This window comes from Thalassobellus citreus, from assembly GCF_044385915.1.
GTDB lineage: Bacteria > Bacteroidota > Bacteroidia > Flavobacteriales > Flavobacteriaceae > Thalassobellus > Thalassobellus citreus.
In genome coordinates this window covers 1-115,343 of record NZ_JBISCC010000115.1, presented here as the reverse complement: position 1 = coordinate 115,343, position 115,343 = coordinate 1, and the positions used below count along the sequence as shown (strand labels likewise).

General features: G+C 30.3%; 105 protein-coding genes and 2 pseudogenes (1 of these 107 running past the window's edge). 44 read left to right on the top strand and 63 right to left on the bottom strand.

Annotated elements, in window-relative coordinates; translation table 11 throughout:
* The 4 genes from ACH5TX_RS03755 to ACH5TX_RS03740 form a co-directional block, all read left to right on the top strand.
* On the top strand, positions 1-172 hold the 3' end of the coding sequence (locus ACH5TX_RS03755; RefSeq protein ID WP_439338206.1) for a 2,3,4,5-tetrahydropyridine-2,6-dicarboxylate N-succinyltransferase. Its footprint begins 644 nt before the window's first position; the window shows 172 of its 816 coding nt (coding positions 645-816); its start codon lies off the left edge, out of view; it ends in the stop codon at positions 170-172.
* Between the two features lie 116 nt (positions 173-288).
* The gene (locus ACH5TX_RS03750; RefSeq protein ID WP_439338205.1) at positions 289-969 is read left to right on the top strand and encodes a phosphocholine cytidylyltransferase family protein; all 681 of its coding nucleotides are present in this window, start codon (positions 289-291) and stop codon (positions 967-969) included.
* Positions 969-2,015: a CDP-glycerol glycerophosphotransferase family protein gene (locus ACH5TX_RS03745; protein ID WP_439338204.1), complete on the top strand. Its 1,047-nt coding sequence runs from the start codon at positions 969-971 to the stop codon at positions 2,013-2,015. Before ACH5TX_RS03750 ends, ACH5TX_RS03745 begins: the two co-directional genes overlap by 1 nt.
* A 53-nt stretch (positions 2,016-2,068) precedes the next feature.
* Positions 2,069-2,800 (top strand): glycosyltransferase family 2 protein, encoded by a 732-nt coding sequence (locus ACH5TX_RS03740; RefSeq protein WP_439338203.1) that lies wholly within the window; start codon positions 2,069-2,071, stop codon positions 2,798-2,800.
* On the opposite strand, the gene ACH5TX_RS03735 is transcribed toward ACH5TX_RS03740, so the two are convergent.
* Positions 2,797-3,552, bottom strand: coding sequence for a lipopolysaccharide kinase InaA family protein (locus tag ACH5TX_RS03735; protein WP_439338202.1), 756 nt, complete (start codon positions 3,550-3,552; stop codon positions 2,797-2,799). The genes ACH5TX_RS03740 and ACH5TX_RS03735 overlap by 4 nt on opposite strands.
* 34 nt (positions 3,553-3,586) lie before the next feature.
* A complete protein-coding gene (locus ACH5TX_RS03730) occupies positions 3,587-4,240 on the bottom strand; it encodes a DUF1919 domain-containing protein (RefSeq protein ID WP_439338201.1) in 654 nt (217 codons plus the stop codon).
* A gap of 104 nt (positions 4,241-4,344) precedes the next feature.
* Here ACH5TX_RS03730 and ACH5TX_RS03725 point away from each other — a divergent pair, with 104 nt between their 5' ends.
* The 4 genes from ACH5TX_RS03725 to ACH5TX_RS03710 are packed head-to-tail and all read left to right on the top strand — an operon-like array spanning position 4,345 to position 7,899.
* Positions 4,345-4,905: an L-threonylcarbamoyladenylate synthase gene (locus ACH5TX_RS03725; RefSeq protein WP_439338200.1), complete on the top strand. Its 561-nt coding sequence runs from the start codon at positions 4,345-4,347 to the stop codon at positions 4,903-4,905.
* 17 nt (positions 4,906-4,922) lie between these two features.
* Positions 4,923-6,344 (top strand): CCA tRNA nucleotidyltransferase, encoded by a 1,422-nt coding sequence (locus tag ACH5TX_RS03720; protein ID WP_439338199.1) that lies wholly within the window; start codon positions 4,923-4,925, stop codon positions 6,342-6,344.
* The gene (locus tag ACH5TX_RS03715) at positions 6,331-7,347 is read left to right on the top strand and encodes a COX15/CtaA family protein (protein ID WP_439338198.1); all 1,017 of its coding nucleotides are present in this window, start codon (positions 6,331-6,333) and stop codon (positions 7,345-7,347) included. Before ACH5TX_RS03720 ends, ACH5TX_RS03715 begins: the two co-directional genes overlap by 14 nt.
* Positions 7,348-7,383: 36 nt before the next feature.
* Positions 7,384-7,899 carry an IS1096 element passenger TnpR family protein gene (locus tag ACH5TX_RS03710; RefSeq protein WP_439338197.1) on the top strand — a complete coding sequence of 172 codons (516 nt, stop codon included), beginning with the start codon at positions 7,384-7,386 and terminating at the stop codon, positions 7,897-7,899.
* On the opposite strand, the gene ACH5TX_RS03705 is transcribed toward ACH5TX_RS03710, so the two are convergent.
* Positions 7,900-8,958 (bottom strand): hypothetical protein, encoded by a 1,059-nt coding sequence (locus tag ACH5TX_RS03705; protein ID WP_439338196.1) that lies wholly within the window; start codon positions 8,956-8,958, stop codon positions 7,900-7,902. It abuts the gene before it with no gap.
* Positions 8,959-9,083: 125 nt separating this feature from the next.
* Here ACH5TX_RS03705 and ACH5TX_RS03700 point away from each other — a divergent pair, with 125 nt between their 5' ends.
* The 3 genes from ACH5TX_RS03700 to ACH5TX_RS03690 are packed head-to-tail and all read left to right on the top strand — an operon-like array spanning position 9,084 to position 13,578.
* On the top strand, positions 9,084-9,980 hold the full coding sequence (locus ACH5TX_RS03700) for an ABC transporter ATP-binding protein (RefSeq protein ID WP_439338195.1): 897 nt from the start codon (positions 9,084-9,086) through the stop codon (positions 9,978-9,980).
* 19 nt (positions 9,981-9,999) lie between these two features.
* Positions 10,000-10,824: an ABC transporter permease gene (locus tag ACH5TX_RS03695; RefSeq protein ID WP_439338194.1), complete on the top strand. Its 825-nt coding sequence runs from the start codon at positions 10,000-10,002 to the stop codon at positions 10,822-10,824.
* A gap of 24 nt (positions 10,825-10,848) precedes the next feature.
* Entirely contained in the window at positions 10,849-13,578 is a 2,730-nt protein-coding gene (locus ACH5TX_RS03690; RefSeq protein ID WP_439338193.1) for a T9SS type B sorting domain-containing protein, read from the top strand.
* A gap of 11 nt (positions 13,579-13,589) precedes the next feature.
* On the opposite strand, the gene ACH5TX_RS03685 is transcribed toward ACH5TX_RS03690, so the two are convergent.
* Positions 13,590-14,963 carry a serine hydrolase domain-containing protein gene (locus ACH5TX_RS03685; RefSeq protein ID WP_439338192.1) on the bottom strand — a complete coding sequence of 458 codons (1,374 nt, stop codon included), beginning with the start codon at positions 14,961-14,963 and terminating at the stop codon, positions 13,590-13,592.
* Positions 14,964-15,202: 239 nt separating this feature from the next.
* Between ACH5TX_RS03685 and ACH5TX_RS03680 the strand changes: the two genes are divergently transcribed.
* The 3 genes from ACH5TX_RS03680 (at position 15,203) to uvrB (ending at position 24,973) form a co-directional block, all read left to right on the top strand.
* Complete coding sequence (locus ACH5TX_RS03680) at positions 15,203-17,845, top strand: T9SS type B sorting domain-containing protein (RefSeq protein WP_439338191.1); 2,643 nt, start codon at positions 15,203-15,205, stop codon at positions 17,843-17,845.
* A gap of 129 nt (positions 17,846-17,974) precedes the next feature.
* Entirely contained in the window at positions 17,975-22,942 is a 4,968-nt protein-coding gene (locus tag ACH5TX_RS03675) for an FIDD domain-containing protein (RefSeq protein WP_439338190.1), read from the top strand.
* A 27-nt stretch (positions 22,943-22,969) separates the two neighbouring features.
* Entirely contained in the window at positions 22,970-24,973 is a 2,004-nt protein-coding gene (uvrB, locus tag ACH5TX_RS03670; RefSeq protein ID WP_439338189.1) for an excinuclease ABC subunit UvrB, read from the top strand.
* Positions 24,974-25,054: 81 nt separating this feature from the next.
* On the opposite strand, the gene ACH5TX_RS03665 is transcribed toward uvrB, so the two are convergent.
* Positions 25,055-25,468, bottom strand: a complete 414-nt coding sequence (locus ACH5TX_RS03665) for a TerB family tellurite resistance protein (RefSeq protein ID WP_439338188.1) — start codon at positions 25,466-25,468, stop codon at positions 25,055-25,057.
* A gap of 370 nt (positions 25,469-25,838) precedes the next feature.
* Here ACH5TX_RS03665 and ACH5TX_RS03660 point away from each other — a divergent pair, with 370 nt between their 5' ends.
* Entirely contained in the window at positions 25,839-26,084 is a 246-nt protein-coding gene (locus ACH5TX_RS03660; RefSeq protein ID WP_439338187.1) for a DUF1456 family protein, read from the top strand.
* A gap of 36 nt (positions 26,085-26,120) precedes the next feature.
* Here ACH5TX_RS03660 and ACH5TX_RS03655 read toward each other — a convergent pair whose 3' ends face one another.
* Both ACH5TX_RS03655 and sucC read right to left on the bottom strand, forming a co-directional pair.
* Positions 26,121-26,471: a hypothetical protein gene (locus ACH5TX_RS03655; RefSeq protein WP_439338186.1), complete on the bottom strand. Its 351-nt coding sequence runs from the start codon at positions 26,469-26,471 to the stop codon at positions 26,121-26,123.
* 147 nt (positions 26,472-26,618) lie between these two features.
* Positions 26,619-27,809: an ADP-forming succinate--CoA ligase subunit beta gene (gene sucC / locus ACH5TX_RS03650; protein ID WP_439335105.1), complete on the bottom strand. Its 1,191-nt coding sequence runs from the start codon at positions 27,807-27,809 to the stop codon at positions 26,619-26,621.
* Between the two features lie 200 nt (positions 27,810-28,009).
* Here sucC and lysA point away from each other — a divergent pair, with 200 nt between their 5' ends.
* Positions 28,010-29,245, top strand: coding sequence for a diaminopimelate decarboxylase (gene lysA / locus ACH5TX_RS03645; protein WP_439338185.1), 1,236 nt, complete (start codon positions 28,010-28,012; stop codon positions 29,243-29,245).
* Between the two features lie 77 nt (positions 29,246-29,322).
* Here the strand turns inward: lysA and ACH5TX_RS03640 are convergent, their stop codons facing one another.
* Entirely contained in the window at positions 29,323-30,660 is a 1,338-nt protein-coding gene (locus ACH5TX_RS03640) for a hypothetical protein (RefSeq protein WP_439338184.1), read from the bottom strand.
* 289 nt (positions 30,661-30,949) lie between these two features.
* On the opposite strand from ACH5TX_RS03640, the gene ACH5TX_RS03635 reads away from it, so the two are divergent.
* Together ACH5TX_RS03635 and ACH5TX_RS03630 are read left to right on the top strand one after the other, a co-directional pair.
* Positions 30,950-31,876, top strand: coding sequence for a sterol desaturase family protein (locus ACH5TX_RS03635; protein WP_439338183.1), 927 nt, complete (start codon positions 30,950-30,952; stop codon positions 31,874-31,876).
* 86 nt (positions 31,877-31,962) lie between these two features.
* Positions 31,963-33,144 (top strand): acetyltransferase domain-containing protein, encoded by a 1,182-nt coding sequence (locus tag ACH5TX_RS03630; RefSeq protein WP_439338182.1) that lies wholly within the window; start codon positions 31,963-31,965, stop codon positions 33,142-33,144.
* Between the two features lie 49 nt (positions 33,145-33,193).
* Here the strand turns inward: ACH5TX_RS03630 and ACH5TX_RS03625 are convergent, their stop codons facing one another.
* The 3 genes from ACH5TX_RS03625 to ACH5TX_RS03615 are packed head-to-tail and all read right to left on the bottom strand — an operon-like array spanning position 33,194 to position 35,872.
* Entirely contained in the window at positions 33,194-34,414 is a 1,221-nt protein-coding gene (locus ACH5TX_RS03625; RefSeq protein ID WP_439338181.1) for an acyloxyacyl hydrolase, read from the bottom strand.
* Between the two features lie 18 nt (positions 34,415-34,432).
* Entirely contained in the window at positions 34,433-34,996 is a 564-nt protein-coding gene (locus ACH5TX_RS03620; protein WP_439338180.1) for a DinB family protein, read from the bottom strand.
* Between the two features lie 24 nt (positions 34,997-35,020).
* Positions 35,021-35,872, bottom strand: a complete 852-nt coding sequence (locus ACH5TX_RS03615; protein WP_439338179.1) for a PPK2 family polyphosphate kinase — start codon at positions 35,870-35,872, stop codon at positions 35,021-35,023.
* 127 nt (positions 35,873-35,999) lie between these two features.
* On the opposite strand from ACH5TX_RS03615, the gene ACH5TX_RS03610 reads away from it, so the two are divergent.
* Positions 36,000-36,515: a flavodoxin family protein gene (locus tag ACH5TX_RS03610; protein ID WP_439338178.1), complete on the top strand. Its 516-nt coding sequence runs from the start codon at positions 36,000-36,002 to the stop codon at positions 36,513-36,515.
* Positions 36,516-36,562: 47 nt separating this feature from the next.
* Here ACH5TX_RS03610 and ACH5TX_RS03605 read toward each other — a convergent pair whose 3' ends face one another.
* From ACH5TX_RS03605 to ACH5TX_RS03580, 6 genes are all read right to left on the bottom strand, one after another.
* Positions 36,563-37,726 carry a sigma-54-dependent transcriptional regulator gene (locus ACH5TX_RS03605; protein ID WP_439338177.1) on the bottom strand — a complete coding sequence of 388 codons (1,164 nt, stop codon included), beginning with the start codon at positions 37,724-37,726 and terminating at the stop codon, positions 36,563-36,565.
* Between the two features lie 4 nt (positions 37,727-37,730).
* The gene (locus tag ACH5TX_RS03600; RefSeq protein WP_439338176.1) at positions 37,731-38,654 is read right to left on the bottom strand and encodes a mechanosensitive ion channel family protein; all 924 of its coding nucleotides are present in this window, start codon (positions 38,652-38,654) and stop codon (positions 37,731-37,733) included.
* Between the two features lies 1 nt (position 38,655).
* Positions 38,656-39,969, bottom strand: coding sequence for an ABC transporter permease (locus ACH5TX_RS03595; RefSeq protein ID WP_439338175.1), 1,314 nt, complete (start codon positions 39,967-39,969; stop codon positions 38,656-38,658).
* A 6-nt stretch (positions 39,970-39,975) separates the two neighbouring features.
* Complete coding sequence (locus tag ACH5TX_RS03590) at positions 39,976-40,902, bottom strand: ABC transporter ATP-binding protein (protein WP_439338174.1); 927 nt, start codon at positions 40,900-40,902, stop codon at positions 39,976-39,978.
* A 307-nt stretch (positions 40,903-41,209) separates the two neighbouring features.
* Positions 41,210-42,331, bottom strand: a complete 1,122-nt coding sequence (gene dnaJ, locus ACH5TX_RS03585) for a molecular chaperone DnaJ (protein ID WP_439338173.1) — start codon at positions 42,329-42,331, stop codon at positions 41,210-41,212.
* A gap of 9 nt (positions 42,332-42,340) precedes the next feature.
* On the bottom strand, positions 42,341-42,889 hold the full coding sequence (locus ACH5TX_RS03580) for a nucleotide exchange factor GrpE (protein ID WP_439338172.1): 549 nt from the start codon (positions 42,887-42,889) through the stop codon (positions 42,341-42,343).
* Positions 42,890-43,038: 149 nt separating this feature from the next.
* Between ACH5TX_RS03580 and ACH5TX_RS03575 the strand changes: the two genes are divergently transcribed.
* On the top strand, positions 43,039-43,677 hold the full coding sequence (locus ACH5TX_RS03575; RefSeq protein WP_439338171.1) for a YceI family protein: 639 nt from the start codon (positions 43,039-43,041) through the stop codon (positions 43,675-43,677).
* A 298-nt stretch (positions 43,678-43,975) separates the two neighbouring features.
* Complete coding sequence (locus ACH5TX_RS03570; protein WP_439338170.1) at positions 43,976-45,184, top strand: outer membrane beta-barrel protein; 1,209 nt, start codon at positions 43,976-43,978, stop codon at positions 45,182-45,184.
* 3 nt (positions 45,185-45,187) lie between these two features.
* Here the strand turns inward: ACH5TX_RS03570 and ACH5TX_RS03565 are convergent, their stop codons facing one another.
* The 3 genes from ACH5TX_RS03565 to ACH5TX_RS03555 form a co-directional block, all read right to left on the bottom strand.
* The gene (locus ACH5TX_RS03565) at positions 45,188-46,093 is read right to left on the bottom strand and encodes a TIGR01777 family oxidoreductase (protein WP_439338169.1); all 906 of its coding nucleotides are present in this window, start codon (positions 46,091-46,093) and stop codon (positions 45,188-45,190) included.
* A gap of 80 nt (positions 46,094-46,173) precedes the next feature.
* Positions 46,174-46,878, bottom strand: a complete 705-nt coding sequence (gene mnmC2, locus ACH5TX_RS03560; RefSeq protein ID WP_439338168.1) for a tRNA (5-methylaminomethyl-2-thiouridine)(34)-methyltransferase MnmC2 — start codon at positions 46,876-46,878, stop codon at positions 46,174-46,176.
* A gap of 2 nt (positions 46,879-46,880) precedes the next feature.
* On the bottom strand, positions 46,881-47,384 hold the full coding sequence (locus ACH5TX_RS03555) for a DUF4920 domain-containing protein (RefSeq protein ID WP_439338167.1): 504 nt from the start codon (positions 47,382-47,384) through the stop codon (positions 46,881-46,883).
* Positions 47,385-47,476: 92 nt separating this feature from the next.
* Between ACH5TX_RS03555 and ACH5TX_RS03550 the strand changes: the two genes are divergently transcribed.
* Positions 47,477-48,544, top strand: a complete 1,068-nt coding sequence (locus ACH5TX_RS03550; protein ID WP_439338166.1) for a branched-chain amino acid aminotransferase — start codon at positions 47,477-47,479, stop codon at positions 48,542-48,544.
* Positions 48,545-48,599: 55 nt separating this feature from the next.
* On the opposite strand, the gene ACH5TX_RS03545 is transcribed toward ACH5TX_RS03550, so the two are convergent.
* Both ACH5TX_RS03545 and ACH5TX_RS03540 read right to left on the bottom strand, forming a co-directional pair.
* Positions 48,600-48,986, bottom strand: coding sequence for a pyrophosphohydrolase domain-containing protein (locus tag ACH5TX_RS03545; RefSeq protein WP_439338165.1), 387 nt, complete (start codon positions 48,984-48,986; stop codon positions 48,600-48,602).
* A 539-nt stretch (positions 48,987-49,525) separates the two neighbouring features.
* Entirely contained in the window at positions 49,526-51,565 is a 2,040-nt protein-coding gene (locus ACH5TX_RS03540) for a dipeptidyl-peptidase 3 family protein (RefSeq protein WP_439338164.1), read from the bottom strand.
* 186 nt (positions 51,566-51,751) lie between these two features.
* Between ACH5TX_RS03540 and ACH5TX_RS03535 the strand changes: the two genes are divergently transcribed.
* Together ACH5TX_RS03535 and crcB are read left to right on the top strand one after the other, a co-directional pair.
* The gene (locus ACH5TX_RS03535; protein WP_439338163.1) at positions 51,752-52,783 is read left to right on the top strand and encodes an SRPBCC family protein; all 1,032 of its coding nucleotides are present in this window, start codon (positions 51,752-51,754) and stop codon (positions 52,781-52,783) included.
* A gap of 8 nt (positions 52,784-52,791) precedes the next feature.
* Positions 52,792-53,157, top strand: a complete 366-nt coding sequence (gene crcB, locus ACH5TX_RS03530) for a fluoride efflux transporter CrcB (protein ID WP_439338162.1) — start codon at positions 52,792-52,794, stop codon at positions 53,155-53,157.
* Between the two features lie 129 nt (positions 53,158-53,286).
* On the opposite strand, the gene ACH5TX_RS03525 is transcribed toward crcB, so the two are convergent.
* From ACH5TX_RS03525 to ACH5TX_RS03515, 3 genes are all read right to left on the bottom strand, one after another.
* Positions 53,287-54,237, bottom strand: coding sequence for a T9SS type A sorting domain-containing protein (locus ACH5TX_RS03525; RefSeq protein ID WP_439338161.1), 951 nt, complete (start codon positions 54,235-54,237; stop codon positions 53,287-53,289).
* Positions 54,238-54,265: 28 nt separating this feature from the next.
* Positions 54,266-54,445, bottom strand: coding sequence for a hypothetical protein (locus ACH5TX_RS03520; RefSeq protein ID WP_439338160.1), 180 nt, complete (start codon positions 54,443-54,445; stop codon positions 54,266-54,268).
* A 99-nt stretch (positions 54,446-54,544) separates the two neighbouring features.
* A complete protein-coding gene (locus ACH5TX_RS03515; protein WP_439338159.1) occupies positions 54,545-55,147 on the bottom strand; it encodes a DUF1684 domain-containing protein in 603 nt (200 codons plus the stop codon).
* Between the two features lie 377 nt (positions 55,148-55,524).
* Here ACH5TX_RS03515 and ACH5TX_RS03510 point away from each other — a divergent pair, with 377 nt between their 5' ends.
* Positions 55,525-56,766, top strand: a complete 1,242-nt coding sequence (locus ACH5TX_RS03510) for an MDR family MFS transporter (RefSeq protein ID WP_439338158.1) — start codon at positions 55,525-55,527, stop codon at positions 56,764-56,766.
* Complete coding sequence (locus ACH5TX_RS03505; protein ID WP_439338157.1) at positions 56,757-57,131, top strand: VOC family protein; 375 nt, start codon at positions 56,757-56,759, stop codon at positions 57,129-57,131. Before ACH5TX_RS03510 ends, ACH5TX_RS03505 begins: the two co-directional genes overlap by 10 nt.
* Before the next feature lie 15 nt (positions 57,132-57,146).
* Here ACH5TX_RS03505 and ACH5TX_RS03500 read toward each other — a convergent pair whose 3' ends face one another.
* Positions 57,147-57,590, bottom strand: a complete 444-nt coding sequence (locus ACH5TX_RS03500; protein WP_439338156.1) for an Lrp/AsnC family transcriptional regulator — start codon at positions 57,588-57,590, stop codon at positions 57,147-57,149.
* A gap of 122 nt (positions 57,591-57,712) precedes the next feature.
* Here ACH5TX_RS03500 and ACH5TX_RS03495 point away from each other — a divergent pair, with 122 nt between their 5' ends.
* Positions 57,713-58,108, top strand: coding sequence for a hypothetical protein (locus ACH5TX_RS03495; protein WP_439338155.1), 396 nt, complete (start codon positions 57,713-57,715; stop codon positions 58,106-58,108).
* Here the strand turns inward: ACH5TX_RS03495 and ACH5TX_RS03490 are convergent.
* Both ACH5TX_RS03490 and ACH5TX_RS03485 read right to left on the bottom strand, forming a co-directional pair.
* Positions 58,105-58,590 (bottom strand): hypothetical protein, encoded by a 486-nt coding sequence (locus ACH5TX_RS03490; protein ID WP_439338154.1) that lies wholly within the window; start codon positions 58,588-58,590, stop codon positions 58,105-58,107. The genes ACH5TX_RS03495 and ACH5TX_RS03490 overlap by 4 nt on opposite strands.
* Positions 58,591-58,850: 260 nt before the next feature.
* Positions 58,851-62,288 (bottom strand): methylmalonyl-CoA mutase family protein, encoded by a 3,438-nt coding sequence (locus ACH5TX_RS03485; protein ID WP_439338153.1) that lies wholly within the window; start codon positions 62,286-62,288, stop codon positions 58,851-58,853.
* Positions 62,289-62,435: 147 nt separating this feature from the next.
* On the opposite strand from ACH5TX_RS03485, the gene purU reads away from it, so the two are divergent.
* Both purU and ACH5TX_RS03475 read left to right on the top strand, forming a co-directional pair.
* The gene (gene purU / locus ACH5TX_RS03480; RefSeq protein ID WP_439338152.1) at positions 62,436-63,290 is read left to right on the top strand and encodes a formyltetrahydrofolate deformylase; all 855 of its coding nucleotides are present in this window, start codon (positions 62,436-62,438) and stop codon (positions 63,288-63,290) included.
* Between the two features lie 158 nt (positions 63,291-63,448).
* Entirely contained in the window at positions 63,449-64,546 is a 1,098-nt protein-coding gene (locus ACH5TX_RS03475) for an OmpA family protein (RefSeq protein ID WP_439335140.1), read from the top strand.
* Positions 64,547-64,602: 56 nt separating this feature from the next.
* On the opposite strand, the gene ACH5TX_RS03470 is transcribed toward ACH5TX_RS03475, so the two are convergent.
* Entirely contained in the window at positions 64,603-65,712 is a 1,110-nt protein-coding gene (locus ACH5TX_RS03470; protein ID WP_439338151.1) for a redoxin family protein, read from the bottom strand.
* Positions 65,713-66,047: 335 nt separating this feature from the next.
* Between ACH5TX_RS03470 and ACH5TX_RS03465 the strand changes: the two genes are divergently transcribed.
* Entirely contained in the window at positions 66,048-66,755 is a 708-nt protein-coding gene (locus tag ACH5TX_RS03465; protein WP_439338150.1) for a DUF4197 domain-containing protein, read from the top strand.
* Positions 66,756-66,861: 106 nt separating this feature from the next.
* Positions 66,862-67,059 carry a Lacal_2735 family protein gene (locus tag ACH5TX_RS03460; protein WP_439335143.1) on the top strand — a complete coding sequence of 66 codons (198 nt, stop codon included), beginning with the start codon at positions 66,862-66,864 and terminating at the stop codon, positions 67,057-67,059.
* A gap of 180 nt (positions 67,060-67,239) precedes the next feature.
* Here ACH5TX_RS03460 and ACH5TX_RS03455 read toward each other — a convergent pair whose 3' ends face one another.
* The 3 genes from ACH5TX_RS03455 to prfA all read right to left on the bottom strand — a co-directional run bounded on the left by ACH5TX_RS03455 (position 67,240) and on the right by prfA (position 70,061).
* A complete protein-coding gene (locus ACH5TX_RS03455) occupies positions 67,240-68,049 on the bottom strand; it encodes an ABC transporter substrate-binding protein (protein ID WP_439338149.1) in 810 nt (269 codons plus the stop codon).
* Positions 68,050-68,080: 31 nt separating this feature from the next.
* Positions 68,081-68,896, bottom strand: a complete 816-nt coding sequence (gene pyrF / locus ACH5TX_RS03450) for an orotidine-5'-phosphate decarboxylase (protein ID WP_439338148.1) — start codon at positions 68,894-68,896, stop codon at positions 68,081-68,083.
* 88 nt (positions 68,897-68,984) lie between these two features.
* Positions 68,985-70,061 carry a peptide chain release factor 1 gene (gene prfA, locus ACH5TX_RS03445; RefSeq protein WP_439335146.1) on the bottom strand — a complete coding sequence of 359 codons (1,077 nt, stop codon included), beginning with the start codon at positions 70,059-70,061 and terminating at the stop codon, positions 68,985-68,987.
* A 403-nt stretch (positions 70,062-70,464) separates the two neighbouring features.
* Here prfA and ACH5TX_RS03440 point away from each other — a divergent pair, with 403 nt between their 5' ends.
* Positions 70,465-71,127 carry an ATP-binding cassette domain-containing protein gene (locus ACH5TX_RS03440; RefSeq protein ID WP_439338147.1) on the top strand — a complete coding sequence of 221 codons (663 nt, stop codon included), beginning with the start codon at positions 70,465-70,467 and terminating at the stop codon, positions 71,125-71,127.
* A 50-nt stretch (positions 71,128-71,177) separates the two neighbouring features.
* Here the strand turns inward: ACH5TX_RS03440 and ACH5TX_RS03435 are convergent, their stop codons facing one another.
* From ACH5TX_RS03435 to ACH5TX_RS03425, 3 genes are all read right to left on the bottom strand, one after another.
* Positions 71,178-73,730, bottom strand: coding sequence for an adenosylcobalamin-dependent ribonucleoside-diphosphate reductase (locus ACH5TX_RS03435; protein WP_439338146.1), 2,553 nt, complete (start codon positions 73,728-73,730; stop codon positions 71,178-71,180).
* 182 nt (positions 73,731-73,912) lie between these two features.
* Complete coding sequence (locus ACH5TX_RS03430) at positions 73,913-74,878, bottom strand: DUF3078 domain-containing protein (RefSeq protein WP_439338145.1); 966 nt, start codon at positions 74,876-74,878, stop codon at positions 73,913-73,915.
* Positions 74,879-74,959: 81 nt separating this feature from the next.
* Positions 74,960-76,138 carry an AIR synthase related protein gene (locus tag ACH5TX_RS03425; RefSeq protein ID WP_439338144.1) on the bottom strand — a complete coding sequence of 393 codons (1,179 nt, stop codon included), beginning with the start codon at positions 76,136-76,138 and terminating at the stop codon, positions 74,960-74,962.
* Positions 76,139-76,325: 187 nt separating this feature from the next.
* On the opposite strand from ACH5TX_RS03425, the gene ACH5TX_RS03420 reads away from it, so the two are divergent.
* The gene (locus tag ACH5TX_RS03420; RefSeq protein ID WP_439338143.1) at positions 76,326-77,840 is read left to right on the top strand and encodes a glutamate synthase-related protein; all 1,515 of its coding nucleotides are present in this window, start codon (positions 76,326-76,328) and stop codon (positions 77,838-77,840) included.
* A gap of 228 nt (positions 77,841-78,068) precedes the next feature.
* Here the strand turns inward: ACH5TX_RS03420 and ACH5TX_RS03415 are convergent, their stop codons facing one another.
* A complete protein-coding gene (locus tag ACH5TX_RS03415) occupies positions 78,069-80,255 on the bottom strand; it encodes a glutamine synthetase III family protein (RefSeq protein WP_439338142.1) in 2,187 nt (728 codons plus the stop codon).
* A gap of 280 nt (positions 80,256-80,535) precedes the next feature.
* Here ACH5TX_RS03415 and ACH5TX_RS03410 point away from each other — a divergent pair, with 280 nt between their 5' ends.
* On the top strand, positions 80,536-81,558 hold the full coding sequence (locus ACH5TX_RS03410) for a glutamine synthetase beta-grasp domain-containing protein (RefSeq protein WP_439338141.1): 1,023 nt from the start codon (positions 80,536-80,538) through the stop codon (positions 81,556-81,558).
* Positions 81,559-81,944: 386 nt separating this feature from the next.
* On the opposite strand, the gene ACH5TX_RS03405 is transcribed toward ACH5TX_RS03410, so the two are convergent.
* The gene (locus tag ACH5TX_RS03405; protein WP_439338140.1) at positions 81,945-82,895 is read right to left on the bottom strand and encodes a calcium/sodium antiporter; all 951 of its coding nucleotides are present in this window, start codon (positions 82,893-82,895) and stop codon (positions 81,945-81,947) included.
* A gap of 177 nt (positions 82,896-83,072) precedes the next feature.
* Here ACH5TX_RS03405 and ACH5TX_RS03400 point away from each other — a divergent pair, with 177 nt between their 5' ends.
* The 4 genes from ACH5TX_RS03400 (at position 83,073) to ACH5TX_RS03385 (ending at position 87,284) form a co-directional block, all read left to right on the top strand.
* Positions 83,073-83,867 carry a hypothetical protein gene (locus tag ACH5TX_RS03400; RefSeq protein WP_439338139.1) on the top strand — a complete coding sequence of 265 codons (795 nt, stop codon included), beginning with the start codon at positions 83,073-83,075 and terminating at the stop codon, positions 83,865-83,867.
* A gap of 201 nt (positions 83,868-84,068) precedes the next feature.
* Entirely contained in the window at positions 84,069-84,428 is a 360-nt protein-coding gene (locus ACH5TX_RS03395) for a BlaI/MecI/CopY family transcriptional regulator (protein WP_439338138.1), read from the top strand.
* Positions 84,429-84,430: 2 nt separating this feature from the next.
* Positions 84,431-86,626: a M56 family metallopeptidase gene (locus ACH5TX_RS03390; RefSeq protein WP_439338137.1), complete on the top strand. Its 2,196-nt coding sequence runs from the start codon at positions 84,431-84,433 to the stop codon at positions 86,624-86,626.
* A 505-nt stretch (positions 86,627-87,131) separates the two neighbouring features.
* Positions 87,132-87,284 (top strand): SsrA-binding protein, encoded by a 153-nt coding sequence (locus ACH5TX_RS03385; RefSeq protein ID WP_439338136.1) that lies wholly within the window; start codon positions 87,132-87,134, stop codon positions 87,282-87,284.
* Here the strand turns inward: ACH5TX_RS03385 and ACH5TX_RS03380 are convergent.
* The 15 genes and pseudogenes from ACH5TX_RS03380 to ACH5TX_RS03310 all read right to left on the bottom strand — a co-directional run bounded on the left by ACH5TX_RS03380 (position 87,281) and on the right by ACH5TX_RS03310 (position 100,264).
* Positions 87,281-87,469, bottom strand: a complete 189-nt coding sequence (locus ACH5TX_RS03380; RefSeq protein WP_439338135.1) for a YgaP family membrane protein — start codon at positions 87,467-87,469, stop codon at positions 87,281-87,283. The two genes, ACH5TX_RS03385 and ACH5TX_RS03380, sit on opposite strands and share 4 nt — an antisense overlap.
* 11 nt (positions 87,470-87,480) lie before the next feature.
* Positions 87,481-87,786 carry a hypothetical protein gene (locus ACH5TX_RS03375; RefSeq protein ID WP_439338134.1) on the bottom strand — a complete coding sequence of 102 codons (306 nt, stop codon included), beginning with the start codon at positions 87,784-87,786 and terminating at the stop codon, positions 87,481-87,483.
* Between the two features lie 15 nt (positions 87,787-87,801).
* Positions 87,802-90,996, bottom strand: coding sequence for an efflux RND transporter permease subunit (locus ACH5TX_RS03370; RefSeq protein WP_439338133.1), 3,195 nt, complete (start codon positions 90,994-90,996; stop codon positions 87,802-87,804).
* A gap of 208 nt (positions 90,997-91,204) precedes the next feature.
* Positions 91,205-92,284 (bottom strand): efflux RND transporter periplasmic adaptor subunit, encoded by a 1,080-nt coding sequence (locus ACH5TX_RS03365; protein ID WP_439338132.1) that lies wholly within the window; start codon positions 92,282-92,284, stop codon positions 91,205-91,207.
* 116 nt (positions 92,285-92,400) lie between these two features.
* Positions 92,401-93,711 carry a TolC family protein gene (locus ACH5TX_RS03360; protein ID WP_439338131.1) on the bottom strand — a complete coding sequence of 437 codons (1,311 nt, stop codon included), beginning with the start codon at positions 93,709-93,711 and terminating at the stop codon, positions 92,401-92,403.
* A gap of 140 nt (positions 93,712-93,851) precedes the next feature.
* Positions 93,852-93,989, bottom strand: a complete 138-nt coding sequence (locus ACH5TX_RS03355) for a hypothetical protein (RefSeq protein ID WP_439338130.1) — start codon at positions 93,987-93,989, stop codon at positions 93,852-93,854.
* Between the two features lie 64 nt (positions 93,990-94,053).
* The gene (locus tag ACH5TX_RS03350; protein ID WP_439338129.1) at positions 94,054-95,511 is read right to left on the bottom strand and encodes an NAD(P)/FAD-dependent oxidoreductase; all 1,458 of its coding nucleotides are present in this window, start codon (positions 95,509-95,511) and stop codon (positions 94,054-94,056) included.
* Positions 95,512-95,603: 92 nt separating this feature from the next.
* Complete coding sequence (locus ACH5TX_RS03345) at positions 95,604-96,233, bottom strand: DUF2202 domain-containing protein (protein WP_439338128.1); 630 nt, start codon at positions 96,231-96,233, stop codon at positions 95,604-95,606.
* Positions 96,234-96,384: 151 nt separating this feature from the next.
* On the bottom strand, positions 96,385-96,966 hold the full coding sequence (locus ACH5TX_RS03340; protein ID WP_439338127.1) for a methyltransferase domain-containing protein: 582 nt from the start codon (positions 96,964-96,966) through the stop codon (positions 96,385-96,387).
* Between the two features lie 192 nt (positions 96,967-97,158).
* Positions 97,159-97,452, bottom strand: coding sequence for a thioredoxin (gene trxA / locus ACH5TX_RS03335; protein ID WP_439338126.1), 294 nt, complete (start codon positions 97,450-97,452; stop codon positions 97,159-97,161).
* A 9-nt stretch (positions 97,453-97,461) separates the two neighbouring features.
* Positions 97,462-98,424 carry a Tll0287-like domain-containing protein gene (locus ACH5TX_RS03330; protein ID WP_439338125.1) on the bottom strand — a complete coding sequence of 321 codons (963 nt, stop codon included), beginning with the start codon at positions 98,422-98,424 and terminating at the stop codon, positions 97,462-97,464.
* 480 nt (positions 98,425-98,904) lie between these two features.
* Positions 98,905-99,255 carry a HipA domain-containing protein gene (locus ACH5TX_RS03325; RefSeq protein ID WP_439338124.1) on the bottom strand — a complete coding sequence of 117 codons (351 nt, stop codon included), beginning with the start codon at positions 99,253-99,255 and terminating at the stop codon, positions 98,905-98,907.
* A 2-nt stretch (positions 99,256-99,257) separates the two neighbouring features.
* Complete coding sequence (locus ACH5TX_RS03320; protein ID WP_439338123.1) at positions 99,258-99,587, bottom strand: HipA domain-containing protein; 330 nt, start codon at positions 99,585-99,587, stop codon at positions 99,258-99,260.
* A gap of 112 nt (positions 99,588-99,699) precedes the next feature.
* Positions 99,700-100,035 (bottom strand): annotated as a pseudogene (locus tag ACH5TX_RS03315) (HipA N-terminal domain-containing protein).
* A pseudogene (locus ACH5TX_RS03310) lies at positions 100,032-100,264 on the bottom strand (helix-turn-helix domain-containing protein). Before ACH5TX_RS03310 ends, ACH5TX_RS03315 begins: the two co-directional pseudogenes overlap by 4 nt.
* 369 nt (positions 100,265-100,633) lie before the next feature.
* Between ACH5TX_RS03310 and ACH5TX_RS03305 the strand changes: the two are divergent.
* The 3 genes from ACH5TX_RS03305 (at position 100,634) to ACH5TX_RS03295 (ending at position 103,386) form a co-directional block, all read left to right on the top strand.
* Positions 100,634-101,119 (top strand): hypothetical protein, encoded by a 486-nt coding sequence (locus tag ACH5TX_RS03305; protein ID WP_439338122.1) that lies wholly within the window; start codon positions 100,634-100,636, stop codon positions 101,117-101,119.
* A gap of 322 nt (positions 101,120-101,441) precedes the next feature.
* Positions 101,442-102,122, top strand: a complete 681-nt coding sequence (locus ACH5TX_RS03300; protein ID WP_439338121.1) for a DUF3050 domain-containing protein — start codon at positions 101,442-101,444, stop codon at positions 102,120-102,122.
* Positions 102,123-102,966: 844 nt separating this feature from the next.
* Positions 102,967-103,386: a hypothetical protein gene (locus tag ACH5TX_RS03295; RefSeq protein WP_439338120.1), complete on the top strand. Its 420-nt coding sequence runs from the start codon at positions 102,967-102,969 to the stop codon at positions 103,384-103,386.
* 204 nt (positions 103,387-103,590) lie between these two features.
* Here the strand turns inward: ACH5TX_RS03295 and ACH5TX_RS03290 are convergent, their stop codons facing one another.
* The 8 genes from ACH5TX_RS03290 to ACH5TX_RS03255 are packed head-to-tail and all read right to left on the bottom strand — an operon-like array spanning position 103,591 to position 110,439.
* Positions 103,591-104,385 carry a DUF4138 domain-containing protein gene (locus ACH5TX_RS03290; RefSeq protein ID WP_439338119.1) on the bottom strand — a complete coding sequence of 265 codons (795 nt, stop codon included), beginning with the start codon at positions 104,383-104,385 and terminating at the stop codon, positions 103,591-103,593.
* Positions 104,382-105,311, bottom strand: a complete 930-nt coding sequence (gene traM / locus ACH5TX_RS03285; RefSeq protein WP_439338118.1) for a conjugative transposon protein TraM — start codon at positions 105,309-105,311, stop codon at positions 104,382-104,384. The genes ACH5TX_RS03290 and traM overlap by 4 nt, the downstream gene beginning before the upstream one ends.
* Complete coding sequence (locus ACH5TX_RS03280; RefSeq protein WP_439338117.1) at positions 105,292-105,918, bottom strand: conjugal transfer protein TraK; 627 nt, start codon at positions 105,916-105,918, stop codon at positions 105,292-105,294. The genes traM and ACH5TX_RS03280 overlap by 20 nt, the downstream gene beginning before the upstream one ends.
* 53 nt (positions 105,919-105,971) lie before the next feature.
* Entirely contained in the window at positions 105,972-106,814 is an 843-nt protein-coding gene (locus ACH5TX_RS03275) for a hypothetical protein (protein ID WP_439338116.1), read from the bottom strand.
* Entirely contained in the window at positions 106,814-107,395 is a 582-nt protein-coding gene (locus ACH5TX_RS03270) for a TrbJ/VirB5 family protein (RefSeq protein ID WP_439338115.1), read from the bottom strand. Before ACH5TX_RS03270 ends, ACH5TX_RS03275 begins: the two co-directional genes overlap by 1 nt.
* A gap of 10 nt (positions 107,396-107,405) precedes the next feature.
* Positions 107,406-109,805: a TraG family conjugative transposon ATPase gene (locus ACH5TX_RS03265; RefSeq protein ID WP_439338114.1), complete on the bottom strand. Its 2,400-nt coding sequence runs from the start codon at positions 109,803-109,805 to the stop codon at positions 107,406-107,408.
* 18 nt (positions 109,806-109,823) lie between these two features.
* Entirely contained in the window at positions 109,824-110,120 is a 297-nt protein-coding gene (locus ACH5TX_RS03260; RefSeq protein WP_439338113.1) for a hypothetical protein, read from the bottom strand.
* A 31-nt stretch (positions 110,121-110,151) separates the two neighbouring features.
* The gene (locus tag ACH5TX_RS03255) at positions 110,152-110,439 is read right to left on the bottom strand and encodes a hypothetical protein (RefSeq protein WP_439338112.1); all 288 of its coding nucleotides are present in this window, start codon (positions 110,437-110,439) and stop codon (positions 110,152-110,154) included.
* A gap of 146 nt (positions 110,440-110,585) precedes the next feature.
* Between ACH5TX_RS03255 and ACH5TX_RS03250 the strand changes: the two genes are divergently transcribed.
* From ACH5TX_RS03250 to ACH5TX_RS03240, 3 genes are read left to right on the top strand one after another with little or no spacing between them, the layout of a single operon-like run.
* Positions 110,586-110,717 (top strand): hypothetical protein, encoded by a 132-nt coding sequence (locus ACH5TX_RS03250; RefSeq protein ID WP_439338111.1) that lies wholly within the window; start codon positions 110,586-110,588, stop codon positions 110,715-110,717.
* A complete protein-coding gene (locus ACH5TX_RS03245) occupies positions 110,704-110,985 on the top strand; it encodes an N-acetylmuramoyl-L-alanine amidase family protein (protein WP_439338110.1) in 282 nt (93 codons plus the stop codon). The genes ACH5TX_RS03250 and ACH5TX_RS03245 overlap by 14 nt, the downstream gene beginning before the upstream one ends.
* Before the next feature lie 37 nt (positions 110,986-111,022).
* The gene (locus tag ACH5TX_RS03240) at positions 111,023-112,027 is read left to right on the top strand and encodes an IS30 family transposase (RefSeq protein ID WP_439338109.1); all 1,005 of its coding nucleotides are present in this window, start codon (positions 111,023-111,025) and stop codon (positions 112,025-112,027) included.
* An 873-nt stretch (positions 112,028-112,900) separates the two neighbouring features.
* On the opposite strand, the gene ACH5TX_RS03235 is transcribed toward ACH5TX_RS03240, so the two are convergent.
* The 3 genes from ACH5TX_RS03235 to ACH5TX_RS03225 all read right to left on the bottom strand — a co-directional run.
* Positions 112,901-113,128 (bottom strand): hypothetical protein, encoded by a 228-nt coding sequence (locus ACH5TX_RS03235; RefSeq protein ID WP_439338108.1) that lies wholly within the window; start codon positions 113,126-113,128, stop codon positions 112,901-112,903.
* 442 nt (positions 113,129-113,570) lie between these two features.
* The gene (locus ACH5TX_RS03230; protein ID WP_439338107.1) at positions 113,571-114,752 is read right to left on the bottom strand and encodes an RNA-directed DNA polymerase; all 1,182 of its coding nucleotides are present in this window, start codon (positions 114,750-114,752) and stop codon (positions 113,571-113,573) included.
* A 286-nt stretch (positions 114,753-115,038) separates the two neighbouring features.
* On the bottom strand, positions 115,039-115,343 hold a 305-nt coding region (locus ACH5TX_RS03225), incomplete at its 5' end, for a four helix bundle protein (RefSeq protein WP_439338106.1).

Genomic DNA, 115,343 nt, shown 5'->3' with positions numbered 1-115,343 from the left:
GAAAGGTCGCGTTCCTGCACGTTCTGTAGTTATTCCTGGAAGTTATACTAAAAAGTTTGCTGCTGGAGAGTTTCAAGTGCCTTGTGCTTTAATTATTGGCAAACGTAAAGAAAGTACCAATAAAAAAACATCGCTTAACGATGCGCTTCGTGAAAACGATGTAGCTGTTTAATTTTTTTTTTAAATAGCTTTATAACTATTACTAGTTTCATTATTTCAAGTCAATGGTAAATGAAACTAGTAATTCTCTTTTTATTTTTTTTATAAATAAAGTAATACATTTAGAATATGAAAATTGTCATTCTTGCTGCGGGTATGGGTTCTAGGCTAGGTAATCCTTTCCCTAAACCTTTAACACCTTTAAAAAACGGAAAAAGCATAATGAAAATGCAAACCGATAATATAGCTTCAAGATATAATATTGACGACATTAGTGTAGTGGTTGGATTTAAAAAAGACTTAATTATGGAACGCTTTCCTGAGCTTTCTTATGTTTACAATCCTTTTTTTGATAGAACTAATACGTCTAAAAGTCTATTACAAGTATTAAAAAAAAATAGAGATAAATCTGTACTTTGGTTTAATGGCGACGTTGTTTTTGACGAAAAAATATTAGATATATTAAATCCTTTTATAAAAAACAATCAATCATTTGTGGCAGTAAATACCAGTAAGGTTGCAGATGAAGAAGTAAAATATACTTTAAAAGAAGGTTTTATAGATGAATTATCAAAAACAGTAGAAAACGGACTAGGAGAAGCTGTTGGAATTAACTTTATTTCATCTAATGATATTCAAAATTTCATTGAAAGATTAGAAGAATGTGACGCTAATGACTATTTTGAAAGAGGGTTAGAATTGGCTATTGAAAAAGATAACCTAAAAATAAAAGCAGTAGATATTTCTAAATACAATTGTATGGAAATAGACTTTATTGAAGATCTTGAAAATGCAAATAACTTGTTATAATGAAAGCAATTCTTTTCTGCCAGAATAATTATGCTTTTGCAATTCTAGAACCTATAAAAAAAGTTTTAGAAGGTAAAAACGATAATTACATCTGGTTTATTAAAGAAAAGATTTTAAACGATTTCCCTTACAAGAAAGATAATTACACCACTAAAATATCAGATTTAGAAAATTATAATAGTGATGCTATTTTTGTTCCCGGCAATGAAGTTCCTTATTTTTTAAGAGGGTTAAAAACTCAAGTTTTTCATGGGCTAGCTGGCGAAAAAAAAGGTCATTTTAGAATACGCCACTATTTCGATTTGTATCTTACACAAGGTCCTTATTTTACAAATAGATTTAATGATTTAAAAAGTATTCATAAAAACTTTGAGGTTATTGAAACTGGTTGGCCAAAGCTTGATATCTATGGTCAAGATAAAAGTTTGTACAATTCATACAAAACTGAATTACTTGACAAGTATAAAGCTAAAAAAGTTATTCTTTATGCACCTACGTTTTCACCAAAACTAACTTCTGCTCCATTTTTAATTAATCAAATTAAAAGTCTTGCTAAAAATTTAGATTATATCATTCTATTAAAATTTCATCCTTTAATGGATCAAGAATGGATTAATCGTTATAAAGAATTAGCCAATGAAGTTCCAAATATCATTTTTCAAAACGAAAAAAATATTATTAAGTTTTTATTAATATCAGATATATTAATTAGTGATACGTCATCAGTAATTTATGAATTCATTTTATTAGACAAACCCGTGATTACATTTAATAGTATTTCTGAAAATATCAAATGGGAAGACTCTAATAATTATAATCAATTAATAGAATTAGTAGACACGAATTTAACTAAAGACCCTTTTGCTAAATCTAGAGATATAATTGTTAAACAGTTTCATCCATATAACGATGGCAAATCTGCAGAACGCATGGTAGAAGCTGTCAAATCCTACATTAGCACAAATGGAATTCCTTTAAAAAGAGAACTTTCATTTTTAAGAAGATTAAAAATACATTCCAAGTTTGGAAGGCCTAATAAAAATTAGAACCCAAATCTAAAAGTAATTTGAAAAACACCAGCCCAAAAATTTCAGCTCTAATGATAACTTATAATGAAGTTAATCATATTGATGAAGTTATAGAAAACATAAGTTTTACAGATGAAATCATTGTAATTGATTCATTTAGTACAGATGGGACCATTGAAAAATTAAAAAGTCATAAAAATGTAAAAACTATTTGTCGTGAATTTAAAAATTTCACAGATCAAAGAAATTTTGCACTACAACAAGCCTCTAATGATTGGGTTTTATTTATAGATGCTGATGAACGTTTAACACCTAGTTTAAAAAAAGAGATTACTACTGAAATTACTAAACCGCATAACGATATTGTTGGTTTTATGTTTAGACGTGAGTTCTATTTTAATCAAAAACGAATACGGTTTAGTGGCTTTCAAACGGATACTACTTATAGATTATTCCAAAAACAATTCATAAAATACAATGAGGCTAAAATTGTTCATGAAATGCCATTAATTAAAGGGAAAAGTAAAATTTTAAAAAGCAAAATGTTACACTATTTTATTGACAATGCAGCACATTACAAATCTAAAATGGAACATTATGCTACACTTAAAGCATTAGAAATTCACAAAAAAGGAGTAAAACCAAATTTCTTTCATTTCTATTTTAAACCTTTCTATAAGTTTATTTACAATTATTTTATTAGACTAGGAGTATTTGACGGAAAAGAAGGATTTACACTATGCTATTTAAGTGCTTATGGTGTTTATTACCGCTATGTTGAATTAAAAAAACTTAATAGTTAAGACTTCCAGAATTTTAGTTTCTTTTTCAATCGCTTTTTTCTATGAAATTTCTCTTGAAAAGCTTCAGTTTCATTCCACATTAAATTGAAAATTTTATTATAATCTTCACCAGAACATTTAGCATATTCATCACTCATAACTTCTACCATAGATTTATGTATTGTTAATCTTGTGAAGTTTTTAATTCTAGTTTCAAAAGTTAATAGTCCAAAATTCATTCTATTCAAATCAACTAAATAAAAATCATACGTATCACCATTCTTTTTAATCAAAGTGTTTCCTGGAGAATGATCTAAAAAGTTTATACCCTTTTCGTGTAAACTAAAAGTAAATCTTGTAAAAGCACGTAGTATATTTTCGTAATCAGGTATATTAAAATCTGTTGTAAGCTCCCTATAAGTAAAATCACAATCTAATTGCTCACTTATATAAAAACTCTTTTTGAAAAGAAAAGGTGTTTTAAACTCAAAAAAAGCTATAGGTTTTGGAGTTCCAACATCCATTTTTATTAATTTTTCCGCATATTCATAAGAGCGTTGCGCTTTACTTTTCCTGAAAAAATTATAAACTATCTGGTTAACTATATTTGGAACTTTAAATGCTTTTATATTCAACACAAGAGCATCAACATTAACAATTTTGATAACATTACGTTTCCCTACTCCTCCTTCAATAGAATCAAAATTGTGAATTATTTCAGTTAGATATTTCTTCTGTAAATCATTTTGTTTGTTATTAAAAACACTTTTCATTTTGCAATATTACAAAGTTTTAATTCTAAAAAACTTAATTTGCTAACCATTTATTAAGATTAAAATATATAAATGTTATTTTAAACATTTTTTTTCCATTGGGTACAAATTTTTTATTGTTTTTATGCGACTCAAAAACTTTTATATGATTTTCTTTTTCCAATTCAGGATTACTATCTAATGCAAAAGAAATTTTATTTTTAAATGGTAATTTATGAAACGCTTGTATACAATCTATTGTAACACGTTCTCTATCACATATTTTAAAAAAATAATTATCTAGATTTTTTTCAGCTAACATTCTAGTTCTTCTACGGTTCCATTTATCATTAGCTTCTTGCTCATTATCAAAGTGAGTAAAATGTATCTCAATATCATCTAGTAAAGCAACTGGATAATTTTTAATCCTATCCGGATACTTAGAAACAGGTACAAACTTCAATTCTTGTTTTAAATAATATTCAAAATTAGAAAGCATTCTCAGGTAACAAGGTCCATATATAAACAAACCAATAAAAGGAGAATTATAAGGTCTATTGTACCATTGATACAAAGCTCCTCCCCAACAGTTATTAGAAATAATAACGAATTTTTTATCTCTTAAAAGTTTTATGTCTTTTTTGCAAAAAATGCTCCTAAAAGCATGCCTTATTTTCCTTTTTATAAAAACTTCTATTTGTCTAATCATAAATCATATACCCCAAAAACATAACAATTATTAGCTTTAACAAAACTACAAAGTTTTATAGAATGTAAAAAACTAATAGTAAATTTGTCTCTTTAATTTTTTCAATGCAAACAGAAATAAAAAAAGCTTTACAAATTTTAAAAGAAGGGGGACTCATACTCTACCCAACAGATACAGTTTGGGGTATTGGATGCGATGCTACAAATACCGAAGCAGTTAAAAAAATTTATGAGCTAAAACAACGTGAAGATAACAAAGCTCTTATATGCTTAGTTACAGATGACAGAATGCTTAAAAAGTATGTAAAAAACATACCTGAAGCAGCTATTAGTATTATTGGCATCTCTGAAAAACCAACAACTATTATTTATGACGATGCACAAAATTTAGCATCAAATTTAATGGCAGAAGATGGTACTATAGCCATTAGAATTCCTGATGATGAATTTTGCTATCAACTTTCTAGAAAACTTAACGGTGCCATAGTATCAACCTCTGCCAATATAAGTGGTCAACCTACTCCAAAATCGTTTAAAGAAATAGCGCCAGAGGTTTTAAAAGGTGTAGACTATGTTGTAAATTTGCAACGCGAAAAAATCTGCAATAAACCATCATCAATTATTAAATTGAGTAACAATGGTATTGTTAAGATTATTAGAGAGTAAAACCTCAAACATCACTAATGAACTACAAAGAAGCTTTACAAAATCCCATTTTTAAAATCATATCTCAATCTGCTAAAGAATTACAATTAGACAGTTATGTTATTGGTGGTTTTGTACGCGATTTTATTTTAAAACGAGATAATTCAAAAGATATAGATGTTGTAGCCATTGGTGATGGTATAAAGCTAGCAAAACAAGTTGCTAAAAACTTACCTAATAAACCAAAAGTACAAGTATTTAAAACTTACGGTACCGCTATGCTTCTTTACAATGATATAGAAATTGAATTTGTTGGAGCTCGTAAAGAATCATATGATGAAAATAGCAGAAACCCTGCTGTAGAAAATGGTACTTTAGAAGACGACCAAAACCGAAGAGATTTCACTATTAATGCATTGGCTTTAAATTTAAACGAGTCCCATTTTGGCGATTTACTAGATCCGTTTAATGGCATACAAGACTTAGAAAACAAGACAATAAAAACGCCTTTAGACCCTGATATTACCTATAGTGACGACCCGTTACGTATGATGCGTGCTATTCGGTTTGCAACGCAACTTAACTTTGAAATTGAAAAAGAAAGTTTAGATGCAATAAGTAGAAATTCTAGTCGGATAAAAATTATTACTAACGAACGTATAGTTGTTGAACTTAATAAAATTTTAGAAAGTACAACACCTTCTATTGGCTTTTTACTTTTAGAACAAACAGGATTACTACAATATATTTTACCAGAACTAACTGCTTTAAAAGGTATTGATGAAGTTGAAGGACAACGCCATAAAGACAATTTTTATCATACGTTAGAGGTGGTCGATAACATTTCTAAGCACACTGATAACCTATGGTTACGTTGGGCAGCTTTATTACATGATATTGGAAAAGCCCCTACTAAAAAATTTAGCAAAAAAGTTGGATGGACCTTTCATGCTCATGAATTTGAAGGTTCAAAAATGGTCTATCATTTATTTAAAAGGTTAAAAATGCCTTTAAATGATAAAATGAAGTTTGTTCAAAAATTGGTATTTATGAGCTCACGTCCTATTGTACTCGCTCAGGATATGGTAACAGATTCTGCAGTACGCCGTTTAGTTTTTGATGCTGGCGATTATGTTGAAGACTTAATGACACTTTGTGAAGCAGACATCACTACTAAAAACCCAAAAAAATTCAATAAGTATCATAACAACTTTAAAATTGTACGTGAGAAAATTATTGAAGTAGAAGCACGCGACCAAGTAAGAAATTTTCAACCACCAATTTCTGGTGAAGAAATAATTGCTGCTTTTAATTTAAAGCCGTCTCGAGAAATTGGCATTATTAAAGAAGCAATAAAAGAAGCCATTTTAGAAGGAGAAATTCCTAATGAGCATGAAGCTGCTTATACTTTAATGCTAAAAAAAGGCAAACAACTAGGTTTAACATATGAAAAAGGATAACAAAAAAGTCATCTACTGGCTATTCACAGGGTGTTTACTAATTTTTATCATGGTAGTTGTAGGTGGTATTACCAGACTTACACACTCCGGACTTTCAATATCAAATTATAAACTCATTTCTGGCACCATTCCTCCTATGAATGATGTTGAATGGCAAGAAGCGTTTGAATTATATCAACAATATCCAGAATATCAAAAACTAAACAATCATTTTTCATTACAAGATTTTAAGGATATTTACTTCTGGGAATGGCTTCATCGCTTTATTGGAAGAATGATTGGATTAATATTTTTACTGCCATTTTTATACTTTTTAATAACCAAACAATTAAGCAAACCAACTATTAAAAAGGCAATTATTCTATTAGCTATGGGTGCTTTTCAAGGCTTTATGGGCTGGTACATGGTAAAAAGTGGTTTGGTTGACAATCCAGATGTAAGTCATTATAGATTAGCTGCACATTTAACAACGGCTTTTGTAACGTTTGCTTATACATTTTGGGTTGCTTTAGACTTAATGTTTCCTGATAAAAAAGAAATTAATAATAAGTTTAGAAATTTTATAAGAATAGCACTTGCCATTTTATTATTGCAAATTATTTACGGGGCTTTTGTAGCTGGTTTAGATGCTGGTTTTATTCATAATCATTGGCCTATGATGAGCGAAGGTAAATTTATGCATCCAACGGTTTACATAGAACAAAGTCCTTTATACAAGAACTTTATAGAAGGTAAAAGTGGGGTTCAATTTGTTCATAGAATATTAGCATTTATTGTGGTAATATTTATTTACTTAATTTGGAAAAAATCAAAAGCAATAGAAATAACAAAACTGCAATCTAGCGCTGTAAAAAGTTTACTCATTATATTAGGTATTCAATTTTTATTAGGTGTTTTAACTATTTTATTACATGTTCCTGTTTGGTTAGGAGTTGCTCATCAAGTAGGGGCTTTTATCTTGCTAAGCGCTATGACATTTACTTTGCATCGTTTTAGTAAATAACTAAAATAGCATACATTTGCACTTTAATTTATTACCATGATTTACAGATTTAGAGTTATACTTGATAATGATACCGAAGATGACATTTTCCGCGATTTAGAAATTCGAGAAAGTGATACTTTAGAAGATTTACATAACATTATTACCCAATCTTTTGGGTTTGATGGCACAGAAATGGCGTCATTTTATATAAGTGATGACCAATGGAATCAAGGTGAAGAAATTTCATTATTTGATTTAAGTGAAGATAATTCGGCTCGTTTAATGAATGAAACATCTATTGACAGTGTTGTTCATGAAATGCAAACTAAGCTTATTTATGTTTACGATTTTTTAAGCTTATGGACTTTTTATGTTGAATTAGCTGAAATTGTTGAAGAAAACAATGCTGTAGATTATCCTAATTTAATGTTTGTTCAAGGTCAAGTTCCTGATGCTGCACCTAATAAAGTTTTTGAAGCTGATGATGATTCAGATGAATTTAACGAGTTTGAAGATGGTATTGACATTGACGATTATGACAACCTAGATTTTGATGAACACTGGAATTAACTAATATTTTTTAGGTTTAAAGTTTTCATAATTACGAGTTAAATATTCTAAAGATCTCTTTAATATTTTCCCCATAGATTTACATTTTAAAAAACTTTCATCTAAAGTATATTCATAAATTTTAGATTTTAACAAATCAATATTTTCTGGTTTCGAAATAGTATCGTTAACCATACAGTCTAACAACTTCCCTATTCTTATATGAGAACTTTTTACACGTTTTACAAGAATAGAGCGCTCCTCAATTTTATACTGATCAATAGATAATTTCTGAAAAGTATCAGATACTAATTCAACCATTTTTTGGTTTTCTTTAAAAAATTGAGGTCTGTAAATATTAAACTTTCCTTCGTATGATTGCTGATCAAAATCAATAGCTCGTATTTTATAAACTACATGATCAAAATCGTGCGTGGGTACAATAACATAATTATACGACCGCATGTCTCCTAAAAGTCTAATCATACAACGTTCATTAAACTTTACAAACTCCTTCGCAATTTGTGCTTTTTCAGATTTAGCACATTTAGGAAGAAACTTTTTTATAAACTCATCACCAGGTATTCCGGCAATATGTTCTTCAATTAACGTATCTCCATGCACTAAAAAGTTTAAATTATAAGGAGAAAGCATATGCTCTAACTCTAAACCATAAACACGAGAAGCATCAGCTTGTTTTATATAGAAATACGTAAAATTATCGTTCAAAATATTTCTAATCTTTATTCTAAAAGGTTTCGAATTTCCAAAGGTGCAATAGTCAATAGCATCTACACTTAAAAAAGAAAAAGCAGTCTCACTTCCATCAGAATGTAAAACAGTATATATTTTTTTTAGAGCTAATTCTATTTCCTCTCTTTCAAATTCGTTGTAGTAAACACGAATCCATAAAGTATCGTTATCATCTTTATCATAAACAACAATCGATCCTTGAAAACGCAATAAATCATCATAAAAAAGGGGTATTTCTATATTTCTATTATACCTCGCTAAATAATTCTGTAATTTAGGAATTATGGAATATGATGGTTTTCTTTTAGATATTTTTAAATCTTGCATAGCTATTAAAACTTAGTCAAATTTAACATTTTTATTGTTAAGCTTGTAACAAAAACTAAAGAGTATCGTCGTACTTTAATAACTAACCTATGTTGATTTTTAATCAACATAAAAAAACATAACATTTGGACTCTATTCTTACCATTAATAATCTTACCAAAAAATTCGGGTATTTAACAGCTGTCAAAGACTTATCGTTTACAATAAAAAAAGGTAATGTATATGGCATTTTAGGACCAAACGGTAGTGGAAAATCTACAACACTTGGCATGGTTTTAAATGTTGTAAATAAAACCGAAGGCAATTTTCATTGGTTTGAAGGAAACACCTCAACACATAATGCTTTAAAAAAAGTAGGTGCCATTATTGAACGCCCTAACTTTTATCCTTACATGACAGCGTATCAAAACTTAAAGTTAGTTTGCCAAATTAAAGGAGTTGATTTAAATAAAATTGATGAAAAATTAGAGGTTGTTGGTCTTTTAGATAGAAAAGATCATAAGTTCAAAACCTATTCTTTAGGAATGAAACAACGTTTAGCCATAGCTTCTGCCCTATTAAACGATCCTGAAATTTTAATTCTTGACGAACCTACAAATGGTTTAGACCCTCAAGGCATTCATCAAATACGAGAAATAATAAAACAAATAGCTGCAAAAGGCACTACTATTTTATTAGCATCTCATTTATTAGATGAAGTTGAAAAAGTATGCTCACATGTTTTGGTACTTCGTAAAGGTGAAAAATTATATTCTGGTCGTGTAGATGAAATGATTTCTAGTCACGGTTTTTTTGAATTAAAATGTAACAAGCAAGACGAACTAATTGCTTTTATAGAAAAAAATACTGCTTTTGGAAAAGTTAAAATTGAAGATGATTTAATTACTGCTTTTTTAAATGAACCATTAAAATCTGAAGATTTCAACAAACAGCTTTTTGAAGCAGGCATCATTTTAACGCATTTAGTACAACGTAAAGAAAGCTTAGAAGAGCAATTTTTACAATTAACAGATAATAACTAACACAACCAAAGCATACCACATGTTACGACTTTTAAATTTAGAATTACAAAAACTATTACTCAATAGAACTAGTAAAATACTAATATTTGTATCTTTTATTTTACCATTCTTTGTAATATTATTATCATCATTAAAAATTAATGTCTTTGGTTTTTTCACTCTAGAACTTGGTGAATTAGGCATTTTCAACTTTCCAATAATCTGGCACTTAACAACTTTTTTTGCTTCACAATTCAAATTCTTTTTTGCAATTGTAGTGGTTAGTATGATTGGTAACGAATACAGTAACAAAACCATAAAACAAAACTTAATTGATGGTTTAAGTAAAAAAGAATTTATTCTATCTAAGTTCTATGCCATTGTTTTCTTTTCATTAGTTTCAACAATATTAATAACTTTAATATCATTCTGCATTGGAATATATTATTCTAGTTATAACGAAATAAGTATTATAATAAGAGAAACAAACTTTTTAGCAGCATACTTTGTGAAACTTGTTGGCTTTTTTAGTTTATGCTTATTTTTTGGTATGCTAGTAAAACGATCTGCTTTTGCTTTAGCATTCTTATTCATCTTATATATTTTAGAATGGATTATTTTCGGACTTATAACATGGCAATCTAATGTAGAAATTGCAGAAAAAATTCAAAATTTCTTCCCACTAAAATCTATGTATAAGTTAATTGATCAACCTTTTCAAAGAATTGCAATGACTAAATTTCCAGATAAAGTTGACTTATCATACGACTACGCCGTACACTGGTACGAAATAGCTATTGTACTTGGTTGGACAGCTTTATTTATCTTTTTATCATACAGGTTGTTAAAAAAACGAGATTTATAATTTCTTTTAATAGCTTTGCTATTGATGAAAAAATTAATAGTAATCCTCGTTTTTATTAGTAGTATGGCTTCTTTTGCTCAAAAAGAAGCATCAAATTGGTATTTTGGTAACAATGCTGGTATAAGTTTTAATGCAGATGGTAGTGTTTCTCCATTAACCAATGGTAAATTAAATACTATTGAAGGTTGCGCTTCTATTTCTGATGCGAATGGAAATTTATTGTTTTATACAGACGGTATTACTGTATATAATAAAAACCATACTGTAATTGCTAATGGATTATATGGAGATCCTTCAAGTACACAATCGGCTATTATTGTACCAAAACCTGGAGATCCTAGCATTTATTATATTTTCACTATTGATACATCTACTCGTAACGACCCTGATTATGGATTTAATTATTCTATAATAGATATCTCTTTAAATAGTGGCTTAGGTGGTATTACATTAAAAAACAGCAACCTCCTTCAGGATAGCTCTGAAAAAATATCTGCAGTAGTAAAAGATTGTAAAACACAGTCTATTTGGGTTATTACTTTTGCTAACCCTACTGGAACTAGAACAGGAACGTATAATACATTTCATGCTTTTGAAATCAGTAACTCAGGGATAAACACAACACCTGTTTCTTCTACATTTACAGATATAAATATCGAGGACCGCAGAGGTTATTTAAAAATATCGCCTGATGGAACTAAAATGGCTTGTGCTAACAGTAGAAGTGGTTTATTTTTATATGATTTCGATGCATCAACAGGGATAGTAAGTAATCAAACTAAATTAGCTATAAGTGAAAGAAACACATATTCTTATGGTGTTGAGTTTTCTCCTAATAGTCAATTACTATACATTCATGCTTCTAACGATTTTTTTGATCCAAATAATCCTTCTAATAATAATATTCCATCTAACCACAATTCTTCTCTAATACAATACAATTTACTTGCTCCAAATATTGATTCATCTGCAATTATTATTGACAACAAACAATTATATAGAGGAGCTCTACAACTTGGACCTGATGGTAAAATATATAGAACATTAAGTACAACTTATAGTTCTGGCACATCGTACTTAGGAGTTATTAAAGACCCCAATAACATAGGAGAAGCATGCAATTACCAACACAATGCCGTTAATTTATCTCCTAACACGTCTTCTCAAGGATTACCTCCTTTTATAACGTCTTTTTTTGCTGAAAAAATTGATATTGTAAATAATAGTACTAATATCTTTTCTACATCTTTATCTTTATGTGATGGAGACACTTATACTTTAACAGCTAATAATATTTCTGGAGCTACTTATATCTGGAAACGTAATAACGTTATTTTAACTGAAAACGATTTTGATTTAACTGTTTCACAAGATGGGTTATACGAAGTATTTATTGACCCAAACACAGGAGATTGCGACAAAAAACTTGAAGGACAAGCATACATAACTTACACCCAAAGCCCTATAGCTTATGACTACACTTTAGTTCAATGTGATGAAGATGGTATCTCTGGAGGCTTTACAAGATTTAATTTAAATGAAGCATCAACCTATTTAACTGGAAACATCCCTGATCTTACCGCTAAATTCTATACAGATAATGCGAGAACTAATGAGATTACCGACCCTAGTTCTTATAATTATGATGCAGATAACCCGCAACCTATCTATGTTAAAATCACTAATAACAAAACTGATTGTTTTGACACTTCAGAATTAACACTTCAAGTTAGTAATACTCAAATTAACAACTTTTCAGCAACTCCGCTTTGTGATGAAGTAAATTCTGAAGATGGTATAAATACATTTAATATTGATGATATTACTTCTGAAATACAATCTCTTAATAATATAACATTACCAATCACCTATTTTGAAACTTATGATGATGCTTTATTAGAAAAAAATAATTTAGGATCTTCATTTACTAATACAATTGAATACGAACAAACTATATACGCACGTATTGAAAACGATAATAACTGCTATGGTATTAGCGAGGTATATTTAACTGTAAATAAATTACCAGAAATAGACATTGAAGATTCAACCTATTATTGTTTAAACTACTTTCCTAAAACCACAACTATAAATGCTGGTATTACAAATGATTCTCCTAATAATTACACATACAATTGGTCCACAGGAGAAAGCTCTTATGAAATTGAAATAAATAAAATAGGAATTTATAATGTAACTGTAACTAATAAAACTACTGGATGTTCAAAAGACAGAACTATTACAGTTGAAGCTTCAAATACTGCAACTTATGATAACATAAATACAGTTGATGCATCTAATAATAATACTATTACTGTACTTGTTCATGGAGAAGGAATATATGAGTTCGGGTTACTAAATAAAAATAATACTTTATTAAGAGCTTATCAAGAAAGTAACATTTTTGAAAATGTTAGCCCAGGTATTTATACAGTTATTGTAAACGATATAAAAAACAATTGTGGCTCGGTACCACATAAAGTTTCTGTTATAGGTTTTCCAAAAGTATTTACTCCTAATGGAGATGGGTTTAATGATACTTGGCAAGTACAAGGAGTTTCTAGCATGTTTCAACCTAACACTAAAGTACTCATTTTTAATAGATTTGGTAAATTAATTAAAGAAATAAACCCTTTAGGAGAAGGCTGGAATGGCTTATTTAATGGCGAAGTTTTACCATCTGATGATTATTGGTTTTATGTTACCTTACAAGATGGTCGAATATTTAAAAGTCATTTCACTTTAAAAAATTAATATTTTAATATTTAAAAAGCAGGTAAAATATAATTTTCCATCATTTCTATAGGTATAGACTTTTTAGAATTAAAATTACCTCCAGTAAAAACAGCTACTAAATTGAGTTCTTTAATTACAAAAATAAATTGACCTCCATATCCAGCCGCATAATAACAATTGTATTTCTTTTCACCAACATTAAAATCTCTTATCCACCATTGATAACCATATGAGCTGTTTGTAGACACATTTTGATGGGCAATCGTAGATTTATCTACCCAAGCTTTTGAAATCACTTGAACATTTTTCCACTTACCATTGTTTAAATAAACTTGTCCTAATTTCAGCATATCTCTTGGAGTATTTCTAAAATCTAAAGGCTCTCCAGTACCAGGAAGTGCTTCACTTTCAACCAAAACAGAATAATTATTTCTTGCAAAAAATTCAAAATCAACATCAATCGCATTCATTACAATTCTATTTAAAACAAAAGATGTACCTGTATTATACTCAAAAACAGTACCCGGAACATTTTCTAATGACTTAGATAACACATAAGTATGCGCAGTAGAAAATGGGGTATTGTAAAAACCTCCTAAATCTGTTCCTTCATTCCATTCTAAACCTGAAGACATATCCAACAAATGTTCCAATAAGATTTCTTCTTTACCATTTTTTGACAAATAATCTAAATCAGGAAACAAAGCATATAATGGCTCTTTATCATTGTCAATAAAACCTTTGTCAATTGCTATACCTAATATAGCTCCTCTAAAGGTTTTATTAACAGACTGTAACTCATGTGGAGTAACCCTATCGTAATCAATATGTTGACCAAAAGAGTTAGTTCCTGAAAAATATTCTTCTAATACCAATTTATCGTTTATTGATAAAAGAACAGAATGAATTTCCTTATAATTTCCTTTTCTAATTTCATCTATTCCTTCAAAAACTGTATTCTTATTTGTTAAAAAACCATCAATTTCTGATGACTTCCACCCATCCTCATTTTCTTGAGGAATCATATAGTTATATTTAGCAATAGCATTAATTAAAACTGAAGATGTTTCATTTAAACTTGAAGAGATTTCTATTGTATTATTATAACTTAATCCTAATTTCCATGATATCGTCGCAATTCCATCTTCATTAGTAAAAATTGATTCTCCAGAATTTAAATTTCCTTCTCCAGAAATAACTTTTATATTTAATTTAGCATTAGCGACACTAGCCCCTAGATCATCTTCAACTTTAACTACTATATCTTCAAATAGAATCATATTTTGTAATCCTATTTGATCATTCCCCGAAACTAAAATTAAATTATAATTAGAAAACTCTTCAAACTGAATATTTTTATTACAACCAACAAATAGTAATAATAATACGATATAAAATTTCATATAAAAACATTTCATCTTGTTTATCAACTTTTTTTAATGATAGCATTTTTTTTAAATTTAATTAATATAATCCTCTAAACAAAATTATTATAATCAATCTCTTAAATTTTTAATTCCATAAAAAAATTTAACTAAAAAATAATAAATAAATAAAACAATTATAATAGATTTGAATATTCACTATTAAGTGTATGAAGAAAATATTTTATCTTATTATCATATTATTTCCCATAATATTAATGGGACAAAAGCAAGCTGCGAATTGGTATTTTGGTTTAGGCGCTGGCTTAAATTTTAATACAGAACCACCTACAGTACTTAACAATAGTAAGCTTTTTACTTTTGAAGGTTGCGCAACAATTTCTAATAAAAAAGGAAAACTTCTTTTTTATACAGACGGAATAACTGTTTATAACAAATTACACAGGCAAATGTCAAATGGCTATGGTTTATTTGGAGATTCTTCTAGCTCACAATCTGCTATAATAGTACCAAAACCAGATAACGAAGATATTTATTACATATTTACTGTTGGATCTGCATTAAACGGTAGAGGTTTAAACTATTCCATAGTAGATATGACATTAGATGATGGAAATGGTGATATTATTTCAGACAAAAAGAATATTCCGCTTTTACATAATGCCTCAGAAAAAATCACCGCAGTTAAACATTTAGACGGTGAATCAATTTGGATTATTACCTTTAACAATAGCACTGCGTATTCCTACAAGGTTAGCACAACCGGGGTAAGTCGTAAATCAGTTAAATCTGAGATAAGAGAATTTATTGACGATACTAGAGGTTATCTAAAAGCATCTCCTAATGGTGAATATTTAGCTATGGCAAATGTTAATAATGATTCATTTCTATTACCATTCTTTGCTGGATCTGGAAAAGTTTTTCCCGGACTGAAATTAGAATTTGAAAGCGATACAGAAAAGGCATATGGTATGGAGTTTTCCGCAGAAAGTCAAAAACTTTATGTAGACACATATACGGAAATTACTTCTGACGATGAAACTACAAAATTTAATAGATTTTTATATCAATTTGACTTGAACGCTCCTAATATTCAAAATTCAAGGATTTTAATTGATTCGAGAAAAGACTTTTACAGAGGAGCCCTACAGCTAGCTATAAATGGAAAAATATATAGAGCACTTTCTAGTGAATATGAAGTTGGATCAGAATATCTAGGAGTCATTCATAAACCCGAGTTAAAAGGTAATTCATCTAATTATCAACATAATGCTGTTAACATAAACTCTAGTTTTAAAACAGCACTTTCAACTCAAGGCCTACCTCCTTTTATCCAATCGTTATTTTTCTTTACTATAAATGTAAAAAACCCATGTATTAATAAAGTTGCTGAATTTTCATTAAATACAATTGAAGAAAATTATTCAGTTATTTGGGATTTTGGAGATAAAACTACTTCAACAGAAATAAACCCGAGTCATCAATACACTTCAGCAGGTTCTTATTTCGTCTCTGCAAATATGAAATTAGAAAATGGAGATACTAAAACAATCAGTAAGATAATACAAATTTTTGATGTCCCTAACTTAATCTCAGGAATAACACTTGAACAGTGTGATAATGATAATGATGGTATAGGAAACTTTAACCTAAATGAAGTTTATGATTTAGTGATTAATAGTACTGAAGAATATACAATAAATTTTTATGAGTCCCTAAAGGATATTGATACTGAAAATACAATAGATACTAGTATACCTTTTCAAAATTTAAATTCTAATCCACAAGAATTATGGCTCAAAGCTACTAACGAAATTGGGTGTAGTGAAATTGCTAATTTTTACATTTACGCTAATAATGCTAATTTAGGACCTATTGATAATTTTGTAGTTTGTGATTATAACGATGGTGTTGAAGATGATGGTTTTGGTTTGTTTAATTTAGTAAATAAAGAAATAGATATAAGAAATCAATTCAGTTTAGATTCTAGTATAAAAATAGCATTTTATTTAACTGAACTTGAGGCTGAATTAGAAAGTAATCCTATTGAAGATGAAGAACTTATTTCTCAAAACAAAATTATATGGGTAAGAGCTGAATCTGAAAACCAAGAATGCAAAGGTATTGAGAGTTTACAATTAATTGTTAATAAATTACCTAACCCTAATTTAAATAGAGAATATTATATATGTTTAAACAAAATTAATATTCCTGTACAAATTACGGCTAATTCTATCTATGATTCTTATGAATGGAGAAACGAAGACACAGATGTGATTTTTGAAACAAATCAATTAGTAAACATTTATAATATTGGAAATTACAGCCTTACTTCTTCTTATACTGAAAATGGAATACAATGTTTTAGAAAAGAGTTATTTTCTGTGAAACCCTCTAACATTGCTACAATTGAACAACCTATTAAAGTTATAGATGCCACTCAGAACAACATCATTACTGTTCTAGTTTCTGGAGAAGGCACCTACGAATATCAATTACTTAACGAAGACAATACAACTGTATTCGTTCCTTATCAAGAAAGTAATGTATTTGATAATGTAGCCCCTGGTATTTATACCGTATGGGTAAAAGATGTAAAAAATGATTGTGGTACTGTTACAGATAAAGTTTCTGTTATTGGTTTCCCTAAAGTTTTTACTCCAAATGGAGATGGCTATAATGATACTTGGCAAGTAACAGGTGTATCTAACATGTTTCAACCTAACACTAAAATACTTATATACAATAGGTTAGGTAAATTACTAAAAGAGTTATCCCCTTTAGGTAAAGGTTGGAATGGCTTATTTAATGGCGAAGTTTTACCATCCGATGACTATTGGTTTTATGTTACCTTACAAGATGGTAGAATATTTAAAAATCATTTCTCTTTAAAACATTGAATATAAAAGATAATATCAAAACCAATTAATACGCATTTCATCCTATTTTTTTTGCGTTTCATCTAAATATTATCTATTTTTCGCAAATATTTAAATTAATCACTCATCTTTTTTACCCAAATAAAAAAATTGAAAAAGAACCTACATATCTTAATTTTCACCCTCCTACTATCTTGTGGTTATACATACATGTTTTCTCAACAAATAACTGTTGACAACACAGTTGATTTACAGCCACTTATAGAAAATAATTTAGTTGATGGATGCGTGAATATTTCGAATATTGAATCATCTGTTAATGGAATACCTCATGGATTACCAAGTTATGGCTACTTTCAGCGTGCAAGCTCAAATTTCCCTTTTGAAAGTGGTATCATACTAACAACTGGAAATGCCGTTTCTGCCGGAAATGGACTAATAACTTCTGAATTAAGTGAAGGTTCTACAATATGGGGGACAGATCCTGACTTAGAAGTTGCTCTCGGAACAACTAATACATTAAACGCAACATCTATTGAGTTTGATATTGTATCAATATCTAGCCAATTTCAATTTAATTACCTCTTTGCATCAGAAGACTATGATGGTCAAAATCCATGTAATATATCTGATGGTTTTGTATTTTTAATAAAAGAAACAGGAAGTACTGATGCCTATCAAAACATAGCTTTAGTGCCAGGTACTTCAATCCCTGTAAATACAAGTAATGTACATCCAAATTTAGGCGGGAATTGTATTGCTCAAAACGAACAATATTTTGACGGCTATAATACTGGAGATACTAACTATATTGGACGAACAACGGTTTTAACTGCTACAACAACAATTACCCCGAACGTATCTTATCATATTAAATTAATTATTGCAGATCAAACAGATGGAACTTTTGACTCAGCCGTATTTATTGAAGGAGACAGTTTTAAAATTTTAAATCTAGGTGAAGACATTGAAACCTGTGCTAGTTCTGCGCTTTTAGATGCCGATATTCAAAACCCTTTAGCAACATATGAGTGGTTTTTAAATGGAAGTACAACTCCTATTTCTGGGGAGACTAATCCAACACTCAGTGCTATACAAAGCGGTACCTATACTGTTGAAGTCACAGTACCTTTAAATGGAAACAGTTGTACCGAAACTGATGAAATTGTAGTTACTTTAAATACAGAAGAAACAATTCCTCCTATAACCGATTATGAATTATGTGATAACATTGGCGGTAATGGTACTGGAATTATTTTCGACCTTTCTACAAAAGATGTAGAACTTGATTCCAACATTAACACCGTCTTTTCAAATTACACATTTGGCTATTATCTATCTGATAATGATGCAAGAAACAATAATAATGAAATAACAACACCAATTACTAATACTTTTAATCCACAACCCATTTATGTTCGAGTTGAAGACTTAGATACTAATTGTTTTGGGTATACAAGTTTTAATTTGGTTGCAAACCAAATACCTAATATTAATACACCTACTCCATTAGAAGTTTGCGATAATGACGACTCCCCAGATGGCTTTACCGTAATATACTTAACAGAAAAAGATGATGAAATAACTGGAAGCGACCCTAACTTAAACGTTACCTATCATTACAACTCAACAGATGCTAACACTGGTGACAACCCAATACCTGCTGCTTATATAAATATAAATACGCCAACAGATTTAGTTTACGTTAGAGTATTCAACTTGCAAACAGGTTGTTTTACCACAACAACTCTTGACGTAAACATTACAACAAGCCCTATTATAAATAGAGACACACAATATTTAGATGCCTGTGATCTTGATTTAGATGGTTCTGATAATTTTAATTTACAAGATGCTATAAATGATATTTTAGACGGCTTACCTAGTTCTGGAGTCAGCATTACATTTCATGAAAACTATGATGACGCAGATACTGGAGATAATGCTATTGCAGATGAAACCAATTATCAATATAGTAATCCTATCACAGAACCTGGTTATGCAACTATTTATGTTAGAGTTGAAGACAATACTACTGGGTGCGCATCCATTGTTCCCCTTGAAATTCATACTAATTTGCTACTAACTGGAACCGATACAAGTCAATATGCAATATGTGATACAAATGATGATAAAAATGACACTTTAAAATTTGACCTTAACACAATTCAAAGTTACATACTAAGAGATTTAATATTAGACAATTTTTTAGACCCTATTTCTATTAGTTTCTTCGAAACACCTGAACAGCGAGATTCAAATGCTAACCCAATACCAAAAAATATTTTATATGAAGCAACAAGTCCTAAAGTATTATATATTAGATTAGAAAACACAGTTACTGGATGCTTTCAATTAGAAGATATCAATCTTTTAGTCAATCCTGTTTTATTATTCACACCTTTAAGCCCAGTTTCTTATTGTGATACCGATGATGATGGTATTGTTAGTATAGATTTACATTCTTTAGATAATGAAATAACAAATGGTAACCCTGACTTTGAAGTAACTTACTTTGTATCAACAACAGATGCTGAAAACAACGAAAATCAACTCCCTCCTTTCTTCCCTAATACCAAACCAATAGAAGATTTAGTAGCTCGTATAACAAATATTGATACAGGTTGCCATACTGAAAACCCATTCCAAATTAAAATTTTAGTAGCTCCTGCTGCAAATCAACCAGCTCCTATCATAATTTGTGATAATGATCAAGATGGATTTTCTATTATAAATCTTGAAGATAAAATTTCAGAAGTTGTTCCTAATACAACAGATTTAAACATAGCTTTCTTTACTACATTTAACGATGCTGATGCCGGTAGTAATCCCATTCCTCAAAATGAATTATCTTCATATAATGCAAATACTCAAACAATCTATATAAGAGTAGAAAGCTCTCTTAGTAACAGCAATGGATGTTATAACATTGTAGAGTTGGAAATAATAGTTAACACCTTACCAATTATTCCTACTATTAGCAATTTTCAAATTTGTCAATCTGGTGGTAGTAGTACAGCCGATTTTTTATTAGCTAATAAAGATGCTGAAATTTTAAACGGACAAACAGGCAAAGAGGTTTACTATTTTGAAGATGCTGCTTTTTCAATACCTATTGACAAAAACACAAGTTACCAAAATACTTCAAGCCCGCAAACTATATATGTAAGAGTAGAAAATATAACAGATACTTCATGTTTTAATACATCATCATTTATTATACAAGTAACACCAGACCCCATATATACAAAGCCAGAGCCTTTCGTTATTTGTGATGACATTAGTAATGATGAAATTGAAGTTTTTGATTTAAATGAAAAAACCACTGAAATAAATCAAGGAGCCAATGAAACATTAAATGTTACATATTACAAAACTCGTACTGAAGCTGAAAATAATATAGGTGCTTTACCTACAAATTATACAAATGATGAAAATCCACAAACCCTTTTTATTAGAATTGAAAGCGCCGATTCTTTCTGTTTTGTTATAGAACAATTAGAATTAATTATAGTTCCTGCACCTAATATTACAGAAGTAACAACGCCTATAACATCATGTGATATAGATTATGATGGCAGTACTACTTTTAATTTAGAAGATGCCGATTTTCAAATTTTAGACAGAATACAAACAAACTTAATAATTAACTATTTTGAAAATTATAGTGATATTAATCAAGAAGATGCATTAGATAATACCAATGAAATTCCAAATCCACAAAATTTTATTTCAGATTCCAAAACAGTTTACATAAAAGTAACTAATACTTTATCAGAATGTTTTAGTATCATTCCTCTAGAACTTGTTGTTAATTTACCACCAGAAACTAATAATTTAGAAACTATTTCAATTTGCGATAATGATACTGACACCTACGATTTATCGGAAGTAGATGCAATGATTGTAGATGATTCTAGTCTTGTAAACATTTCTTATCATAACACACCAAATGATGCTGAAAATAATTTACTTCCTATAGGTAACATGTTCAATTACACAACAAGTAGTCATACCATTTTTGCTAGAGTGTCAGATATAAATACAGGATGCCCAATAGTAACACCCTTTGACTTACAAATAAATCCAAACCCGACAGCAATTGCTCCTCCTATAACGGCAACTGAAAAATGTGATGATGATTATGATGACTTATTGGCTTTCAATTTAACGCAATCAAGCGAGCTAAGTAATGCTATAAGAGGAGGTCTAAATGCTTCAACATATTCTGTATCCTATTATGACGATATAGATAAAGCAGAAAACAAAGATGAAGACACTTTAAATAACGGTCATCTTTCTGAAGATGGAGATGTTATATTCGCACGACTAGAAAACACATCTACAGGATGTTATAGCACAACACAATTTACTGTTACCATACTCCCTTTACCTATTATTAATCTTGAGGATGTAGAAATTATTTGTTTAGACGACTTGCCTCGTATAATAAATGCTGACACAGGAAATCCAGAAGATACTTATTATTGGTTTAACGCAACAACAAACCGAACTGAAACAACTCCAGAAATAACTTTAAACATTTCCGATGCTAATGACACTTGGTCTTTAACAATTACAAGGCCTTCGACTGGATGTAATGAGACAAAATCCTTTCAAGTTATGCAATCTGTTCAAGCAACTATTGATTTTACAACAACTGTAGATTTTTCAGATCCTAATAGCATTACAGTTGGAGTTAACACCGGTAGCATTGGCAACTATGTATATATATTAGATGACGGTGAACCTCAAAATTCTAACTTTTTTAATAACGTTAGCATAGGACCGCATGTAGTAACAGTTAGAGATTTAAACGGTTGTGAAGATGTAAGTCAAGATGTTGTAGTAATAGATGTTCCAAAATTTGTAACACCAAATGGAGATGGATATTTTGATACTTGGCATATCACTGGAGTCAACCAACTTACAGGAACGGTAATTTTTATATACAACAGACACGGTAAATTACTAAAAACATTACCTCATACTTCAACAGGATGGGACGGAACCTATAATGGGGAAAATATGCCTTCAGATGACTATTGGTATGTAGGAGATATTTTTTATAAAGGAACAGAATTTCAAATGAAAGGACACTTCGCTTTAAAAAGATAACCCATATATTTTGTGTAATTTTGCAATATGCAATTCAAAATTGAATCCGAATTTAATCCTACTGGTGATCAACCACAAGCTATAAAAAAGCTTGTAGCTGGTATTAACTCTAATGAAACCTACCAAACGCTTTTAGGTGTTACTGGCTCTGGAAAAACATTTACTGTTGCCAATGTTATAGAAGAAGTACAAAAACCAACTTTGGTTTTAGCACACAACAAAACCTTAGCCGCTCAGCTATATTCAGAATTCAAACAGTTTTTCCCTAATAACGCAGTTGAATACTTCGTTTCTTATTACGATTATTATCAACCAGAAGCTTATATTCCTGTTTCTGGCGTTTATATAGAAAAAGATTTATCGATCAATGAAGAAATAGAAAAAATGCGTTTAAGTGCCACTTCTGCCCTTCTTTCTGGTCGTAGAGACGTGTTAGTTATTGCATCTGTTTCTTGTATTTATGGTATTGGAAACCCTGTGGAATTTCAGAAAAACGTAGTCAGTTTAAAACGCGATCAAGAAATTTCGAGAACTAAATTATTACATCAACTTGTACAAAGTTTATATTCTAGAACCGAAGCCGATTTTAAACATGGAAACTTCAGAATAAAAGGAGATACTGTAGATATTTTTCCTAGTTATGCCGATGATGCTTTTCGTATTCATTTTTTTGGTGATGAAATAGAAGAAATAGAATCCTTTAATATTCAAACTAACGAAGTTGTTGAAAAATACGATCAAATAACAATCTATCCAGCAAATATGTTTGTTACATCTCCAGATGTATTACAAGGAGCTATCAAAGAAATTCAAGACGATTTAGTAAAACAACATGATTATTTTAAAGAAATAGGAAAACATCTTGAAGCAAAACGTTTAAAAGAGCGTACCGAATTCGATTTAGAAATGATTCGTGAATTAGGCTATTGTTCGGGTATTGAAAACTATTCACGCTATTTAGATAGAAGACAACCTGGAACACGTCCGTTTTGTTTATTAGATTACTTTCCTGATGATTATTTAATGGTAGTTGATGAAAGTCACGTAACAGTTTCACAAGTACATGCTATGTATGGTGGCGATAGAAGTAGAAAAGAAAACCTAGTAGAATACGGTTTTAGACTTCCTGCAGCTATGGATAATAGACCTTTAAAATTTGAAGAATTTGAAGCTATCCAAAACCAAGTCATTTATGTAAGCGCAACACCAGCAGATTACGAATTACAAAAAACTGATGGTGTTTATGTAGAACAAGTTATTCGTCCTACAGGTTTATTAGACCCTATTATTGAAGTACGCCCAAGCTTAAATCAAATTGATGATTTAATTGAAGAAATTCAGCAACGTGTTGAAAAAGATGAAAGAACACTTGTAACAACACTTACGAAACGTATGGCTGAAGAATTGACAAAATATTTAGACAGAATTCAAATTCGTTGTCGTTATATACATAGTGATGTTGATACACTAGAACGTGTTGAAATTATGCAAGATTTACGTAAAGGCTTGTTTGATGTTTTAGTAGGTGTTAATTTATTACGTGAAGGATTAGATTTACCTGAGGTCTCTCTAGTAGCTATTTTAGATGCCGATAAAGAAGGTTTTTTACGTTCGGCACGTTCACTAACACAAACAGTAGGTAGGGCTGCTAGAAACCTAAATGGGAAAGCCATTATGTATGCTGATAAAATAACCAAAAGCATGCAAAAAACAATTGACGAAACTGAATATAGAAGAGAAAAACAAATTGCTTATAATACGAAACACAATTTAAAACCTAAAGCCTTAAATAAAAGTTTAGATAATGCTTTAACTAAAAACTCAGTTAGTACATATAGCTATGAGCTTGAAGCCTTAAAAGCTGCAGAACCAGAAAGCGAATACTTAAGTAAACCTGAGTTAGAAAATAAAATTAAAGAAAAACGGAAGCTTATGGAAGCGGCCGCAAAAGCATTAGACTTTATTATAGCTGCAAAACTGAGAGACGAAATTAAAAGTTATCAAGAAAAACTAGAAAAGCTAAAAGTATAAACTTTTAGCTTTAATTTTTGTTCTCCTAATCTATTTCTATTAGGACAAAACAACACTTAAATTTGATAATAGCTGTATGTTTTAATTATATTGAGTTTTAAATATGTCTATCAATACATCTGGTGGTACAATTTTATTAGGAAAACTCTCCATCAAGTATAACACCTTGGTTATAGCCTCATGGCTTAGTCCCATTCGTAAGCCAAAATTGTATAATTTTATAACTCCCTTAGAATTATTTTCTTCTTCAGTTCCTTGTTCTATATTCATTAATAACACCAATCTATGAAACTGAACAATACGTTCACTATGAGATTTTAAATGTGTATATGTAACAGGGTTCTCTATTAAATACTCAAAATCTTCACGCGTTATTTCTAATTGTTTGGCAACTCCTAACAAAAAATTATATTCTAAATTCCTTATATCTTTATCATACTTAGCAAAGGCTATCATTTCAGATAAAAGACTTAATTTTTCTACTCTATTAACCATTTCTTAAGGTATTACTATTAATAATATAAAGTTACACAGAACGGTCTTTTAATAATCGTAGATATAACGCAACTTATCGAAAAGTAAATAGTAGTTTATCGGCATTTTTATTTGTTTTATCAATAATACTTATTTTTTAAACTAACAAAAATGCATTTCATCTTTTTACCAACCTTAAAAAAAGCCAAACAAACAAATATCAATGTATTGATTTACAGTGTGTTATATTATTTTTACTAAATTAATAGCATCATTAATTTAAACCAATAATTAAGGTATATTTGCAAAAAGTAAAAAAACGCTAAAATCAAACATACCTTGAATCAAAATCGATGAAATGCAATCGATTTAAAATCTAAAACATACTGACATGACAAATAATGATATTTTAAAAAAACTTAGAGTTGCTTTAAAACTTAGAGATGATGATATTGTAAAAATTTTAGAGCTTGTAGACTTTAGAATATCTAAAAGCGAACTTGGTGCTTTTTTCAGGAAAGAAGATCATCCTAAATATATGGAATGTGGAGACCAAATTTTACGAAATTTTTTAAACGGCTTAGTCATTCACTTAAGAGGCCCAATGCCAAAAAAAGACAAAAAAAAAACCTCTTAATAATTAAATTAAGAGGTTTTTTGTGTATTTATTAGATTAATTTATCATGAAAAAACGAACTGGTAACAAATATTTTTTACCAGGCTTTACTTCTTTAAATGTAACCTTATAATAATTCAATTTGCCTTTTATAAAATCTTCAACTTCTTCTGAACCTGAATCTACAGACAAAACAACTATTTCATTCTCGTTATTTATTGTAAAAACTACTTTAGCTACTGTTTCTTTTTCTACAAGAAAATAATTATTACTTAATAACTTTACTATCTCCTTAGAAATAGACGTTTCATTTGTTTTTTTTGTTTCTGGATTTACAGGGTTGTTTGCAAAAATCATGTTGGAACATACTAAAATAGCAGTTAGCAATAATAATTTGATTGTTTTCATAGTTTTGGGTTTTTAATTTTTCCTTTTTTTTAAATTGAATTACTTTTTTAATTTGAGTCAAAATTATTCAATAAAAAAGAGTAGTGCTTTACACTGCTCTTATCAAAACTATACTATAATATTAACAATTCTTACAAATTGTTAAGCCTATGCTAACACTTGTTGTACTTTATCAGCAGCTTCTTGAAACTCTGTAGCACTCATAACATCCAATCCTGAATTATCAATTAATTCTTTTGCAATATCTGCATTGGTTCCTTGTAAACGTACAATAATTGGTACATTTATAGTTCCCATATTTTTATATGCATCAATAACACCTTGGGCCACACGATCGCAACGTACAATACCACCAAAAATATTTATTAAAATAGCTTTAACTGCTGGATCTTTTAATATAATTTGAAATGCTGCTTCAACACGAGCTGCATCAGCAGTACCACCAACATCTAAAAAGTTAGCTGGTTCTCCACCTGCTTGTTTAATTAAATCCATGGTTGCCATTGCTAAACCAGCACCATTAACCATACACCCAACATTACCATCTAAGTCTACATAATTTAAACCTAGTTCTCCTGCTTCAACTTCAATAGCACTTTCTTCACGTATATCACGTAAATCTACGTAATCTTTATGTCTGTAAAGCGCATTATCATCAATAGTCACCTTAGCATCAACAGCCATTATTTTATTATCACTTGTTTTTAAAACAGGATTAATTTCAAATAAAGACGAATCTGATTTTACATAAGCAGTATAAAGATTAGTAACAAACTTTGTCATTTCTTTAAAAGCTAATCCAGATAACCCTAAATTAAAAGCTACACGTCTTGCTTGAAATGGCATTAAACCAACAGCAGGATCTACTTCTTCTGTAAATATTAAATGAGGTGTTTCTTCAGCAACTGTTTCAATATCCATTCCACCTTCTGTAGAATACATAATCATATTACGTCCTGTTCCTCTATTTAATAAAACAGAAACATAAAACTCACTTGTTTCACTTTCTCCTGGATAATAAACATCCTCAGCAACTAAAACTTGGTGTACACGCTTTCCTTCTGCCGAAGTTTGAGGCGTTACTAAGTCCATTCCTATTATTTGTCCTGCAATCTCTTCTACTTCTTGTAAGTTTTTAGCAAGCTTTACACCGCCTCCTTTACCACGTCCACCTGCATGTACTTGCGCTTTAATAACGTGCCAGCTTGTACCTGTTTCAGATGTTAGTTGTTTTGCAGCTGCTACAGCTTCTTGAGCATTTTGAGCAACAATACCACGCTGGATACGTACACCAAAACTGCTTAATATTTGTTTTCCTTGATATTCGTGTAAATTCATAATTTGCTTAATATTTTAAGTAGAGCAAATGTAAATAATAGCACTTAATTAATCTAATTTATTTTTATTAAGAATATTAACAACTTAGATAAATCATTTGTAATGTTATATAATTAACAAAATGTTTAATTTGTATAATTTTTTACTTATTTATTTTTTATACGAACTAAAAAAATATCTTTGTCGAAAATTTGGAAACTATGTTAGAAAGTCAATTGCTTAAAATTGCCGAAGATTTTGGAAGTCCTGTTTATGTATACGATGCTAATAAAATAGAAGCACAGTATAATAGATTAACAAATGCTTTTAAAAATGTAAAAAAACTTAAACTCAATTATGCTGTTAAGGCATTATCTAATATATCTATATTAAAGTTATTTAAATCATTAGGATCTGGAATAGATACGGTTTCTATTCAAGAAGTACAACTAGGTTTAGCTGCTGGTTTTTTGCCAGAACAAATTATTTTCACACCAAATGGTGTTTCATTATCTGAAATTGAAGAAGCTGCTAAATTAGGTGTAAAAATTAATATTGATAATTTAGCTATACTAGAACAATTTGGGACAAAACACCCTAAAGTTCCGGTATGTATTCGTATTAATCCACATGTTATGGCTGGTGGGAATGCAAATATTTCTGTTGGGCATATTGATTCTAAATTCGGAATTTCAATTCATCAAATACCACATATTCTTCGTATAGTTGAGAATACTAAAATGACTATTAATGGTATTCACATGCATACTGGTAGTGATATTTTAGATATTGAAGTATTTTTATATGCTAGTGAAATTTTATTTGAAACAGCTAAACAATTTAAAAACTTAGACTTTATTGATTTTGGTTCTGGTTTTAAAGTACCTTACAAGCCTGGTGATATTGAAACTAATATTGAAGAATTAGGAAAAAAGTTATCAAAAAGATTTAACGAATTCTGCAAAGAATACGGTAAAGAGCTTACACTTGCTTTTGAACCTGGTAAATTTTTAGTTAGCGAATCTGGTTGCTTTTTAACCAAAGTTAATGCTGTAAAACAAACAACATCAACAGTATTTGCTCAAGTTGATTCTGGTTTTAATCATTTAATTCGTCCAATGTTTTACGGTTCACACCATGAAATTTCAAACATTTCTAACACAAAAGGACGCGAACGCTTTTATACTGTAGTAGGTTATATTTGCGAAACAGATACTTTTGGAAATAACCGTCGTATCAATGAAATTAATGAAGGGGATGTATTATGTTTTAAAAATGCTGGAGCTTATTGTTTTTCTATGGCTAGTAATTATAACTCTCGCTATCGTCCTGCCGAAGTATTATGGTATAATGAGAAAGCACATCTAATTAGAAAAAGAGAAACTTTTGAAGATATAATAAACAATCAAATAGAAGTAGATTTTTCTACTAAAAAAGAAAAGGTTTTAGTTAAATAATCTCTTCTTAAAATTAATTACAAAAAATGTCCAATAGAAATATTGGACATTTTTTATTTAAAATATTTTTAATTAAACTAAATCTTCAAGCCTGAAAGTTTATAAATACTAACTCCTTTAGTAGAAGCTATAACTAAATCTTCACCACTTATTGCAACGCCATTAACAGAATCTCCTTCTCCAAAATCAACATGAGAAAAATTGTTTTTTAGTTTGTTTCTCTTATAATCATATTCCATTAAATAAAAACCAGCTCCACCAGCTGCTACATAAAATACACCACTATCAAACACAAATGAATTTACAACATCATCAGGCGCATTAGCATCTAAAATTTCTTCTTTTATTTGCTGTATAAGAAATGCCGTTTTATTATCAGAACTATCTGTTCTAATATTAAAAACACCAATTCCATCAACTCCTAAACTAACAGCTAACCAGTCTTTAGTTATAGCTGTTACACTATATTTTGCTTCAACATTAATATTATTAAAAGTACCTAAACTTACAGCATAACTAAAAGACATAATATCTGTTTCTTTAGATATATCATAATAGAATGCTTGCAACTCTTTTGTGTCATTATTAAAGGCTAAAGCCACAAATTTATATTCATCATCATTTAATTCAACAGATGTATCTAAAATAAATAAGCCTTCAGTTTCTGTAGAATTATTATCTATTATTGTATTTGTTTGTTCGTTAAATGCATAAATAACGCCAGAGTTTCCTCCTCCAGCACCTGTTATAACACCTTCTATTGTTTTTATGCTTCTCAATTTATTTCCAAAAATAGAATGAAATATATCTTCTTCTTTTAAACTAAGAACATCTGTATCTTCATTATAATTTAGTTGATATTGCCCTAAAAATGAAGGGTGATCTCCTCCATAATAAACCTGAGCATCAAAACCGCCTCCTAACAATAAATGACTATCATCTGAAAAATCGACAGCATCAACATCTCTATCTGGTAAAATCAATGTTCCTTCTAGACTAGCCGACCCACGTTTTGGAACGCTTATAACATCTACAGCTCCAGAATAAGGCTCACCAACAAGACTATAAGATGCAGCTACTCTCCTATTCTTAACAGCAACATGATTTGCATTAAGCAAAACATCTTGTCCTTTATATTTAACATACAAAGGATCTACAATTGCTTTTAACTTTAACCTCATACCATTTGTCTTTGAAGTAGTAGAAGTCTTTGAAGTTTCTCCATTAATAGAATTAATCATAATATCTTGATCAAACTCAGATAAACGCTCATCATCCTTAGTTACTTCTATACCACAATCTTCACAAATTAAATCTTCTGATGTTTGCTTTTCATCAATAATATTTTCAGAATCTTTTTCACAAGACACTATTAATACCATTAAAACACTAAATAATAATGTAATTTTTTTCATTGTATTGTCGATTTAGGGTTTATTAACAACACGCAATAATACCTAAAAAAACTACAAAAGGCTAGATATTAATCAAAAAAACAGCATTTTATCTAACTAAAATGCGTTTTATCGATGTTTTATTTGTCATAAAATAGTTATAGTAAAAAAACTATTAAATTATGATAGATATATTTCTAACAAAAAAATAAAATACATCAACTATTTTTTAATTTATTTTTTAAAAAGCTTAATCCAGTTGTTTTACGAGTAAAATCGAGTTATTTTTGGAAATAACTTAAATTTATAAATGGACTTCACTAACCCTTTAGTATACGGTGTACCTTGTTTTCTTGGTCTCATCTTGCTTGAATTAACATACAGTAAAAATAAAAAAGACAAAAAAGATCTGTACAATTGGAAAGACCTAGCTGCTAGTCTTACCATGGGTATTGGTTCTGCTATTCTTGCTCCACTAACAAAAACAATAGCTGCTATAGTCTTATTTGAGTATGTATATGAAATTTTTAACCCAGAAATTAATGGAGTCCGCACGAACATTATGGGTTGGGAATCTTTTGGATATGCATGGTACATTTGGGTTATTTGTCAAATACTAGATGATTTTAGTTATTATTGGTTTCATAGAGAAAATCATAATGTACGTTTTCTTTGGGCTGCTCACATAGTACATCACTCATCTGATAATTTTAACTTAGGTACAGCCGTTAGAAATGGTTGGTTTACTATTTTTTACAAGCCTTTTTTCTATATGTGGATTCCAGCTATAGGTTTCCCCCCAGAAATGTTAGTAGTTTGTTTAGGTATTGAAGCTTTATGGCAATTTCAACTCCATTGTGTGTTTATTCCTAAAATGGGATTTATTGAAAAATTCATGAATACACATACCATGCACCAAGTACATCATGCCCAAAATATTGAATATATGGATAAAAACCATGGTGGCTTCTTAAATATTTTTGACAAAATTTTTGGAACTTGGAAAGAACTAGATGAAACTATTGATATAAAATACGGCGTTACACATGCTCCAGATTCATACAACCCTCTTGTAATATTAACACATGAATATAAAGACATTTGGAATGATATGAAAAAATCTAAAAACTGGTATCATAAATTCATGTATGCTTTTGCTGCTCCTGGTTGGAGTCATGATGGTAGTACACTTACCATTAAGCAACAACAAAAGCTAACAAAATCTCAAAACAACTAATAAAATTTGATAAACTAATTTGTTTTTTTTAAAGTTATTTGATTATTTTAGATTCGCCTCAAGTTGTTAATTTATAATTAAAACTTATGCTTATCAAAACTAATCGAGTTGAATCTATAGACATTTTAAGAGGTCTTGTTATGGTAATAATGGCACTAGACCATACAAGAGATTATTTCCATTATGGAGCTTTTTTTACCGACCCAACAAATTTAGAAACGACAACACCTTTTTTGTTCTTCACAAGATTTATCACGCATTATTGTGCGCCAGTATTTGTGTTTTTAGCAGGTACTTCGGCTTTTTTATATGGTAATAAAAAAACTAGAAATGAGCTTTTTAAATTTTTGCTAACCCGAGGTATTTGGCTAATTCTATTAGAAATTGTGGTAAACAATCTTATTTGGAAATTCGATTTAAGCTATAGTCGCATTATTCTTCAAGTAATTTGGGCGATTGGATTTAGTATGATTACTCTATCCTTTTTAATTTATTTACATAAAAAAGTATTATTAGCTATAGGTGTATTAATTGTTTTTGGACATAACACTTTAGATGGAATTGTTAGAAATAGTAATAACTTCATAGATAATATTTGGTATATATTACATCAACCTAATTTTATCCCTTTTGGAGAGAGTAACGATATTGGGGTGTTTTACCCTGTATTACCTTGGATAGGACTTATGGTTTTAGGTTACTGCTTAGGACAACTTTACACTAAAGAATTTGATGCAAAAATTAGAAAAAAATGGTTACTAATTATTGGTTTTACAGCTATTGCTTTATTCTTTATTCTTAGAAGTTTTAATATTTATGGAGATTTAATACCATGGTCTACTCAAGATACTACAAGCAAGACAATTATGTCGTTCTTTAAAGTTACAAAATACCCACCTTCGTTAGCGTATACATTAATAACAATGGGTCCTGCATTATTGTTTTTATATGGTATTGAATCTGTTAAAAATAAAATCACAGATTTCTTTTTAGTTTTTGGAAGGGTCCCCTTATTCTATTACTTTTTACATGTTTTAGTTATTCATGTATTTGCTATTATAGGCATATTAATTTTTGGAGGTAATTGGCAACATATGATTTTAACCAAAGATGTATTTGCTAATGCTAAGCTTATAGATTATGGTTATCCGTTATTTGTAGTTTACTTAGTTTGGATAAGTATTATAGCTCTTTTATATTTTCCAAGTAAAAAATATATGACTTACAAAACAAATAATAAAGACAAATGGTGGCTGAGTTATTTATAAAAAACATTCTTAAACCAATCGATTTTATTGATTTGTTAGCAAAAATGTATCAGAATGTTTTTCCTAATGTAAATTGAAGCGGAATAGCGACTCCAACATTTTTAGTAAAAATATTACCATTAGAATAATGCATAATTCTAAGTTCAAAATTATAGGTTCTATTTTCACCAAAAAAGACTCCTAAGCCCATAGTATCTTGATAGGTTATTAGAGGGCCAGAATCTAAACCATCTATCTGCTTTTTTGTTATAAAAGTGGGGCCAATTACCGAATAATTAGTATACATATCAAAGCCTTTTCTTCTTAAAAGATAAAAGCGTAAAACAGGAAAAACAGAAAAAGCATATACTTTTTCTTTATTTAATTGAGATTGAAAATATGTGGCACTAACTCCCCAGTCTAAAGAAAATGTTTTTTTAGACCTAAATGCTGTTTTTTGATAGGTTATTGAATATGCATCAGATGCTTTTACATCTCCTACCCAAAAAACAGGAATTCCAAAACTATCAAAATTTCCAACCTTAAGACTCATTCCAAAAAATTGATTTACTCCAAAACCAATAGCACTTGTACCATAACTTACTTGAATTATATTTTTAGGAAAGAAGTATGTTTTATTTTCTTCATACTCTAAAGCTTTCTCTTTTGGCACTTGTTGTAAATGATATTCAAATCCAACAGAAGCTTGTGAAATAGAAGGCTGATTATATTTTTTTGTTTTTGGTAAAAAAGTACCATTTAAAGAAAGTCTCCATTTATCATTTAATTTATAATTTGCTCCTAACCCATAAATTAAACTTCCAAAATGAGCGTCATCATAAATAACTTCATCGTTTATAGAAAAACCAATACGAGTAGCATTTGCAATACCTGCTTCTGCAAAGAGAGAAAGTTTATTATTTAAATTAAAACTTTTCTTTAAAGATAAAGACCAAACATTTATCCAAACACTCCTTTCATAGCCAATATTATTAACATTATTATATATAAACCATGATGCAGGACGCATAACACCAAATTGAATAGCTAAATCTGGTTTAATTTTATATCCCAATAAAAACCTACCTGAAAACACATTTTTAGTAAAACTCTCGGTAGCAAAACCCTCTTTTAAATTAGCATTAGAAAAAGGATAAAAAACACCCCCTAAGTTTACACTAAAATATGATTTGGATAAAAAACTCGAAAGTTGAGCCTTCGACCTTTTTTCTTTTTGACCATAAAAATTTATTGTACTTAATAAGAAAAACAATAAAAAACATTTCTTCATTTAAACTTTTTTAAAAAACTATTTTTCTTTTAACTTTCCTTGAAAAACACTCACTTTAGAATTAAAAGGGTTTCCAGAAGCCCGACGTAGCATTACAACTTGTCCACAATGCCATAAAGCATCAGAAATAGGACCGTTTATAATGTTCCAAAAAGGCACTTCGGTTTCATCAAGTTTAAAAGGATCTTTAATGTTTCTTAAAATATCTGACACTGCTTTTAAATTGAGAAGTGTTTGCTTCCTCATGGCTTCAAAATTAAGTTCAGAAGTATTTGTATCCTTGTTATCGCTTAATACACTATTTCTAATAAACTTTGATAACCCGTAAATATGTTCAATTATTTCAGAAGATGATCTTCCTGTTTCACTTGGTTTGTATTCAAGATCTTTATCAAGCAAGCCTTCTGTTGCCCAATAAAATCTAAAACCTAATCCATCAATCATACTTGCAGCTACAGTATTTGCTGTATATATTTCAGAATAATCTGGAATCTCGTAATATGGTAATTCTTTATTTTGAGCATTTTGAGCATTCAAACTTAAAACTAATAAAAAACAAAAAAAACTAATACAAATTTTCATGTGACTGATTTAAAATAGAGAAAACTATTCGTTATTAAGTTGCTGTTTGTACAACTCTATATTAGCTTTTATATCATCATCAAGTTCCGGTTCTTGTATATCTGTGTATTGTTTTAATGTATCATAAATAGTTTTGGCAACCATATAACGAGCTGTAGGTTTATCGTCGGCAGGAATTGTATACCAAGGTGCATGCGGCTTTGAGGTTCTATTTATAGCATCTTCATAACATTCTTGATATTTATCCCAAAGCTTACGTTCTTTTAAATCGCCTGGTGAAAATTTCCAATTCTTTTCTTGCTTCTCTAAACGACGAAGTAATCTGTATTTTTGCTCTTCCTTTGATAGATTTAAAAAGAATTTTAAAATAATAGTACCGCTTTCGGCTATATGCTTTTCAAAATTATTTATTTGCTCAAAACGTTTATCCCAAAATTCTTCATTTATATCGTCAACAGAATTTACTGTTGGTATATTTTCGCCCATTATATACCCTGGATGTACACGAGTTACCAATACATTTTCATAGTGAGTTCTATTAAAAACAGCCACTTTTCCTCGAACAGGCAACGCAATATAGTGTCTCCACAAATAATCATGTTTTAACTCTAGCTCTGTTGGTACTTTAAAACTATGTACCTCAACTCCTCTAGCATTAAACTCTTTAAATACTTCGCGTATTAAACTGTCTTTACCAGAAGTATCCATGCCTTGTAAACAAATTAAAACAGCATATTTATTATGCGCATACATGGTATCTTGAAATTGTCCTAGCTTTTTTCTAACCTTTTTAAGTGCTTTTTCGGCATCTTCTATAACAACTTTTGTTTTAGAATCTTTTAGAGATATGTTTGAGGTTACTTTGTAATCGTTCATCTATAAAAATTTAATGGATTAAATATATAAAATGCAATCGATTTTAGCATGACTATTATTAATTGTTTCTATTTAAAACATTTAATTCCCTTATTATTAAACTGTTATTTTGTTAAAATTTTAAATTATGAAGAAAACCGTAATTATACAAGGAAGCTCTAGAAGTTATGGAAATACTCATAAGATTGTATCTTATTTCGTTACAAACAATAATATTGATATTATTGATTTGTCTACTAAAAACATAGGGCATTATGACTACGAATATAAAAATGAAAATGATGATTTTATTGACTTAATGACTCATATTATTGAATCTTATGACACCATAATATTTGCAACACCAGTTTATTGGTATAGCATGAGTGGTGTTTTAAAAGTGTTTTTTGATAGAATATCTGATTTATTGACAGTCCATAAAAATATTGGAAGAAAATTACGAGGTAAAAATATGGCTATGATAAGTTGTAGCAACTCAAATGATTTAATAGAAGGTTTTTCTATACCATTTATCGAGTCTGCCAATTATTTAGGTATGAATTATTTAGGAGACATTCATACTTACATTGAAAATAATGAAATTAATGATACTTTAAAACTTAGAATAGATAAATTTATTGAAATCTTAAAAAATGTGAAATAGACTTTTTTATTTCATCCAATGCTATTTATCTATTCTATAAATATTTTCTATTTTGAAGCAAACAATTTAACATCTTGCTCACTAACTTCGTTTCCACCTAATATTATTAATCTTTCAATAACATTACGAAGTTCTCTAATATTACCTGTCCAATCGTATGCTTGAAGTAATTTTATAGCTTTTTCTGAAAACGTCTTTTTTGCGGTTCCTTGTTCAGAAGCTATTTTTGCTGAAAAATGTTTTATCAATAAAGGAATATCGTCACGCCTATCATTTAAAGCTGGTACTTTAATTAAAATAACTGCCAATCTGTGATATAAATCTTCTCTAAAGCGTCCTTCTGCTATTTCTTTCTTTAAATTCTTATTGGTAGCTGCAACTATACGTACATCTACTTTAATATCTTTATCACTACCTACGCGTTGTATTTTACTTTCTTGTAATGCACGTAATACTTTTGCTTGTGCAGACAAACTCATATCACCTATTTCATCTAAAAAAATAGTTCCTTTATTTGCTGCTTCAAATTTCCCTGCTCTGTCTTTTGCTGCACTTGTAAAGGCTCCTTTTACATGACCGAATAATTCACTTTCTATTAATTCCGAAGGGATAGCAGCACAATTAACCTCAATCATATTAGCCTTTGCTCTGGCACTTTTTTCATGTAACCAATGCGCAACAAGCTCTTTACCTGTACCGTTTGGTCCTGTAATTAAAACACGAGCATCAGTTGGAGCTACCTTATCTATAATATCTTTTATTTGAGATATAGCATCACTTTCACCAATCATTTCGTATTTCTTACTTACTTTTTTCTTAAGAATTTTGTTTTCTACAACTAATTCTTTTCTATCTAAAGCATTACGAACAGTGTTTAACAAACGATTTAAATCTGGCGGTTTAGAGATATAATCAAAAGCTCCTAAACGCATTGTGTTTACTGCAGTATCTAAATCACCGTGTCCAGAAATCATAACAATTGGTATTTCTGGTTTTATTTTTTTGGTAGCTTCTAATACTTCAACACCATCCATTTTTGGCATTTTAATATCACAAAGTATTAAATCGAAATCTTCATTTTTTATTTTTTCAACACCAGATAATCCATCTTCTGCTTGATCTACTTGATAATTATCATTTTCTTCTGAAAGAATTTTAACTAATACTCTTCTAATAGCAGCTTCATCTTCTATTACTAATATCTTTTGCATATTTCTATTTTTTTATAATATGAATATCGCGTTGCGGAAACGGGATACTTATGTTGTTTTCTCTAAATAATCTATCTATTTCAAAACGAATTTCACTTTTAGGAAAACGCACATTAAAACTATCATTTATTGTAAATGCTAATTTGAAATTTAATGCACTATCTCCAAAATCTGTAAATAGCACTGTTGGTTCTGGATTTTTTAAAACATCTTTTTGATTAGTTGCTGCTTCAAGCAATAACTTTTTCACCAATTGTACATCGCTACCGTAAGCAACTCCTACATCTACACTTTCTCTAGTGGTTGTTCCATTTTGAGTCCAATTATAAAGACTATTAGTTAAGTACAAATGATTAGGAATTATTAATACTTTATTATCAATAGTTGTTGCTCTGGTTGTCCTAAGTTTAATTTCTTCTACTCTACCTACTTTTCCTTCTAATTCTATAATATCTCCAACATGTACAGATTGATCTACTAATATAAAAATACCAGAAATAATATCTTGAAAAAGTGTTTGAAGTGCTAAACCAATACCAATTAATAACGCTGCAGAAGCTGCAAAAATAGCTGTTACATTAATACCTATTGAGTCAAAAGCAATTAGTACAACAATTATATATATAAACCATCTAGCAAAAGAAAAGACTGTATTAAATTTAGCCTTATCGGCCACTGGCATCTTCCTTGTAACAATTTTTTTAACCCATCTTAAAAGATATGTTGTTACTATAACTACAGCAAAAACTAATAAAACATATTTTACTTTAAGTACTATATCATGAGCCTCTTCTCCTGTACCGTAAGGAAAATCTAGAAGCTTAAACTCAAGGAACTCTTTAACTTTTTCCCAAAATGAACTATTGGCAACTACCTCACCAACTTGTTCTACATCATGTTCTATTTTATCTACTACTTTACTTTGCATACTAATATTTAATCCATTTTATAATTTCCTTATAACTTGGTTTTTTACCATACATTAAAATACCAACACGATAAATTTTTGCAGCAAACCAAACAGTAAACATAAATGTACCAATTAATATCAACAATGATACCAACTGTTGCCACAAAGGTACACCAAAAGGAATACGCATAAGCATAACCACTGGCGATGTTAATGGTATAAACGAAAATACTGTAGAAACTGTACCGTGTGGATCTTCAATAACTGTAAATATCCCAATATAAACTGCTAACATAAGTGGCATTATAATAGGCAACATAAATTGCTGTGTATCTGTTTCATTATCAACTGCGGCTCCTATAGCTGCGTAAAATGAACTATATAAAAGATACCCTCCTATGAAAAAGAAGATGAATGCAAAAATTAGATTAACAAGAGGTAAATTATAAAGAGCTGTTACAATACTTTGAACCTGCATGTTTAATTCAGGATTCTCCATAGCTTTTTGCATCATTTCTTGTTGAGGTGTCTGTAATTGAGACATATCTATTCCAAAAAACAAAGAAACCAAACTCATTAAAACACCTAATAAAATCAACCAAATAACAAACTGTGTAAGTCCAGCTAAAGAAGTTCCTATAATTTTACCAAGCATTAATTGCACTGGCTTTACCGAAGATATAATAACCTCTATAATTCGGCTTGTTTTCTCTTCTATAACACTACGCATTATCATATTACCATAAATAATAATAAACATAAAAAGCAAATATCCTGCTGCAATACCAAAAGCTAGTTTTGCATAAGTATCTACTTTTGAAGTTTCTTCGCCTTCAAAACTTTCTTGAACAATATTAATATCTACTTTTGATTTATCAATAAGAGCAGTATCTATACCCTCTTCTTTTAACTTTATATTAGTTAATTTCTCCTCAAGTTTCCTTTCAATATTTGAAATTATTGAAAGTGATGGCGATTCTTCTGAATAAAACTTAATATGATTTGAAACAGCATTTATATTATTTAATTTATCAACATGCAATATGCCATAAGCAGATGTTTCTTTTGTTAACACCATTGCATCATCTAAAGACATGCCTTCTAAAATATTATAAGTGGTATTTTCTGAATTTTCAAATACATTTTGTATCAATCCAGACTCATCTAAAATGTTAATCGTTCTAATTTTATCATTATTCAACTGTGATAAATAAGCAACAACAGACATTAAAGCAATAACAATAATTGGACTTAAAAAAGTCATTACAATAAAGGCTTTATTTTTAACCTTAGTTAAATATTCACGCTTTATAATTAGTGGTAAATGATTCATGAAAAATTAATTATTCTTTACAGTTTGAATAAAAATATCGTTAACACTTGGTATGAGCTCTACAAAATGAGACACCTCGCCTTTAGAGGTTAAATAATTTAGTAAGTCGTTTGGTGTATTTCCATCCGACAACTTAATATTTAGCTTCAATTCGTCTTCTAAAGTTTTAAAATTAGCTGGAGACACTTCAAATTTCTCCGATAATTCATCCCTTAAAACAGCATCGTTATTAGTTTTAATACCAACCTCAAACGTATTGATTTTATACTGACGCTTTATATCTAATAATTTACCTTCAATAAGTTTGTTTGATTTATTGATTAACGCAATATCATCACACAACTCTTCTACAGATTCCATTCTATGTGTTGAAAAAATAATAGTAGCACCATTATCTCTTAAACGTAAAATTTCATCTTTAATTAAATTAGCATTTATGGGATCGAAACCAGAAAAGGGCTCATCAAAAATTAATAATTTAGGTTGATGTAAAACGGTAACAACAAACTGAATTTTTTGAGCCATTCCTTTTGAAAGCTCTTGAATTTTTTTGTTCCACCAATCTCCAATCTCCAAACGATCGAACCAATATTTTAAACGCGTTCTTGCTTCTGCTTTACTTAATCCTTTTAATTGCGCCAAATACAAAGCTTGCTCGCCAACCTTCATAGATTTATATAAACCTCGCTCTTCTGGTAAATAACCTATATCTTTTATATGTGAATTATTAAGTAAATCGCCGTCTAAATGAACGGTTCCAGAATCTGGCATTGTTATTTGATTAACAATACGTATTAATGTTGTTTTTCCTGCACCATTAGGCCCTAACAATCCAAATATACTGCCTTTAGGAACAGAAATTGACACGTTATTAAGCGCTCTAAAATCGCCAAAGTTTTTAGAAACATCTTTAACTTCTAATAAGTTACTCATTAATTTTATTATTGACTTGTTATCGGTAAATATATTAAATGTTAACCGAGGTATTTAATGCTTTTTTCATAAATTATTAATAAAAAAATACAGTCTTATTATAAAAACAAAACCCACCCTTAAAAAAATTAAGGATGGGAAAAAAATTGCTATGAAAAAGAAAAATTATCACTAAAATAAATTAGTGATAGCTCAAATATAGTTTTTTTTTCGTAATTATTCATAAAATGAACAGAGAATATCTTTCATATAGACAAAAAAAATCCGCTATAATGCGGATTCGTTTTTTTGATTAAATAGCTCTCTATTAAGAAAACATGTCTTTTACTTTCTCAAAGAAAGATTTATCTGAACTTTCTGGTTTCGGATCAAAATGTTCGTCATCTTTCATTGTTTCAAAAAATGCTTTTTGTTCTTTATTTAACGTTTTAGGCGTCCAAACATTAACATGTACTAAAAGATCTCCTTTACCATACCCGTTAATACTTGGTATTCCTTTTCCGCGTAAGCGTAAAATTTTACCAGATTGTACTCCTGCTTCTACTTTTATACGCACTTTTCCTGTTACGGTATCTATTTCTTTAGAAGTTCCTAAAACAGCATCTGGGTAACTTACATATAAATCGTAATGTAAATTATCGCCCTCACGTTGTAGTTTATTATGCTCTACCTCTTCAATAGCCACTAATAAATCTCCTGAAATACCATTTCCTGGTGCTTCGTTTCCTTTACCAGAAACTTTAAGTTGCATACCATCTACAACACCTGCTGGTATTTTTATAGAAACAGTTTCTTCTGCTACTTTTAACCCTTGAGCATCAGCATCGGAAGGTTTTTTATCGATAGTTTGTCCTGCTCCTCCACACGAATTACAAGGTGCCGATGTTTGCATTCTACCTAAAATAGTATTGGCTATACGTGTTACTTGACCGCTACCTCCACATGTAGAACATGTTTTATAAGTAGTTCCTGGTGCTTGAACTTTACGCTTAACTTTTATTTTCTTTTCAACACCATTAGCAATTTCTTCTAATGTTAATTTTACACGAATACGAAGATTACTTCCTTTAACACGACGTTGACCTCCGCCACCGCCAAAACCAGAAAATCCGCCGCCTCCGCCGCCAAATATATCACCAAACTGGCTAAATATGTCATCCATATTCATACCGCCACCACCAAAACCGCCGCCTCCGCCGCCGTTTTCGAATGCTTGATGTCCAAACTGGTCGTATCGTGCTTTTTTATTATCGTCGCTTAAAATTTCGTAAGCTTCAGCTGCTTCTTTAAATTTAGCTTCGGCACTTTTATCATCTGGATTTTTATCAGGATGAAATTCTATCGCCTTTTTACGGTATGCTTTTTTTATTTCGGCTGCAGTTGCCCCTTTGCTAACCCCTAATATTTCGTAATAATCTCTTTTAGCCATATTCTTGTTTTATTGCCCAATAACAACTTTAGGAAAACGAATTACTTTTTCGCCTAGTTTATATCCCTTTTCAATAACGTCAATAATTTTTCCTTTCATATCATCAGTTGGTGCAGGAATTTGTGTTATTGCCTCATGATCGTCTGCGTTAAAAGCTTCACCTTTTTCTACAGCAATTACTTTAAGTCCTTTTTGCTCTAAAGTGCTTACCAATTTATTATAAATTAACAACACACCTTGACGCAAAGCTTCGGCTTCTTTATCTTCATCAATATGACTTAAAGCACGCTCGAAATCATCAAGAACTGGTAATAATGTTTTCATGACATCTTCACTCGCTGTTGAAAACAATTCAATACGTTCTCTAGAAGTACGTTTTTTATAATTTTCAAATTCAGCAAATAAACGTAAAAACTTATCCTTTTCTTGCTGTACTTCTACTTGTAATTTCTCTTCTACAGTTTGCTCTTCAACAACCTGTTCTTCAACATCTACAGTTTCTGTTTGTGCATTTTCAACAGCTTCCTGCTCTATATCTTTTTTATCTTTTTTGGACATTGTAAAATTTAAATTTTGTGCAATTCTAAAATTAATTGGCAAAAGTACTGCCATTCTTGTTAAAATGCCATAATGTCACAAAATAAATTTTTGTTTTTTTTAAGCTAACAAATAACTAATTTCGCAACATAAACACTAAAACTTATATTATGAAAAAAAGTATTGCTACCATTTTTACAATTGCAACATTATCAATAACCTTAGTTGGTTGTAAAGACAAAGCCAAAGAGGCTGACACTAAAGAAGCAGAAACTGTTGCAGTTACAGAGGTTGCTTCAGAAAAATACACTGTAAACACATCCGAATCTACAATTGCATGGAAAGGCTTTAAACCTACTGGTTCTCATAATGGAACTATTGCTATTGATACTGGTGTATTAAACATTGCTGGAGGAAAAATTAATAGCGGAACTTTTTTAATAGACATGACTTCTATTAAGGATGCTGATGGAAGTGCTAAATTAGAAGGTCATTTAAAAAATGCTGACTTTTTTGATGTTGAAAAATTCCCAACTGCTGCTTTTGAAATTACAAATATTGAAGACGTAGATGGTAAAACAATGCTTTCTGGAAACTTAACTCTTAAAGAAGTTAAAAACAATGTAACATTTCCTGTAACTGTTACTAATCAAAATAACAACGTTACTTTAACAAGCGAAAGCTTTGTTATTGATAGAACAAAATGGAACGTACAATACGGTTCTAAGTCTATTTTTGATAATTTAGGTGATAAATTTATTAATGATGATATTGAATTACAAGTTACTGTAAAGGCTACTAAGTCTTAATCAAGAACTATACACTTTATTTTAAAGCCACTTTGTGAGAACAGGGTGGTTTTTTATTTTAAAGACACCTCATATTACTTAATTAAATCAATCAAAGCAGGCTCTAAATGATGGTGTATAAAATAAAACTCTTTATCTTCTATTTTCTTAGAACTGACAAGTTAATTCTCTATTTATATATTAAATTCTATTACAAAAACCGCTTTGTAATAGTGTTATTTTTACAAAACAAAACCTAAATAATAATCCTTTTCATATATTTGTTGTAACAAAAAACCTATTAACCAACTAATCTAGAATGTTTAAAAAAACCACATTTATAATTCTTTTACTTTTTTTACAAAATACTTTTTCACAAGAAGTTTTCAAAAAAGGATATTTTATTAATAATGATAATAAAAAAAATGATTGTTTAATTAAAATAAATTCAAGACTTAATCCTACTGAATTTATATATAAAAATTCAAATGATGCTAAACAACAAATAAAAACCATTAAATCTGTTAAAGAATTTGGGATATACAATACTTCAAAATATATTAGGAAAACAGTTTATATAGATAGATCTAGTGATATATTAAGCAATTTAAGTAGTAATAAAAAACCTACATTAAATAAAGAAGAGCTTTTTTTAAAAGTTTTAATAGAAGGAAATGCCAATTTATATTTATTTGAAAGCAAATCTGTAATTAGATATTTTTATAATAAAGAAAACTCAAACATAGAACAACTTATATATAAACGCTACAAAAAAGAAAATGAAGATAATGTTAGTAAAAACCAAGAATATAAAAGACAATTATGGAATAACTTGAAATGTGAAAGTCTTTCAATAATTGATGCCAATAAACTAGATTACAAAAAAACGGAGCTAATTAATTTTTTTACAAAGTATAATCAATGTAAAAACTCTAAATATACTAGGTTTGAAAACACTGAAAAAAAAGACTTATTTAATATTACCATAAGACCTGCTTTTAATAGCTCATCACTTTCTATTTATGAAGCGATAACAAGGAATAAAACTGATTTTGGAAATGATTCAGGTTTTAGGTTTGGAATAGAGGCAGAGTTTATTATTAACTCCATTAAAACAAACAAATGGTCTATCTTCTTTGAACCTACTTATCAGTCTTACAAATCAAAACTAGAATGGAAAAACGGGAGTAACTCACCAACTTATTACATGGATGCAACCTATACATCTATAGAAATACCCATAGGTATAAGGTACTATTTTTCTTTAAATAATACTTCTAAAATTTTTGTTAATGGAGCTATGCTAGTAGATATCCCTTTTAATTCATCAATAGATTTTAATTTTAGTCCTCGTCATTTAGATGTTGAAACAAAACTCAATTTTGCTTTTGGAGCAGGATTAAAATTTAATGATAAATATAGTTTAGAAGCTAGATATTTAACAAATAGAAATTTAGTAAGTCACTACCAAGGATGGAGTTCAAAATACCAAACATTATCTATAATTTTAGGCTATACTTTATTTTAAATTTCAATTAAGTAAATCCTCTAAAGCAGGCTCTAAATGATGGTGTTTAAAATAAAACCCTTTATCTTCTATTTTCTTAGAACTGACACGTTGACTTTCAAACAACAACTGATGTATTTCACCTAAAATAAATCGCATTAAAAATTCAGGAATATTAGGCAAAAACAAAGGTTTACTTAAAACTTTTGCTATGGTTTTAGTTAACTCTTTATTACTAACAGGATTTGGAGCTACTCCATTATAAACACCACTTAATTTATTTTGTAAAACAAATAAAAACATATGAGCTAAATCGTGAATATGAATCCATGATTGCCACTGTTTGCCATTACCAAAGGCCGCTCCCATACCAAGCTTAATAGGTCTAATCATTTCTTGCAAAGCACCTCCGTTGTTAGATAATACTAAACCAATTCTAATTTTAGAAACCATAATATTTAATTTAGAAAAAGCATCAACTTCTTGCTCCCAAACTTTAACAACACTACTTAAAAAAGAGGTTTCTGTTATTTTAAAAGATTCATCATAATAATTAATCAAAGAATCGGGATATACCCCAATAGCACTTGCAGAAACAACATGTTTTATAGAATGCGATTCTCCTTTCAAGGCATTAACTAACAATTGCGTAGTTTCTTTTCTACTATTTAAAATTTTCTTTTTATAAATGGGTGTCCAACGTTTTGAAACCGTAGCACCGGCTAAATGAATAATAGCGTCTACCTGTTTAAAACAAGCATCATCTATCTCTTGTAATTTAGGATTCCAATAAAAACCTTGGTAGTTTTCTTTTTTTTGAATTTTAGATTTACTGGTAGTTAAATAATTAACAGCAATATCTTGCTCATGACAGAGTTTTACAATTTCCTGCCCTATAAGTCCTGTTGCTCCAGTTATTAAAACACGCATTTTCTTTTTATTTTAAAGTTACAAAATGAAAATGTAGTTTACTAACTATTTGTATTAGCTTTAACAAAAATTACTAAAAATTATTCCTTTGAAGTTACTAAATGCTTAGTAGCACGAAGCATTTCTCGTTTTCCCGGTGGCCCAGGTAAACGCTCGACTTCAAAACCTACGGCTTGCATAGCACGACGCACGCTTCCTTTGGCTGAATAGGTTACTAAAACACCTTTATTTTTTAAGGCATCAAACATTTTTTTAAAGATAGCTTCTGTCCATAATTCTGGTTGTACACGTGCACCAAAAGCATCAAAATAAATGATATTATATGTATTTATGTCTTCAATTTCATTGAAGAATTTATGCTGTTTTATTAATGAAAAATTAGGTGTTATTATATGGTCTTCATTCCAAGGAATTTCATGAAGCTGTTTAAACAAGATTTCATTTTCTGGCGACTTTAATTCTTTTGAATAATTAAGCTGATTAATTTCTTCCATTAAAACAGGATAACCTTCAACACCACAATAATGAATATTGAGTTTTAATTTTTCAGCCTCTAATAAGGTTATAAACGTATTTAAACCAGTACCAAACCCTATTTCTAGTATTGATATAGATTTTTGTGATTCTGGATTAAATTCTGAATCGCAAAAATAATGTAAACCATGTTTTATAAAAACATGATACGCTTCTTGAATAGCACCATGTTTTGAATGGTATTGTTCATCCCATTCTGGCAAATGAATGGTTGACGAACCATCTCCTGTTATTACAATTTCTCTTTCCAAAATTATTGTTTTAATAAAACACCATCGGCTTCAAAAGAATAGGTTCTTTTAGGTTTTGTAATTAAAGCTATTTCTTCTTTTGGTTTTCCTGCATCTTCGGCATAATGACGTTGCTCATCAACCGAAACTTCTTCAACAAAAGCTTTTCCGTTAATAATAACCTCTTTACCCGCAATGTCTTTTGGCATAAAGAATCCGTAATCTTTAAACTTAACCATAACTTCATTTCCATCTTCTAAATCTAATCGCATCCAACAGCCTTTTGCTTGACAAACACTAGTTACTTTTGCTAACATTTTAGAATTTATACTATCGCCAACAGCCATTGTTTTATAATGAGATGCCATAGATGAAGCAGCAATAGCATCATCTGATATTATTTCACTTCCAAATGATTTATAAGTTACTTCTTCAACTTTATTAGCTCCTTTAAGAGCATCCTTTTTTTTGTTTTCGCAAGAATTTAACAGAAATACAGAAAAAAATATTAAGATAATTGACTTCATGATATAAATATTTTCAATTCTAAACTATTTGTGTAAATATAGCATTTTTTAAAAACGTTTTTACTTAAATTTGTAGCATAAAATAACAAGACATGAGTACAATAATCAAGGACATCGAGATTATAAAATCTAAAACTACTAAAATTAACGAGGTTGATTTTAATGATTTGAAATTTGGAAACACGTTTTCAGACCACATGTTAGTATGTGATTATAAAGACGGAAAATGGCAAGCACCAAAAGTGGTCCCTTACCAACCGATTACTTTAGATCCCTCTGCTAAGATTTTTCATTACGGACAATCTGTTTTTGAAGGTATGAAGGCTTATAAAGACACAGAAGAAAATGTCTTTTTATTTCGTCCGTTAGACAATTTTAAGCGTTTAAACATCTCGTCTAAACGTTTGGCTATTCCTGAACTTCCAGAAGAATATTTTATGGAAGGTTTAAAAACGTTATTAGAAGTTGATAAAGATTGGATTCCTAAAAACGAAGGAAGCTCTTTATATATAAGACCTTTTGTTTTTGCATCAGGAAACGGATTTCATGCATCTCCTGCTGATGAATATAAATTTATAATTTGTACAGCACCTTCTGGATCTTATTTTTCTGGAAAAGTTAAGGTTTTAATTGAACAAACCTATTCGCGTTCTGCCAATGGTGGTGTTGGTTTTGCTAAAGCTGGAGGTAATTATGCGGGGCAATTTTACCCAACACAATTAGCTGTTAAAAAAGGCTACCAACAAGTTATTTGGACAGATGATAATACGCATGAATATATAGAAGAAGCTGGAGCTATGAATATTTTTGTTCGTATAAATGACACGCTTATAACTGGACCAACAAGCGATAGAATTTTAGATGGTATTACACGTAAAAGTATTATTGAAATAGCTAAAGACAAAGGTATACCTGTTGAAGTTAGAAAAATTACGGTTAGTGAAGTGGTTGAAGCCGCAAAAGCTGGTAGCTTAAAAGAAATGTTTGGAGCAGGAACTGCTGCTGTTATTTCTCCAATTGCTGGTTTTGGTTATAAAGATACCGATTATGATTTACCTGAATTAGATGATACATATGCTAGTTTTTTAAAACAAACAATTACAGATATACAAACTAATAAAAGTGAAGACCCTTATGGATGGCGTGTTAAATTAGATTAACTCACCACCTATTTATAAACAAAAAAAGAGAAGCGATTAGCTTCTCTTTTTTTGTTTATTTCTTTAAAATAGCATCTATATTCGGTTTAAAATAATTTGGACCTTTTAATACTTTTCCATCTTCTCTGTAAATTGGCTGTCCGTCTTCACCTAATTTACTCATGTTACTACGTTGTATTTCTTCAAAAACTTCTTCTATTTTATGTTGCATACCGTGTTCTATAATGGTTCCGCATAAAATATAAAGCATGTCCCCTAACGCATCAGCCACTTCAACTAAATCATTATTATTGGCAGCTTCAAAATACTCTTCATTTTCTTCTTTCATTAAATTAAAACGCAAGGTGTTTTTATCTAAACCAAGATCTGCTATCGGAGCTTCTTTATGACCAATTTTAAATGCAGTGTGAAATGCTTTTACTGCTTCAATTTTATTCTTCATATAATTTTGCTTTTCATTTCCGCGAAAGCGAAAATCTCATTCTGTTTTTATTAAATTTGCATAAAAATAACTATATGTTTAGTAAAGGTCAAATCATTTTCGGTGTTTTATTTTTTATTGTCTTCGCTATTATAATTGGCTTTACTTACCGAAAAGATTTAAAACTTCACAAAAAATTTTACAAAGGTAGCTATTGGGTACTATTAGCATTTATTGCCTTTATTGGGCTTATAGTGGCCATTAAGTTTTTGTTTAAGTAATTTATTTCTTAAATCAAGAAAAAACAAAAAGAACATTATAAAACACTATATTCTAGATAATTAAAAGGTTTTTCATAAATAACCATAAAATTTGACGCAACCAATTAAACTTTTGTGCATCTATTTTATAACTAAACCAAGCTAAATGTTTATGAATGCTCTCTTAATTATATCCGTTCTCTTAATTATTAATATTTTGTTATTAGTTTTTAGTGTAAATAAAAAAACAGAACCTTGATTAAGATTCTGCTTTTATAAATTAATACTTTAAACTTTCTTTTAATTTACTTCTGGTAGAAAATTATAACGCTTGCTATAATCTAACATTTGTCCTGAAAATGTTTCAGGTTGAGTTACATTTACTTCTATAATATCTCCCTTTTCATTTTTATCAGCTACTAAAACAGGATTTACAAATCCACTATAAGGTGCCGATGTAAATTGTTTATTACGCTCTAATATTTCTGCATGAAGCTTTTGATCTACTTTTACACCATATCCTTCTACTAAAGCTTCAACCGCAGCATAATCCCCTTCAGATTTTATGCGTTGTGTTTCACGCAATAATTGCCCGAAAAGCTCATGAAGTTTATCATAATCATTAATATTATAATAGGTTTTTCCGTCTCTTGTTATTTTCTCAATTACATTGTCTTTCTGTCCTTTTTCAAAAACCCAAGCAGAAATCCATTGTCTGTTACGCATATGAGCTTCTTCAACATCATCACCTAAATTTAATCTAACTAACTGTGCTATTAGTCCGTTTCTTATATACCCATCGTAAGCTGTTTTTCCTATAGCTTTCCAATTATCTACTAAACCTAAATCTTGAAGTTTAGAATCGTATAAATAATATAAAGCCACTAAATCTGCTCGTCCTTCTTCTAAAGTAGAAGCGTAATTTTTTAAGGTTTCTTTAGTTTCTCCAACACCAGGATTTAATTGACCTGAAGCATGACCAATAACTTCATGCAAAGCCGTATGTAACTTATCGGCTAAACGCCCATATTTCTCTTCTAACTCAAATTCTTCGTCATCATTAACAAACTCTTTTAAACGACCTGTATTACCTGCTTTACTATATGCATTTGTAATATTACCCAATGATACCGATTTACTACCAACAGCAGCTCTAATCCAGTTTGCGTTTGGCAAATTAACCCCAATTGGTGTACTTGGAGATGAATCGCCCGCCTCACCAGCTACATTAACAACCTTATAAGTAACACCTACAACATTTTTCTTCTTGTGTTCTTCCATTAAAGTAGAATTATCTTCAAACCATTGTGCGTTATCTGATACTACTTTCATTTTTTGAGACATATCAAAATCATTAATCTGTACAACAGTTTCGTAAGACCCTCTATATCCTAATGGATCGTTATATACTTCAATAAAACTATTTATATAATCTATATTACCTTCTGTAGCTCCTGTCCAAGCTACATTATAATCATCCCAAGTTTGTAAATCACCTGTTTTATAATAGTCTATTAATAATCCTAAAGCATTTCCTTGCGCGTCATTTTCAGCAACACCTTTAGCTAATTCTAACCATTTAATAATTTCATCTATGGCAGCTCCATAAAGTCCTCCTGATTTATAAACGCGTTCTTTTAAAACACCGTTTTCTTTTACCAATTGAGAATTTAATCCAAACGATAAAGGCTTTTTAGCATCTGGAGACACTTTCGTTTTATAGAAACTTATAACATCGTCATTTGTAACATTTGGTCCGTAAAAATTTACCGCAGAAAGTGCCACATTATCTACACCTTTTGCTTGATTTACTTTTTTAGAATCTACATCATTAAAAATAACATCAAAAGCTTCTCCTTCTAAAACAGTATGCGTATCAGCAAGTAACTGCTTTAAGTAATCTGCAGAAAACTCAGGTTTAATTTTATCATTAGAATAATGGTGATGTATACCATTACTAAACCATACGCGCTTTAAATAAGTTTCAAAAGTATTCCATTCTGTTGATGTTTTATCTCCTTCATAATTAGCATAAACAGACTCTAAAGCTTTTCTAATTTTTAAATTATGGCGGTAGTTCTGATCCCACATTATATCTCTACCAGACAACCCTGCTTGTGTTAAATAATATACTAATTTTTGTTCTTTTAAGGTTAATTTATCCCAACCTGGAATTTGATATCTTAATACTTTTATATCTGCAAATTGTTCAACATTATAGTTAAATGCCATTTTTTCTTTTGTAGCTTCAACTTCAACATTCTTTTTTTTGTTATCGTTTCCACAGGACAACAAAACGGTTGTCAATAACACAACCCCCAACATTCTATTTAGTTTCATAATGAAATGATATTATTAGTTATTTCGCAAAAATACAAACAAATCCAATATTTTTATTGTTATTTAAACACAAATAAGTCTTTTTGTTAAAAAATTATTATTTTTAAAGAATCAAACATAATCATCTAATAATCAATATTAAAAATCGCTATATTTGATTATTATAATTCTCTCAAAATAAAACTAATGAAAGCTTTTAAGTACCTCTCTTTTCTATTACTTATTGCCATAATAGGAGCTTCTTTCTTTATTGCTGTACAACCTAACTCTTTTAAAATTACAAGAACGCGAACTATAAAAGCACCTGTTTCTGTTTTGTATAATAATGTTATTGATTTAAAAAACTGGGAAGCATGGTCCCCTTGGGTTGAAAAAGAGCCTAGTACCGTAATTACTCTTGGTGAGCAAACGAAGGGTGTGAACGGCAGCTATAACTGGATCGATAAAGACGGTGCTGGCACGATGACGATTACTGATGCAACTACTAACAAAGCCATAAAACAAAGCATGCAATTTGGAGAATTCCCTGCTTCTGAAATAGCATGGGATTTCGCTCCCAATACTGATGGTTCAACGACTGTTACGTGGAATTTAAGTGGTGAAAATTTACCTTTTGGCTTCAAAGCATATACAGCATTTATGGGAAGCATGGAAGAACAAGTTGGGCCTGATTTTGAACGTGGATTGGAAAAATTAGATAGTATTGTTGTTAATAGCATGAAAGTTTATGATATTAAAATAGATGGTATTACCGAATATGGTGGTGGATTTTTTCTATACAAAACAACCTCTGCAACAGGTGCTAATATTAGTAAAATTATGGGTAAGCAATATGGAGACATCATGAACTATATGTCTCAAAACAATATAACTTCTAATGGCATGCCTTTTACAATATATAATGAAATGAATCCTGAAAACGGAAATATAATTATGAGTAATGCCATTCCTGTAATGAATAAAATTAATTTCACAAACCTTACTGAAAGCAATGATATACTCTGCGGATACATTCCTAAAACAAGAGTACTTAAAACGACTTTAAAAGGAAATTACTCCAACCTACCTGAAGCATGGAAAACGACAATGCTTCATATTGCTAAAGATAGCTTAATACAATCTAACTTAAAACCTTTTGAAATTTATACAAACGATCCTGGAAACTTTCCAAATCCAGCTAATTGGTTAACCGAAATTTATATTCCTTTAAAAGACTAAAAATTTAAATGAAACAACTATTACTCGTTTTTTTAGGAGGTGGATTTGGTAGTGCACTTAGATACCTAACCGAAAAAATTTTAAATAACCCAGAAAACGGTATTCCTTATGGCACCTTTTTTGCCAATATACTAGGTAGTTTATTTATTGGTTTTATACTAGGCTATGCTGCAAAAAACAATACGCTTTCAGAGAGTCAAACCTTATTTTTGGCAACAGGTTTTTGTGGTGGCTTCACCACGTTTTCGTCTTTCGCTTATGAAAACCATGTGTTTTTAAAATCGGGCGATTTTACAAGTTTTGCTATTTACACAATTGCTAGTTTTATTATTGGTTTTTTAGCGGTATTTTTAGGAATGTATTTAGCGAAGTAAAGCCTTCTATTTATAAGAAATATTAACCAACTTAGCTTGTTATTAGATATAAAATGTTAAAACGATTTCAAATTAAGTTGTTATACCCAATATTGAAAAACTTCTCCAGCTACAATATATAGCAAGATTTTATAATGACTTGATTATTTTAACAGTTTTAGAAGTATCACCAATTATTATCTTAACCAAGTACATACCTGAGCACAAAGAACTCATGTCAATATTTGGAGAAATAGTTTTAGGAGTAGTAGAAAAAACTAATTTCCCTAATAAGTCATATACTGCTATTTTATCTACAGAAATAGCTGAGCGAATATTCAATACATCTCTAACTGGATTAGGATACACGCTGATATTGTTAGTAGTTAGTTCATCTGCACTTAATAATGGTCCTGAGTCAAAAACAATATTGTCTATCCAATAATTATTATTATCACCAACAGAGAAAAAGTCAATAGCTCCTAAAGTAGCGTCAAATTGAAATGGAATAGGAGTACTATTTAAATCTGTACCATTAATAGTCAAAACATAAGTCAAAACATCTAGATCAAAATAGAATACAACGGGAAACCAGGTATCCTCAGGATAAGTAGACGTCCCTAGCACACCTCCATCTACATCACTATTAACTACAACACCAGGAGCTACTCCATCTTGGTTGAAGAAAATTTCACCTGCGTTAAATATTCCAATGACTCCATTGGTAAAACCTGCTCCTTGGTAACCAGTTCCAGGGTCTTCTGTTTCACCTTGCACATTAAAATAGGCAGTACTACCACTTGAGATATACATATCAAAAACTAAATGGTAAGTCCCAGAAGTTCGATTCCCCAATAGAAGCATAGCATCTGTAATATCTCCAGGTCCGATATATCCAGACTGATTTCCTATTGCAATATCATTAACAACTATTATGCTTTGATTATTATCTGGTATACCTAACCATGTAGACCACAAAGTAGGGTTTTGAAGCCCTAAGTCACCTGAAATATAGGATTCAAAATCATCTTCATAAATTTGTGCACTCCCCATAAATGATAAAGTAAAAACAAACATGAGAAATAAGTATTTTTTTTTCATTGATTTAAGTTTTAAATGTGAAATACTTTTAAGCTCCCAATAATTCATCTGCTCCATCCAATAAACCTACCAATTCTTCTGGTTTATGAATTAAAACAGGAATGTGCTGCGAACAGATATAAAACTCGCTTTCCTTATGATAAAATTTGGTTACTGCTGTTTCTAATGATGTTTTTTTACAAACAATACATGCTCTTATCTTACTCATAATAAATACTTTTTAAACTAAAACAAATCTATTTTTTATTTTTCGTTTAAAAGCTGATATTCATCATACCTTAATAATAAAAATCAATACAAAAAAACTCTAATATTTCCCAAAAGATTTTACTCCTGCTTCTACCCTTGTTTTTATATAATTAACTCTAGGCACTATTGGGCAAGAATATTTATCGTTATAAGCACAATACGGGTTGTATGCTTTATTAAAATCAATTACCAAAGTATCTCCTTCAGGAATTCTAGCATCAATATAACGTCCGCCACCATAACTTTCTACCCCGTTAGTTTCATCAATAAATGGTAAAAACAAATAATCTTCATAACCTTCTTTTTCCATTAAATCTTCACCTTGATATATATTTAATTGAAATTGTTCTCCTTTTAATTCAAAATATAAAATACCATAAACACGCTCTTTAGATACTCTACTAGTTGTGGTTTTCATACTAAACCACTTTGAATTGGGTGTTCTTTCTAATTTAGCTTTTACAACATAAGTAGAATCGAATTTAAAAAACTCTAACCCTTCAAAAACCTTTCTATCCTTTTCTTTTAAAGGCGATGTTGTAACATCTTTATATTCGGCATTAAGCTCTTTTTGAAATTCGGTTTCACCTTTTATAGGCTTCTTATCTTGTGCACAACTTAACTCTGTAACTAAAAATAGTAATATTAATAAATGCTTCATGTATTTCTATCTATTGTTAAGTAATTACTTTATCTAACACCCACATATCCATCCTTATACGTTACTAAAAACATAGTTATGAATGTTTAATTTTTAAAAAATTTTCATTTCAAAAGTACAATTTCCAATTATTTTATATAAGTTTGTAGTCTAATAAAAAAATAAAAATGCGTCTTAACGTCACAATTTGTAGAAAACAATGGACCTCTTATTTAATGAGAGAAGGTCGGGCTTGTTCTATATTGTGGTGATATGTTTATATAATATTACAGTATTTTAAAAAGTCCGACTTCACAGTCGGACTTTTTTTTTGCTCTAAAATCGACTAATAATTAAAATTCAAAAATTGAAAAAAGAAACTTGAACAATCAGAACTAATGAAAACACTTTACAACAATTACTTAAACACTTTTAAAGGCCTATCACAAGAAGTCTGGTGGCTAGCATTAATAACACTTATTAATAGAGCCGGTACTATGGTCATTCCATTTCTATCGCTTTACTTAACAAAGAGCTTACACTTTACTTTAAGCGATGTTGGCTGGATTATGAGTGCCTTTGGTGTAGGTTCTGTAATTGGTTCATGGTTAGGCGGAAGGTTAACCGATAAAATTGGTTTTTATAAAGTTATGACTTTTAGTTTAATTACTACAGGGCTCTTATTTATTGGTTTACAATTCTTAACAACTTTTGTATCATTTTGCTTAGGTATTTTTTTAGTGATGCTGGTAGCAGATATGTTTAGACCCGCTATGTTTGTGGCATTAAGCGCTTATAGTAAACCCGAAAACAAAACACGATCTGTTACCTTAATTAGGCTTGCTATAAACCTTGGGTTTTCGGCAGGACCTGCTATTGGCGGTATTATTATTACCTCACTAAGCTATGGCGGATTGTTTTGGGTAGACGGCATTACCTGTATTTTAGCAACCTTTGTTTTAATTAATGTTTTGAATCCGAAAAAAACAAAAACGTTAGATGATGTTATAAATAAAAATCCAAAATCGGCTTATCATGATAAGGCCTTTATAATATTTCTATTTGCTATGATGCTTTTTGGGGTCGTATTCTTGCAATATTTTTCAACTATGCCTCTCTATTACAAAGATGTTCATCATTTAACCGAATTAAATATTGGTATTCTTTTAGGTATGAATGGATTTATCATTTTTGCTCTAGAAATGCCTTTAATAAAATGGCTTGAAAATACCACTTTTACCAAATCGGGCTTAATGCTTTTTGGTGCGATACTTACAGGATTGAGTTTTATTATTCTAAATTTCACATCGTGGACAGGTATTCTAATTATAGGTATGCTGTTAATGACTTTTGGAGAAATGATTGCTTTTCCGTTTTCAAACGCATTTGCCATGGATCGCGCAAAAAAAGGAAACCAAGGTGAATATATGGCATTATATTCTATAGCTTTTTCTGTTGCTCATATATTTGGTCATAATGCTGGTATGCAAATGGCAGATAAACTTGGTTTTAATAACACTTGGTATATTGTAACATTACTTGCCGCACTTTGTATTTTTTTATTGTTTATCCTAAGACTTTATTTGAATAGAAAAAAGAAGAAACAAATAGACGAAGAAAAAGAAATTTTATGGATTTAAATCAAATAACCATACCATCATTAGATGTTGAAAAAGCTACTGAGTTTTACAAAATTTTGGGATTGCATCTTATTGTAGATGCGATTCCAAGATATGTAAGGTTTGAATGCCCTGACGGAAATAGTACTTTTTCAATTCATAAAGTAGATAAATTACCTGAAGAAAATGGTATTTCTATTTATTTTGAAGATGATAATTTAGACACATTAGTCTCAAATCTTCAAGAAAAAGGCATCGTTTTTAAACAATTACCTGAAGACACAACATGGCTTTGGAGAGAAGCCCGTTTAGAAGATTTAGATGGGAATCAAATTATTTTATATTATGCTGGGAAAGATAGAAAAAATCCGCCTTGGCGAATTTAATTAGTAAACACTCATTTATTTTGAAGGTTTTAATTCTTTGTAACGTATTACATGAGATAATACAATTTGTGTTTTAGTTTCACCATAAATAATAAGTTGATCTATAAACGATTCTAAGTGTTTTTGGTTTCTTAAAACTACCTCCATAACAATGTTTTCGTTTCCTGTTATTCTATAGCAATTTAAAACTTCGTCATAGGTTTTTACTTTTTCTAAAAAAGGTTTTAATTTCCCAATAAAAGCACGTATTGTAATAATTGCTTTTAATTGATATCCCATATCTAATGGAGATACGATTGTTTTATATCCTAATATAATTCCTGCATCTTCCATCTTTTTTATCCGTTCAGATACAGCAGGCGAACTAATTCCTACTTGTCGTCCTATTTCGGCGTTAGATTGTCTTGCGTTTTGCTGTAAACACCTTAAAATCTTCCAATTAAGCGCATCTAAATTCATTTAAAAGAAATTTAACTATAAAAAATTAATAATTAAAGTAAATATACAACTTTACTTTAAATTCTAAAGACGTATATCAAATCTAGTGCCTAATTTTGATAAAAACGCTAAGAAAAATTAAAATGTTACCTAATACCCCACTAAACCTATCGGAATTACCGATTTATAGGAAAGCTCAAGAAATTTTTGCTCTATCGCAAAATATTTCTTTGTACCTAAATCATGATTTGTCTGAGCTAAAAGAAGATGGTTCAGAAGATACTAATATTTATTTTTCAGGAGATATTATACAGCAATCTGTATCATTAGCTCCAGAAATTGAAAATGCCGAATTAGAACGTTTTTCAGAAAGGAAACACAAGCATATTGCTGCGCTTAAGCGTTTAACAAATATGTTATATAAAAACTCGTATAGATTAGAAAAATCTAATAGTAATGGCAAAGATTTTTTACCAATTCTGCGTAGTGAATTAAAAAAGTTTAAGCAGTTACAACGTAGTTGGATGATGACGCTTTAGTTTCTTTGTTTTAAAACAAATACTTTTTCAAATTTTCTATTCTCATCCCCATAGAATGTAACATCAAAATTTATGTTCCATCTATTATCACTTATTTTTTCACCTGATATAAAACCGACAGAGACTACATTTTTTTCTTCGTCTTGGAAATGACAAAAACAATATTTACTTAAAGTTGTTTTAGCATTTAACATATCGTCTCCTTCAAAATAAAAACTATCTAAACTCGAATCTATTTCAAAAAATATAGATTCCGAATATTCATCATCTGCAATTTGCTCATCATCTGCTGCGACATAAGTGTATTCAAAAACTACTTTATTCCCATCAGATATTACTCCAGATTTCAAATAAGTCCACTCAACTTCAACAACAGACAAGTCACTATTTTCGTAAAATTCATATCTATAAACTTCTTTATTTAAATCATCCGAACATGAAAAGAAAACCGTGACAAATAATAGCAGTAAATATTTCTTCATCTTTTTAAAATTAAATTCTAATTGTTAGATGTGGAATTTAAAAATGGTTGCGTAATAAAAGGAAACAAATTTCTTCAAGGTTAAAAACTATAACAAAAAAACTAGTCTTAAAGATCCCGATACTAGCTCTGGATAAGCGATTCACTAACTTTTCTGAAATAGAAAAAGTGGTTCTTTCATCTTTTATTTATAGATCCCGATACTAGCTCGGGATAAGCGATTCACTCACTTTTTCTGAAATAGAAAAAGTGGTTCTCTGCTTACATATTTCGTCTATACTGCCCACCTACTTCAAACAATGCAGAAGTTATTTCACCTAAAGAACATACTTTACAAACTTCCATTAAGGCTTCAAAAATATTTTCGTTATTAATGGCTTTATGCTGAAGCTCTTTTAACAATGAATCCGTGTCATTTGCTTTATGAAGATTATCTAAAGTCTTAATTTGAAATTGCTTTTCTTCTTCTGTTGCTCTAATAACTTCAGCAGGAATAACTGTTGGAGATCCCTTGCTGCTTAAAAAGGTATTCACACCAATTATTGGAAACTTACCATTATGCTTTAACGTTTCATAATACAAGCTCTCTTCTTGTATTTTAGAGCGCTGATACATCGTTTCCATAGCACCAAGAACACCACCACGCTCGGTAATTCTATCAAATTCTAAAAGCACAGCTTCTTCTACCAAATCGGTTAATTCTTCAATAATAAACGAACCTTGTATTGGGTTTTCATTTTTAGCTAAACCTAATTCTTTATTTATAATAAGTTGAATAGCCATGGCACGACGCACAGATTCTTCTGTTGGTGTTGTTATTGCTTCGTCGTACGCATTGGTATGCAACGAATTACAGTTGTCATATATAGCATACAAAGCTTGAAGCGAAGTACGAATATCGTTAAAATCTATTTCTTGTGCGTGTAAACTACGTCCCGATGTTTGAATATGATATTTAAGCATTTGAGCTCTGGCATTTGCTCCATATTTATGCTTCATAGCTTTTGCCCATATTTTTCGAGCCACACGACCAATAACAGCATATTCAGGATCGATGCCGTTTGAAAAGAAAAAAGACAAGTTTGGACCAAACTTATTTATATCCATCCCTCGACTTAAATAATACTCCACATAAGTAAATCCGTTAGATAATGTTAACGCTAATTGTGTAATAGGATTTGCGCCTGCTTCAGCAATATGATAGCCAGAAATAGACACCGAATAAAAATTACGCACATTATTTTCAATAAAATACTCCTGAACATCGCCCATTAAACGCAACGCAAATTCTGTTGAAAAAATACAAGTATTTTGTGCTTGATCTTCTTTTAAAATATCGGCTTGAACGGTACCACGAACCTGCGTAATTGTTTTAATTTTAATGTCTTCGTAAATAGCTTTTGACAAAACTTGATCGCCCGTTACTCCAAGAAGCATCAACCCCAAACCATTATTTTCTTCTGGTAATTCACCATTGTATTTCGGACGCTCTTTGCCTTTATAAATTTTAGCAATTTTTGCTTCTACTTCTGCTTCTAAACCATGTTCTTTAATATAAATTTCACATTGCTGATCGATGGCTGCATTCATAAAAAAGCCTAACAACATAGGAGCAGGACCATTTATAGTCATACTCACCGAGGTCATAACATGGGCTAAATTAAAACCAGAATATAGTTTCTTAGCATCATCTAAACAACAAATAGAAACACCTGCATTTCCAATTTTACCATAAATGTCTGGTCTTAAATCTGGATCGCTTCCATATAACGTTACGCTATCAAAAGCTGTAGATAATCGCTTTGCTGGCAACCCTGCACTTACATAATGAAATCGCTTATTGGTTCGCTCGGGTCCGCCTTCACCTGCAAACATTCTTGCAGGATCTTCGCCTGTTCGCTTAAACGGATACAAACCAGATGTGTATGGAAACTCACCTGGTACATTTTCTTGTAAACACCAATTTAAAATATCGCCCCAAGCTTGGTATTTTGGCAAAGCTACTTTTGGTATTTGAGTATGTGATAACGACTCTGTGTGTGTTTCTATGTTTATTTCTTTATCACGGACATTAAAAGTATAAACAGGCTGCTTATATTTATTCACTTTGTCGTGCCATCCAGTGATAACTTCCCAATTATAAGGATCTAAGTTTAGCTTAACACGATCGAATTCTGAAATAAGGAGTTTTATAAAATCTTGGTTATCAACTTTAGCTTGTTTAAATATTTCATCATTATTTAATCCGTATTTATCAAGAAAAGATATTTCAACTTCAGTAGAAGTACTATTAAGAACAGAACAAATAGTTTTATAAATGCCATATAGTTTTTGAGCTACTTCAACTTGCGCTTTGGCTTTACTATCATATGCTCGATTACTTTCAGCAATTTCAGATAAATATCGTGTTCGAGATGGTGGAATAACGAAAATCTTCTCGCTCATTTCATCTGAAATATGGAAAGTAGATTTTAAATCGGCATCCGTTTTCTCAACCAACTTATTCATAATCGCTTTATAAAGCGTATTCATTCCCGGATCGTTAAATTGAGAAGCAATGGTGCCAAAAACTGGCAAATCATCTTGAGGCGTATCCCAAAGATTATTGTTACGCATGTACTGTTTCTTTACATCTCGCAATGCATCTAACGAACCTCGTTTATCGAACTTATTAATAGCTACCAAATCGGCAAAATCAAGCATATCAATTTTTTCTAACTGCGTAGCAGCACCAAACTCAGGTGTCATGACATAAAGTGACACATCAGAATGTTCAATAATTTCTGTATCAGATTGCCCGATTCCTGAAGTTTCTAAAATAATTAAATCATATTCGGCTGCTTTTAATACCTCAACCGCTTCATTAACATGCTTTGACAAAGCTAAATTAGACTGTCGTGTTGCTAAACTTCGCATATAAACACGCGAATTATTAATAGCATTCATTCGAATACGATCGCCTAAAAGTGCGCCGCCCGTTTTACGTTTTGAAGGATCGACAGAAATAATTCCTGCTGTTTTTTCTGGAAAATCGATTAAAAAACGACGTACTAGTTCATCAACTAAACTCGACTTACCTGCTCCTCCTGTTCCTGTAATTCCTAGAACTGGTGTTTTAGAATTACTATTTTTAGTATGAATTTTATCTAAAACCACTTTTGCTACTTCTGGAAAATTTTCAGCAGAAGAAACAACTCGTGCTATCGCTTTTGGATTTTTATTTTTAAGCTCTTTTAAATCAACGTTTAATACATCTCCAATAGCAAAATCAGATTGTTTTACCAAATCATTAATCATCCCTTGAAGCCCCATTTCACGTCCATCATCTGGCGAATAAATACGGGTAATACCATAGTCCATCAATGCTTTAATTTCAGAAGGCAAAATAACTCCACCTCCTCCACCAAAAATCTTGATATGGTCAGCGCCTTTTTCCTTTAATAAATCATACATATATTTAAAGTACTCATTGTGTCCACCCTGATATGATGTTAAACAAATAGCATTTACATCTTCTTGAATCGCTGTATTTACAACTTCTTCAACACTTCTATCATGCCCTAAATGAATCACTTCCACGCCTGTTGCTTGAATAATTCGACGCATAATATTTATAGATGCATCGTGTCCATCAAAAAGAGATGCTGCTGTTACAATACGTACTTTATTAATTGGCTTATATGGTGTTACCTGTATCATTCTTAAAGAAACTTATTTATTTCGTTGCTAATTTACGGATTATTCAAAAAATTCAACCATTTTCAAGAGATTATCTAAAATCATAAGATCAATCTGTTTACTGTTAATTTTTAAAGTATTTTTAACCCTTAATTTGAATTTATAGTAATGAACAAAATCACCATTTTAATTCACTGTAACGATTTATCTGGCATTGTAGCATCTGTAACTAATTTTATTGCTGAAAAAAAAGGAAACATCATATACTTAGATCAGCATGTTGATAGAGAACAAAATATTTTCTTCATGCGTCTTGAAAGTGAATTTATTGACGACAATTTTTCAACAGACAGCTTTAAAACAGCTTTTAAAGAAGTATTAGCAGATAAGTTTGAAATGAAATGGCGTATTTATTCTTCTGAAAAGAAACCCAAAATGGCTTTATTTGTTTCTAAATACGACCATTGTTTATACGATTTATTAGGACGTTACAACTCAGGTGAGTTAAATTTAGAAATTCCTTTTATTATTAGTAATCATTTAGATTTAAAACCAATTGCTGATAATTTTAAAATTCCTTTTTATCATATTCCTGTTACAAAAGACACAAAAGCTGAAGCTGAAGACAAACAATTAGAATTATTAGAATCTCATAATATAGATTTTATAGTTTTAGCACGCTATATGCAAATAGTATCAGGTAAATTAATAAATAAATATCCTAACAAAATTATTAATATACATCATTCCTTTTTACCTGCCTTTGTAGGAGCTAAACCTTATCATTCAGCTTATAAAAGAGGTGTAAAAATTATTGGAGCTACAAGTCATTATGTTACCGAAGAATTAGATGCAGGCCCTATAATTGAACAAGATGTAGCGCATGTATCTCATACTTATACAATTGATGCTTTAATTGCTAAAGGACGTGATTTAGAAAAAATTGTATTAGCTAATGCCATAAAACTTCATGCAAATAGAAAAGTAATGGTTTTTAATAATAAGACGGTTATTTTTTCATAATAAAAAAATTATCATTTTCTTAGTATAAATAAGGGTTTCAAGGCGAAACCCTTATTTATTTTAATTGCTTTCATAAATTAAATAGTGACTTATTGTTTTTCTGAGTGTCACAAAATCAGTGGAAAAAAAACAACCATATAACTTAATTTAAATTTTTTATGAAAACAAAACTATTATTATGCCTAACGTTTTTATTAGGCCTAGGATTTTCTCAAGCACAAGATTTACCTAGCAATCCTGAACCAGGAAAATGTTATGTAAAATGTATTACTAAAGATGAATTTAAAGATGTAGATGAAACTATTGAAGTATACCCTGCATACACAAAATTAACAGTTGTTCCTGCTACATACAGAACTGTTGAAGAACGCGTTTTAATAAAAGAAGCTACAAAGAAATTTATTTATGTTCCTGCTGTTTATGAAACTGTAGAGGTATCTTATATCAAAAAAGAAGGTAGAACAGATTTAAGTATCAATCCTGCTACTTTTGGAAAAGACTCAAAAACTTTTGAAATGTATCCAAAAACTTCTGGATGGGAATATAAAGAAGCTGAATGTGATTCTCCTAACAAAGAAGATTGTGTATCAGCTTGTTTTGTTGAATATCCTGCAACATTTAAAGATGTTAACTTTACAACTTTAGCAAAAGACGCTAACACAAATAACATTCCTGTTGCCGAAATACCAACTGTTTACACAAAAAGAGTTGTTAAAACGCCTGCTCACACAAAAGAAGTTGCTATTCCTGCTGAATACGCTACTATAACTAAACGTGTACTTGAAACACCTGCTACTACTAAAAGCGTTACTGTTCCTGCAAAACACAAAACTGTTACAAGAACTGTGTTAGCTAAAAAAGGTGGTATTACTACTTGGGAAGAAGTTGACTGTGGTTTATTAAATGCTAATGTTTTACCAATATTTTATGAGTTAGGAAGTGCTAGAATTACTCCAGCTTCTAAAAAGATTATTGATGAAACTTTATTACCATTATTAAAGAGTAAACCTGTAAGCATTGAATTAATGTCTCATACAGATTCTAGAGGTAATGACGATTTTAACATGTCTTTATCTCAACAACGTGCAAACTCTGTTGTTAACTATTTAGTATCTAAAGGAATTTCTAGAAACCGTTTATCTGCTAAAGGATACGGAGAAACTAGATTAGTAAACCGTTGTGATAATGGTGTTGAATGTTCTGAAGCTGAGCACCAAAAAAATAGACGTACTGAATTTAGAGTAATAAACAATTAATTAAGTGACTAACTGAAATTAATTATAGCAAGTAAATTGTTTAAAAGGCACCTTTTTTAAGGTGTCTTTTTTGTTATAACATATTGAGGATAATATGTAGTTTCTTTTTTTACATCTACACCATAAGTATCACTTAACATTGAAGCCATCAAATCAAAATATTTATAATGTATTTGCCAATCGTGAAGTGTATTATCTAAAGGTTTGTTTTTAACAATTACAGGCATTTCTAATACGTTTGATAACTTATATTGCATCTGATTAAAAGTAACGTTATCTCCCATAATTTCAGAATCTCCAATCAAATAATGTGGCGAATCAATTCCCCAATCAATCTGTTTATCATCCCAAAAGGTTGGTGCTTTTACATCAAAAACCAAAACATCTCCCTTTATTTCTTTTTCAATTTGTTCTAAATTTAAAGCTTTTAAAATATCAATCGTATCAATGTTATTCTTTAAGTAAATCTGATATGTTTTGTTTAGAGTATGAGGAATCTTCACCTGATTCTTATAAACCTTAAGTGAATACGCTAAAATATCTTGTAACGATCCTTTTAACTCCGTAAACGATGTTTTATTATTTACTACTAACTCTTCAAAACCGCCTTCCTTTAATTCAATACACTCAATATTTTTAGTTGGCACATAAGCTTCCTCTATAGTTGCAGCCTCATAAGTTTCGATTTCAAACACATGATCTACATGCTTCTTTTTATTATTACTTCTTAAAAAATTAGCTATTTGATAAGACTTAAGCTCTGCCGGATGTCCTTCCCATAATTTATCACCATCGGCATTATACAAAATACCATACGGCAAACTAACAATGTTATTTTTTTTGAATGTTTGCCCATCAAAATCTATAGCTACTGCTAGTTTAATATCATGCTTTGTCATAAACTTTTTTACCACTCTAGAACTCTCTTGACTTAAGGAAACAATGTAAAAATCGTCTGGATATTGAGCTTGTAAAGATTCTAAATATTTAGACACATGTACACAAGGCACGCACCAAGTTGCCCAAAAATCGACAAAATAAAGTTTATTATTCGTTTGATTTGCTATTTGTGAATACTGGATATTCTCAGAAATTTTTATTTGTCCAAAGAAAAAAGTTGGACATAAAAAACACAACGAATAAACAACTAGTTTTTTTAAATACATGTATATTTTTTTTAGTGTAAAAACACAATACGTGCTAACATATAGCTAGATAACAATTATTATGCTAAAATAGTATTTAATTAAAAAAGAATATCGAAATCTGTTTTTTATGCCTTTTATTTAATTATGAGTGTGACTTTTTTATTTTTCATGAGTCTAAACATTAAAGAAAGAATAACTCTAAAATATAAATTGAAGAGACATTCATTTTGGTTGGTTTGGTTATAAGGCACCTTTGGTTGGGTGCCTTTATTTTAAGCAAAACTTTAGCCCATATTTAACTTTATTTTTCGTATAAGAATATATCTTTGCTTAATACATAAACACAATACATTATGATTCGTAAATTTTTCGCAATTTTTTTAATTTTTAATCTTACTGCTTGTGCAGAACTTCAACAAGTAATAAATCAATTACCTCAAGGCACTGGCACTATTGGTAATGCTGATATTGCTTCTGGTTTAAGACAAGCTTTAGATTTAGGGATAGACAAACAAGTAAGTAAACTTACTCAAACCGATGGTTTTTTTAAAAACGATTTAGTTAAAATTTTATTACCAGAAGAATTACAAAAAGTTGATAAAGCACTAAGAGATATAGGCTTAAATAAATTAGCAGATGAAGGCTTAAAAGTACTTAATAGAGCCGCTGAAGATGCTGTAAAAGAAGCTACACCAATATTTATTGATGCTGTTAAAGGTATTACGTTTGCCGATGCTAAGAATATTTTACTTGGCAATGATGATGCAGCTACTCAATACTTAACATCTAAAACTAAAACAGCTTTATACGACAAATTTAATCCTGTTATTAAAAATTCTTTTGGTAAAGTTGGTGCCGATGAAATTTGGAGTAATCTAATAAACAAATACAACGCCATACCATTTACTAATAATGTAAACCCAGATTTAACAGATTATGTTACTGGAGAAGCATTAAAAGGTGTTTATACAATGATTGCTGTCGAAGAAAAAGAAATTAGAACTAAAGTATCTTCTAGAACTACCGATTTACTTAAAAAAGTATTTGCTTTACAAGATTAAAGACTACAATATTTTATTATAATGAATCCGATAATTAAAAAATTATCGGATTTTTTTTTATTTCTGAATAAATTTCGTATATTAAATACCTGTTATTCAGTCAACAATGAATAAAAATGAGATTATAAAAACCCATCAAGAAAAACTTAACGCTCGTTATAAAGAACTCGTTGAGCAAGCTTATAATTTCCGACAAACAGATTCTGCTTTAAGTGATATTTCAGAATACAAAGCTATTAAGCTTCTCAATAAACTTAATAGATTAAAATACCTTTACAGAGAACAACAAAAAATTGCTATTTAAGGTTTATTAACATTTTTTTAACTTTTTTCTTACATCCAAAAATTATAAAATCTCGTACTTTATATAAAAAAGAAGATATGAGTACACATTATTGTAAAGTTGGAAAAATTAAACCAAACGAAAACAAATTAATTAGCTTGAAAGAATTTAAACAAAAAATTGCAAACTTTGTTGAATATGTTAACAAGGTTGATTTTTCTGAAGATTTAAACGCAACTGTTTAAAATACTTAAATGCTTTTAACAACCTAGAACCATACCAAGAAAACATTTCGCCATCTGCTAAAACAATTTGGGCATTAGGAAAATTTTCTTGAAAGACTTTTTTATGCTTTTCTTTAAACGGAAAAGGCTCGCTAGATAACAGAACAACTTGTACCGTTTTATTAACAGAGTGTTTCTTTATATTAATTTCAGGATAACGCTCGCTTTCTCCATAAGCATTTTCAAAATTATTAAGCTTAAGTAAATAGTTTATAAAGGTATTGCTCCCTGCTACCATAAAAGGTTTCTTCCAAATAAAGTAAGCCGTTTTTAATATTGGTTGATCTTTAATAAAACGCTTAAAACCATCAATTTCTTTATTTATTCTAGCTATAATTGCTTCTGCTTCTTTTAGCCTATCAAAAATATCGCCGTATTGTTTTATTAATTCCGAACTATCTTCAATGGTAAAAATATCAGATACATGTACCTGACAAACTAATTCACAAGCTTCAACAATTGCTTTGGTATTTTCTTCTTTATTACAAAGAATAATATCTGGAGATAAAGACTTGATCTTTTCTAAATCAATTTGCTTTGTTCCTCCTACAACAGTAACATCTGTTTTTATACCCTGCGGATGCACACAAAACTTAGTAACACCAACCAAATTTGATTTTAAACCTAAATCGCAAAGCAATTCTGTTTGACTCGGCACTAAAGATATAATGCGTTTAGGAGTTTCTTTTAAATGAATCGTTCTATTGAGTTGATCTTGTACTTTCATTTAATTATCGGAAACTACCTAGCAATGACAATTATTTATTTAAAATTAGCGCCATTTCTTTTTGAAGTTCTTCAGCCTTATTTGCTGCAGCTTGTGCAAAATCGGTTTCATTAGAAGCATAAATAATACCTCTTGAAGAATTTATAAGCAAGCCTACTTGATTATTCATTCCATATTTACAAACCTCTTGCAAGTTACCGCCTTGAGCTCCAACACCAGGAACTAATAGAAAACTATCAGGAATAATTTTACGGATATCTGCAAAATACTCTGCTTTAGTAGCTCCAACTACATACATTAAGTTTTCGGAGTTCTCCCAAGTTTTTGATGTTTCTAAAACCTGCTTATAAAGCTCTTTACCCTCAACTGTTTTGGTTTGAAAATCGAAAGCACCAGCATTAGAGGTTAGTGCCAACATAATAGTATGCTTATCTTTAAAAGCTAAAAAAGGTTCAACAGAATCTTTCCCCATATATGGTGCCACGGTTACAGAATCGAACGCTAAATCTTCAAAAAAGGCTTTCGCATACATGGTACTTGTGTTACCTATATCGCCTCGTTTTGCATCAGCAATTGTATATATTTCTGGATGCTTTTCGTTTAAATAATTAATAGTTTTTTCTAATGCTTTCCATCCTTTTAAACCATAAGCTTCATAAAATGCTGTATTTGGTTTATAAGACACACATAAATGATGAGTTGCATCTATAATAGCTTTGTTAAAAGCAAAAATAGGATCTTCTTCTTTTAAAAGGTGCTGTGGTATTTTATTTAAATCAACATCTAATCCTATACATAAGAATGATTTCTTTTTGTTGATTTGCTCTATTAATTGGTTTGTTGTCACAATGTATGTTTTGTCATTCCTGTAAAAGCAGGAATAAATTTTTAATATAATTCAATTTATAAAACTCCTGCCATCGCAGAAATGAGAATTAAATCACATCATCATTAGCTTTCAACTTCTCAGTATTTTCAGCTAATTGCAATTCATCTAATATTTTTTGAATATCACCATTTACAATATTACTCAAATCGTAAAGGGTTAATCCTATTCTATGATCAGTTACACGACCTTGAGAGTAATTATAAGTTCTAATTTTAGCACTTCTATCACCAGAACTCACCATACTACCACGCTTAGCAGCATCTGCTTCGTTTTTCTTAGCTAATTCTAATTCGTATAAACGCGAACGTAATACTTTAAATGCTTTTTCTTTATTTTTATGTTGTGACTTTTGGTCTTGACATTGTGCCACCAAACCAGTTGGAATGTGTGTTAAACGTACCGCAGAATAAGTAGTATTTACAGATTGTCCACCAGGTCCAGAAGAACAGAAAAAATCTATACGTACCTCTTTGGGGTTAATTTCAACATCAAACTCTTCGGCTTCAGGAAATACCATCACTGTTGCTGCACTGGTATGTACACGTCCTTGTGTTTCTGTTTGTGGTACACGTTGTACACGGTGCACACCAGCTTCAAACTTTAGTGTTCCGTAAACATCTTCACCTGTAACTTCAAACTGAATTTCTTTAAAACCACCATTGGTACCTTCACTAAAATCTACTGTATCAACTTTCCAACCTCTACTTTCACAATATTTAGAGTACATTCTAAACAAATCGCCAGCAAAAATACTTGCTTCATCGCCACCAGTTCCTGCACGTAACTCCACCACGGCATTCTTAGAGTCTTCAGGATCTTTTGGTATTAATAATACTTTTATTTCTTCTTCAAGTTTTGGAATTCCTGCCTTGGCTTCGTCATATTGCATTTTAGCCATTTCAACCATTTCTGCATCACTACCATCTGAAATTATTTCTTCAGCTTCAGCTAAATTATTAGAAAACTCTAAATATTCTTCTCGTTTGTCCATGAGAAGTCTTAAGTCTTTATACTCTTTATTTAACTGAACATAACGTTTTTGATCGCTAATAATATCTGGTTGAATGATTAAATCACTAACCTCATCAAAACGTTGTTTTATAATTTGTAATTTCTCTAACATCTGCCTTTTTTAATTGAAGACCAAAAATACGATAATTTATGAATTCTCAACATCTATATAAGACCGTAATAATTGAATACTAAAAATATTATTCATTATTTATCGTTATAAAAGGTATCATGCAACAATTATCATCTATTTTTCTTTTTTATAGACCATTTATTTTATGGTCTTTTGGCATTAATATATTTCTTTTACCATTTAGCAATAGCATAACCCCTATTCTTATTGCCAAATTATTATTAACCATCTTTTTATGGTATATAACGAAAGAAACTAATGCTAGAAGAAAATTAGTTTTCTATAAAAATTTAGGAGTTTCTTCATTCAAATTATTTTCCTCAATTTATATCATCGATTTATTTTTAAACATTCCATTTCTTTTAATTCTTAAAGAATTTATATGATTTTTGAAATAGATAATGTCGAACTTTATTTTAAAGAAAAACGTATTTTAAATGGTGTTTATTTAAAAGCTGAAACAGGTAAAGTTACAGGCGTTTTAGGAAGTAACGGATGCGGAAAAAGCTGTTTATTAAATATTGCGTTTGGTAATTTAAAACCTAAATATAAACTTATTAGGATTGACAAAAAGCCTATACTAAAACCATTATATAAAACAAATCTAGCTGGTTATTTACCTCAGTTTAATTTCATTCCAAATACTCTAAATATCAATAAAGCTTTTAATCTTTTTAAAGTATCTTGGGAAGATTTCTTAGTGCCTTTTGAAGGTTTTAGCAAATACAAAAACTTAAAATTCAACAAACTGTCTAGTGGCGAACGCCGATTGATAGAAACATATATCCTTTTAAAGAGTAATAAACCAATTATATTTTTAGACGAGCCTTTTTCGCATTTAGCACCTTTACATATTGAAAAAATAAAAGCATTAATTTCTAAAGAAAAACAACACAAAGCTATCATTATTACGGATCATATGTATAAACATATTGTTGATGTTTCAGATGCCATTTATCTTATAAAAGGAGGTTGCACGAAACTTATTAAAGACTTAAAAGAACTTGAAGATTATAACTATTTAAGTTTTGGAGCTATAGAATAAAAAAAAGGCTGTTAAAAAACAGCCTCTTTTTCTCTAAAATGATAATGCTATTAACCACATTTAGAAGAACCACAATCTTTACAAGTTAAACAACCTTCTTGGTAAATTAAATTTTTAGATTTACAACTATCACACACCTGTCCTTTAGCTTTTGTTCCATCGGCCACATAATGTTTTAATGCTCGTCCTACACCATTTTTCCAGGTATTAATTGACTCACTATCTAATTGTAAACTATTAATTAAATCGACAATTTTATCAATTGGCATCCCATGTCTTAAAGTACTAGATATTAACTTTGCATAATTCCAAAACTCAGGATTAAATTTATATGACAACCCTTCAATAGTTGTTTTATAACCTCTTTTATTTTTATACTGAAAATCGTAACGCGAACTACCGTTCTCTTCCCTACTTTTTATAATAACACCTTTATTTACCCATCGTGGTAGTAAAATACCAACTTCATCATCTGTAAGTCCTGTAAAAATTTCATAAGGCTTACCTTCTATCAAACCTATAAAAGCAATCCATTTCTCTTTACTATTCTGAAAACGAACCACATCAGCCTCTAAAACTTCTGGACGCTTTATAGGAAAAGCTGTTAATATATTTTGACTTTCATCTTCTTTTTCATCATTAGCTATTAAAACTCCAGATCTCGACCCATCTCTATAAACCGTAACACCTTTACAACCAACTTCCCAAGCTTTTATATATAATTGTCCTACTAACTCTTCAGTAGCATCATTTGGCAAATTAATTGTAACACTTATAGAATGATCTACCCATTTTTGAATAGCTCCTTGCATACTTACTTTACTTAACCAATCTACATCATTAGAAGTAGCTTTATAATAAGGAGACTTTTTAATTAAATCGTCAATTTCAGTCTGTGAGAAGTTTTTAGTGGTATCAATACCATTTACTTCCATCCATTGTTTGAATCTGTGATGAAACACAACATATTCTTCCCAAGAATCACCAACCTCATCAACAAAATCTATACGCGCTTCTTTATCGTTAGGGTTTACCTTTCTTCTACGTTTATAAACAGGCATAAATACAGGTTCAATTCCAGACGATGTTTGCGTCATTAAGCTTGTTGTTCCTGTTGGAGCAATAGTTAACAAAGCAATGTTTCGTCTACCATATTCTAACATTTCATAATACAACTTACTATCGGCTTCTTTTAAGCGGTTTATAAACGGATTCTTTTTTTCGCGTTCGGCATCAAAAATTCCAAATGCACCACGTTCTTTTGCTAAATGCACAGAGCCTCTATAAGCTTCAATTGCAATAGTTTTATGTACTTCTAACGAAAACGCATTCCCAGCTTCACTACCATACTGAATACCTAATGCTGCTAACATATCACCTTCAGCTGTTATACCAATACCTGTTCTACGCCCCTCTTCGGCTTTGGTTTTTATATTAACCCATAAATTACGCTCTAATGCTTTTACATTATCTAACTCAGGATCTTCATCTATTTTACGTAAAATATTATCAATTTTTTCTAATTCTAAATCAATAATATCATCCATAATACGCTGAGCAGCTGCTATATGTTTTTTAAATAATTTAAAATTAAAACTCGCTTTTTTTGTAAAAGGTTTATCTACATAAGAAAACAAGTTAATAGCCAATAATCTACAAGAATCATAAGGACATAAAGGAATTTCTCCACAAGGATTTGTAGATACTGTTTTATAACCTAAATCGGCATAACAATCGGGTACAGATTCATTAATAATAGTATCCCAAAACAGCATACCTGGTTCGGCAGATTTCCATGCATTGTGAACGATTTTCTTCCATAAATCATTTGCTACAATATTTTTTGAAACTTTTGGGTTCTCACTAAAAATGGGATATTTTTGAGTATAATTACTATTATTTTTAACAGCTTTCATAAACTCATCATCCATTTTCACAGATATATTTGCTCCAGTAACTTTTCCCTGCTCCAACTTAGCGTTAATAAAATCTTCTGAATCTGGATGATTAACAGATACCGAAAGCATTAATGCGCCACGTCTTCCATCTTGTGCAACCTCTCTAGTAGAATTTGAATAACGCTCCATAAAAGGCACAATACCTGTGGACGTTAAAGCTGAATTTTGAACTGCTGATCCTTTTGGTCGAATATGAGATAAATCGTGACCAACCCCACCACGACGTTTCATTAATTGTACTTGCTCTTGATCTATTTTCATGATGCCTCCGTAAGAATCTGACTCACCAGAATTACCAATAACAAAACAATTTGAAAGCGATGCTATTTGATACGGATTACCAATACCTGCCATAGGACTTCCTTGAGGCACTATATATTTAAAATCTTTTATTAGATTAAAAATGTCTTCTGCAGATATGGGATTTGCATATTTTTGTTCAACTCTTGCTAATTCTTTAGCAATTCGTTGATGCATATCGTTTGGGGTTTTCTCATAAATATTTCCGTGAGAATCTTTTAAAGCATATTTATTTATCCATACGCGAGCAGCTAAGTCGTCGTTATTAAAATACTTTAATGATGCATTAAAAGCTTCATCTTGTGTGAATGTTTTGGGAGGTTGGTTGGAAACATCTGTACTCATGTAGTTTATATTTTTTAGGTTATAGTTATAACCATAAAGTAACAAAACCCTACAAGTTTAAAACATGACAAAAGTCATAAAGTTTACAGATAAAAAACATAAATAACTAAAAATAAGATTTTTACAGTTTTATTAACATTAAAAAGTTAACAAATATTTTTAATTTAAAAAAAGAGAAGATTTTAAAAATCGACAGCAAAACCAACACCTAAAAACTGCTTCCATTGTATTTTAGCACCCGCTTCATCTAGTTCTCCTTCTTCTATAATAGATGGTTTTGTTGTTTTCACATCATCATCGTATCTAATATGCGATCCTAAAGTTGCTCTAATAAAACTATTTACTTTAAAATCGAAATCGATACTCCAATCTAAATCTACATTTCCAAAATTATTTATGTAATCGGTATAAAGACTTACCTTATGTTTCATGTTTACATTTTCAGCCACTTCCATTTCATAACTATTAGTCATTAAAATACCAACTTCTTTTCTTGTACGTTCGCCTTCCTTAATAATATTACCTTCATCATCATATACGGCTCCGGTTACACCAAATGAACCTGCGTTAGCTAATTCTTCATCTAATACAAATGTTTCTTTTAAAGTTATTGGTGAAAAATAAAAAGACAATTCGTCAATGTCTTTTCCATATTCCATACCGCCTCCAAAAAACAAATATCCAGGAGCTAAAAATCTAGAAATCGGCTTATCTGTATCTGGGTATTTATAACCATTAGTCATTTGAGTTCTAAAATTAAGTTTTGCAGAATAAAACCAATGCGATACACCATCTGGTCTATACCCAATATTTGAATTAATTTCAAACAAGTCGTCTGTCTTTCTTAACTTTTTTGATGCTTGCTTATTAATACCAAATCTAAGAATAGCATCATTTTTCCAAGAAAAGAATTTATCTGTATAATTAGCAGAAGCTTTAACACCTAAAAGTCCAGAAATAGAATTAGTACCCCCAGAATTCCAATTAGAAAAAGCAACTTCATTTAAATCTAAAGTAGCTTTGTTTTTTTGAATCCATTGAGGACCTACATATTTTTCAGGTTTTGGCTTTTTTATGAATAATGAATCTGGTTGTGCAGTAATAAACTGAAAAAAGAAAGAAAAAATTACTAATAAAACATTTTTCATTTTAGGGTATATTTAGGTTAATTTTGACAAACTAAATTTTCATCAATAACCGTTCCATTTAAATGAAAAAAAGACAAAAACTTAATAATTAAACTCTCCAAACTCACTTTTTATTGTAAGCTTCTTAGTTTCTGAAGCTTCCACACGACCAATAATTTTAGCATCTACATTAAATGATTTAGATATTGCAATAATATCTTCGGCTATTTCTGGCGTTACATAAAGCTCCATTCTATGTCCGCAATTAAATACTTGATACATTTCTTTCCAATCGGTTTTACTCTGTTCTTGTATTAATTTGAATAAAGGAGGAATTGGAAACATATTATCTTTTACAATATGAAACTCATCTACAAAATGAAGGATTTTAGTTTGCGCACCACCAGAACAATGTACCATACCATGAATAGTCTCGCTATTAAATTGCGATAAAATCTTCTTTATAATTGGTGCATAGGTACGTGTTGGCGACAATACTAATTTACCAGCATCAATAGGTGCATCTTTAACAGCATCGGTTAATTTAACACCTCCAGAATACACTAATTCTTCTGGAACTGAAGCATCAAAACTTTCAGAATATTTCTCAGCTAAATATTTGCTAAACACATCGTGACGCGCCGAAGTAAGTCCGTTACTTCCCATACCACCATTATATTCTTTTTCGTAAATAGCTTGCCCGAAACTTTCTAAACCAACTATAACATCGCCTGCTTTAATATTAGCATTATCAATAACATCTTTACGATTCATGCGTGCTGTTACCGTAGAATCTACAATAATGGTTCTGACTAAATCACCTACATCGGCGGTTTCGCCACCTGTGGAGTGAATAGTTACTCCAAAGGATTTTAAATCTTCAAGTAATTCTTCGGTTCCGTTAATAATAGCAGATAAAACGTCTCCTGGAATTAAATTTTTATTTCTTCCAATAGTTGAAGACAACATAATATTATCGGTTGCACCAACACATAATAAATCGTCTATATTCATGATTAAAGCATCTTGAGCAATGCCTTTCCAAACCGAAATATCGCCAGTTTCTTTCCAATACATATACGCTAAAGACGATTTTGTTCCTGCGCCATCAGCATGCATGATTAAGCAATAATCTTCATCATTTGTTAAATAATCTGGAACTATTTTACAAAATGCTTTAGGAAACAGACCTTTATCTATATTCTTAATTGCATTGTGTACATCTTCTTTTGATGCTGAAACACCCCGTTGTGCGTAACGTTTTGAAACTTCTTGACTCATAATATTCTATTGTGGTGCAAAGGTAATTTTTTGAATTAAAAAATCATGCTTTTTAATAATGAGATTTTTTAAAATTATTAGAAGAGATAAGCTTTAAAGATTAATTGACTTTCATATACTTACTTTTTAGTTAGTACTTGCATAAATGTAATTATTTAAGTAAGTTGTATAACTTAAAATAACACCTATGTCAAAACCAAAAATAGCAGATAAAAAACCCATAAAAGTAGAATTAGCAAAAGGAGAAGAGCAATATTGGTGTGCTTGTGGATTAAGTAAAAACCAACCATATTGCGATGGCTCTCATAGAACAACCGATATTACACCTGTAAAATTTGCAGCAGAAGAAACTGGCGATGCGTATTTATGTATGTGTAAGCACACAAAAAACGCACCTTATTGCGATGGTACACATGCAACATTAAAAAAAGAATCCTCTACTATCGATACTGAACCGACTCCAACTGGTGGAAGTTCTACAAAAGAAGAACCTACATTAGCTTACATAAAAGCACTTGCAAAAGATGGTTTATCTAAAACTGGGCATCACGGAGAAATGGGTGCAATGGGAGTTCCTCTAACTGAACTACCTCAATGGAAAGATATTCAAATTCTTGCGGCTCAAATGGCGACAAAACCTTTAATGGAAGATATTGCTGTTGGAACTGAATTAATAATTGGACCTAATGCAAAAAAACCATTAAAATTAGATATCCCTTTATTTGTGTCTGATATGAGTTTTGGAGCATTATCTGAAGAAGCTAAACTCTCTCTATCAAAAGGAGCTGAATTAGCTGGAACTGGAATTTGTTCTGGAGAAGGCGGCATGTTAGACGAAGAACAAGAAGCAAATTCTAAATACTTTTACGAATACGCTTCGGCAAAATTTGGTTTTGATTGGGAAAAATTAAAACGAGTTCAAGCATTTCATTTTAAAGGAGGTCAAGGAGCAAAAACAGGAACAGGCGGTCACCTTTCTGGAAACAAAGTCATTGGTAAAATTGCAAAAGTCAGAAATTTAAAAGAAGGAACACCAGCGGTTTCACCACCTACTTTTGATGATTTACATACTACAGAAGACTTCAAAAAGTTTGCAGATAAAGTTCGCGACATATCTGGTGGAATACCAATTGGTTTTAAATTATCAGCAAATCATATTGAAGACGATATTCAGTTTGCATTAGATGCTAGTGCAGACTATATAATTTTAGATGGAAGAGGTGGTGGAACTGGTGCTGCACCATTAATATTTAGAAATAATATTTCAGTACCAACAATTTTAGCTTTAGCTAGAGCTAGACACTATTTAGATAAAGTAAACAGAAAAGATGTTACACTCATAATTACAGGGGGACTTCGAATTCCTGACGATTTTATTAAAGCTATGGCTTTAGGAGCAGATGGTGTTGCTGTGTCTAATTCAGCCTTACAATCAATTGGCTGTGTTGCTGCAAGAATGTGTAATACAAATAATTGTCCTGCTGGAGTTGCAACTCAAAAACCTGAATTACGAAAATTATTGAACATAGATAAATCTGCAAAACAATTATATAATTTCTTTACAGCATCAACAGAACTAATGCAAGTTATTGCAAGAGCTTGTGGACACAACCATTTAAATAAATTTAATCAAAACGACATTACTACTTGGAAGAAAGAAATGGCGGAATGGACAGGTATAAAATTCGGAGGTCTGAAATAAAAAAATCACTTTCCTAACTTCAGAAACAGAAGTTAGCAAAAAAGTGCGTTAGGGATTGAAACGGCATCCTTTTGCTTTCTATAAAATTAATAGAATATTGGTGGTATCCATAAATTTAATTAGCAGATTTCTGCCTTCGCAGGAATGACAAAAGCAAAAGATACAGTGGAAAGCCCGACCTGTTCCTGAAATTAATTCAGGATAAAAGGTAACGCCCAAATAAAAAAACTATCTAGTAAACAACAATTCACGGTACTTTGTAAGTGGCCAAATTTCGTCATCGACTAAAAGTTCTAACTTATCGCAATGATAACGAATATCGGTAAATAACGGTTTTACTTTATTGCAATACGATAAAGCTTTCTTTTCAATATCGGCTATAGCATTTGCCTTTTTACGAGCATTAATTAATTTAGTTACGTTAGCATTTATACCTTCTATATGACTAGAAATTTCCTCAATTAAACTAATTTGCTCTTTAGCGACGCTATTATATTTTTCTTCGAAAATCTCTTTTAAACCTTTTACATTTTCAATTAAAATATTTTGATATTTAACAGCTGTAGGTACAATATGGTTTCTAGCAATGTCGCCTAATACCCTACCTTCAATTTGAATATGCATGCAGTAAGCTTCCATTTCTATTTCGTAACGCGCTACTGATTCTATTTTACTCATAACTTGCATTTCTTCAAATAATGCAATAGATTTTTCTGAAATTTTTGCCGTTAAAGCTTCTGGTGTGGTTTTATTATTACTTAAACCACGTTTTTTAGCTTCGGCTTCCCAGGCATCTCCATAACCATTACCTTCAAACAAAATATCTCTAGACGATTTTATATATTCTCTTAATACATTAAAAACAGCTTCGTCTTTCTTTAAATCTTTTTTATCTATTAAAGCATCAACTTCAACTTTAAAATCTTTCAATTGTTTTGCAACTATGGTATTTAAAACCGTCATTGGGTTACCGCAATTTGCTTTAGACCCCACAGCTCTAAACTCAAATTTATTTCCTGTAAAAGCAAAAGCAGATGTTCTGTTTCTATCGGTATTATCTAATAAAACGTCTGGTATTTTACCAACGACGTTTAATTTCAATTCAGTTTTTTCTTGAGGTGACAGTTTCCCTTTGGTAACACCTTCTAACTCTTCTAAAACTTTGGTTAATTGTTCGCCTATAAATACTGAAATAATAGCAGGAGGCGCTTCGTTAGCTCCTAATCTGTGGTCGTTACTTGCCGATGCTATAGCTGCTCGTAGCAATGCTTCGTTTTCTCTAACCGCTTTTATGGTATTTATAAAAAAGGTAAGAAACTGCAAGTTACTCATAGGTGTTTTTCCTGGTGCTAATAAATTAACGCCAGTATCTGTAGATAACGACCAATTGTTATGCTTACCAGAACCATTCATACCTGCAAATGGTTTTTCGTGAAATAATACTTTAAAATTATGACGCGAAGCCACACGCCCCATAATATCCATTAATAAGGAATTATGATCGACTGCTAAGTTTGCTTCTTCAAATATAGGTGCTAATTCAAACTGATTTGGTGCTACTTCGTTATGACGTGTCTTTACCGGAATACCCAAAAGCATACATTCTGTTTCTAACTCGCGCATAAAATTATAGGCACGCGTAGGAATGGCTCCAAAATAATGATCGTCTAATTGTTGCCCCTTTGCAGATGAGTGCCCAAGTAACGTTCTTCCTGTTAATATAATATCTGGACGACTCGCTGCCAACATTTTATCTACTAAAAAATATTCTTGTTCCCAGCCTAAAGAAGAATTTACCTTTTTTACATTCTTATCGAAATACTTACACACTGCTGTTGCTGCATGATCTACAGCATTAAGTGCCCTAAGCAAAGGTGTTTTATAATCTAAAGCTTCGCCTGTATAAGCCACAAAAATTGTTGGAATACACAATGTGGTTCCGTAAATAAATGCTGGCGATGTAGGATCCCAAGCGGTATAGCCTCTTGCTTCAAAAGTATTTCTAATACCACCACTAGGAAAACTAGAAGCATCAGGTTCTTGTTGTACTAATTGGTCGCCTCCAAAACGCTCAATGGCCATACCACCTTCAATGGTTTCAAAAAAAGCATCGTGTTTTTCGGCTGTGGTTCCTGTTAATGGTTGAAACCAATGCGTATAATGTGTTACGCCTTTAGATAACGCCCAATCTCTCATAGATGAAGATACTTGATCGGCTATACTTCTGTCTATTTTTTTTCCATGGCTTATCGCATTCATTACGCCTTTAAAAGCATCTTTAGTTAAATATTGACGCATGGTGTTTTCATTAAACACATTTTTACCAAATATTTCTGAACGACGTTCATTTTCTTCAATATGAACAGGTTTATATGCTAACGACTCTTTTATCGCGTGGAATCTTAATATCGACATCTTTATAATGAATTAAGGCTTATTTAAATTTCTTATATCCTTTTACAAAAATAAGTACCTAAAATAAAATACAGCTATAAAGAGTAAAATTTATTGTTAACAATATTTCAGTATTTATATAAAATAATCTTCTTTTTTTAAAATAATCCTTAAAAAAATGGGGTATAAACAAAAACAACCATGCTTTATATTAAAAGCACCCCTATAAATTTAAAGTATCTACAGAATAATATATATTTGTGTGATTAACATTTAGTATCTTATTTATAAAATTTTTATTATGGCAAAAATTAAATTAGAATACCTTTGGTTGGACGGTTATTTTCCAACTCAAAACTTGAGAAGTAAAACTAAAGTAGAAGAACATGAAGACTTCAAAGGAACTTTAGAAGAAATAGGAAATTGGTCTTTTGACGGATCTTCAACTAGACAAGCTGAAGGTGGATCTTCAGATTGTTTATTAGTTCCTGTTGCTATTTACCCAGATCCAGACAGAATCAATGGTTATTTAGTAATGACTGAAGTTATGAATGCTGATGGAACTCCTCACCCTTCTAACGGTAGAGCTACTATTGATGATGATGATAATGATTTCTGGTTTGGTTTCGAGCAAGAGTATTTTATAATGGATACTAAAACACAATTACCATTAGGTTTCCCTGTTGGTGGATATCCTGCTCCTCAAGGAATGTACTACTGTTCAGTTGGTGGAAAAAACACTCACGGTAGAGATTTAGTTGAAGAGCATGCAGATTTATGTATTGATGCAGGTTTAAACTTCGAAGGTATTAACCAAGAAGTTGCTTGTGGACAATGGGAATTCCAATTATTTGCTAAAGGCGCTAAATTAGCTGGTGATGAAATGTGGATTGCTAGATATTTATTAGATAGATTAACTGAAAAGTATGGTTACTATATTGAGTACCACCCAAAACCATTAGGTAAAGATATGGATTGGAATGGTTCTGGTATGCACGCCAACTTCTCTAATACAACATTAAGAACTTGTGGTTCTAAAGAAACTTACGCTGCAATATGTGAAGCTTTCCGTCCAGTTGTAGACGAGCACATTGCTGTTTATGGTGAGTTTAACGACCAACGTTTAACAGGTTTACACGAAACTGCTGCTATTACAGATTTCTCTTGGGGAGTTTCAGATAGAGGCGCTTCAATTCGTATTCCATTAATCGCAGTAGAAAAAGGATATAAAGGATGGTTAGAAGATAGACGTCCTGCTTCAAACGGTGATCCTTATAAGATTGCTGCTGTTATTGTTAAAACTGTTAAATCTGCTAAAATATAATTATTTTAGATTAACAGATTTGTTCATAATAAAAAAGGGTTTACATTTTGTAGACCCTTTTTTATTTGGTTTATATTAATTTTTTGGGCGGGTTTTTAAGAAAAATAAAAACCGCGCTATCCGTTACTAGTTTTGTAAAACCTTAAATGGAAGTTTTACAAAAGCTAACCACTACTATCGCTCCCGCAACTATCTGCAAACACATAGACAATACAAAGTAAATACTTGTCATTTTTGCTCTATGAGGAATCACATACTCAAAATCACGCATAACTTATCTCAATCTTACATCATATCACAATATTTTAATCTATAATTTAAATAAATTCAATAAAAAAAGGTTCACTTTACGCAAACCCTTTATATAAATATTATAATGTTTTATACTAAAACTTCCCTTTAGTAAACACTAAAAACATAAAAAACCCATAACCAACAACTAAAAAGAAACCTTTAGCTCTACTTATTTGCATTTGTTTTGGAATAAAAATAAGAGGAATTAAAACTGCCGAAAACCCTAACATCCAGAAAATATCGCTTGATAATATTTGAGGTTCCGAAACAGAAATTGGTTTCACTATAGCTGTTAAACCTAAAACCGAACCAATATTAAAAATATTAGACCCTATTAAATTCCCTAACGAAATCGCTTTTTCTTGTTTAGCCGCCGCAATAACCGATGCCGCTAATTCTGGTACACTCGTTCCAATAGCAATTAAAGACACACCTATTACGGCTTCGCTTACACCTATTGAAACGGCTATATCTTTAGCGCCTTTTACCAACCATTCACTACCAAAATACAGTGCTGCTGCCCCAATTAACAACCACAAACCTATTTTAAAATTAGAAACCACAGCTAAGGTATCATCAACCTCTTCAATTACCGTATCTTTTCTTGCTGTTCTTATTAAATAAATTAAAAAAGCAATAAGTCCAGCAAATAAAACGCCTCCTTCTATCGCTGTTAGTACACTATCATTTTTAAGAAAATAATAAAGCGCTATAGAAAACACCATCATTACAGGCCAATTAACCTTGTAAAACGATTTATCTACAGCAATAGCACCAACTAAAGCCGTAACCCCCAAAACCAATCCTATGTTAGCAATATTTGAGCCTACTACATTATTAATAGCAATGGCTGGCGAACCAGACAGGGCTGCTTGCAAGCTAACCAATAGTTCTGGAGCCGAGGTTGCAAAAGATACCACCGTCATACCAATAACCATTTTAGAGATATTAAACTTAAAAGATAAGGCAACAGACGAGCGTACTAAATACTCACCTCCTACTACTAATAAAATAAAACCTAAAACAACCCAAACAATACTCATAAAAATATTTTTTTGCGAAGATAATATAAATGAAATTTGAAACGCTTAAAATTGAAAAATTTGCCTTCTAATAAAATTCACATTTGTTAACGTTTCTCCTATAAAATTTAGTTAATTTTTTTTATAAAATTCTATTCTGCACTAATTTTATAAGTGTAATTATTAAAATAAAGAATCATGAAATCAAAAAGTGTATTAAAGTTAGGAATAGGCTTATTTGTAATTGTAACGTTATGTTTTGTTTCTTTTAAAAGCTTTGCGCATCAAAACATAAAATCTCAAATATCAAAGGGCGAAAATATTAGTGTTACCATAGACAAAAGAACATCGGAAGCTGATTTTAAGGATATTAAAAGTATGCTAAACGATCATGGAATAGAAGCTACTTTTAGCAATATTGAACGTAATGATTTAGACGAACTTACAGGAATAAAAATTAAACTAGATGATGGTAATAGAGGTTCTGCTGCAAGTGCATTTTCTAGTAATTTCCCTATCGACCAAATTACGTTTGGAAGAAAAGATGATTTACTTTTTATAACTCAAGGAAAAAACAATGCATTGGGTTTTAATAAACTTAGCAATCTTGGAGCTATTATAGCTAATGATTCTTTAATGGGGCAAAATTTTGGTTCGTTTGGAAGTATTAATTTAAACGATTTTTTTAATGATGACGAAGATTCACTATTCTTTAACGGCTCTTCGGTAAACATTAATAGTATAAGACAACACATGCAACAATTCTTTAATCAAGGGAATAATAGCATAACAAAACAGTCTTATAGTTTTTATGACGACCCAAATACCAATAAACTTATTATAATTGATGGCAAAGAGTCTGATTTTGAAACGCTCAATAAATTATCAAAAGAAAACAAACTAGATGTTGTAGATAATTTAAAACCCAAAACAGCTATGAGTCTTTATGGAAAGAAAGCTAAAGACGGTGCTATTATTGTTAGTACGAAATAAAAATAACATACTATTTTAATAAAAAAGACGCTTTTATGCGTCTTTTTTTTTTGTTGATAATCAATAAATTATTACAACTAAAACTTAAAATACAGTTAAATAACTACTGTTTTAGTTTTATAACTATAAAAATAGTTGTAAATTTGTTTAAGAAAAAAACATAACAATTTCCTCCTAAGGGAAATGAAACAATAATTCTCAATGGAAAAGTTAACCAATAAAGAAGAAGAGATTATGCACATATTATGGAAGCTTGAAAAAGCTTTTGTAAAAGATGTGCTAGCAGAAATAAAAGAAGACAAACCCCACTACAACACCCTTTCGACCATTATTAGAAATTTAGAAGACAAAGGTTATGTTAGTTATAATGCCTATGGTAAAACACACCAATACTTCCCTATTGTAACTAAAGAAGACTATAGAAAAAAGTTTATGAATGTTGCCATTAACAACTATTTTAATAATTCTTATAAAAATATGGTATCCTTTTTTGCTAAGGAAGAAAAAATTAGCGTTGAAGAACTAAAAGAAATTATTGATTTAATTGAAAAAAACAAATAACCATGGAATATCTTTTAAAAGCTAGTGCTGTTATTGCTATTTTTTATCTGTGCTACAAACTGTTTTTACAACGTGATACGTTTTTCCAATTTAATAGGTTGTTTCTATTAATAGGATTAATTACTGCATTTACTATTCCGTTTGTCATTATTCCTATTTATGTTGAATACACACCTATAGACCTAACTAATTTTACTACTGATACTTCTACAGTAACAAAAACCATTGAAGAGCCTTTTAATTTTATAGACCTCATCCCTATTATATATCTACTAGGTATTATTGTATTTTCTATTCGTTTTATAATTCAATTAGTATCCTTGTCTCGTGTTATCATAAAAAATAAACGAGACAAACAAAGTCATTTTACAATTATTACAACTACTAATAATATTTTGCCTTTCTCTTACTTTAAATGGATTGTGTTTAACCCTGCTCAATTTAACAAAGAAGAATTAAAGCAAATTTTAGCACATGAAATGGTACATGTTAAACAATACCATTCTATCGATAATATAATAACACAACTCGCTTGTATAGTACTATGGTTTAATCCTTTTATATGGTTGTATAATAAAGATTTAAAACAAAACTTAGAATTTATTGCCGACAAAAATGCACAACAAAAAACCGACTGTAAAAAAAGTTACCAATACACCTTACTAAAAACATACATACCGACTCATCAATCGGTATTAAGCAACAATTTTTATAATTCATTAATCAAAAAACGAATCGTTATGTTACACAAATCAAAATCAAAACAGATTAATTTAATTAAGTATGCATTTATAATTCCTATTCTAGGCTTGTTTTTAATGAGTTTCAATACAGAGGAGGTTTATGTTGAAAAAGAAATTCAAGACACAGATAATACAAATCTAAATCCTGTTGAAACAAAGGATATTAAAATTATTTTCACTAAAGATTTAACAGATAATGAATTAGAAAAAATAAAAAGAAAATTAAAAAAAGATGGTATAAATTTCTCATACACAAACTTAAAAAGAAACGAACAAAAAGAAATTATTAGTGTTTCAACCAAATTTGAAAACAAAAAAGGTAACGCAACTTGGAGTGCTTACAATACTAAAAATGAACCTATAAAAGCTTTTTACTTCTCTAAAACAGAAAAAGAGTTTGGAGTTGGGATACTAGAAAAAGAAATAAAAAAAACATCTCCTTGGAAAGTTTCTTCAGAACGTAATAATACAGTTTTCATATCAAAAGACACTTTATATGTTAACGACAAATCTAGTATCCTAGAAAAATCAGCTAATGATTTTGATGAAGACCCTCTATATATTCTTAACGGAAAAGAAATTACTAAAGAAGAATTTGAAAAAATAAATGAATTAAATATAAATTCAGTATCTGTAATAAAAGGAGAACACGCCATAAAAAAATATGGGAACAAAGGTGAAAATGGGGTTGTCTTAATTAAATCAAAAAGTGAAAATTCAAAAACCACTACTTTAAAACTTGAAAGTAATGCTTTATATATTATTGATGGAAAAGAAAGTTCTGCTAAAGAGTTAGAAAAGATTCATCCTAACAATATAAAATCTATTGATGTATTTAAAGACGAAATAGCTACTATAAAATACGGTGATAAAGGTAAAAATGGAGTTATAGAAATTACTACTAAAAGAGATAAATGGGAAACGAAATTTATAGAAGGGAAACCATTTAATAAAGTATCAGTAACTGGATATGGCAAATCATCTGATTCTATCAACGATAATCGTCACATACGAATAAGATCAACATCTACAGCAAATGGTAATTCCCCTTTAATTATTGTTGATGGTAAGGAATTGCCTCATGAAAAACTAGAAAATATAAAACCTGACAACATTGAATCTATGAAAGTTTTAAAAGACAAAAAGGCTATAGATAAATACGGTAAAAAAGGTGAAAACGGTGTTGTAGAAATTACTACTAAAAAAAATAACCTACCTAGAGTCAAAAGTTCATGGAAAACACAAATTGGGATAACATCAAGCGATAATAAAAATCATACACTTCATGAAAACACAATATACATTCTTGATGGAAAAGAAAGTTCCGCAGATATATTAAAAAATCTAGCACCAGAAAAAATAGAAAACATCACAGTTTTAAAAGGAGAATCTGCTATTACAAAATATGGGAACAAAGGTAAAGACGGTGTTGTAGAAATTACTACTAAAAAATAAACTCCACACCATTCTTCATAAAAAAAGACACTCAGAAATGAGTGTCTTTTTTTATATATTCAATTTTGAAAAAAGATAAAACCATTAAAAACAGTACATCTTATAATAAAATGCCCCTTGGTTTTCAAAATCAACCTTCAAAAACCCCTTGAATTGTTTACATATGAAACACAAAACACCACAAATAGTTTCAAACAAAAACTTACACAAAGCGAGTCACATAAATATCGAAACCAATTTCACTTTTTTACTTACAATTTCATATTCAATTTCATCGATTTAATTAAAATCACTTGGAAGGAAGATTCCCAATTATATATATTGAAAACTCAATCAATAAACGGAGTCTAATATTAATCCTTTAAAACCAAAATTATGATAACACTTGCCAAATTTGTAGTCGATTTAATTATCTTCATATTATCGATTATTTAATCCTTCCAAATGGTAGAACTTAGTCTAGAATAAGTTTTACTATTTTTGTTTTATAACAAGGATTATAAAAATGAAAAAGCAAGTCTTCAAATTTTTAGCAAAAGTTAATAAAACACTACTACCTAGTTACTCTAAAAAGCAATTAGATTTAGCAAAAGCAACCAAACTACAAATGGCTATTATTGGCTGGAGATGGTTTGTTACTAAAAATGCTTTAGACTAATTTTTTACATTAAAAACTTTCTCTAAAATGGTATCCATTAAACACCATTTTGTAATGGAAGATTGTAATAAGTTAGCACCAACAAATGCTGTAAACCAAAGCCAATTTATGTTTACATAGATAGCTAATATTAAACTTATTAAAATAAATGTTCCTGCAATACCTCTAACAATTCTATTTTTCATAATAATTAATTTTAAATATACTTTTCTATAGGAAGCACAATAGCTCTTACGGGATTATTTGTTTCTAAATTTTCATTAAATGTTATAATTAAATCAAATAAAGAATCGATATTTTCTTCTTCTGTAAAAGAGAAAAACAAACAAGATTCAGCACCTCCTTTTAAAGATGAAAACCAATTAGATGTTCTTAATACCGAAGAAACATTTTTATGTCCATCAATATCTGAACTACTAAAACTCTCAATATTTGCTTTTTTAAAAAGATCTAAAACATCTTTCTGAAAATCGTGCACTGCGGTAACCATTACTAGTTTCATATGATTATATTATTTTTATTTATAATTCTTCTTCTCAATCATATAATACACCAATGGTACTACCAATAGAGTTAATACGGTTGAAACAATTGTACCGCCCATTAACGAAATAGCTAAACCTTGAAAAATAGGATCGAATAAAATAACAAAAGCACCAATAACAACGGTTCCAGCTGTTAGTAAAATAGGTGTTGTACGTACAGCTCCTGCTTCAATAGCTGCTTGTTTTAATGGAATACCATCTGCCAAACGCAGATTAATAAAATCGATTAATAATACCGAATTCCTCACCATTATTCCTGCTAAAGCAATCATGCCTATAAACGAGGTTGCTGTAAAAAAGGCGCCCATAATCCAGTGCCCTAAAACAATTCCAATTAATGATAATGGTATAGCAACCATCATAACTACAGGTGCTTTAAAGTTCTGAAACCAACCTACAATTAAAATATAAATTAAGATAATAGCACCTAAAAAGGCAATTCCTAAATCTCTAAAAACTTCTAAAGTAATTTGCCATTCGCCATCCCACTTTACAGTATAATCATCTTCGTAATCTGGTTGCCCTAGATACATTTCATTTAACGTGTAGCCTTCTGGAAGCTTTATTTCTTTAAGTTTCTCATCCATTCCTAAAATAGCATACGCAGGACTTTCTAATTCACCAGCCATATCTGCCATCACATAAACCACACGCTTTTGGTTCTTTCTATAAATACTTTTCGGACTTACAGTTTGCTTAATATCAACTAAATCGGCAATAGGCATCATAGTGCCTTGTTTGGATTTTACTTTTAGTTGAGAAATGTCTGTAATAGTTGATTTTTCCTTTTCATCTAGAGCCAATATCAACCCGACTTGATTGGAAGCATCCTCATCATACAAGTTAGTAATAGCTCTGTTAGACAATGCCATATTCATAGTATATGCAATCTGTTGTGGAGCGACTCCATAAAGCATGGCTTTTTCTTTATTAATATCAAACTGATACTCAATTTGGTTGTCTTCAACCATCCAGTCAATATCTACAACATCATCTGTGTTTTTTAAAATCGTTTTAATACTATTCGCTATGTCTATTTGCTTATTATAATCTGGTCCGTAAACCTCAGCAACTATGGTTGACAAAACTGGTGGCCCTGGTGGCACTTCTACCAATTTCACATTGGCATGGTATTTTGAAGCAATTTTCTGAATGTCTGGACGAAACAATCGCGCTATATCATGACTTTGCGCACTACGTTCGCCTTTATCTATTAAATTCACTTGAATATCTGCCATATTACTACCGCCTCGTAAATCGTAATGACGCACCAAACCATTAAACGTTATAGGAGCAGATGTACCAATATAATTTTGGTAATTAACGACCTCTGGTCGTGTAGATAAATATTGTGCAATTTCTTGTGTAACGACTGCGGTACGCTCAAGCGTTGTACCTTCTGGCATATCTATAACCACTTGAAATTCATTCTTATTATCAAATGGTAACATTTTTACAGCAACCGATTTGGTAAAAAACAAAACCATAGAGCCCAATAATAAAGCAAACGTTAAGCCTAAAAACATCCAACGTTTCGCCTTATTCTCTATTAACGGACGTTCAAATTTATTGTATATTTTATAAATAAAAGTGCTTTCTAAAGGTTTCTCTGGTTTTTCAACAGCTTCTTTTTTATCTTTTTCTCTTAAGAAAATATAACCTAAATAAGGCGTAATAGTTAAAGCTACAAATAATGATAAAATCATAGCAATAGAAGCTCCAATTGGCATTGGCGCCATATAAGGCCCCATTAATCCGGATACAAAAGCCATAGGCAGTACAGAAGCTATAACTGTAAATGTTGCTAAAATAGTTGGGTTTCCAACTTCGTTAATAGCATATAACGCGGCTTGTTTAAAAGGTAGGCGTTTCATTTTAAAATGCCTATGCATGTTTTCGGCAATAATAATTGAATCATCCACCACAATACCTGTAACAAATACCAACGCAAAAAGCGTAATTCTGTTAAGCGTATAATCTAACATATAATAACTCAACAAGGTTAAAGCAAAGGTAATTGGCACCGATAAAAACACAACCAATCCACCACGCCAACCCATAGCCAACATAACCACAAAGGTTACGGCTATTATAGAACCTATAAGGTGTAACAATAATTCGGACACTTTATGAGATGCCGTTTCTCCATAATTTCTGGTAATTTCTACATGTACATCGTCTGGAATTAAATTTTTACGCAAATGATCAACCTTATCAATAATCACATCAGCTATCTTCATTGCATCGGCTCCTTTTCTTTTAGCAATAGAAATGGTAACCGCAGGATATTCAGATTTGTAATCACCTGCTTTTTCACTCGCTTGTCCAAAACCTAAACTCACATAGTTTTGTGGTATTTCTGGTCCGTCAATAATTGAAGCTATTTGTTTTAAATAAATAGGCTGATTTTGTTGTACACCAACCACTAAATTTTCAACATCGGTAACACTTTCTAAAAACGCTCCTGTATTTACTAAAAACTCGGTATCATTTTTATCAAAACTCCCAGATTTTAACTGCGCATTATTCGCTTTTATCATTTCAGAAACCGATAAAAAATCTAATCCGCTAGCAGCCAATTTATCCTTATCTAACACCACTCGTAATTGGCGGTTTCTACCCCCTATTTTATGGGTTATTGCAACATCATTTACCTTTTTTATTTCACTTTCTAGCTCTTGAGCCATTTGCCCTAATTGGTAATCATCATAGTTTTCACTCCACAAGGTTAAGCCTAACATAGGCACGTCATCAATAGCACGTGTTTTTATTAACGGAAACGTAACGCCCTGAGGCATTTGATCCATATGCTTATTAATTTCGTTGTAAAGTTTCACAAACGAACGCTCAATATCTTCGCCAACATAAAATTGCACAACAACCATCCCCTGCTCTTTCATAGATGTTGAATACACATACTCAACCCCTTTAATATTCGAAATTAGTTGTTCTAAAGGCTTAATAACACGCGACTCAACTTCGGTTGGACTAGCCCCAGGATATCCCACAAAAATATCGGCAATAGGCACATCAATTTGTGGTTCTTCTTCTCGAGGAATTAAAAACGAACTATACACGCCAATAACCATAAACACGATCATTAAAAGCACTGTAAGTTTAGAACTTATAAAAACTTTGGCTATTTTTCCAGCTAAACCTTCTTTCATAATTATTACTTTTTTTATTACCTTGAAGGAGGTAATCTTTATATTTAGGGCGTTTTAACAGGCTATCCGCTACAATCTTTTTTTGCCATATATGGCAGCAAAAAAAGGATTTCCACTTCTATCCTTAACGCAATAATTCTTAACTATTATTTTACTTAATTATAATACCTACAAGGTTTTTGAAACCTTGCAGAATACTGATAGCTGCTTACTGAGCACTTATTTTAGCACCATTAAACAGTTTACCTTCAGAAGAAACAATATAGGTTTCCCCAGATTTTAAACCAGATAACACTTCTACTTGATCTCCAAACATTCTGCCTAAACGCAACCAACGTAACAACGCAGTATTACTTTGACTCACCGTATAGATTCCTGAAAGCTGACCTTTAGTTACAATAGCATCTACAGGTACCAAAACCATTCCTGAAGCTGTTTTTCTTTCTACAGGAAATTGTACACTCGTAAACATGCCCGATAAAATATGAACATCAGTTTTATCTAAATTTATTTTCACTAAATATTGACCGCCTGTATGTTTTGCAGAGGTGCTTACTTCAATCACTTTTCCTTTTAAAGTTTTATTGATAGATTTCACCAACACATCAACGGTAGTTCCTTTTTTAATTTCAGAAATCTCCGTTTCTGGTACCATTGCCATCACTTCAAAATCTCCTGGAGTTTCTACACTTATTAATGGCATTCCTGGATTTGCCATATCGCCAGCTTCAATATTTTTACTTGTAATAACACCACTAAAAGGTGCTGTAATATTACTATATGCAAACTGTGCGTTAACTTCGTTTTTCATTTGGTTAGCCCCTTCTAAACGTGCCTTTGCCATTTCAAAATTGGCCGTTATATCATCTAACTCTTTTTGAGAGGCGCTGTTATCTGCAAATAAGTTTTTAAAACGATTGTAATCTTTTTTAGCATTATTAAAAGCAGCTGTAGCTTCTATAATACCTGCATTTACTTGTGCTTGTTTCGCTTGTAAATCGACACTATTAATAGAAACTAATAATTGTCCTTTACGTACTTTATCTCCAACATTTACATGTACCTTATTAACAGTTCCCATCATTCTAGTACTTAAATCGGCACTGTTTTTTGCTTGAATTTTACCGCTTACTGACAAAAATGGGCTATTGCCATTTGCTGCAACTTGATTAATTTTTACGCTTATAGCAGGCGTATTATCTGCAACCGCTTTTTTATCATCGCTACCACAACTGGTTATAAATAAAGATGCTGTAGTAATTGTAAATAAGTATATGTATTTTTTCATTTTTATTAATTTAATATTTAATGTTATTGCTGCACTTCGACTGCGCTCAGTGTGACACTATAATTATATTTATGCCGTTATTGACTGAATACTGTAACCGCCTACTGTAAACTATATTATTCTTTAGTTAGAAATTGTAAATAAGCTTGCGCGTAATTGTATTCAAAAATGGTTTGATAATATTCTAATTGCTTTTGAGCGTATTGGGTTTCTACCATCAATAAATCAGATGTTTTTTCTAATCCCTCTTTAAATCTGTTAGTCCTTATTCTTAAAGCTTCTTTTGATTGTTGCAACGCCAACGTTGTTAAATTCAACTTGTTTTCAGCATCAATCAACATACGTTTAGCTTTGTTTAGTTCTAAATTACTTTTCGATACATATTGCTTATATTCTAATTTTGATTTTTCAAATTCAGCTTTACTTTTTTGTGCCTTCCCAAAACGCTTAGAACCTTGAAAAATATTCCAACTTAATTGCGCTCCAAATAAATACCCATTAGCATCACCTTGATAAATTTGATTGTCATGCAACTGGTAATTACCAAACGCATTTAATGTTGGTAAAAAAGCCATCTTATCGGCTCTATTCATGGCTTCATAAGCTTTAGACGCTAATTGCATCGCTTTAATATCCGAACGATTTTCTGAAACCATTCCTTCTTTTAAATCAAAACTTGAAACCGATAAACTATCTGTTGGTTTATAAACAACATAGCTTTCATCATTCATTAAAAACGACAAATAATTTGATGCATTTTGCACATTACTCTTAGCTGTTTGCAACTGGTTTTGAACCTCGGTTACTCGCACCTCAACATTTAATACATCGGCACGTTGTAAATAGCCTTGTTTAAAACTGTTATCTGCTAATTTCTTATTAGCATTTGCAGCTTCCAATGCTTTTTCTAAAACATCAACAGCTTTATAAGCTAATTGCAATTGCATGTATGCTTTATCAACTTCAAAAGTCAAATAATCTGTTGTACGCTGAGTTTTTAAAGACATAGCTTCCATTTTAGATTTAGCTGCTTTACGCTGATAAAACCCGTCTAGATTAATTAACGGTTGCTGTATTTCTATCTTTGTTGCATAATTTTCTATTTGTGAAGGATTATTAAGCAACGCAGGGTTAAAATCGTTTTGAGTTAAAATCTCTTGATTTAATTTAGAACCAAAAGCCATTAACGGGTTTGTTGTTGCAATTCCTGTATGACTTGCAGTTATATTCGGCAAAAATATAGCATTGGTTTGTCTATAATCTGCGCGTGCTTTTTTAAACTCTTGCTCTGAAATCTTGATAGACGCATTGTTATCTGATACTTTAGATAACACGTTCGCTTTTGTTATTGGAACGAGCTCCTGAGCTTTTATTGAAATACTCCAAAACAATATGGATATAATAAATAAATGGCTTGCTTTTCTCATTAATAATTTAAATTTATATTGCAAATGTATATTAGGAAGTAACAAATGATTGTAACAAAGGTTACCAAGAAAAAAGGCAGTTATAATTGCTTATAAATGCCTTTCGTTCAAACCAACCAAAAAACTGATTAATAATGAAATCAGTTTACTTTTCTAGTGCCTCCATGTCCTCCAGCTACTATAATCATTACTTTAATACTTAAGTAAATGAATTTAAAAAACTGAATGATTGGATTCATCATTTTAAATTTTTGATATTTTGAGATACGTTTTGTCATTATTTTAATTTTTAAATTAATTCTGGAACCACCCAATATTAGTGTGATTCCAGAAGTTTTACTGCTATTCTGGAATCATCCACCAAAAAGGTCGCATTTTAGCTTTATAAATAAACGCGTAATGCAAGGCAAGTTTTAACCAGTGACCTGCTAGACCAATTTCGGCAAACGTCTTTCCCAATTGCCTACCCTGTGTTTTTGGAAATTTTTTATAATCTGGAACAATAGGATATGTGGTAATGCTAATACCACTTCCTTGCATTAATCCGTAACCTGCCGATGCAATACATGCTGCTCCCATGTTACCCAAAGAACCTTTATGGTTTAAAGATTCTTTTCCTTTTTTAATAGTATCAATAATATTATCTGCAACCAACTTTGCTGTAATACCCGATGGCATGCCAGTTCGTGGTGGAGAAGGTGAAATAGGGGTTCCGTTTTTACTCACTCTTGGTTTAGAAATAGCATGTGGTGGGGCAAATGCAATACCTGGAGCAAAAATATTTTTATACGTTGGATTTTGATACGTTTCTGGCCAATCTTGAACCGACCATTCCTCGTAAGGTTTTGCAGTATAATCTGCATCTACAAGCATAAACCCTTTAAAAAGTTTATCTGTTATATCGTCATTATTTTTATTGTATGCCTTAAACCCATGACCCGAAAAAGCGGGAATTAACATAGCAAAATCATAAGTTTCTGTTTTGGTTTCTCCGTCTAAATTTTCATAATGAGCTTTACCGTCTTCAATTTTGTTAACGCCAGCTCCAAGAATCCACTTAATATCTCGATCTTCAAAAATCATTTCAACCATTTCGCTCGATTTCATAGCTAAACCTTTATAACTTAACAGCATGCCATCCATTCCAAAATCGCCTAATTGATATTCGTTTGAAATCCAAGTAACCTCTGCCATATCTCTTACCTTATGACGTTGTAATTCTTGTTCTACATTTAAAATATATTCAAAAGCAGCACCTTGACAGGTAGACTTTGCATGTCCAGTACCTATAAGGATTTTGATTTTTTTCCCCTGCTTCATTTCTTGAATAACTTTATTTAAGCCATGCCAAGCATGATCTGCATGCGTATAGGTACAAACCGAATACGTTTTATTCTCTCCAGGAATTAACCCCTCTGTGGCTTCAAAATTAAGTTTAGGTCCTGTAGCATTAATTAAATAATCGTAAGTTACTTTTTCTTGTTGCCCTTTTTTTTCTCCTACCACATATTCGGTTAAAACATAGGGTTTTTCATTACTCTTATCGCCTTCAGGAAAAAACGATATAGCTTTTGCTTGTTTATAACCAATTCCTTTTTTCTTATATAAAGGCGCTAACGGAAATAAGATTTTCTTAGATTTCATCCTGCCAATTCCTACCCAAATATTAGATGGAATCCATTGATAATTACTGTTTGGAGATACTACTACAACTTCGTGCTTTTTAGATAACTTTCTACGCAAATGAGATGCTGCAACATGACCAGAAATACCTGCTCCTAAAACGACTATTTTTGACATTTACTTTAAATTTTAAACTAAAGATAAATGTCTTCTAAAGACTGAACCGTTACTTATGTTACACAACTACAAATAATTAGATAAAATTAGTATTAATTACACTTCTCGCGAGGACCACTTATAATGACACTATATTCATCTTGACTTAAATACTGTGGTGTATATGTATTACCCGCATTTTCTATTGCCAAAAGAAAACTTTTTAAATGATTACGAGAACCACATTGTAAACTTTCAAAAACTGAGATGATAGTAGTTTTATAATTTTTATCAATATACTCTTGTAAATCGACAATATCTAAGTCTTCAATAGTAGCTCCAATTTGAAGTGCATTTGCTTGATTTATTGCTCCATCAATTTTAAATTGATTATATAATGATTGTAACTTTTGATTTGCAAATTCTCCAACAGGCAAAATATTATAATCCGTATTACTTTGTAATAATAGGTTTTCTATAGCATCCATATGTGTTTGCTCACTTTTTTGAATATTATAAAATTGATTGATAGCCCATAGATTACCTAAAAACATATAAGTATCTCTTGCCAATTTTTCTTCTTCTAACATAAACAATAAAGCTTCTTGCTCTGTATCTGTTATAGTAGAAACTAGCATACTATCTTCTATAGAACCATCATCACTACCGCAAGCATTAACTATAGCAAATATAAATATGAGCACTATTACTAATATGGCTTTTGTTTTTATTATATTTCTCATTTTATTAAGTTTTAAGTTATACATAAAAATACTTAACTCTTTAATAATGAGACGTAACTTATGTTACATGGTAAAAAAACAGATTGTAATAAAATAAAAAAACACTGATAGTTTTTAATTTGCGTTTAACTTTCACGCCTAAGAATAAGTATTATTTTAGCTGCAATTTCACAAACAATTCTGTACTTGCTCTACTTTGAATTGAATTGTAACATGCTTCAAAAATTTCTACATTAAAAAACGGTTGAAAATATTTTAAATACTCATCTTTTGAACCCCCAAAAGGCGGCTTATCGGTATTTAAAGGAACAGAAAATAGTACCCCTACAAGTTTACCTTTTTCGTTTAACAATTCTTTTACTTTTAAAGCATAATCTTTGCGTAAGGTTGGAGGTATGGCACAAAAAAAGGTTTGCTCAATAATTAAATCGAAATCCATTTCTAAATCAAAAAAATCTGAATGTATTAATTGCCCTTCTGGAAATTGAGGCACTCTGTTTTTTATATTTTTAATTGCTGATTCTGAGACATCAACCACATAAACATTTCTAAATCCTTTTTTAAAAAGGTATTCTGCTTCATATGAATTTCCACCTCCTGGAATTAAAATTTTAAGGTTCTTATTGGTTAGCTGATCAAAATATGTTTTTAATGGAGGCGAAACAACACCTAAATCCCAACCAATATCGTTATTTAAATAACGGTTGTTCCAAAAGTCTTCAGTTAAATTCATTAATAAAAATTTATCCTAATATAAAATTATATGTCTGTAACAAAGTTATCAAGAAAAAAGCACTCAACCAATGAGTGCTCTTAACTTTAAACCAATCAACCAAATACAACTAATTGAGTTAGTCACTCGTTCTAATTGTAACTTATTGTCATAATTACTTTATCTAAATAAAATAATTATATAAACAGACTATTAAACGTTTGTAATCACACTAATAATCTCATCTTTTTGAACCACTCCAGACTGTCGCCATATTTGTTTCCCTTCATTAAAAACCATCAAAGTAGGGACTCCCCTAACTTGATACCGTGCAGCTAAAGCTTGATTTTTATCAACATCAATTTTTACAATAAATACACGATCGCCTAAAGCATCTTTAACTTGTTTTAAAATGGGACTCATCATTTTACATGGCCCACACCATTCAGCAAAAAAATCTACTAAAACAGGTTTGTTTTGATTTAATATTTCTGAAAATTTACTCATACCTAACTTTTATTTTTCAAATGAAACATGCCAAACACCTCTTACTTCATTAACATTATATCCAATTGCCTTATCGCTAGGATATAACTTTTTTAATGATGCTAATGTTTTTGCTTCTATCTCTTCTTCTGGTTTTCCATGACATTGTAAGCACATCATATTAGTTGTAATAGGATAATAAACATGAACTTTATCTTTTAACTCTTTAACAATAGGTTCTGGGTTTTTATTATTTTTAATCCCCTCTTTATATATGTTAATATATTCTAATTCACTTTTATTTGCTTGATTGCTTGAGTTTCTTGGTTTATCAGACACCCGATTAATAGAAGCATTATACCCTACAGCCATACTATCTGTTAATGGATATGCTTTTTCATTACAAAACGACAAAGCAGCAAGCGTACCTTTTCTTTGAATGGTACCTATCAAATTCTGACCTAAAACTTTTTTAGTTCCCATAGCATATCTTAAACCCTTTTCTGCATAAGTTTCTGGCTTGTTTTGTATGTTTTCTGATTTAAGTTTACTTTTTTGCTCCTTATAATGTGCTTCAAACCAATCTGGTTGTGCGATATCATTATCAAACATATAATCGGCTATTTTTTCAATAGTTTCTTCTGGATAAGGTGTTTTTGGCATCACACCAAAACGATTAACAGCTCCAAACATTTTTGCGTTTTCTTTGGTTGGATTTTTAATCCATTCTTGCATAGAATTAACAAAATCTTCTTTAGACGTATTATTGTTAATATACATTTTTTTAACAGCAATCATTGGTGGTGCTAATCTGGCATCATGACTAGCAGAAGGACTATGACATGCATAACAATAAATTTCCATTAACTTTTTCCCTGGATGTACTTCATCTGATTTAGACTCAGAATTTATCACTTTATTAGTTTCTTTTTTTGAATTATTACAACTTAATAATGTAAAAAAACAAAGTACTCCGATAAAAAAATATTTCATGCTCTATAAATTTATAGCATAAAAATACTTGAATTTTAATAGGTAAAAGGTAACATATGTTACTTTTAAAAAATATTTTGAGGTGTTTTTAAAAACAAAAAAAGCTTCCAATTTCTTGAAAGCTTTTTTATTTGTTGTGACCTCGACAGGATTCAAACCCATCGTGTAAGTTGTATTATTTTCAGGTGTTTAAGAGAGACAAAAATTAATAGGTAGTTATATAACCACCTTTTTTATTGAACTAGATTGTTGTCTTTTGAGTCTCAAAACTTATGCAAAGTTAGAATTTTATATAAAAAAAGCTAAAATTAATTAAAAAAGCATATCTATATAAAAGAGAGTTATACTTCATTATAAATTCTAGCATATCATTCATTAGCTAAGGTCTTATATTTTTCTCTCATATCATTGGATAAGAAAGAAGTATTAATCCACTTAATAGCCACATTTTTATTTTTATAAAAACGTTACAATAAACCTTCAATTTGTTTTTTTGTTAACCCTAACCTTTCCGAAGGATTCAAAATGAATACCTTTAAAGTTGCTTTTCTTTCCTTCAAGTGTAAGTGCTAGTTCTTCTTTATGGTGTGGATTTATGATAGCAATATTAAGTAAATCGCAAGCAGGAGCTAATAGCAACCTAGAAGTTGATTGAATCATTGAGATTTTTTTTAAATGCATATCATTATTTCCTGATAGAAAACTAAATAACCCTAGTTCAAAAAAGAATACTTTATCTAATAAAGTATTGTCAGAATATTCATTTAAAGCTTTTCCTATTTTCTCCATAGAACTCTTGTATTTATCAAAAGCTTCGGTAATCTGAAACATATCTAACATGTGAATCTTTTGATTATCTCCTGCTCTATCAATTCTTTTAGTAATATATTAAATTCTCCAAACTGTAATCTAATCAAACTAGATGGCACGATTTGTATTCCAAAGGATTCAGTAATACGCATAGTTACATGTTCGTTTTGTGGCATTTCTGAATAATCGGGAGATGGTGGTTTAAATATATAATTACCACCTAATGTGCCAACAACAGTCAACCTAAAATCACCTACCTCTCTAGCCTCGTTTATTAAGGACATAGATAGTTTAGGCTGAACACCTGGAACAGATACACTACGTTCCACAATGTTTTTAGCAAGTTCAGCCATCTGCTCTTACGAATATTCTAATTTAGGAGCTTCTTTAATACCAAAAAAGGATAAGCTACACGCTTCGTGAAAATCTGTTTCATCTTTCAACTCTTCGTAACAGTATAAACACTTATTTTTCATTGATTTCTGTTATTTGTTTAATACTTACAGCTCTAATACAGTTTTCACAACAGGCTAATAATAAGCCCATACGGTCATTTGTATTTAATTTCCAGTTTTTTGTAGCGATATTTAATAGCCAACCTTCAGGTATTAAACCTTCAAAAAAAGAAATAACCTATTGTCTATAATAGGTTTCTTTTCTAACTGGCATAGAGAATGTTATAAATTGCTCTGGATACTGACCGATATAATTAGCATTATATGTGAATACATAATCGCCATCATTAGTCTCTACAAGTTCTCCAGCTTTTATATTGTTATACGATACGATAGCTTGTCTCATGAGTCTTTATGATTTGTATTATTTTTTAATATTTTGGAACTAACCACTGCAAGCTTATGACCAAACATACTTAATACAAAATTGACTTTATCCATGTTTAAGTTTGTTTTGCCTTGCTCTATTTTTCTAACCACAGTTAAGGCAACACCAGTACGTTCTGCAAACTCTTTTTGAGTAAGCTTAACTTCCTTTCTACGTTTTTTTTTACAAATTCAGATAGTTCTTTCATTATATGTTTTTAAATATAATTTAAAAACAATAATTTTATAGTCGCATTTAGTCTCACTCCCATCCATTTTAAACTTCACATAGTATTTTAATTCACTTACTGAGCCTCCATCATTACCTTTTTGTCAGCTAGATTTTTAATAAAAAAAACAGTTATAAACTTAAGCGTCCGGTTATAACTTGATCTTTTAAAAAAACTTACAAAAGCATTAATATTGTCTTGGGGTATTTATTGAATTAATCCCTCGATTCAATAATAGCAAAAAAGGTGAACGTCTTGTTCACCTTTTTTATATAAAACTTGAAAGCTATTTTAAATTCTTAAAATTTTATCATCAAAGATAACTTTCAACAAAATTTACAACAAAAAATGAAAAATAAAATTCTATTATTTTTTTTACTTGTTGCCTTTATTAAAATTAACGCACAAGACAAACGTTTTACATTTTATACTTTCTCTGACCCTTATGGTACTTATAACGATGGTTTTAATATTGGTTTAGGTATTGAATATCAAATGACATATACTTACGTCAAAACTCAACTTTTTACATTTCCAAATTTAAGAGGTAAAGATTTTTTTGAATGGAGCACAGTTCCTTTTACTTCTATGAACTTACATAGTAGAGACGAACTGTGGAGACTGTTTAGTGGCTTTAAAATAGGTTTAATCAAAAGAGAAGCAATACATCCATTTATAGGATTTGAAGGAGGTATTGATTATTACTTTTTCCATAATTTTTATATAGGTCTCTTTAGTTCTTATGATTTACGCACAGATGGAAAAGAATGGGAAGACGATATTCCTGATTACTGGAGATTTAGCAGTTTTATTAAAATTGGTATTGAATTGTAATTTATTTTATTAAAAAACTTAATATCAAAGATTATCTAATCAATGCCACATAAACACTTTTGTTTTTTATAAAAATTATTAACATATGAAACCGGTTATAACTTTTATGCTTATATAAAGTTATAAAATCTTTATTATTGAATTCGGTTGGTTAGTGTTATTGAATATTCTCCCCTCTATTCAATAATTATATTTATTTATCTCTTGATTAAAATTTGGTTAAACACCTAAAGTATATATAACAATAAAATTAATATAAATTCTAGGCTTTTTGTATAGAATAATTAACAAGCATACACCAATTTAATATACTAAATTAAAAATGAATAGAATAGAATACAAAGAAAATGAAATTTCAGAATTAAGAACTCAATTGAAAAATCATGATCTTTATAATAATTTAAAGGATGTCAATGATATTAATACATTTATGGAAAACCACGTATTTGCAGTTTGGGATTTTATGTCTTTACTTAAAAGTCTTCAATTAGCACTCACAAATGTACAAATACCTTGGACACCTTCTAAAACACCTGTATTATCAAGATTCATTAATGAAATTGTTCATAGTGAAGAAAGTGATATTAATGAGTTGGGAGCCCCTAAAAGTCATTATGAAATGTATTTAGATGCCATGCATCAAGCAAAAACAAACACCAAAGAAATTACTAATTTTATTAAACTTATTGAAAAAGGGTATTCTGTTGATTTCGCATTAAATCAAATTAATATAGATCAGAGAGTTTCTGATTTTGTTAGGTTTTCTTTTTCAATAATTGAAACAAACAAAACACATCTTATTGCTTCAGCATTCACATTTGGTCGTGAAGATGTCATTCCTGATATGTTCATTGAAATTCTTAAAAATTCTGATTCTAAAAGCAAGCAGTATACCAAACTTATTTATTATCTAAAACGACACATTGAACTTGACGTAGATGAACACGGTCCAATTTCAATCCAAATGATATCAGAACTTTGTAAAAATGGCATGAAGCATTAACCGTAGCAAAGCTAGCTTTGATAAAAAGAATACGACTTTGGGATGCCATTAACGACTTAATTTTAAAAAAAAATTAAACATCATTTGTGCATTATAAATTAAAAAAAAACTATTCATCTTAATAATATATTTTAATAAAAAAAACACTTACAACGAATAACTTTTAAGCTATCAAATACGTCCACAAAAGCTTAGTAATTTAGAACTCATAAGTTTTAAGTCTGGCTGTTAAATTTATGGTGAAGATCGAGAAAATGATTTATTCAGGAAACTTCCAAAAATAATAGAAGGCGAGCATAATATATAACTGGTTATCAAACTTGTAAGATAATTTACAGCAGAGTAAATCTGAGACTCCCCCTTGTCCAACCAGATTTCGTAAACCAACAGCAGAAGAGTGGGAGGCCGAGTTTAACTCTTGGGTACTGATAATAAAATTTCAACAGGCGCTTATATAACTCTCCATTAAATTTGCCTGTTGCTGGACGCCCATTTAGGCGATGGTGATTTCTCGTCGATGATGCTGTCGTGTATTGCTCTAATATGGATAATACTTCTTTTAATAACGATAGTAAAATCATGTTAAACTACAGTTATGATGGTGCTATTATAAGCAATAGCTCGCGTGTTTACGGCTTTAATATCTATTATATTAAGGATTGCCCCTTTCTATTAATTTTTACCCTTTAGCTCTTTAGCCTGTCATCCCTTTAGGCTGATGAGTATAAAATCTATTACAAGCTATTATTACCACATATTACTTAAGAGTTGCTATCTAACATGTTTTACTTTTTTTTTGGTAAATAAGTCTACGGGTTTATCGTAATGATAACTTTATTTAATTATGAAAATAGTATTTTTAGCGCTTTTTACAGGTATTATTTGTGTTAACCTTGCAAGTGCTCAAATAAATGATACAGAACACTATATAGAGATTTTAAAAAAACCTATAGATTATTTAATCACAAAAGAAACTAAGCGTATAGGAAGTAAGCTTAAGTTACAACCCTCGCAACTTGAAAAGTTACAAGGTGCTAATATACTATATTATATAGAATTACGAAAAATAAATAATGCTAGTATAGCTAATACTATGAGCAATAAGCGTAAGATTTTAGAATGGAATTTTGCAGAATACAAATACTTAATGCAAATAAAAGACTTTTTATTACCAGAACAAAAAAAAATATTTGATAGACAATTGTATACTAAACAAACGCATCGTTTGGCTAAACGTATTTTTACAAGATCTCAGTTAATATAATTATTACGTCGCATGTAGTAATCTATTGTGCATTATTGACATATTACAAATGAATGTCTAGTCAAGTAAAAAAATGTATTGAGAATTTATTTAAAAACTAAAATTTAATTGATGAGACTAACTTTACTTTTTTTTAAATCATAAAAATTACTCAAATTGAAAAATTCTATTCAAAATGCACAACGAGTAATTAAACATTTAAAACTATTTATACTTGAAAGCAATAAGCTTCCTACTCCCTTCCTGTTCTTTTAATTCTAAGCTTAACGCCTCATTATCTCCCAAAACAAACTTAGGTAATACATAAACAAATCGACTAGATTCTCTATCTTTTATAGTGTGTGGCATGTGATACTTATATACAGTACCTAACTCTATTTTTTGATAAGACGCTTTTCGTTTATTATTACCATTGATACGGTATAGCTTTAGATAATCCATCTCAAAATCAATTCCAGAACTATTTTTAATTTCAAAAACTAAGTACACTTCTGAATCCTTATATACCATCTTTTGCCATTGCAATCTGATTCCTTTCTTTCTTTTCGTTGCCAAAGTTCTATACTTTGATTCTAGCAAAAGCCTACTGTATCTCTCAAAATCAGATATTCTGTTATTACATATAGATGCCACCATTGGCCTCGTTTTTAATTCTTGAGGTATTTCATTCCCTATACTTTCCTTTTTAGAAATAAAATAACTCAGCTCTTTAAGCTCCTTTCTATATTTCAAAATATAAGAATAGACTTCACCATCTTTGGTAATAGTCAATAAATTACTTTCTGTTCCTGGTACTGCTTGTAATAAACCTAAATATTGCTCCTTATCTCGGTTGTAACTAAACATAAAGTTTGATGTACCTGTAATACTCTGCCGTATGGGACTTGGAAAAAACAAGGCAACAGTCTTCTTATCATTCGCATAAATTGTGTCTAAAAATTGTTGTGCGATTATATCATTTGAACATAGCCATAGTAAGATTATAACAATACTTTTCATAATTCTGGTTTTAAAATAAGTTGATAATTATCGGTTATAGTTACCTTAACCATGCGATTATTTCGTTGGAATAATTTCTTAACCCCACTTACTTGAGGCACACCAACAATATTAATATCATCGACAACATCGTCAACAACTTCCTGTCTTGCTTCTTCCTGAAAGCTATTCGTTATATAAACACCTTCACTCCCATCTTGAAAGTCAAATGCCTTTAATTTAACAGGTTGATGATTAATATTTTCAATGTTTATAATGGTTCTATTAGGTTTAAAACTAACAACCCCATAAATAAGAGTGTTTTGAGGATATACCACACTACTAATTTGGGCTGATTTTATAAGTCGCATTTGTAAGCGATCATTTTTCTTTACAATTTGTGTACCATCCACTTCCACATAAATAACAGCATCCGTATGTTGTAAAGCATCATTTTTATTTGTTGCTGGATCTGAAGCAAAAAACAATTGATGTTCCAATCCCAATGCTCTAGACATGACAACAGTTTCTTTTTGTTCTTCTGCAACCATAGTATCGTTCTTCTTTGGAACTACTGCTGTTTTTATTACAGGAGTTCTATAGCTTCTAGTAGAATAATTAATACGACTTGTATTATAAATACTATCAACAATATGCATCTTTTCTTTACTAAGTAAATCAGGATCATAAGTCCCAGTAGAATCCAACAAGCGAACATCATAAATACTTGGTGCATTGGTCTGTCTTACCTCTTTTAAATCGTTCAATGCTTCTAATTTTGATTCATAAGTCTTTTGAGTATCTTCTAATTCCGGTACTGGAATTTGATTATTATCAATACTTAATTGTTCATCCTCCGTTAGTATAATAAAAGCATAAGAACCAATAAAAAGCACTATGCATAATAACAGTATTCCAAAGACAATTTCATTCTTTTTTATGGTCATAATTTTCTATTTTTTTAAGTTTTTTTTCAAAAAAATCGGTAATCAAAAGCCCATGTGTATTATTAGGGAAATTCCTATCCACATGTATTAGATAACCAGTAGTAGTCAATTCATAGGTATCTGTAATAGCACCACGGTTAATTTCAAAAACAGTCGTTGTTTCAAAATGATAAGGCACTTGTTTAATCGCAACTTTCGAGGTAACACTTAAAACCTTCTGTACAAGTGAATATTGTAATAATCGATTATAGACACCGTCTGCCTTCTTCTGCCTATATAGTGCATCAACCGAACTATTTCCTAACCATAAAGCCTTCTTTAAATGCTTTTCATAATTACTAGCATCAATATGATAGAAATACCTATGAAAAAGTTCTAGCTGCGCCAAGGCTTCCACTTCCAAGTTCTCTTGTTGAGAAACCAATTTCAAAGGAATCACACTCCCATCTGTATTTACTACAAAAGCATGGTTAACAGTTTCTTTGTGAAGTTTTATTACAAGTATCAAAGCAACTATACAGGTTAAAACAGCTGCAATAACGACCGTTAATACAATAAATCGATTAAGCTTTAATACCCTGTAAATATTTTTATAAGGTGTTTTCATCTGTTATTTTTATTATTATTTATTACTTATTTAATCATAATTTAAATATGGATTTATCCGCCAGAAAAAAGTTTAAAAACAAATGAAGTTGCTTTTCGGTAAAGCTTAAATTTCAGTAAAACAATAAAGCCTATGGAACCAAATTGTAACAATGGTGCAAAAAAATCACTACCCCAATCCGTTCCAAATAGATTGCTCCAAAAATTAGTGTTGATTTCAGTATAAATATTATTCACAAAAACATTCACTAAGAAAAAGGCAGGTACCAACATGTATACCCCAGCATACAACTTAAAGAAGTTATAAGCCAGTACTCTAAACTTTTCAAATACAGAAAGACTAATAACCAAAGGAAAAAAAGCTTGCATGATTCCTAGTAAAAAAAAACGTTCGGCTAGAAATAAAGGATAGATAAACAAATCTAATAACCAAAGAAATATACCAATTATAAAAGCCAACATCTTCAATCCATATAAAGGGGTTACCAAAGCTTCATATAGCATAGCCAATCCTTTTTTGGCGGCTTCCAATGCACCCACTTCCTGTTCCAAATCTATGTCCTGCATTTGTAAAGGAAGGAGTGCTGGAGCCGTATCTCGATATTGGTTTTCTATTGCTACCAGAATCGTATCAAAAACACCTAATACCTGTGTCGAAAAAATTACTAGAATAACCACAGCAAAATTCTTTGCCAATTCAGAAGGGGTCAAACCCCAAGTATATCCCTCATTATTTGCAACACCTTCATTGTACTTTTTTAAGATATTAATAAGAAAGAACAATACGGCAAGTGTTTTCATCCCAGTAATAGTATACTGAGAAAAGGCACTATTCTTGATAGTCGTAAAAACAGCATCAATATATTCCAATCCTATTCCTAAAAAAACACCTGCCATTAGTAATTGGTTTCTCTATGATTGATTTTATCCTGCATTTCGCGAAAGGCAATAATCTCTCGATAACGTTTGGTTTTAGATTCTATCTCTATGACCATTTCTTTAGATTTAAGTTCCATTTCCTTTAAAACTTCAGCACGTTCAGCATCCGTCATTTTTAGATTATTACTGGATAATATCTGTTCTATATATTCCAACCCATTTAAAGAATTATCTATAATATCATTAAAGGATTCAGAAACCCTAGTTACTTCATAAGATTTGATATACGGTGAATTCAAAATCTCTCGTAAATCGTCTTGAACGATATTGAATAGCTTTTGGTTATTCTTTGCCAATTCATTAACGGCCTTCAACTGTTTGATAACATTATTAACCTTGTCAATATTCTCTTTTTGCTGTTTTAAAAACTGAACAGTCTTTAAGAGTTGTGAAGTCTGTTTTGCTGATTCAACAAGTGATTTTGCAAAACTGATAAAGTTCGTATTGTCATACACAGGCATTCCCTGTCCAATAACACGGGTAGGCAATAAAATAACAAAGGTTACTACTAGTGTTAGAATTCTGATTTTCTGTTTCATTGTTTTTGTTTTAAGAATTAATAAATATTTGAATGGCTTTCTCCATGTCTTGATGTTCATCAAAGAGTTGCATTATAAGGTCACTTTCTTTACCGTCAGTTAGATATGCTGCATATACTTCCTTGGGAACTTCCAACCTAAAAATGTTGCTTTCCTTTCCAATTTTGATAAACATTTCAGTATACTTTCTAGCTCCATTAAAATTGTTTCGAATGGACTTTAATTGGTTTAAATCATGACTGGATAGGTTCAATCGTTTTTGAAGTTCGTCATATCCTTTTTCATTATTAAGGCTATACACTACTTGGGTGTTTTCCAGAATACTTGCAGACGTTGAATTGTTAGGTAGCTGGTTAATGGATTGTAGAATAATACCAATAGCTCCATTTTGCTTTCGGATGGCTTGATAGTAGAATTCTACACTTTCCAACACGTTTCCGAATTTGAGTTGTTTCGCAAACTCATCAAAAAGAATAATCCCTTTCTCTGCTTTATTCCTCCAAATAGTGCGTTGTATAGCCGATTTAATCAGCTTTAACATTACGGATAGAATTTCCTTGTTATCCTTTACTTCATCAAGTTCAAAAACAATCAACCGTTTGTCTTCAATCTTATAGCTTTGGTCTTCAATTACATTGAAAAGAAAACTATATAAACCATCATCTACATATTCAGAAAGGATGTGTAAAAAGTTATAGATATTGAAATACGCCTCTTGTATTTTAAGCTCTGCTATGAGTGTCTCTTTCTTTTCATCTATAAACTGATACAAGGATGCCAAGGAATGTCCTTTTCGAATATGTTGATAGTAAAACAATAGTACTTTCTTGATAGCTACTTCTTCCGCCTTTGTAGCTACTTTTCCTGAAGCCATAAGTTCCAATAAAAACAATCCCAAATCTTCTAACCGTTCGGGTGTTAAGTCGCTTTCATTAGAAATGTAAAAAGGATTGATACCAAGGTTCTTTCCTTGCTCGTAGCGAAGAATAATGTGCTGGTCTGGATAGAGTTTCGCAAATTTAGAATACGAGCCTCCTAAATCAATTATCACCAGACGAACGCCGCTTTCAAAATACTGACGAAGTATATTGTTTGCTAAAAAGGATTTCCCTTCTCCAGTAGGTGCAAAAATGGCAAAGTTCCGAGCCTTTATACGTTTTTTATGCGCATCCCAAACATCTTTTAAAACTGGAATGTTATGCTGCCTGTCATTAAAAATAATACCTGTAGCATCTGATTTATAATTACTGTTATTGATGTACAAACACAAGGCGTGTTTTAAATCGGTTACATACAAATCTTCATTAGAGAAATTAGACGTAAAGCAGCAATAGGAGTTTAAAAAATAATGTTTTCGCTCTTCTCCTTTAGGATAATAAGGAACAATATCAAGCTCCTTAAATTCCGTCTTTATCATGGAGGCTATTGTTTTAAGCCTCTGCGGCTCGCAGGACCAGAAAATGATATTTAGATGTCCGCGAATGATACGTGAGCTATCATCTTCATTAATCTTGGCAACAATGTCTTCAATCTTCTTTAATATGACTTTGTTCTGCGTTCCAAAATTGGAACTCTTATTAAGCTCTTCAATTTTCTTATCTAATAGCTTTCTCCATTTATGTTTATCATCCAAATAGATAATTTGATTCACAATATGGTTTTCATTGAGGTTTAATCCCAATCCGTCTATAAACCCTTGGTGGAACACAAAATCATCAGAAGTAAACTTATCATTGGTTTTACTGCTCTGTACCACATCTCCAAAACAGAGTTCACTATTTACAGCTAGTACATCAAAATGATTTTCTCCAATTTCAATATTTGATTTCTTTAATTGAATATCGGTATCGAAACCTTCATTAAAACCATTAAAGTAGGCATTGCCCAAACTTAGAATATCATTCTCGTTTAATGGTTTCAAGGACACCTTTCTACTATTATTAATAAAAGAAATGGCATCGTTTACCGAAGTCATAAATTCGGTTACATTATGATCTAACTTCTTATGAATACCTTTTTCAACCTTACGAAACGGATTCATATATTTAGATGCATTTAAGGTTTTATGGTGTGGAAGTACAAAGAACAAATATGACGTATGCTCTATATATTCTCGTCCTTCAAAATACTTGTTAGTCGCTTTTTCTAGGAAACTAGTATTAGATATAGCAGTAGCATCATAGAATGCTTTCTTATAAATATCTTGCTTATGGATAATGGTACTAACAGGTAATGATTTAAAAGCCTGAAACCACGAACCATGTATATCTTCAAAATCTTTTTCTGATAAGGAATAGATTTCAGGAGCGTCTACCTTAAAACACAATACAATATTGCCATTATTGGCAAATATGATATGGTCTTGGATATCTAAAATAGGATGATATGCAGCTAGATTTATTTTCTTCATAAGATTAATAATTTTAGGTTATTTGGTAACCGAATGACCTTTCAAAACAATTGCGATGCAGGCTTTTTTGTTAGTGATGGTTTGTGGAAACACTTTTTTTAAGTGTAAGCTAGGGTTCTTGGTGAGCTGTGTTAATACCACATATAAAGTGGCATTGATAACACATACGCTGATAATGACCAAAAAGCTAAAGGAAAAAATAACAAGCAATAATGAGCCAATAACGGCTGTCATCATTAGTGCAAACAATGATATAGGTAACCCCATAATCATTGCTCGCTTTCTAATATTTTTATAGACTTCGAATTTTTTCATAACACATTCATACTTCATGTCGTTAAGCGGCTTATACGACGATGCCTATTAGGTAAGTAAAGATGCCAACCACAGCTCCTGCAATAAGAACAAAGACCAATACTCTGGTGATTCCTTTTTTGAGGTCTGCATTTTCTCCAAAGAAATGACCTGCATTAAACAGGAAGCCTATAAGAAAGATAACACCCAAAATGATGGGAAAAATGGTTCTGATGGTATCGGAAACATCATTAACAGAATCTTCAATACCTCCAATCTGTGCAAAAATGGAAGTTGAAACAAATAGCAACAGTGTTGTTAAAAAGAGTGGTTTTTTCATACTAAAATGGTTTAAATTTTACTTCATTTTTATAGTATTAAAAATACATTATATTTGAATTCAAATAACTGATTTTCAACATTTTAATAAAATAATTTTATTTAAACTTATTTGGTTTCAATTGATAACAAAGAGGTTTAAATCTTATGAAGATTGATAGAAAAAATCCACTCGATTATGAAAATGAAATTGAAAAAGATGCTCCAAAACGTCAGTTTTGTGATTTTGCTACTGAAAATGTGTTTGATTTTTGGTCAAAAGAAAGTGGTCGTAATTGATCCTGGACATGGTGGAAAAGATACTGGTGCCATTGGTGTAAATAACATTCAAGAAAAAGATGTGGTTTTGAATGTTGCTAAGGAAATTTTAAAGCTCAATAAAATTATTTTGGATGATGCTTTTGATATTTATCTAACTCGTTATAAAGACACTTTAATTTCTTTAACAGATAGAACTCGATTGGTTAAATGTTTGAATGCAGATGTATTTGTGTCTTTACACTATAATGCATCTAAAAACTATTCTAAAGGAAGCTCTATTCAATAACTTAACGCAACAAATCTAAACTCATAGATTTGTTATAATGGAAGTTAAAAAACATAGAAGGCTTACTTATAAAGAAAGGGTCATTATCCAGACTCTTTTAAACGAAAATAAGACCAAAGCTTACATCGCTAAAAGACTTAATAGATCTCGCTCTACAATCTCTAGAGAAGTAAATAAACTTGGTAGTAATCCTAAGGTAGATTATGATGCCTATCTATCACATTGGTCTGCAAAAGATGACTATTTAAACAAAAGAAATCTTGATAAAATTAGTTCCTATTCTAAATTAAAATTCTTTGTCTACAAAGGACTTTTATCTAATTGGACACCAGAACAAATTTCTGGAAGAATTAAAGAACTATATCCTAATGATCCTATTATGTCTATTTCTCATGAAGCCATATACAGACATATTTACAATAGGCCTCAAGCTAGTCTTAATAAAAAACTAATCAAACTTCTTGTTAGAAAAAAAACTAGACGTAGACCTGCTAAAAGGAAAAGAGGTGGCGGAAGCAAAATAATAAACCAAGTCAGTATTGACAATAGACCAAAGCATATTGACCTTAGAGAAGAAGTAGGACATTGGGAAGGTGATCTAATGATTGTAAAAAATCACAAAAGCGCTATTGGTACAATTGTAGAAAGAAAAACTAGGTTCACTTTGATTATAAAATTAGACAGCAAAAAAGCAGATGAAGTTGCTAAAATGTTCTCTAAAAAATTAAACCAATTACAAAGAATATTAAAAAAATCAATGACATACGACAACGGAATTGAAATGGCAAAACACGAAAAAATAACTCAAAAAACAGGAATGAAAATTTATTTCGCACACCCATATTCATCCTGGGAAAGAGGAACTAATGAAAACACGAATGGACTAATTAGAAGATACCTACCAAAAGGGACTGACTTCAATTTAGTAGACGAAAAATATTTGATAAAAATTCAAGAAAAATTAAACAATAGACCTCGAAAAATTATTGGATACAAAACACCTAAAGAAATGATGGATTTAGAACTAAAATTTGTAGCTTAGTATCTAACAAAAAAAAGCAACGTTTGTTGCGTTAGAACCTTGAATGCAGCGAATATAAGTATATGTTAATGATTCGGATAATTTAAACACAAAAAACCCTATTGCTCATGGTGAATCTGTACTAGGTGAAAGTACTAAAAATCTTGGTTAAAAAAAATATAGTGTCAAACTTACTGATGTTCACATACTGAAAGAATCTATTAAGCGCTATCCTAGGGTACTTGATGAAATGGGATTTATTAGCAATGCTAACGAAGCTGAGTATTTTTTTAAGTATAAAAATATTAGGAATATAGCCTTGACCATACTATTAAGAATTATTTAAACATATAAGTATGAAATTATTTTTTATTGAGATTAAAAAAATAACACTCAAGATTATTTTGATATAACTAATTCATTTAGTTTATGATTTAATTTTATACACCATGCATAAATAACATCCTAATTTATTTTTTCAACTATTCTAATTTATAATTTCAATATCATAAATTTTTTACTAGGATTAAAATAGATTTTCTCAATACTTGCTTATCATATAAGCAATAATTAAAACCCTAACTACATATATTAATTAACTAACTAACTCTCTTTTTATTTTTTCTACAACTAAAATAGTGATATTAATATCAATTATATTTGTTTTTAAAACTTTTTCAGAATAATTAGACAACTTAAAATCTAAGGCTGAAACCTTAACTTTCAATCGCCTTTTAAGTCTTTCTCTATTAAATTGATATCTTTTATTGTAGGGTCTAAAACATTACATTTTGACTCTTTTATTATTCTTTCCTGTAGTTGGGTCATATTGGTTCATTTTGTAAAAAAGCAATAAATGTAGATGCTAAAAGAAAAGCTCTAATATTTAAAACTTTACTTTACACCTACATATCTTTTTACATCCTTTCCTTTTGCAAACACAACAACTCTTTTGTTTTCTATATTGTCATAAACAGATATAAGTTTCCAACCTTCTTTTTCTGCAGCACTTATAAGACAATGTAAAACATCTCCATTTCGGAGATTTAATTCTATTTCTTTATCGGCTGAATACCCCATAAAAACAAAAGAGAGTACGAACACAAAAAATATTTTTTTCATTTTATATAATTTTAAATTATTTAAACAGTACAATTTTATCCCATTCTAATGAAACCATAAAACAAAAAGGAATAAACGATAACAAAAAATGAATAACTGTATATAAAAAAAGATGAACCGAAGTTCATCTTTTACAATTAACCTTAAACATTCTTTTAGTTAATATTTCTTTTGCCTCAAAACACAAAACCTAAGAATGATTTGTAATTTAATTAAGATAAACGGTATCATAATATTAAAAGTAATAAATGTACAAAAAAAGCTAATAAGTGTATTTTTAAACAGACTATATATAATAAAAATTTATTATAACCCGTTCTCTTTTAAATACTCTAACTAAAAAATATACGTTTAATTTGTGTTAAAACAGCATATACTAGTTTAATATAAACTAAAAAAAACTTTTTATTCTCTAAAATGCAAAATGGGTTAATAACACTATTTAACTATTTTTTTTTAGTTTAGTTAATTTTGTAAAACTTGGGTTTGCTATAAAATTTTCCATCCATTTATTTGAAAGTTTTTTTAAAATATAATACCTACGTAATTTATGAGATTTAAAATGTGTTAAAATACCTAAATAAGAATTTATGTTACTTAAAAACAATTGCTTTTCTGCTTTGTTTGGCTTTATATCATTTTCTATTAGTTTATTATGTTTATGTATTGCTTCATAAAAATTTCCTTTAGTACGTTTACTAACATAAATTCTGTTGGGCTTTATAAACCCTCCTATATAACTTACGCCTTTGCTATAATGTTGCAAATAAATTTTTTGGGGATGTAATTTTAAATGCAATTCTGTTTTTAAAAATTTTGCTATTACGGGTATTAAATTTTTTAAATACGCTTTGTTAGCATTTACCAACACAAAATCGTCTACATACCTGCCATAATACTTGACGCCTAATTGATGTTTTATAAAATGATCAAAACTACTCATATATACATTGGCAAATACCTGACTGGTTAAATTACCTATGGGCAAACCATAACCCGCTTTGGCAGCAAACAAACTTTTATCTTTTGGTAAATTATCCCAATTACTTAAGCTTCCTTTTATAATAGCATTATGTACAGGGTTGTTAAATAAAATAGTTTTACAAAGCTTTAAATAAAACTGTTTGTCTGCTCCATTATATTTTGCATTAAATAAGGTTTCAATTTTATTATATAAAATAGCTTTGTTAATGTGCATAAAAAAGCTTTTAATATCTAATTTTAACACATAACAATCTTGTTTGTAATTTTTGGAGCATTTACGTATAAAACCATCAACTCTTCCAATACCAAAATGAGTACCTTTTGCTTTACGGCAGGCATAACTATCATAAATAAAATGTTGCTCAAACACACCATTCATTTTTTGTATTAGTAAATGATGCACGACTCTGTCTCTAAAATTAGCTGCAAATATTTCGCGTTTTACTGGTTTATCTACCACAAACGCTATAGAGCTACTAATGGTATAAGTACCATTTTCTAATGTTTCTTTTAGCTGTATTAATGCTTCTTCTAAATTAAGCTCAAAAGCCAAGGCGTTTATAGTATTGCGTTTGTTTTTACGGCAGTTATAATAGGCTATAAATAAATCTGTTAATGGTATTGTGTGTGTTTCTAACATAAATTTACTGTATAAAAAAGGCGACAAAACTGCCGCCTTTTTATTAAGAAAGTTTGAAAAGCCCGAACGGCACGCACATTGTTTGTGTTGTTCTTCTGATTACCATTGTTGAAATTCTGGTACCACGCGTTATTGGTATCGTTCTCCGTAGAACTCCAGTAGTAATGCAACACCTTAATTTTTGAACCACTACCAGATTGGTAAGGAGCACTATTTTGCTATACATTATAACCATATAGCTAAGGTGCCTTTTCAAAATAAATGCACACTTGTTAAAACCTTGGTTTTAAACAATTCTGGCGTTAGTTATAGTACTTTTTTTCCAGCCTACAACTTGCTTTCCTATACTGTTCATAAGGCTTGCTAAAACACTCTGCCGTTTTATAGATACAAGTTTTAAATCTACACAAACCCTTATTTCTAATTTTAATATCTCAAAATTATCTAAAAAATCATTTAAAAAAACAGTTTTCTCTTGAGATCTGTTGGCACGGTAAATACAACGCATTAAAACCAATACATCGCGTTCCATATCTCTACCTAAACTATACTTATATTCTTTAGGAAAGGTTTTAGTACTTACAAAAACTT

Coding starts and splice junctions, on each gene's coding strand:
- ACH5TX_RS03750 (WP_439338205.1), top strand. CDS start 289: ATGAAAATTGTCATTCTTGCTGCGGGTATGGGTTCTAGGCTAGGTAAT.
- ACH5TX_RS03745 (WP_439338204.1), top strand. CDS start 969: ATGAAAGCAATTCTTTTCTGCCAGAATAATTATGCTTTTGCAATTCTA.
- ACH5TX_RS03740 (WP_439338203.1), top strand. CDS start 2,069: ATGATAACTTATAATGAAGTTAATCATATTGATGAAGTTATAGAAAAC.
- ACH5TX_RS03735 (WP_439338202.1), bottom strand. CDS start 3,552: ATGAAAAGTGTTTTTAATAACAAACAAAATGATTTACAGAAGAAATAT.
- ACH5TX_RS03730 (WP_439338201.1), bottom strand. CDS start 4,240: ATGATTAGACAAATAGAAGTTTTTATAAAAAGGAAAATAAGGCATGCT.
- ACH5TX_RS03725 (WP_439338200.1), top strand. CDS start 4,345: ATGCAAACAGAAATAAAAAAAGCTTTACAAATTTTAAAAGAAGGGGGA.
- ACH5TX_RS03720 (WP_439338199.1), top strand. CDS start 4,923: ATGAACTACAAAGAAGCTTTACAAAATCCCATTTTTAAAATCATATCT.
- ACH5TX_RS03715 (WP_439338198.1), top strand. CDS start 6,331: ATGAAAAAGGATAACAAAAAAGTCATCTACTGGCTATTCACAGGGTGT.
- ACH5TX_RS03710 (WP_439338197.1), top strand. CDS start 7,384: ATGATTTACAGATTTAGAGTTATACTTGATAATGATACCGAAGATGAC.
- ACH5TX_RS03705 (WP_439338196.1), bottom strand. CDS start 8,958: ATGCAAGATTTAAAAATATCTAAAAGAAAACCATCATATTCCATAATT.
- ACH5TX_RS03695 (WP_439338194.1), top strand. CDS start 10,000: ATGTTACGACTTTTAAATTTAGAATTACAAAAACTATTACTCAATAGA.
- ACH5TX_RS03690 (WP_439338193.1), top strand. CDS start 10,849: ATGAAAAAATTAATAGTAATCCTCGTTTTTATTAGTAGTATGGCTTCT.
- ACH5TX_RS03685 (WP_439338192.1), bottom strand. CDS start 14,963: ATGAAATTTTATATCGTATTATTATTACTATTTGTTGGTTGTAATAAA.
- ACH5TX_RS03680 (WP_439338191.1), top strand. CDS start 15,203: ATGGGACAAAAGCAAGCTGCGAATTGGTATTTTGGTTTAGGCGCTGGC.
- uvrB (WP_439338189.1), top strand. CDS start 22,970: ATGCAATTCAAAATTGAATCCGAATTTAATCCTACTGGTGATCAACCA.
- ACH5TX_RS03665 (WP_439338188.1), bottom strand. CDS start 25,468: ATGGTTAATAGAGTAGAAAAATTAAGTCTTTTATCTGAAATGATAGCC.
- ACH5TX_RS03660 (WP_439338187.1), top strand. CDS start 25,839: ATGACAAATAATGATATTTTAAAAAAACTTAGAGTTGCTTTAAAACTT.
- ACH5TX_RS03655 (WP_439338186.1), bottom strand. CDS start 26,471: ATGAAAACAATCAAATTATTATTGCTAACTGCTATTTTAGTATGTTCC.
- sucC (WP_439335105.1), bottom strand. CDS start 27,809: ATGAATTTACACGAATATCAAGGAAAACAAATATTAAGCAGTTTTGGT.
- lysA (WP_439338185.1), top strand. CDS start 28,010: ATGTTAGAAAGTCAATTGCTTAAAATTGCCGAAGATTTTGGAAGTCCT.
- ACH5TX_RS03640 (WP_439338184.1), bottom strand. CDS start 30,660: ATGAAAAAAATTACATTATTATTTAGTGTTTTAATGGTATTAATAGTG.
- ACH5TX_RS03635 (WP_439338183.1), top strand. CDS start 30,950: ATGGACTTCACTAACCCTTTAGTATACGGTGTACCTTGTTTTCTTGGT.
- ACH5TX_RS03630 (WP_439338182.1), top strand. CDS start 31,963: ATGCTTATCAAAACTAATCGAGTTGAATCTATAGACATTTTAAGAGGT.
- ACH5TX_RS03625 (WP_439338181.1), bottom strand. CDS start 34,414: ATGAAGAAATGTTTTTTATTGTTTTTCTTATTAAGTACAATAAATTTT.
- ACH5TX_RS03620 (WP_439338180.1), bottom strand. CDS start 34,996: ATGAAAATTTGTATTAGTTTTTTTTGTTTTTTATTAGTTTTAAGTTTG.
- ACH5TX_RS03615 (WP_439338179.1), bottom strand. CDS start 35,872: ATGAACGATTACAAAGTAACCTCAAACATATCTCTAAAAGATTCTAAA.
- ACH5TX_RS03610 (WP_439338178.1), top strand. CDS start 36,000: ATGAAGAAAACCGTAATTATACAAGGAAGCTCTAGAAGTTATGGAAAT.
- ACH5TX_RS03605 (WP_439338177.1), bottom strand. CDS start 37,726: ATGCAAAAGATATTAGTAATAGAAGATGAAGCTGCTATTAGAAGAGTA.
- ACH5TX_RS03600 (WP_439338176.1), bottom strand. CDS start 38,654: ATGCAAAGTAAAGTAGTAGATAAAATAGAACATGATGTAGAACAAGTT.
- ACH5TX_RS03595 (WP_439338175.1), bottom strand. CDS start 39,969: ATGAATCATTTACCACTAATTATAAAGCGTGAATATTTAACTAAGGTT.
- ACH5TX_RS03590 (WP_439338174.1), bottom strand. CDS start 40,902: ATGAGTAACTTATTAGAAGTTAAAGATGTTTCTAAAAACTTTGGCGAT.
- dnaJ (WP_439338173.1), bottom strand. CDS start 42,331: ATGGCTAAAAGAGATTATTACGAAATATTAGGGGTTAGCAAAGGGGCA.
- ACH5TX_RS03580 (WP_439338172.1), bottom strand. CDS start 42,889: ATGTCCAAAAAAGATAAAAAAGATATAGAGCAGGAAGCTGTTGAAAAT.
- ACH5TX_RS03575 (WP_439338171.1), top strand. CDS start 43,039: ATGAAAAAAAGTATTGCTACCATTTTTACAATTGCAACATTATCAATA.
- ACH5TX_RS03570 (WP_439338170.1), top strand. CDS start 43,976: ATGTTTAAAAAAACCACATTTATAATTCTTTTACTTTTTTTACAAAAT.
- ACH5TX_RS03565 (WP_439338169.1), bottom strand. CDS start 46,093: ATGCGTGTTTTAATAACTGGAGCAACAGGACTTATAGGGCAGGAAATT.
- ACH5TX_RS03555 (WP_439338167.1), bottom strand. CDS start 47,384: ATGAAGTCAATTATCTTAATATTTTTTTCTGTATTTCTGTTAAATTCT.
- ACH5TX_RS03550 (WP_439338166.1), top strand. CDS start 47,477: ATGAGTACAATAATCAAGGACATCGAGATTATAAAATCTAAAACTACT.
- ACH5TX_RS03545 (WP_439338165.1), bottom strand. CDS start 48,986: ATGAAGAATAAAATTGAAGCAGTAAAAGCATTTCACACTGCATTTAAA.
- ACH5TX_RS03540 (WP_439338164.1), bottom strand. CDS start 51,565: ATGAAACTAAATAGAATGTTGGGGGTTGTGTTATTGACAACCGTTTTG.
- ACH5TX_RS03535 (WP_439338163.1), top strand. CDS start 51,752: ATGAAAGCTTTTAAGTACCTCTCTTTTCTATTACTTATTGCCATAATA.
- crcB (WP_439338162.1), top strand. CDS start 52,792: ATGAAACAACTATTACTCGTTTTTTTAGGAGGTGGATTTGGTAGTGCA.
- ACH5TX_RS03525 (WP_439338161.1), bottom strand. CDS start 54,237: ATGAAAAAAAAATACTTATTTCTCATGTTTGTTTTTACTTTATCATTT.
- ACH5TX_RS03520 (WP_439338160.1), bottom strand. CDS start 54,445: ATGAGTAAGATAAGAGCATGTATTGTTTGTAAAAAAACATCATTAGAA.
- ACH5TX_RS03515 (WP_439338159.1), bottom strand. CDS start 55,147: ATGAAGCATTTATTAATATTACTATTTTTAGTTACAGAGTTAAGTTGT.
- ACH5TX_RS03510 (WP_439338158.1), top strand. CDS start 55,525: ATGAAAACACTTTACAACAATTACTTAAACACTTTTAAAGGCCTATCA.
- ACH5TX_RS03505 (WP_439338157.1), top strand. CDS start 56,757: ATGGATTTAAATCAAATAACCATACCATCATTAGATGTTGAAAAAGCT.
- ACH5TX_RS03500 (WP_439338156.1), bottom strand. CDS start 57,590: ATGAATTTAGATGCGCTTAATTGGAAGATTTTAAGGTGTTTACAGCAA.
- ACH5TX_RS03495 (WP_439338155.1), top strand. CDS start 57,713: ATGTTACCTAATACCCCACTAAACCTATCGGAATTACCGATTTATAGG.
- ACH5TX_RS03490 (WP_439338154.1), bottom strand. CDS start 58,590: ATGAAGAAATATTTACTGCTATTATTTGTCACGGTTTTCTTTTCATGT.
- ACH5TX_RS03485 (WP_439338153.1), bottom strand. CDS start 62,288: ATGATACAGGTAACACCATATAAGCCAATTAATAAAGTACGTATTGTA.
- purU (WP_439338152.1), top strand. CDS start 62,436: ATGAACAAAATCACCATTTTAATTCACTGTAACGATTTATCTGGCATT.
- ACH5TX_RS03475 (WP_439335140.1), top strand. CDS start 63,449: ATGAAAACAAAACTATTATTATGCCTAACGTTTTTATTAGGCCTAGGA.
- ACH5TX_RS03470 (WP_439338151.1), bottom strand. CDS start 65,712: ATGTATTTAAAAAAACTAGTTGTTTATTCGTTGTGTTTTTTATGTCCA.
- ACH5TX_RS03465 (WP_439338150.1), top strand. CDS start 66,048: ATGATTCGTAAATTTTTCGCAATTTTTTTAATTTTTAATCTTACTGCT.
- ACH5TX_RS03460 (WP_439335143.1), top strand. CDS start 66,862: ATGAATAAAAATGAGATTATAAAAACCCATCAAGAAAAACTTAACGCT.
- ACH5TX_RS03455 (WP_439338149.1), bottom strand. CDS start 68,049: ATGAAAGTACAAGATCAACTCAATAGAACGATTCATTTAAAAGAAACT.
- prfA (WP_439335146.1), bottom strand. CDS start 70,061: ATGTTAGAGAAATTACAAATTATAAAACAACGTTTTGATGAGGTTAGT.
- ACH5TX_RS03440 (WP_439338147.1), top strand. CDS start 70,465: ATGATTTTTGAAATAGATAATGTCGAACTTTATTTTAAAGAAAAACGT.
- ACH5TX_RS03435 (WP_439338146.1), bottom strand. CDS start 73,730: ATGAGTACAGATGTTTCCAACCAACCTCCCAAAACATTCACACAAGAT.
- ACH5TX_RS03430 (WP_439338145.1), bottom strand. CDS start 74,878: ATGAAAAATGTTTTATTAGTAATTTTTTCTTTCTTTTTTCAGTTTATT.
- ACH5TX_RS03425 (WP_439338144.1), bottom strand. CDS start 76,138: ATGAGTCAAGAAGTTTCAAAACGTTACGCACAACGGGGTGTTTCAGCA.
- ACH5TX_RS03420 (WP_439338143.1), top strand. CDS start 76,326: ATGTCAAAACCAAAAATAGCAGATAAAAAACCCATAAAAGTAGAATTA.
- ACH5TX_RS03415 (WP_439338142.1), bottom strand. CDS start 80,255: ATGTCGATATTAAGATTCCACGCGATAAAAGAGTCGTTAGCATATAAA.
- ACH5TX_RS03410 (WP_439338141.1), top strand. CDS start 80,536: ATGGCAAAAATTAAATTAGAATACCTTTGGTTGGACGGTTATTTTCCA.
- ACH5TX_RS03405 (WP_439338140.1), bottom strand. CDS start 82,895: ATGAGTATTGTTTGGGTTGTTTTAGGTTTTATTTTATTAGTAGTAGGA.
- ACH5TX_RS03400 (WP_439338139.1), top strand. CDS start 83,073: ATGAAATCAAAAAGTGTATTAAAGTTAGGAATAGGCTTATTTGTAATT.
- ACH5TX_RS03395 (WP_439338138.1), top strand. CDS start 84,069: ATGGAAAAGTTAACCAATAAAGAAGAAGAGATTATGCACATATTATGG.
- ACH5TX_RS03390 (WP_439338137.1), top strand. CDS start 84,431: ATGGAATATCTTTTAAAAGCTAGTGCTGTTATTGCTATTTTTTATCTG.
- ACH5TX_RS03385 (WP_439338136.1), top strand. CDS start 87,132: ATGAAAAAGCAAGTCTTCAAATTTTTAGCAAAAGTTAATAAAACACTA.
- ACH5TX_RS03380 (WP_439338135.1), bottom strand. CDS start 87,469: ATGAAAAATAGAATTGTTAGAGGTATTGCAGGAACATTTATTTTAATA.
- ACH5TX_RS03375 (WP_439338134.1), bottom strand. CDS start 87,786: ATGAAACTAGTAATGGTTACCGCAGTGCACGATTTTCAGAAAGATGTT.
- ACH5TX_RS03370 (WP_439338133.1), bottom strand. CDS start 90,996: ATGAAAGAAGGTTTAGCTGGAAAAATAGCCAAAGTTTTTATAAGTTCT.
- ACH5TX_RS03365 (WP_439338132.1), bottom strand. CDS start 92,284: ATGAAAAAATACATATACTTATTTACAATTACTACAGCATCTTTATTT.
- ACH5TX_RS03360 (WP_439338131.1), bottom strand. CDS start 93,711: ATGAGAAAAGCAAGCCATTTATTTATTATATCCATATTGTTTTGGAGT.
- ACH5TX_RS03355 (WP_439338130.1), bottom strand. CDS start 93,989: ATGACAAAACGTATCTCAAAATATCAAAAATTTAAAATGATGAATCCA.
- ACH5TX_RS03350 (WP_439338129.1), bottom strand. CDS start 95,511: ATGTCAAAAATAGTCGTTTTAGGAGCAGGTATTTCTGGTCATGTTGCA.
- ACH5TX_RS03345 (WP_439338128.1), bottom strand. CDS start 96,233: ATGAGAAATATAATAAAAACAAAAGCCATATTAGTAATAGTGCTCATA.
- ACH5TX_RS03340 (WP_439338127.1), bottom strand. CDS start 96,966: ATGAATTTAACTGAAGACTTTTGGAACAACCGTTATTTAAATAACGAT.
- trxA (WP_439338126.1), bottom strand. CDS start 97,452: ATGAGTAAATTTTCAGAAATATTAAATCAAAACAAACCTGTTTTAGTA.
- ACH5TX_RS03330 (WP_439338125.1), bottom strand. CDS start 98,424: ATGAAATATTTTTTTATCGGAGTACTTTGTTTTTTTACATTATTAAGT.
- ACH5TX_RS03325 (WP_439338124.1), bottom strand. CDS start 99,255: ATGTTTCAGATTACCGAAGCTTTTGATAAATACAAGAGTTCTATGGAG.
- ACH5TX_RS03320 (WP_439338123.1), bottom strand. CDS start 99,587: ATGGCTGAACTTGCTAAAAACATTGTGGAACGTAGTGTATCTGTTCCA.
- ACH5TX_RS03305 (WP_439338122.1), top strand. CDS start 100,634: ATGAAAAATAAAATTCTATTATTTTTTTTACTTGTTGCCTTTATTAAA.
- ACH5TX_RS03300 (WP_439338121.1), top strand. CDS start 101,442: ATGAATAGAATAGAATACAAAGAAAATGAAATTTCAGAATTAAGAACT.
- ACH5TX_RS03295 (WP_439338120.1), top strand. CDS start 102,967: ATGAAAATAGTATTTTTAGCGCTTTTTACAGGTATTATTTGTGTTAAC.
- ACH5TX_RS03290 (WP_439338119.1), bottom strand. CDS start 104,385: ATGAAAAGTATTGTTATAATCTTACTATGGCTATGTTCAAATGATATA.
- traM (WP_439338118.1), bottom strand. CDS start 105,311: ATGACCATAAAAAAGAATGAAATTGTCTTTGGAATACTGTTATTATGC.
- ACH5TX_RS03280 (WP_439338117.1), bottom strand. CDS start 105,918: ATGAAAACACCTTATAAAAATATTTACAGGGTATTAAAGCTTAATCGA.
- ACH5TX_RS03275 (WP_439338116.1), bottom strand. CDS start 106,814: ATGGCAGGTGTTTTTTTAGGAATAGGATTGGAATATATTGATGCTGTT.
- ACH5TX_RS03270 (WP_439338115.1), bottom strand. CDS start 107,395: ATGAAACAGAAAATCAGAATTCTAACACTAGTAGTAACCTTTGTTATT.
- ACH5TX_RS03265 (WP_439338114.1), bottom strand. CDS start 109,805: ATGAAGAAAATAAATCTAGCTGCATATCATCCTATTTTAGATATCCAA.
- ACH5TX_RS03260 (WP_439338113.1), bottom strand. CDS start 110,120: ATGAAAAAATTCGAAGTCTATAAAAATATTAGAAAGCGAGCAATGATT.
- ACH5TX_RS03255 (WP_439338112.1), bottom strand. CDS start 110,439: ATGAAAAAACCACTCTTTTTAACAACACTGTTGCTATTTGTTTCAACT.
- ACH5TX_RS03250 (WP_439338111.1), top strand. CDS start 110,586: ATGAAGATTGATAGAAAAAATCCACTCGATTATGAAAATGAAATTGAA.
- ACH5TX_RS03240 (WP_439338109.1), top strand. CDS start 111,023: ATGGAAGTTAAAAAACATAGAAGGCTTACTTATAAAGAAAGGGTCATT.
- ACH5TX_RS03235 (WP_439338108.1), bottom strand. CDS start 113,128: ATGAAAAAAATATTTTTTGTGTTCGTACTCTCTTTTGTTTTTATGGGG.
- ACH5TX_RS03230 (WP_439338107.1), bottom strand. CDS start 114,752: ATGTTAGAAACACACACAATACCATTAACAGATTTATTTATAGCCTAT.